This is a genomic window from Mucilaginibacter sp. P1_D10 (genome assembly GCF_056406215.1).
In genome coordinates this window covers 288,358-403,700 of sequence record NZ_JBFUAP010000002.1, presented here as the reverse complement: position 1 = coordinate 403,700, position 115,343 = coordinate 288,358, and the positions used below count along the sequence as shown (strand labels likewise).

Here is a 115,343-nt window from a genome sequence, read left to right as displayed (position 1 = left end):
TGCTATACCCTTTGATACAAAAACGGGGTTGGCTGATATACTTAAGCCTGCTTGCCGCAATATTGGCTTGCTACTGGGTTTACTGGTTCGTTTTCAGAGAGGCACACCTGCATTCTCCTGCGGAGGAACTGGCCCGGCAACGCTGGGAGGAGCAACAACACCCGGGGCAGAAAATGAATTTCGAACCGATGAGGGGCGGGCCCGGCATGTTCATGCCCATACTTTCGCCATTTATCGCTTTGTTGTGCAGCTTTTGCTACCGCATTATTTTAGATAATAACGCCCGCAAGCAACTGGTAAAAGAGCGGGAAACCATACACCTGCGTACGGAACTGAACTTTCTGCGTTCGCAGATAAACCCGCACTTTTTGTTCAACGTACTGAATAACCTTACTTCGCTGGCCCGCAAAAAATCAGATAAGATAGAGCCCGCCATCATGAACCTCTCGCAACTGATGCGCTACATGCTTTACGAGAGCGACGACAATCGTGTACCGCTGGATAAGGAAATAGCCTACCTCAAAAGCTATATAGAACTGCAATTGCTTAGGTTTGGCGATGAGGTAACCGTAAAAATGGACCTGGACGGCAGCCATCCCGGCCTCAACATTGGCCCCATGTTGCTGATATCCCTGGTAGAGAATGCCTTTAAGCACGGCACCGATGGGGTGGGCCAATCTGTGATAAACATCGTGTTGAATATTTCTACCAATCAACGGCTGCTGTACTTCACCATTATCAACGATGTAAAAAAGGGCGAGAAAGCAGCAGAGGTTCGCGAGGGCATCGGCCTCAAGAACCTGAAGAGGCGGCTGGATATTTTGTACCCCGGCAAGCACCAACTGGCTATTACCGATGACGGCGCGATATTTTCGGCTATGCTGGAGTTGCAGCTATCTTAGCGCATTGCCATTTTTACCTGTAGCTTTATTACCCAGCAATGCGCTTTAAGTTTACCTTTGTTGCTTATAATGTGATATATTTGAGTATTGCATGCAAACATTGGTTTGCCCCGTAAATAAAACACCATGAAACACGACGAGGTAGTTGCAGCGCTTAAAGTTATTGCTGAAAAAGGCATGGCCATCCATATCAGTAAAGAAGACCTTAAAGACCTGAGGGCCTACAACCTGATAGATATTGCCAAAGGTGCCGAGAACGACCGCTCGCCGGCCTGCACCTTAACCAAAAAAGGAAGGGTTATGCTTAAGGCAAACACCAAACCCAAACCCGCAAGTCCGGAAGATTAACCATCTACCCCCACTACAATCAGGCGTTTATAAAACAGCGCAAATAATACTGCGGCAAGCAAGGTATGTAATGTTATCAGTAATGGTGTTCCCATCACCCATGGAGTAGCCAGCAAGCCGCCATTCAGCAGGGAGTTTAAGAAAGTAAGCACATAGCTTAATATAAACACCAGCGGCAGTGTTAAAAACCCCAATAAATACAGCCAGGCATATTTATTATCGATACTGCGCCAGGCTTTAATAATTGGCGGCAAGCCCAATGCCAACAAGATAGCCGAGCATAGGCACACCATTAGCGTATGGCTTAAAGTACCTTTAAGCAGGTGCCGGGTTACTACCATTTCGTCGCCGCCGCCCATCATGGCCTGGCTAATACGCCCGAAAGGGATATTGGCGAATATGAACGCAAAACCCAAAGCCCGCATTTTGACATTTGCCGAATACAGCCAATACATCCCCAACCACATCAGCATAAAAGAAAACAAGGGCCCGGTAAGGGTAGCCACCCAGGATAAGGGATGAGCTTTTTCGCAATCGGCACATAGCTGCCAAACGTTGAAGTCACGGGCACCCCAGGCTCCGCAGATGATGCGGCCGGTGATGATGTGCACAAGTTCGTGCAGTTCGAGCATCAGCAATACCAATAACAGGAAAGCGGTTATATACGAGAAAGAGAGTTTGATACGCATGATAAGGTGATAATGGCCTGAGACACCATTTAACCAACTAAGGTTACACCCAATAAAAAGCTATTGCTAATCTTTTATGAAGCTCGCCCCCTTGGTATACTCCGGCTTTTGCAGTTGTTTTTTTAAACCCTGGAAACTGTTCATGGGCCCTTGCGTGGCCAGCAAATTAATGAGCCATGCCGGGATGTTGCCGGCCGGATCCACCATTAGGGTGTAGAGTACTTTTATTTTGCCTTTTGTTACCGGGGTAATCACCCACTCACCTTTTGAGGCGGTTATCCGTACAATATCATCTTTCACGGGCACAAAACCAGCTACGGCGGGGCCATCAACGGTAACTACTTTGGTTTCGGCGTTTTGGCGAACGGTGAGATGGGCAACAAAATCGCGGTTGGTGGCCGGCCAGGGTACGTCAATCTCCGAATAATAATAAAGCTCGGACTGCGACACCTGTTTGATAAGCGTGCACGATTTGGTGTGCGACACCCAGTCGGGGCAGCCTTTTACATCAAGCAATACCTTCACCAATTGCGATGGCGTGGCATCCAGCTCGGCCTCTACTTTGATGGCCTTGAATTTAGACCCGTTGACCAAACTGGTGTAAACCTTAATGCCGTCTTTCTCGGTTTTCAGCTTCCAATCGTATTGCGCCGCAACGGGGGATGTCTTGAACAGGAATAAAAAAATAGCTATGTACTTATGCATCGGCCTGCCTTAATTATAAAGGCAGCAAATTTAAGGTTATAACATGTATAGCGTAAAGGGCGCTGGTAATTATGACAAACCACAGGCAAATTGCGGGGAGAAATCCCCCAATAAGACTGCCACAGGATAAACCGAAGGCACCGCAAAACCCTTTGCGTTTTGTACCCTATGCCTGCATTTCGCCGGTATTTTTGTAATATTGTTATATGAGTCCTGTCGCTTCCACACCAAAATCCGTATCGTATATTGATAAAAGTTGTGGAGGGCCTAATTGTTAGCAAAAGCTCATATGAATAGAGGGATGCCGATACAAAAACTAGTCGCCTACTTTAAAGGTTATTTCCCGCTGAACGCCGAGGAGGAAGATGCCCTTGCTTCGCGCTTTATCGAGCGCAGCATTAAACGCCGCCAGTTTGTGCTGCAACATGGCGATGTTTGCAGGCATTTCACGTTTGTTATTTCGGGCTGCTTAAAAATGTACGCCGTTGATAAGAACGGCAAAGAACACAACATCCAGTTTGCAGCCGAGAACGATTGGGCTACCGACCTCAGCAGTTTTTACGCCGAAAAGCCAAGCGGGCTGTATATTGAAGCGATTGAGCCAACGGTAGTGTTGCAGATAAAACACGATGAGCTATTACACTTATATATCAACTACCATAAAATCGATCATAACTTTAGAGTAATTATCGAACAGAAATACATAGCCTTACAGGACAGGGTGCTGCAAAACATCAGCTCATCTGCCGAAGAACGATACGAAAATTTCCTGCAGCAATACCCAAACCTCAGCAATCGCCTGCCTAATACGCAAATAGCCTCCTACCTTGGCATCACGCCCGAATTCCTGAGCACCATCCGCAAAAACAGGGTGCTAAAAGGCTGAATGCTTAAAGCATCTTAAGGGCATTTATTAAGATACCTTATGGGTTGGTTTGCCATAAACAGCCCATTTTTGCCGTATAGACATAAGGTTAAAATGACAAGCATAAGCAATAAAAAAACGATGCATCGTTTTGTAGAATTCATTAACACGGCAAGCGAAACTTTAGCCGAAGAATTGGTTTCTCCCGATGCGGTGTTTTTCGTCCCCGGTCGCCCCGAGCCTTTGCAAGGCCCTGCCGGCTACGTAGACATCGTTCAGATGATGCGTTCAGGGTTCCCGGATATCCAATGGACGCTTGATGACATGGTAGCTGAAGGCGAGCAGGTAGCTGCACGGTTTACGATGCGCGGAACACACCACGGGACTTTCTTTGGGGTGCCCGCAACGGGGAAACCGATAGAAGTACGCGCCATGAACTTTTATCGTTTTTCAGGTAATCAAATCATCGAAGAATTTGGCCAGCCCGACCTGCTGAGTTTGCTGCAGCAAATCGGTGCAGTTCCGTCTAATTAAATGATCACCATGAAAGCAATAGTCCTCCATCAGCCAGGCGGCCCTGAAAATTTTATCATCGAAGAGAGGCCGATACCCGCTCCCAGCACCGGCCAGGTACTGATAAAAGTAAAAGCCTTTGGGCTGAACCGTTCGGAACTAATGACCAGGAAAGGCTTATCGCCAGGCGTCCAATTTCCGAGGGTATTGGGTATAGAGTGCGTGGGCGAAGTTGCAGCTGACCCATCAGGCGAATTTGAACCCGGGCAAAAAGTAGCCGCCTTTATGGGCGAAATGGGCAGGGCCTATGATGGCAGTTATGCCGAATATACCGTGTTACCAAAAAGTATCTTAATCCCATTCAATAGTACGCTGCCCTGGGAGGTATTGGGGGCCACTCCCGAAATGTTCCAAACGGTTTACGGCTCGTTGCATATCGCCTTGAAAATAAAAAAGGGCGAAAGCCTGCTGATCAGGGGCGGCACGTCATCCATCGGCCTATTAGCTGCTCAATTAGCTAAGCATGCAGGCTTAAGCGTAATATCCACCACCCGGAAACCGGAAAGCAAAAATGCGCTGCTAGAAAACGGCGCTGATGAAGTAATCATTGATGATGGGAACATATCCGAACGACTAAGGATTATACACCCCGATGGCGTAAACCATGTCCTGGAACTGGTAGGTGCTACCACTTTAAAAGATTCGCTGCGATGCGCGGCAACGGGCGGCGCGGTATGTATGACAGGGATGCTGTCTGAACAATGGTCATTCGCAGATTTTGCGCCGATGGAATATATCCCTGCGGCAGTAAACTTAACGGTTTATGATAGCGGCCAGATTAGAGTCGGCGCGGAACATTTCCAGGCTTTCTTAGATAATATCGAGGCCGGTTCTGTAAAACTTAAAATCGGCCGTGTGTTTAAATTGGATGAAATGGCCGATGCGCACCGCCTGATGGATAATAATGCGGCTGGGGGTAAAATTGTAGTGGTTACAGATTAATAATGTTCGCTTTTGTGTTTCTTTCTTAGTGCCCCTTTTGTGGTAAAATTAACCACAAAGAGCACTAAGGTTTTGCACAAAGTTCACAAAGATTTATTGATGGAGTTTTATTTTGTTAATTAACAGTCGTTTTATTTTGATATGACCACCTCAAAACGCTAAAAGTTATTTCATAAGCCGGTAATGTTGGTTATCCAACCCTTAAAACCATTCGAAATAAAATTGACTTTGTGTTCCCTGTGTTTCTCCCTTTGTGTGCTTTGTGGTAAAATTAATCACAAAGTCCTGACGGAGTTTTAATTTGTTGTTTAACAATCGCTTTTAATTTTAACGCAGCCTCCTTAAAACACCAAAGCTTATTTAATAAGCCGGTAATGTTCGTTATACAAACCTTCCAAAACGCTGTTGCCGGCTTCATCAACCTTTAAAGCCCCATATTTGGCGGCTTCGAAACGCTTGCCTTGCCCCTCCTCAAAAAAGTACGATTCGGCGCCGAGGTGTATATCGGCAAAATAACTGTTGCCGCTAAAGAAGTATTTAATGGCAGTTTCGCCCGGTGCAAGAGGTTTCAACTCATCCTGAAAGCGAAGTTTTTGGGCAACGCCATGCGCACCCAGCTTAACTATGCAATAGCCCCTTTTGGTTATGGTTGCGTGCGATGGCAAATCGTTTATTTTATAAGCCAGGCTCATGTAGTCGCCCTGCATCAACGAGCGCGGGTCCACCGGCTTCAGTTCCAGCAATACCCGCTTGCCTGCGCTCAGCGTTTTTTCTTTAGCCGTTATGCTCCAATTGAAATAGCCCAGCAACAGTAGCAGGTTGATGAGTATGATGATGTGCTTAGTTTTGCTCATAACGCTTCAATTGTTTTTTAAGGATAAACCAGGCCAGCAAGAACAGCGCGCCCGATGCCATCATTATTTCTGATTTTATGAGCAGGGTGTAGCTAAGGTCGTAATAATACTGGCCGGTAAAATACACCAAGGCCACCAAGCCGGTCGCAATACCGGTACGGTGGCCGGTATGGAAACTGAGGAACACGATTAGCAAAGCCCCGCAAATGGCGGGCGCAAACACAGCAGATGCCAGCACAAGGCCGCCAAGCACGTAAACAATCAACTTGTCTTTTGCCCTAAGCGCAAGCGCCTGCACTATGGCATATAACACAAACGCAGTTACCGCAATAATGATAATCCCCGATATATAATTATCCTGTAAGGAGCCGCTGCGAAAATCAGCAACACCCAGGTAGGCCAGTATGGCTATAAACGAAAAAAGCAGGCCATTGCGCAAAGCCATGTAGCGGGCACTAAGCGGCGGGTTTTGCGCTATCAAAGCTGTTTCCTGCAAACATAACCAGGCATAGCTCCAGGCCAATAGCAGGGTAAGCAGGTGCGTTATTTCATAGGCATCGTTTATCAAAACTAAAGCAAACAAACTACCCGAAGCTACAAGCACCGAAAAGAAATTGAGCATATACCCCGATGTAATAACGCAGGTAATAACAGCTAATATCAACAATACCGTTGCAATTGGGTTGGCATCTACATGCAGTTGAACCATGCCATAAGCAATCATGCCATAGCTGGCCAGGTAAGAGCTTATTAAAACGGTATCTAAAATGGTGTTGGTTGATGTTTTGTTCAACCAGATGGCTCCTCCCATCACTATCACTCCAAAAAACATTGCAGCTTCGGCCGCCTGGCTCAGTACCAGGCCCACAAAACCCAAAAAGAAAAAAGTGGCCAGCAGGCCGCCGCCAATAGATAGCAATCTAATCCCCAGGCCCTGGTAGGCCTCCGCATCGGCCGCCAGTTCTTTATCGACAGCATCCCTATTGATGGCTAACTGTTCGCCATGTTCTTCTGTTAAGCGGCTTATCAGTGCGTCTGTATGGTTATTGGTTTGCATGCCAGCTTTTATTTAAGGTGATGAGCGCGTTTACCAATACGGTAATACTAATAACGACGAAAAGAGCGATGAGGAGAAAAGTGCCGCCGGAGTCTTCATGAAACAGGTTGATTATCCATGATGTAATAATGATGATAATGCTGAGCGGGATAATGCACAGGTAATAAAGCGACTTGTTTCGGAAGCTGTAACGTACCGCAAAGCCGTACACCAACACCATCAATAATAGAGCCGGCCAAAGGGTATCCGGAGCAGCCTCGTAATAGTTGAAAGATATACCGCTAACAATGCTGATGGTAATACAGCCGGCCGCAGCCAATGCTACTATCTTGCTGAAAAGGGTCACCGGCACTTTATCGGCGTAGTTACGGTAAAACCATTGCGCCAAAGCTATTATGGCCACGTTTAGTGCAAACAATATCAAACAAAGCGTAGTAGCGGGCCAGCTTGGCCCCACCTGCTCGCTATAAAGAACTATAGTGGTGTTGATAAGCAGGGTAAGGATGAGCCACAAAGGTGCAAACTCGGCCACTATGGCCCAGATAAAGATGAACACGCTCCAACCCAAAAAGAAATCGTAAGTATCGGCACCGGTTTGGTATATCTGCCCGAATACCGCGAACAGCAGCCCAACCAAAAAAGATACGCCTGTAAGGATAATCTTTTTCACCACGGGTTTCAGGTTGGTAAAAAGCGCTACCAAAACGCTGGTAATAACCAGGCCCTGCACTATGCCCAGCTTCGCGAATTTGTGCAGTTGGTGCCAGTTGAAAGCAAAAAAGAAGATGATGCCCGCCACCGCGAAGGCTGTACCCAGGCCGAGCAGGGCGATATTGGTGAACCGGGCCCATTTTGCTTTGTCGGCGTAGATGCCCTCTTCCTCTAAGCTACGTTTAATGCCTGCGGCGGGCCAGTTGCTGTACCGGCTGATGATGTGTATTTGCTTGCGTGTTGCACGCTGGTTTTCCATATATAGCTTAGGGTTACAAAAACTAATGTAGCATTTATTTACGGATACCCGCCAACAATAAAAAAGCAGCCTACCCTTTATCAGGAATAGGCTGCGCCCTTTATCAAACAACAATTATCTTAACGGTGACGTGGCCTCACCCAAACCCTCTCCAAGGGAGAGGGCTTAAACAGCCAAATCGTTTATTATATTTCTTTGGCCCTTCTCCTTTGGAGAAGGGTTGGGATGAGGCTCTTAATCTTATGCCCTCACCTTAAGGCTGGTGCCATCTATGATCACATTATATTTTTTCAACGCGGTTAAGGCCGGGCCCTGCAATACGGCACCGGTTTGGCTAAACCTGCTGCCATGCAGCGGGCATATGTAAATAGCCGAGGCGGTGTTGTAGTTGATGAACGTACCCTCATGCGTGCAGGCTACCTGCACTGCCGAAAATGCGTCGGCCGAGTTACCCGCTGCAATGCGTGCCAGTATTACACCGTTGGCTACCTTGCTATCGCCCACGTTCAGCAGTTCGCTACTGAGGTTGGCAGTAAATAGGTTGCCGTCGCCGTTGGGTGTTGGGTCTTCGTTTTTTGCGTTGCTGCCGCAGGATACTAAACTGCATCCTGTGCAAACGGCCGCCAGGCCTATGCCCAGCTTGGCTAAAAATTCTTGTCTTTCCATGATTTTATATTTAGTAGGGTTAATAAGCTTTCTTTGCCTTTTTGTTGAAACTGAACATCCTCGAGATAGTAAAACCCAAACGGAACTGCCCCTTGCCCCAATCGCTTTGGCTGGCGCTGAGGTAGCTGGTTTCGGAGATAGCCTTCGCGTTGCTGAACACGATAGTGAACACGTGGCCGCCGGTTTCTATCTCTATACCTATACCCAGTGGGTCGTAAAAAGCATCGTCGCCCGTGGCATTGCTGCGGAACGATGAGAAAGGGTGCGCATAATCGACTACGATGCCCATACGCTTGGTCACTTTAAGCCGCCCCGCAATGCCCATAGCGAAAAAGCCGCGCTCGTTGCCTGCCAGGAATGGGAAGGGCGAGTTATCGCGCACGAAAGTCGGGGTTATCTGCAGCGAGAAGTTGGATGAAAATTTACGGGCGATGATGGCCTGCGCTACATAGGCAAACCTATCGGCAAAGGTGGGAAACTCGCCGTCGTTGGCTTCGTAGGCTTTTACGCCTGCCTTGCCCAAAAGCGTTACGGCAAAAGGCGTGGCATCGTCTGATGTTTGGTGTACGATGGCATATTTAAGCCCAAGGTCAATCTGCTGGGCAAATTTGCTGCGGCCGAAATCGATATCCAGGTTATCGCTTACGCCGTATTCAAAACCGATGTAGATATCGCTGGAGTTATCCAGCCCAAAAAAGGTTTTGCCCCCACCCTGCGAGCCGCCCATATCACCGAAGCGGTGTATCACCAAAAAGTTGAGGTTATTCTTCTTCACGGTTTCGGTAGTGGCACCTAGTATCAGCCGGGTAGATTTAAAGGTGGCAATAACGGGCTCGGCCTTTGCATCGGCATTCATGCTGTTCAACAACGAATCGGCTGCGTTGCCACTTTTGGCGGGCGTGGTTTGCGCCCACAGCCCGGTACTTATCAATGCGCAGGCTGCCAGGGGTATTAACTTTTTCATGCTTTGTTATATAGGGTTTTTAGTTGCTCTTTACTGCCGTGTACGTGGCCGATACGTTCATTTTGATGGTCTCGGCAATGTGCTTAAATACCAGCGTGGGGATATCGATTTTATGGTCTACACATTTCACCATAAACTCTGCCGACATGCTGATGGCACCATTATTCACCACCACCGTACCGAGGATAGTGCGGGTTTGCTTTACGCCGTGCACATCCAGCTCGCCGGTAACGTTTACAGGGTAGCTGCCGTTTTTGGTGATGTCGATAGCTCCCTGTACCTTCCCCTTGAAGGCGGCGCGCGGGTACTTATCGCTCTCCATGTAATTTTCGTTGAAATGCTCCTGCATCAACGATTTGGGAAACTGGAACGAGCGGATATTCACGCTGAAGGCTAAATCGCCGGTGGCGGGGTTGTAAACCGATGTACCGCTGTTGCTCACTGCCGAGATATCTTCCAGCGGGGCGGTAGAAAACAAACTGATTTTTGCGTTTTTACACGCATAGAGGTCCTGCCCTGCCTGGTTTTTGATGCTTAACCAGGCAAGTAAAATAAGGCCAATGTACTTCATGCTACTTTGGTTTGGTGAATGAATTGATGTTCCAGTTGAAGCCGACAGCCACCCCTGCGGTATGCAGGTTTACCTGACTGTAACCAACCGCCTTGATGGGCAGTTTCATATACGGCTGCACGCTAAGGCTGAATTTTGAATTGATTTGCCGCTCGAAAGTGGCGTTTACATTTATTACGCTTAACAAATAGTTTTTAGGGTTGGCCACCGTATAGCTGGCCGGGCCGTTGGCATACGCCGAGCTGTAGGTGTATTTATAGTTCTCGTGCAGCATAAAGTACGATGATACCCCCGTGCCCAGCGAAAACTTGTTCTTGCGGTTTTGATAAACCTGGTAAGCAATGTTCAAAGGCACATCCAGCATTCGGCAATCTGCCGTAACGTTGGTTGGGTCGGTTTTGAACTGGTAGGCCGTGCTGTAATTGGCAAACGTTGTTGCGTAGGGTTTGATGGCATACATCGCCCCTGTAGTAAACGTCCATTTCTTCACACTAACCGATAGCATCGCTCCAAAATTGCTGCCCACCTTTGTTTGCTGAAAGGAATTCACCCCGTTAATATCCGACGATGCCAGTACGCTGATGGCAAACTGCGGCCTGCCCTGGCTAAGCGGCTTAACCTTCACTTTCGGCTTATCCGGGCTTTGCGCAGGCGCGGTGCCGGCAATAACCGGCTGAGTATTATCTGCTTTCGCTGCATCAAGCCTGGCTGGCGGCGTGGTATCCCGCTGCACAGCTACCATATCCGTCCTTTTTGGTGGCATGGTATCTTTTTGCCCGGCAACCGGCAATGTGTTTTGCTGCTGTTGCGGCTGTGTTTTTATGCCGCTGGCGATTAACGTTGTGTTTGGTTTTGGATGTGCCGGTTTTCCTCCCGTTGCAGGTTGTCTGTCCTGGAATAATGGGTCCATTGTATCATTGCCCGTTTTGCCATCCGATGCACCATTAATCGCTACGCTGCCTTGTGGACTAACCGGCACGGCTTGCGGTTTATTTATTCCCGTGGTATCGGTGCCTGTAGCTTTTACGGCAGGTTTCACCGCTACCGTATCATCCTTTTTTACTGTTGTTTGCGTGGGTTTAAAAAACCACCAGCCCAAAACCAACAATAACATGGCCGCTATGCCGCTAACAATAGGCAGCCAGTACACGATAAAGGGCCGCTTTTTGCCCTTCTCCAACATTTGTTCAAGGGCATCCCAATCATCCTCGTTGTAGGCGAGGTTGCCGGCAGGGTCTTCTAACCGCTTTTTAAATAAGCTATCTATTTTATCCTGCCCCTCTTTCATCTCCTGATACCATTATTAAAAAAAGCGTTCCTGATTTCGCTGCCACACATAGCTACGATGGGGTTGTAATTCATCCCCCCGTTGTAGTTGTTACCCCTGTTATTGGCTGCTTCATCTGCTTTTAAAATCATCACTTTTAATTTATGCCTCGCCTTATGCAAGTTTGATTTAGACGTTCCCGGGCTGATGTTAAGCATTTCGCCAATCTCCTCGTGCGAGTACCCGTCTATAGCAAACAGGTTGAACACCGTGCGGTAGGCCTGTGGCAGTTGTTGCACCATCCGCAGCAAATCCTCATAGTTGAGGTTGCTGTCAACCAGTTCGCCATCGGTTAAATGCTCGGCCTTGTCCAGGTCGTCGGTATAAGCCATTTTGAGATTTGCCCGGTAGTAATCTATCGATACATTCATCATAATGCGCCCCAGCCAAGCCTTGAAAGGGCGCGTGGTATCAAACCGTTGCAGGTGGGTAAACACCTTCATAAAACCCTGGTTCATTACCTCGGCAGCCTCCTCGCGGTCGTTAGCATAGCGCAGGCATATCCCCATAGAAAAACCGTAGAATGCCTTATACAGCATCTTCTGGCATTTCCGGTCCTGCTTTATGCAGCCCTGTATCAGTTGATGTAGCTCTTCGTCGCCCATGCCGGGTAATTAAATTTTATTGCGCCTATAAATTTAACCTAATCTTCCTACATCACGATGCTTCGGGACTAAAGGTTGCCTGTTTATTTAAAAAATATTTAAATTACTGATTTAAAACACCTTAAATCATCGCCTGATAAAATCATCCGATATTTATTTTCCTGCCGGGAAATAACAAGGCAACCCCGCACGCTTCGCAAACGATATATTGATAAAGCCATGCATCGGCCATTGGGCGCAGCGGGCAAATACTATCCGTCAATATATACAATATCTTCGCATGATACCGGTTTCCGTCGTAATAATCACCAGGAATGAAGAGGCCATTATTGGCCGCTGCCTCGAGATGGCCAGCCTAATAAGCAATGATATCGTGATTGTAGATAACGGCAGTACCGATGATACCATCGCCATTGCCCGCGCCTTTAACTGCCGTGTTTACCACAAAGCCTGGGACGGTTATGGTGCCAACAAAAACAAAGGCATAGCGCTGGCAAAGCACGACTGGATATTGAGCATAGATGCCGACGAAGTGGCCGATATGCAACTAGTGGAGCAACTACACAGACTCGTGTTTAAAGACCCTAATGTGGTTTACGATATCGCCTTCCGCTCCTATTTTGGGCAAAAGCGCATAAAGTACGGCACCTGGGGGCGCGATCATCACCGCCGCCTTTTCAACCGCAGCCGCGTAAGGTGGTCAGAAACCGAAGTACACGAAACCTTGCTACTGCCTGCCGGCGTGCAGATAATGAAGCTGGTGGGGCACCTGCACCATTACTCGGTAAACAATATGGAGGAGTGCAGGCAAAAGGCTGTACATTATGCCCGTTTAAGCGCGGCCAAATATGCCAACCAAGGCAAAAAGGCAGGCTTTTTCAAGTGCCATTTTTCGGCTGCATTCGGTTTTGTGATGAGCTACGTTTTGCGGCTCGGCTTTTTAGATGCCAGAGAGGGACTGGATATCGCCCTGATGCTATACAAAAACACCCGGCTTAAATATCAGTACCTAAAACTTTTGCAAAGCCGCAAATACCTATCTTCGGGTAAGCCGCCGGTAGCTAAAAAATTGGTGGTAGAATATAGCAAAGCCGTTTAGATGGTGTTTTTAATGATGGCGGAATTTAGATAACAGGGTAAAACTACAATCGATACCGAAGGGGGCGCTTTTAGAGAGGGGGCACCTACGGAGCCCACGGCACTGCTTGTTATACTATAAACAGGGTGCTCCTAACGGAGCGTAACTCAATTCGGGCTAAACACTCCGGAGGAGTATCGTGTTTATAGAACAACAGAAAAAAGCGAGAAGGCTCCGTAGGTGCCTCCTAATCAACAACTTGTTTGAACGCGATTTTCCTTTATCAATACCGGGTGCTCTAATAACAAAAATAATTACCTATATTGACATTACTTAACACATAAAAATCAGCGTGGCAATTGCGATAAAGACTATACCCGTACTAAGGGGAGCCGCTGCAGCAAAATTTAATGCTAAAGCTGAAGAAAATTACACATTGAGAAAAGCCTCTATAGATTTTTCACAACAAACTTCCAAGGCTGAGAGAATTTTGGCTAAGGCTAAAATATAACTCGGCTAATGTATTTCGACCTGATTGTCCTTAGATAACTAAGCTAGTTGAGTTACCTCGGAGAAACGTATAACCTGTTTGGAAAAAGGAGTATTTTTTATTGCTGAACCCCGCTCATATTGAAAAGCAAACTCTTCAAAAACCTTTCGGCGAATACTTTGCAACTGGCTATTAACCAGGTGGCAGGGCTGGCTATTTTTTACCTCCTATCCACCGGGCTGGATAAAAGCGGCTTCGGTATGCTGAACCTGGCACTGGCCATATTGATGATGGCCTTTAACCTGCTCTCTTTCGGTATCGACCAGGTATCCATCCGCAAGATAGCCTCGGGCGAGAATAGCGGCGAGGTAATATCGCTTTATCTTTCGCACGTGGTGATTACCGGGCTGCTATTTTACAGCCTGCTATTGCTGGCCTATTGGTTAAGTCCGGCAAACACGGGTTTCTTCGCGCTGCTTTTATTAGTGGGTGCCGGTAAGCTGATGATCTATTTCAGCACCCCGTTCAAACAGGCCGCAAGCGGGCTGGAGCGGTTCAGGTTGTTGGCGGCCATGTTACTGGTGTCTAATTTGGTGAGATGCTTAGCGTTGACGGTGCTGGCCATATTACATCTCATCAGCTTGCACAACGCGGCTTTGGTTTTTATTGCGGGTGATGTGCTGGAACTTATCATCAATGTCGTCATTTTTAGCCGCAGCACTAAGGTAACCTTCCGCTTAATGTGGCACAGGCAAAAATATGCTGCGCTGCTGCGAGAGGCCCTGCCTCAAACGGGCGTGAACCTGCTTACTTCGGCCATGGCCCGTTTCGATTGGGTATTCATCGGCCTGATGGCATCGGCTGTAAAACTGGCCGAATACAGTTTCGCTTACAAAGTTTTCGAGATGAGCACGCTGCCCCTGCTGGCCATTGCGCCGTTGCTTATCCCCCGCTTTACCAAAATGTTCAAGCATCATGCTGTAGACACTACCGCTCTTAAAAATCTTTGCCGTGCCGAAATGGTTATCGCCGCCTTTACGGGTTTGGTGTTGGACGTGCTGTGGTCGCCTCTTGTAGATGCGGTTACCGCGGGCAAATATGGCGCGGTAAACAGCCTTACGCTTTTTATCCTTACGCTTTGCATCCCCTTTTTATACCTCAACAATTTCTTATGGACCATCTTCTTCGCCAAAGGCGAAATGAAGATGATACTCAAAGGCTTCGTTATCACTTTCACGGTAAATGCCGTGTTGGATATGATGCTGATACCGCTTTTTGGCAACCCCGGTGCGGCTTTCGGTTTCCTGGCCTCGTGCATCGTACAGGCGGCATTTTATATCAGTCAAAACCGAATTAAAGCATTGAACCCTATCTGGCAAAACCTGGGGATATGCATGGCTTGCGCTTTGGCCAGCGGTATTATTGTCCGGCTATTCGCGCTTAATTGCTGGCTGGCTCTGGCCTTCGCCTCCCTATTGTATGTGCTGCTGCTATTCCTCACCCGGCAACTAAAACCCGGTGATGCAGGGTTGGCCAGGGCTGCGTTTACGGCATAATTATCGGAAGGCCTGTCCGCACAGGCAACCATACCCAATTCCCTGGCGTAATGCTTATAGCAAACCGGGGCGGCCGGGGTGCTATCGCACCACATATGCCGCATCCGCATCTAAACAACAACGCTAACATCAATGGCCGCCAGCCTCACGTACCCCTACCTGCAAAAATGGAAAAGCTATGCCGATTGGAAGCTACTGGCCCTGCTGCTGCTTTTTCTCAACGTAAAGCTTGCAGTAAAAATCCCGGCCATCGCCATCATCTACCTGTTACAGTTCGATTTTAAATTCGGCTTCAGCCTTAAAAATTCGCGGCTGCCCTTGTTTTATCCGCTCATCATTGCGCTTTCACTTACCGGGCTTTTCATCAACCGGGGATACCAGAATATCGACTATATCATCGTCATCATTACGGGGGTATTTTTCTGGCTGCTGTGCCTATTGGCGGTGCACCAGGTAAAACTATCCGTAGAAAAACATACTGCGGAGACCACTCACCATACGCTGCTACTGTTTTTCATCATAAACATAGCGGTATCCGCCGGAAACCTGCTGGCCATCATTTGGGAAACGCACGCCATAAACCCCTACACCTACCAGGGCAATTACCAAAAATATTTCATCGGCACCGGCGATTATATCAAGGGCCTTAGTTTCGATACCTCTACCACCAACGCCGCGCTGAATGCTATGGGCGTTATTTACTTTTTGGTGCGGCAAAAACCGGTTATGCTGTTGGCTTGCATGGCAACGCTACTCCTTTGTGGCAGCAATTTTGTCAACATCGCTTTATTGCTGATACTGGCCGCGCTTTTTATCTTCAGGAGTACCCGTGCCCAAAAAAGCCTCATCGTTACCTGCCTCATGTTCGTGGTGGTGTTTATGGTGAAGGTATCGCCGCAGAATAATATTTACGTAGCCGAAACCATCAAGAATGCTTTCGAAAAGCAAAAACCACATCCGGCTGTGGCGCAAGCCGTGACGGCGGCGCTGCCCATCACCCAACGCCCCGACTCGGTGCTCACGCCCGACGAAAGGAAAGAAAAAATAGCCAGGCTTTATCTCGATAGTCTCAGTGCCGTCCTATATTTAAAAGACACCAAAGACAAGCCGCCCCTGGTGGCAGTAAAGCCGGTCATTCGCAACGAGGAAGGGCGCATTATGCTGCCGCAAGACAGTATCCACACTGCTCGTTTTCAAAGCATAAAAGTGCCGCAGGCCGCGCAGCAGCCGCTCATCCGCTTCATCAACACGCACGATGCCGCTTTGCCTATCTCTGCCAAAACGGTAAAAGTGCCCCAATTGCCCGGCAAGGCCATCAGCATGCTGCAAACGGGTAAATTCTTGTTACAGCATCCGGCCAGGATACTCGCGGGCGATGGTATCGGGAATTTTTCGTCTAAACTGGCATTCAGGGCAACGGGGTTGGGGATCGCGGGTGGCTATCCGCATACATACATCTACATCAATTCTGATTTTCTAAAGAACCATCTGGATGTGTACCTCGATTTCTTCAGCAAGCAAACCGGGCTGCATTCGCTTACCAACAGTCCGTTCTCTGTTTACAACCAGTTAGCGGCTGAATATGGCTTGCTTGGTTTGCTGGCCTTCGCCATTTATTACGTTTGGTTCTTTGCCCGGCATTACAAAAAGCTTAGCTATGGCCTGCCCATACTGGCGCTGATGCTGGCGGTGCTGTTGGTAGATTATTGGTTCGAGCAGTTATCCATCATCGTGTTCTTCGAACTGCTGCTATTCCTCAACATTAAAGAAACAGCCGAAGGGCAGGAAGGAGCAGCAGCTTATGCCTGAGCCAAATATTACCGTACTGATGCCTGCCTACAACGCCGGCAAGTACATTAGCGAAGCCATTGCATCGGTACTGGCGCAAACCTTTACCGATTTTGAGCTAATGATTGTAAACGATGGATCTACCGATAATACGCTGGAAGCCATTAGCGCTTTCGCCGATAAGCGCATCGTGGTTATCCACCAAAGCAACCAGGGTGTTGCCGCTGCTTTGAACAAAGGACTGAAATATGCCCGCGCGCCCTACATTGCCCGTTTCGATGCCGACGACATTTGTTACCTCCACAGGCTGCAAACGCAGTACAATTTTATGCTGGCGAACCCAGCCTACAGCATCGTAGGCTCGGAGGCGGATTATATTGATACCCATGGTGAGTTTCTGTTTACGCACCAACTGGCGGCTTACAGCAGCGACCAGATCTTGGCCCTGCCTTTTGATGTATGCCCCATGATACACTCCTGTGTGATGTATAAAAAAGAGGCGGTTATGAAGGCGGGCGGCTATAATGAACATGCCTATACCTTTGAGGACCATTTTTTATGGGCCGGCATGCTCAAAACACAAATGGCCTGCAACCTACGCGAACCGCTTATCAAAGTACGCCTGAACCCCGAATCGGTTACTATCGACGAGAAATGGCACACCCGAAAATTCAGGTCGATAAAAAACACCTCGCTCAAAACTCAGCGCATCACCGCCGATGAAGGTGCCGAGCTGCAGCAAATAGGCAGCAGGCAATACTCGCCCAAAAACAAACAAGGAGCCTACTATGCGCTCTGCGGCAAAAAATTCCTACTGAACAATTACCAGCCTCAAAGGGCCCGCCACCATATGGCCAGGGCCATTGCGCTGCAACCCCTGCGGCTTGATAATTACCTGCTTTATACCATCAGCTACCTACCGCAATCATTCATCAACTGGCTGCATATCAACCTCGCCAGATAATGAAAGTAGCATTCATCACACGATCGACATTGCACACCGTCCCCGGCGGGGATACGGTGCAGGTAATGCAAACGGCAAAGCACCTTGCCGGGCTAGGCGTACAAGTAGAAATAAAGTTAGCCAACGAAGCTATTGCTTATGAGGAATATAACCTGCTGCATTTCTTCAATATCATACGCCCGGCAGATATCCTTTACCACAGCCAAAAGGCGCGGAAGCCCTTTGTGGTTTCAACCATCCTGTGCGACTATAGCGAGTACGATAAGCACCAGGCCAAAGGCATACGCGCCTTGCTGGGGCTATTGCCGGTCAACAGTATCGAATACGTAAAGACCATAGCCCGCTGGCTGATGGGGAAGGACCATCTCTCAAGCATATCCTACCTGCGGCTTGGCCAGCGTAAAAGCATCCAAAAAATACTACGCGAGGCAACCTTAGTGCTACCAAACTCGGTATCTGAATATGAGAGGCTCATCAGCGCCTATAAGCATAGGGCGCAGTACCGGGTTATCCCCAACGGGGTTAATCCGGGGTTGTTCCACAACGATGATGCAACGGGCAAGGATGATTGCCTGGTACTGTGCGTGGCGCGGATAGAGGGTATCAAGAATCAGCAGAACCTGATAAAGGCGCTCAACAACACGCGCTTCACCCTGCTGATGATAGGTGCGCATGCACCCAACCATGCGGCATACTACCGCGAATGCCTGGCTATGGCGGCGAGTAATGTACGCTTCATCAGCCATATGCCGCAGGCCGAATTGGTAGATTATTACCGCCGTGCCAGGGTGCATGTGCTGCCCAGCTGGTTCGAGACTACGGGGCTCAGCTCGGTAGAAGCGGCTGCCATGGGCTGCAATATAGTGATAAGCGACAAGGGCGATACACGCGAGTACTTTGGCAACGATGCCTATTACTGCAACCCCGCCGAGCCGCAAAGCATACTGGCAGCGGTAGAAAAGGCAAGCAAGGCCGCCTTTAATGAAGGCCTGCGGCAAAGGATATTAAAACAATTTACCTGGCAACAGGCAGCTATACAAACTTATAAAGCATATCAAATAGCACAACCTACATGAAATTACGAATTGGCATATTGGGCACGCGGGGCATACCAAATTACTATGGAGGGTTTGAGCATATCTCTGAATATGTTTCGGCAGGATTGGTGCAAAAGGGCCACTCGGTAACCGTTTACAACTCGCACAACCACCCCTATACCGCGAGCAGTTGGAACGGGGTAGACATTGTGCACTGCTACGACCCGGAGTATCTAATCGGCACCGCAGGCCAGTTCGCCTACGATTTTAACTGCCTGCGCGATGCCCGCACCCGTAACTTCGATGTGGTGCTGCTGATGGGCTACACCAGCAGTTCGGTTTGGGGCCGCATGTATCCGCCCAACAGCGCCATCATCACCAATATGGACGGGCTGGAGTGGAAACGCTCCAAATACTCCAAACCTGTGCAGCGCTTTTTGAAGTATGCGGAAAAACTGGCCGTTAAGTATAGTCAGTTTTACATCGCCGATTCCAGAGTCATCGGCACTTACCTTAAAGATAAATACAGCATCGATAGCCGGTACATTCCTTACGGTGCGGATTTATTCTCGGAAGAAGAGCGCGAGCAATTGGATAAAACAGATGCCCAAAAAGAAGATTATTTTTTGCTGATGGCCCGCATGGAGCCGGAGAACAATATCGAGGCAATTTTAGAGGGCTTCAACGAAAGCGCATCTGCCAAAAACTTCAAGGTGCTGGGCGATACAGGCAACCGTTTCGGCAAGTACATTACGCACCGATTCAAGAACGATAGTCGCATACAATTCAAAGGCTCCATATTCGATAATGCGGTAGTGCGCTCGTTGCAAAACAACTCTTACCTGTATTTCCATGGGCACAGCGTAGGCGGCACCAACCCCTCGCTGCTGGAAGCTATGGCCAGCGAGGCCCTCATTGCCGCGCACAACAATCCTTTCAATAAATCGGTGCTGCAAAGCGACGCGTTTTATTTCGACAATGCTGCTGAGGTACGTCGGTTGGTTGAGAATGTGCAGCGGCACGATACCGAACGGACCATGGTAAAAAACAACCTGCACAAAATACAGTACCAGTTTAACTGGGAAAAGGTGATAGACGAGTACGAGGAATTTATTTTGGAATGCTACCATGCCCACACCTTTGAAAGAATTGTTCCCGCGCGGGGATAGCCTTGCCAACCGTATAAGCTATTATCATTTGGCCCTGCTGCTGCTGAGCCTGCCTTATGATATGTTCTACAGCCACCTGATACTCATCAGCTTTATACTACATACGCTTATCCATTTAAAACGGGCGGAGGTAAAACCCTTGTTCACTCTGCGTAACCTGGCACTGGCATCCATATTCTTCCTAACGCTCGCCGCTACTACTTACAGCATCAATAAGCCTGTGGCCTTTGGCGAATGGGGCAAGCAAATCACCATCCTGCTTTTCCCGCTGGTGTTCAGCCTCAACCCTATCGACCTGAAGAAATACCGCGCCCCGCTACTGCTCAGCTTCGCTCTGGGCAGCACGGTGGCCATCCTTTACCTGTACCTGCAGGCATTCCGGGCTATCCGTTTTTATCATTTCCCTATATCTGCCATATATTCTGCCGATTTTACCAACCATAACTTTGCCGGTCCGCTGGAGATACACGCCACGTTTTTCTCCATGCAGATAGCGCTTGCGCTGGCATACCTGGTAACGGAATTGGTAAAAGCGAAGCCTGGCGCCTATCGGGCTTTATGCATTTGCTGCACCCTTGTGTTAGCTGCCGGCATCATTCAGCTCAGCTCCAAATCGGTATCGGTTGCTTTGCTCGTCATCATCAATATCGCCATCCCGCTATTTCTGCTAAAGGGCAAAAGTCTGCTGCGCTACACTGGCGTAACGCTGTCGGTTTCGGCTTTGCTTATCGCCGGCATTTATCAGATGGATAATTTTAAGGAACGATACATTACCGACCTGAAAACCGACCTGAGCAAAGCCAAAGCCGATGAACTTTTCGACCCCCGGCTGGCGCGCTGGCAACTTGCACTGAAACTGGCGGCAAAATCGCCGGTAATTGGCCATGGCGCAGGCTCGGAGATTGGGCTGTTGAAAGAAGAATTTTTCGGGCATCATTTCTACCGCTCGTACCTGGCGGGGCTGAATGCGCATAGCGAGTTCATCAGCCTGCTGATAAAAGCGGGCCTTGTTGGCCTATTGGTTTATCTGGTTACGTTGTATTCCGGCTTCCGGCAGGCTATACGTAGGCGCGATGTATTGTTGTTCAGCTTTATGCTTATCATCGCCACAGTATCCTTTTCAGAAAATCTGCTGGATGTAGATAAGGGCATCTTCTTCTATGCACTTTTCTTTTCGTTCATGGTGTTTTCGGGGGACGCGAGAAAGGAGTCCGATAAGGTTGGGCGGCGGAAACTTAAAACATACGGTCGTGCCGAGTTTATCCCGGCACCCCATATGCAAAATTGATGGAGCGCAAAGCGGTTGGGCACCGGGCCGATTCGCCCGGTAGGGCCCTGAAACATTTACCAGTTCTATGTTGTGTGGTGGGTGATGGTGAGCTTGTCGAACCATAGCGGGCAGGCCTTTACGCGCGCCTTTCGACACGCTCAGGATAACCCGGCGCTCCTTGGCATTAGCATAAATAGTTTATTAACAGGCAACCCAACACGCTTTTGCACCGTCATATCTATAGTAACAAGCAGATACAATCCCGGTAAAACCGGCCGTAAAAAATATCTTAAACAGCATCGTGTCACCCGTCCAAAAAAACATATTAGCCACCCTCGCGTATTTTGACATGTTCGATTACCCGTTGACGTACGGCGAAATCTTTCTGTTTTTGGGCGAGCGGCACTGCCGGCACGAGTTCAACGATGCCCTCAATTGCCTCGTTGCGGGCAAAATGGTTTACCATCTGGATAAATACTACGCGCTGAAAAACGACTACCTGGTTATCCTACGCCGCAATAAAGGCAATAAAAAGGCAGCCGAATTGATTGCTAAAGCGCGCGAGGTAGGCAGCTTCCTCATCAGGTTCCCTTATGTGCGGGGCATTGGCATCTCCGGCTCGCTATCCAAGAACTTTGCGGATGAGAAATCGGACATCGACCTGTTCATCATCACGGCCAAAAACCGGCTTTGGGTGGCGCGCACGCTGATGCACTGCTTTAAAAAGCTCACCTTTTTGGTGAACCGGCAGCACCATTACTGCATGAACTATTATATAGACGAGCAGCAACTACAGATTGCCGAGCAGAACATCTACACCGCCATAGAAACCGATACGCTGATACCCTTAGAGGGCGATGTAACCTTCGAGAAATTCTACGCCGCCAATGCCTGGACCCGCGCCTTGCTACCCAATAAAACCCTGCGGCTGGCATCGGCAAAGCCCCTGAGGAATTACGGCTTAAAAGCACTGGCAGAATGGCTGTTGGATAACCGTTTCGGCAATATGCTGGATGATGTGCTGATGCGCATAACCGCCAGCAGGTGGGATAAGAAAACCTCCCGGAAAAAGCTGAACATGCGTGGCTTGGTGATGAGTATGGCCACCGGCAAGCACTTTGCCAAACCAGATCCGTTGAACTTCCAAAAACGGCTGATGGAGCGGTACAAACAAAAGCTGACCTATGTGTTGCAGCAAACCGAGGAGCGCGTAGCGCAATAATCAACCCTTCTTCCGCAGCGAGATGATGTAATAGTCGCCGACATATTTCCAGGGCCAGGTGGCTTTAAGCTTATCCTCCCGCTTCACCAAAAACCGGTATAGCCGGGGATACTTTTCGGCAAAACCCTCCATATACGATGGTGGCACAATGGTACAAAGTCCATCTATGCCCAGCAGGTCAAACTCATCTTTTAAGTGTTTTTTGATGTACGATGGCGGATAATACCAGCAGGTAAAATGCACGCCCTCTACATGCGCCTTGCGCCCCTTCGCACTGAAATACCTGCGGAATGCGGTTTTGAATTTACCTTTGAACACCAACAACGTTTCCCATAAGCAAAATTTGGGCAGGATAACCAGCGTTACCGTACCACCCGGCTTCAGCAGCGAGGAAAATGAGGCCAGCACCTTATCCAGTTCGCCGGTGCAGTTGAGGCCGGCAAAGTTGGAGAAAATGAGGTCATAGGGTCCACGTTCTTTAAGTTGCTCCAGGTGGTTAAAAGAGCATAGCTCATTGGTTACCCTGTCATCCATCCCCGCTGATTTCACTTTGCATTGAAGCTGGCTTTGCATCCCTTCGGAGATATCAGTAGCATGCACCTTAAAGCCTTCCTGCGCAAAAAACAGGGCATCTTCGCCGGTGCCGCTGTTGAGTTCTAATATGTGGCTGCCTGGTTTTAGGTATTGCAAAACATTGCTGCGTACCCGATTGCGTTTGTAGGCAATGATGGTATCGGCCCCGTACAAGTCATCGAACACAGCCGATTGATTGCTGAAGGCTGCCCCGGCTAGTTGCTCATTGTGGATGGTCTCTGTCATAAGGCGCGTTCCAGGCGGTTCAACTTCAGTTTTTCCATATAAGTGCGCGGCGTGTGGTACAGCACCGAGAGGGCTTTTTTCAGGCTCTGCATCGTAAAAGCCGCCGGGTTTTTGAACAGCCTGGTGAGGTTACTCAATGCCAGATGCTTGTGATAGTTTTGGTGTACGTATCGGTGCAGCTGCTTATAATATGGCGCGGGGAAAGTGTTAGCGAACATCAGTGCCATCTCGTCGGAATCTGTCCAGTTAGTTTTCTTTTTCAGTTCGGCCTTTACCCTGTCGTAAAACACGGTGCCCGGCAACGGGTACGATACCGATATGCCTATCTCGAAAGGCAACAGGCGGTTTATCATGGCGATAGTGAGGGCTATATCGCTTTTGGTTTCGCCGGGATAACCGAATTGGATGAAGAACGAGGGCTTGATACCGTGGCGTTTCATCAACGCGGTAGCGGTTCCTATCTGCGCTATGGTGATGCCTTTATCCATGGCATCCAATATTTTTTGCGAGCCGCTTTCGGCACCTATCCATGCATTATCGCAACCCGATTGGGCCAAGGCTTCCACCAGGTCTTCCTCCACCAGCAAATCGGCGCGTGATTGTATTTTGTACCTGATGGTGATTTGTTGCTCTTGCAGCAAGCGGGCAAACTCTAATACCCAACCTGGCTTCAGGCCGAAAATATCGTCACAAAACCAGATATGGTCTATCCCATAATTCCGCTTCAGCAGCCTAATTTCCTCCACCACGTTTTGCGGACTGCGTGAGTTATAGCGGTTGCCGTAAATGGGCTTGGCGCACCAGTTGCATTTGAAAGGGCAGCCCCGCGTAGTGCCAATATTCACCGAAAAATAGCCTGCGCTCTGCAGCCACATGGCGCGGTATTTAGCCATATCGGCCAAATCCCAGGCGGGCAACGGCAGGCTGTCCAAATCTTTAATCACGGAGCGGCCGGGCGTTTTCGTAATTTTATCACCTAGGTGGTAAGCCAATCCCATGATGCCCGCATAATCCAGGCCGCCGGTTTTGATATGATTGCACAACTCCAGCAGGGTATGCTCCGCTTCGCCTATGATGACGAAATCGGCGCCCTCGGCCAGGTAGTCGGCATAGCGGTCGGTAGCATCTGAACTGGAAACGATTACCGTACAGCCCTGCGCTTTGGCCAACTTGCACATCTTAAAAGCGGCCTCGCGCATATTGGTAAGGCACATTTTGGTAAGGTAGTTAAACCCATCATCATATATCACGAAAAAGCCGGGCTTTTCGGCTAGCGCTGGGATAACCTCATCAGCATCTGCCGAAAACATGGTATCGAACAGGCTCACCTTATAGCCCTCGCGGCGCATGAGCGCGGCAGCGTATAGCGTACCCAGAGGCGCATAAGGCTGCCCCAACGCCCATTGTTTCGGGTCGAACTGGAGGAAATACGAATGACTGAATAATATGTTATTTAGGCCTTCCATCTCAGTTAAGCTTGGTTAGGGGCGATAAATTCAAGGAGCACACGCATTTTTCGCAGGTAGGGTTACTGCCCATGTTCAATGTTTTGCGGAAAGCCAGCGCGGCAGGGCCATTCAGTATCTCTGTTAACGAATTATCGCGAATATTGCCCGTAGCCTCATGAAAGAAACATGGGCGAACGCTGCCGTCCGCTTCTATCACTGCCGATACCCAGGGGGCATTGCATTTTTTGAAGGGGAAGGTGTTATGCCCGTAAAAAGCGGCGTAATACCTATGAATATCCCTGAGTTTTTCGGGCGGTTCGGCAATGAAACCCGGCGGGAAATTGCCGTCTATCACTTGTTCTACTACGGCTTTTAATTCGTCCAACTCCTGTTCGCCGGGCAAAATCTCATGCTGCTTAGGTTCGCTCCAGGCTACCTGGCGGTTAAAGGCATGGCTGCTTACGTCTGCCGGCAAAAAGCTTACCTGGTCTATCCCCATCCCCTGGGCCGCCCTTAAAATAGCCGACCAGTTACGAAAGTTGAGCCGATGGATAACCGTGCGGGCTGTTATTGGGTATTGCGGATTGATAGTGCGCAGCTGTTCCACGCCTTCCTTTAGTTTCCTGAAGGCCCCCGGGATATCGCGGATGGCATCGTGCAGGGCTTCGTCGCCATCCAGGGATAGAATGAGGTCATCTACCCATTTAACAATTTCTGCGGCATGCTTTTTTACTGATAAACCGGTAGAGAGTAGCGTTATCTTCATGCCCTGCATCTTCAACAACCTGCACAGCGTAAAGAAATTCGTATTCAACAGGGCTTCCCCGCCGCTCATCAGTACCCTTTGCGTGCCCAGTTGCTTCAGGCTGCCAAGCAATCCGCTAATGTCCTGTGCGGTCAGCTGTTTCAGGTTTTTGTTATCCTTCCAAATATCGCACATTACGCAACGGCAGTTGCAGGCGCTGTGCGGCATCAGGATCACCACAGGCAAAGCCTGTATCCTGTGCGTTTGCAGCGTGCGGTAACGCTTAAAGGTATGGTATATGCCCTGCCCTATCATGCGTTTTCCTTGTTAATCCGTACCCAATAAAGCGGACTCCGTTTCAGCAAACGGTTCCTGAGGCTGTGGGGGGAGCTCAGCACCTTGTGGCTAAAAGTCGCCAATTCATCAAGCGTGTGGTGGTAATAAAACTCCGCCATTTGCGGGTAACCCATAGCCGAATAATATTCTTGCGTGCGCATTGCAGCATCATCGACATTGAATACCGTATAAAAATTGCTGTCGATGAGGTGTATCTCGCCGCCATCCATAAGGTATTGCTGCATTTTTTGGATGGTATCCCTTAGTGGCGAAAAATATTGGATAGATGCCGCGAAAAGGATGATATCGAACTTTGCGCCCTCGAAGCGCCCGTCATCCACGCTTCCGGCAAAGAACTGCAGGTTCTGCTTTTTGAACACCCTTGCGGCCTGAGCCACCTCCGTGCCGTTCACGTCAAGCGCAACAACATTGGCCGCCTTTATCTGCGCCAGCTTTGCGGCCAGCCAGCCGTTGCCGCAGCCTACTTCTAAAATATAAAGTGGCTTATTCTTTTTAGCCAGGTAGCTTATCAACCTGTCGGCCGAACCTTTCCTTACCTGCCATTCCTTATAATGCCGGTGCGATGGCGCTATCTCCGGCAGTTGCAGCAATTCCTCATCCGAATAAATCCTTCCTTCCAGCGCGCGCACGGCAAGGTACAGCATCTCAAAATCGGTGCTGGTGTCAGTCGGCGGTGGAGCGTTTTGGGGCAAGGGCATCTTATCAGTCATTAAAAACCTTGTATTTCGGGCTGGCGGTAGCGCCACACCTTTTGCAAAAGCTTTATCTCGTATGGGTAATGGTATATATCTATTTTATAGCGTAATCCGGCCACGAGTTTGATGGCTTTGCGTTTTAGCCAGTTGAGGCGTATATCGGTTACCGTGGGGTACACGCCGTTCAGCACGGTCTCAAAATTCCGTATCTTATCTATCATCTCGGGTGTGAGCCAGGGCGTAAGCGGATTCTTGCGCAGGTCGAAACTCTCCCAGGCCGGACTTATCCAATCTTCCAACGTCTCCGGGAACCTGAAACCGCTGGCCAGCACCTGCTTGTACAGTTCAGAACCCTCGGTAGGCACCGGGCTATAAGTGTATATCACAATCTCGGTTTTGGGGTTTACGGCCTTTACTTTCTTGATAAAATCAATCTCGAAATCAATCTGCGCCTGTACCTGCTGCTGCGTGGGGGCAGGCGTACCTAGTACGAAGGAATACTCGGGGATGATATCGAATTTCTTCAATCGCGAGGCAAACTCGATGATCTGCTCGCCGGTTTGGGTGCCGCCCTTGTCCATCTGTTCCAGTATGGCGTTATTGCCGCTTTCCGCGCCGAAGAAGATGATCTTGCAGCCCGATTCGCGGATGGCCTTTAACGACGAATCCTTGAATTTGTGCATAGTATCTATCCGGGCCATGCCCCACCAGGTCATATTCTCGGGTTTGATCAGTCGGGCAAACTCTACGGCACGTTTCTCGGAAACGAAGAAGTTATTATCATGGAACTCGATAGCATCTGCCCCCCATTTATCTTTGATGTATTTTACATCCTCATAAACCTTCTGTGCCGATTTAGCTTTCCAGCGCGCCTCGTAAATAGGTACTACCGCGCAAAACGAACAGGTGAACGGACAACCGATGCTGGAGTGGTAGGCCAGCGTTTTTTCGCCCAGGTAGGTTTTACCCAAAAACTTGGGTATGGGGTAAAACGCTGCCAGTTTATCGTAGGGCAAAGGTGGCAGCCCGTCCTGGTCTATCAAATCTTCCTTGGCGGTTTTGTGTATGCGGCCATCTTCGGCTTTATAAATGAGGTTCCTGATGAACTCGTAGGGCGTACCGTTTTCCAGCGCATCAATCAATGCGGGGAAGGCATGATCGCCCGGGCCGTTGATGATGAAATCTACATAGCCCGAATACAGCACTGCATTGGGCTGGTTAGATGGGAAATAGCCGCCCCATATCATTTTGGTATGCGGGTATTTTGCCTTTACCGCTTTTGCTATGGTGATGGCCTGCCTAAGCTGCGGGCCGGGCATTACCGTAAAGCCCAGGTATTTTACGCCGTTATTTTGCAGGTAGTCCTCGATTTTTGCCAAAGGGTCGGCTTCGCAGTTGCCGTCTACGATTATCCAGCCATATTTACCCTCTACCGATGCCGCAATATTCAGGATAGAATTGGGTATGCGGTACTTATTTATCGAACTTTTTGGGTTGAATAGTAATATCTGGTTCATGTAATACGCGCGGCTGTACTTTAAAAATTAAAAATCCCCCGGTGTGATGAGGCGTTACCCTCATCAATTGCAACCGGGGGCCCCCATATAAACAAAAACTTGTTCCTTATCCTCTAATCACCCGCACATAAACAATACGCCAGCGCTTTTAGGTGAGTTGCCTGCGCCTGTAAATAAAGCCTGGTGGGCAACCTTTCATATGCAGCCCGCGTAACCTTAAATAACCCGGCAATAATTAAAGTAGTGGTGATAGACGCGCTGAAAAATTATGTTAAGCAACACCTTTTCCATTCGCCCATCAGCGAGCGGGACTCGGTAACGGCGTATGATATCTGGTCGAAAAATTACGACGAGCAGCCGGGAAACCTAATGCTCGATTTGGACGAGGCGCTGTTTTGCAAACTGTTGCAAGGCCTGCCCATCCACCAAAAAAAGGTAGCCGATATTGGTTGCGGCACGGGCCGCCACTGGCGGCGGATGCTGGATATGGGGCCCGCAAAGCTTACTGGCTTCGATGTATCGTCGGGCATGCTGCGCCGGCTGGAGCAGAAACACCCCGGTGCCGAAACCTACCAGATAACCGATAACTTTTTTAAGGATATCCCCTCCAAAAGCTACGATACCATCGTATCTACCCTTACGGTGGCCCATATCAAGAACCTCGGCGAAGCTTTGCAGGCCTGGTGCCGCATATTGAAACCTAAGGCAGATATCCTGATTACCGATTTCCACCCCAGTACGCTGGCTTTCGGAGGCAAACGCACATTCCGGCATGATAATGCTACCATCGCCATCCAAAATTTCGTGCACCTTACCAGCAGCATTAAAGAGATATTACTGGCGCATGGTTTCAGACTGGTAGCACAGGAGGAACTTAAAATCGACGAATCGGTACGGCATTATTACGAGCAGCAAAACGCGCTGCATGTATACGATACCTATAAAGATTTCCCGATAATTTATGGCATGCATTTGAGGAGGGGGAATGATACTGAATAACGTGCAGCTGATAGACGGGCAAACCGTGAGCATCCGGGTGAAGGAGGGTAAAATAGCATCCATATCCGATGTGCCCCTTACCTCGAAGGACTGCCAGCAGGCTATGTTCCTTAATGCCCTCATCTTCCCCGGTCTCATCAACTCGCACGACCATCTCGATTTTAACCTCTTCCCGCAATTAGGCACACGCAAATACGCCAACTACACCGAATGGGGCAGGCATATCCATGAGACTTATGCAACGGAGATAGCCGCCGTACAAAAGATACCGCAACACTTGCGCGAGCAATGGGGCATATATAAAAATCTGATTTGCGGCGTAACCACAGTGGTAAACCATGGCGAGCATCAAATAACAGGCGATAAGCTGATAAGCGTATTCGAGGCGACGCAAGATTTACATTCCGTGCATTTCGAACCGCATTGGAAAAGGCGGCTTAACAACCCCTTAAAGATGCACCTACCCGTGGCCATACACACGGGCGAAGGCACCGATGCAGCAGCCCGTCGCGAAGTAGAGCAGCTTATCAGTTGGAACTTATTGCATCGTAAACTCATCGGCATACATGGCGTGGCGCTTACGCCTTCTCTCGCAAAGTCGTTTAAGGCGGTGGTCTGGTGCCCGCAATCCAATTATTTCCTGCTCGGCGCAACGGCACCGGTACAACACCTCAAGAAGCATACCCGCATTTTGTTCGGCACGGATTCCACGCTTACCGGAGATTGGGACATATGGGAGCATATCCGCACGGGGCGCGGCACGGGCATGCTTAAAGATGATGAACTTTACGATGCCCTTACCCATAACCCCGCCATAACATGGAAGCTTAATTGCGGCCGCATAGCCCTGGGTTTGGATGCTGATTTGGTCATCGTAAAAACCAGGCCCGATAGCACGCCGTTGGATACTTTCTATGGTACCAAACCTGAGGATATCCTGATGGTGATGCAAAAGGGCACTATCCGCCTGTTCGACCAAAGCCTTTACCACCAGCTAACGGATATACCCCTGAACCAGTTCAGCAAACTGTACGTAGGTAACAGCATCAAATATGTGCAAGGCGATTTGCAGGGCCTGATGGCCGAGATACGCCAATACAAGGCCGATACGCAATTCCCGGTTTATCATCCATCAGAGCCCGCCGCCTAATGATAAGCGCACTGAACAAAATACTGACCAAAACAAGCCGCGAAGCCCGGTACCTGCGGGGCAATGCAAGGCATTTTATGGGCATGGATGCAGCGCACTTTGCCAAGGCCCGGGGCAACCGCATATTGGTGTACCATGGCATCTGCCAAAAGGATCCGCTGAAGTACAACACCCTTTTCATCACTCAGAAAACCTTTGAACAGCACCTGCAGTATTACCAGCGGTACTTCAATGTGGTATCGTTAGACGATTTTTTCGCGCAGCGTTTCTCGTCCACAAAATTCAATATCTGCCTCACTTTTGATGATGGTTTCGCCAATAATTACCACTACGCGCTGCCCTTGCTTGAGCAATATAAAACACCGGCAACATTTTTCGTAACGGCCATACGCGACGCAGGGTATGATATTTTATGGAACGACCAGCTGAGTATCGCCGGGAAATACGGTCCGCCGGCACTGGATTTCCGGGGAGAGCGATACCTCAAAAATCGTTACTGCAAATACGTAAATGCCAGGGGCCAAAGCATGAACGATAAGCTGCGCCAAACCGGCTTTGCCGAAAAAGCCGAATTGATGCGCCTGCTGGATAAATTGGTACCCTTCCGCAAAAAAGGCCTGGATACCGACTATTGGCTACAGATGACACCCGCGCAAATACAGGTAGCATCTGCTTCGCCGTATATCACAATAGGCTCACACGGGTACTATCATAACGACCTCGCCGGTATCCCCGCGGTAGATGCAGCTAAGGAGCTGACAGCCAGCAAACAATACCTCGAAAGCCTTACCGGCAAGCCTGTAAATAGCCTTGCTTTCCCCTATGGGAGCTATCCGAAAAAAAATTTACATTTATTTAAAACAATAGGCTACACCCAATTGTTAGCTACAGACCTTAATGGATCCCATGCCGACCGCGCTATGCGGGAACGGCTTACCATAAACCCTTTTATCTCAATTACAAATCAAATGAATGCAAACATTAAAGGCACCTATTGACAGTAAAATCTTCGACGGCACATACCGCATCGAACGTTTCAATGTAGATAAGCTAAGCTGCCTTTCTTATCTGCACATGGCCGTATATGGCAAACTATTGCCCCAGGATTACTTCCTTAAAAAATACAACACCGCTTTTACCGTGGTTACCTATACGGGCTTCCTTGCGTATGACAATAAAGGCCTGCCCGTGGCTTTTTACGGGGTGATACCCTGCTTTATAGAACACAAGGGTAAATTGGTGCTGGCAGCACAATCGGCAGATACCATGACCCACGCCGACCATCGCCAGAAAGGGCTTTTTGTTGAATTGGCCAAACGCACCTACGCCCTGTGCCAAAAAGAAGGCATCAGGTTAATATTCGGCTTCCCCAACCAAAATTCACTGCCGGGCTTTATCAATAACCTGGGTTGGCAGGAAGCCGGTTCTCTGCAACGGTTTACCCTCCCTGTAAAATCCCTCCCGCTCGAAAAGCTGGCCGGCAAGCTAAACCTGAAAGGCCTTTACACGGCATACTGCAAAACCGCAATGAGGCGCCGGCAACCAAAAAGCGGGGTCCCCAATTCGGTATTGGCCGAGGGTTACGGCGGCGTTTACCGCGACGAGGAGTTCCTTGCTTACAAGAATTATACTAACACTCATACCCTGCAAATAGGCAAGGCCTTAGTTTGGTTTAAGATACAAAACGGCCTGATAGTTGGCGATATCACCGGCTACGCGGATAATTTCGAAACCGTGATGACCCGGCTGCAAAGGCTTTGCCGTAAGCTGGGGCTTAGTCAGTTGCAGTTCCAGGTAAATACCAAAAGCAAATTGCATAGCCTGCTAAAAGCGTACGGAGAGCCTGTACCATCGTTCGTTATCGCCATCAAGGACCTTGGCTCGGGCATTGCGCCGGAGAAACTGGCCTTTACCTTTGCCGATATCGATATTTTTTAACGCCTTAGCCTGCCTATGAGATATGTTTTCGCCGGCTATGTTTATACCGGGCAGTTCAACCAACCCGAAGCCTGGCTCAAACGCATCAACGCCTACACTGGCATACTGGAAGCCCTGAGCAAGGACAACCAGGTCATCAGCATTGAGCAGATAGATTATGAGGGACAGTGCATCAATGGAGGGGTAGATTACCGTTTCATGCGCTACGGCAAGCTATCGCTACGTTATTTCCCCTGGCGATTGAACAGGTACGTCCGCAGCCTTAAGCCCGATGTGGTGGTAGTGCAAAGCCTCAACTTCCCGCATCAGGTGCTATTGCTTAGGCTGATGCTGGGGCGCAGCGTAAAAATCATTGTACAAAACCATGCCGAGCGACCCGCTACAGGCCTCAGGAAACTACTCCAAAAAACAGCCGATAAAAGCATAGATGCCTACCTGTTTGCCTCTTACGCCATGGGGATAGAGTGGGTGGCCGCAGACAACCTTGCTTCGGCCAGCAAAATACACGAAGCCATGGAGGTGTCGTCGGTTTTCTACCCAATCGACAAGGGTCTTGCCTGGCAGAAAACCGGCGTTACAGGAAGCAATGTTTTTCTATGGGTTGGCCGCCTTAACGATAATAAAGACCCATTGACCGTGGTGAGCGCATTCCTGCGGTTCGCCGAGGCCGAGCCGCAAGCAAGACTGTACATGATATACCATACCGAGGAATTGCTGGATGCTATAAAAGCATTGCTGGCATCTACGCCTGGCCTTGCTGATAGGGTGGTGTTAATTGGTGCGATACCGCACGAGGATTTACTGTACTGGTTCAATAGTGCCGATTTTATCCTATCCGGCTCGCATTACGAGGGTAGCGGCGCATCGGTTTGCGAGGCCATGTCCTGCGGTTGCGTGCCGGTGGTTACCGATATTTTGTCCTTTCGGATGATTACCAACAACGGCCAGTGCGGCCTGCTTTACCCGCCCGGCAACCTCAAAGCCTTGCTCGATGCTTTGCATAAAACCCGGCAGTTGGACCTTCCGCAACAACGCCAACGCAGCCTCGACTACTTCCGCAGCAACCTTTCCTTCGAGGCAATTGCCAGGCAGATAGCGCAGATAGCTCAATCTTTATAGCTGTACAGGCGCATCAGGGCTTTCGCGTTCTCGGCGATTGGGTAAGGCATCACAGGTTTATGGTCCTGATGCCTTTTTTGCAAAATTCCCTCTACTGCATCCAGCATTCCCTCTGAAGTATCCACTACATGCCAGTTGGGTATCTCAGCCTCCATTGCTTTTACAAAACTTACCACCTGAGCGCCCGCATAAAGGGCCTCCAGGCAAACGGTACTGAAGCCCTCATATTCGGAGGTGTGCATAAACACGCGGCTGCGCTGCATCAGTGCTAGTACCTGCGGGTGGGGCAATTCGCCTTTCAGTATCAGGTTGTCGCCCAGGCCCAGCTTTGCAGTCAAATCTTTCAGGTTTTCTATTTCGGGGCCGTCGCCGCATATTACCGCTTTAATGTTGGGGTGGTTTACTTTCAGTTGATGTATCAGCTCTGCGAATAAATGATAGCGTTTTAAGGGAATCAAAGAGCCAACACCCAAAATATCGATATCCCTTTCCCCGGTGTTCTCGCCGAAAGCGGCAGGCAGCACTGCGTTAGGTATCACGTGCGCCGGCGCGAGGCCATAGTTCTTTTGGTATTCGGCGCGTAAGGCATCCGACAGGGCTATCAACTCATTGCTCACGGGTCTTATCCAACGGGCATATTTATTGCCTGCTTTGGCATCCTGCCCCAATAGCCAACTATAATGCATCAGGCCCTTACGCCGTGCAAAACGGTTACCCACAAACGCCGCCTCGCCCAGCCAAAAGCTTAGCAGACCAACAACTTTATACTGCCTGTGTAGTTTGCGTAAACGCATCCATACCCGTAGCCAGGTTAGCAGCCGATACAAGCCACCCTTGCTCCTGCCGCCGAAGGCAAACACCTTCACGCCGTTCCACAGGTATTCGCCTGGTTTAAAGGGGTACTGAAAACTTAGGATAATGATATGCAGATTGGGGTATTCCTGTTGCAGGGCCAGCACAAAGGCCTGCTGGGCGGGCAGGCAGGTGGTATCGGCCTCGCTTGCCGCAAAACCCGGGCTAAGTATCACCAGGGCATCAGGCATAGGCCTCATCAAGCGATATTACCCGGCTGCAAAATTCCAGGCTGGTGCGGTTATGGGTTATCAGGATAATGATTTTGCCCTGCCGGGCCAGTCCCTGTAGGTTGGTCAATAGCTCGTGTTCGGCCTCTGTGTCAAGCTCGCTAAAGGGCTCATCCAGTATCAGCAGATCGAACTTATGGTATAGCGCCCTCGCCAGCATCACTCTTTGCCGCTGCCCGCCGCTGATGTTCTTCCCGTCCTGACTAATGAGTTTGCAAATGCCGCCCGAGTACTTCTTCAGCAGGCTATCCAGGCCGCAAAAGGCAATAACGTAACGTAGCCTGTCCTCGTCGAAATCATCATCGGTAAGGGTAATATTCTTCAGCACCGATTCCTTTATAAAAAATGGTTGCTGTTTTACGTAGGAAATTTTATGCTGATAGCCTTGCCTCGCGTTGGCATCGCACACCGTATTGTTTATGCTGATGTCGCCCGCATCCTGCTGCAAAAAGCCCAGCAGCAGGTTTGTCATGGTGGTTTTGCCCTTGCCCGATCCTGCCGAGATGCCCACCATATCGCCCATGGTAAGCCGGAAGCTGATATCGTTCAAAACGGCGTGTTCTTTATAGTTAAAACCAACGCTATCGAACTCCACAGAGCGAATGGTTTCTACCGTAGAGGTACCGGAGAGCAAAGCTTCCTGTTCGGTGCCTTTTATCAGATCGGCCAGGATAAACTCGTAGGTTTTCATTTGCCCTGCACTGTTCATTATCTTCACTATACCGGGAATCACCTTGTAAGCAGCAGCCATGAACACGCCAATCGTGAGCAGGTTTACCGCAGGCGCATTGGCGGTATATTTGTTAACGGCAATCAGTATAAAAAAGCCCATTACGGCAAATACCTCCATTAAACGGGCGGGCAGGCCCTGCCAGGTTTGCTGGGCGGCGATAGTATTGTTCAACTGCTGCTGATCGGCCACGTAGCGGCCGCTAAAAAAGTCTTCCTTTTCGTATATCCTGTTTTCTACATAACCGGCCAGCGCCTCATTTACATGCTTTATAGAACGCGCGCTGGCGGCTTTTATCCTACCGCGCAGCATCCTCAACTTGCGGCGGCCAAGCCAGGCCAGCAAGGTTACGGGTGGCAGCAGCAGCACAAACAGTATCAAAAACAACGATGGATGATAAAGCAGAATAGCAGCGATAGTGAACATGATAAGTACCCCCTGGCATATCATCTGCTGAAAGTTGGTAAGGATATTATGGCCAAACTCGATAGGCTGGTGGCTGATGCGCCGGGTTTGCACGGATGAATCGGTATGAATGTACTGGGCATAACCACCACGCAGATAATTGAGCATATTGCGTTTAGAGAGGCGCGAGGCCACATCGTAAAAAAAGTGGTGCTGCGCCTTTTGCACCGCGAAGCCAAGCACATTCTTCAGCGCAAACATCAACAGGAATACGCCAATAAGCAGCAGGGAACCCTTATCGGCCAGTTGGGCCGGCAACCAGTTAAGTTTGCTATTGGCCGATGCCTGCGTATAGAAATTGATGATGAGCAGCAGTGCGCCCAAAAAAGCGATATCAAGCAAAGCCACCAGTACATCCAATGCGATGAGCCTGTAAAGCCTGCTTTTTTCCTGTTGGGAAAGGATAATGAAGATACTTTTAATGATATGTTTCAAGGCCCTGAGGTATTTGACACTAGTTACGTAAAATACGATGGAATGGTTGCTTAAAAATACAATGGGCTCTGGGTTCGGTGTTATTGTATTAATCCTTCTTGTTCAGGATGTTCTCTTTGATGTAGATTGCTTCTTTTACCATGACTTTTTTCTTGATCAGGTCGTCCAGATCGGTTATCGCACCATCATTTATACTATAGTCTTTTTCTTTGCAGGTTTTTATAAACTGTATATACAACGCTTTGGCGTTTTCAAAATCGCCTTTTGCCAGGGTGGCCAATGCTATATTAAACATGGCATAGGTGGCGTCTTCCTGATAAGTGAGTGCTTTGTAAGAGTGTTTTATGCAGGCGTTATAATCACCGAGACAGTAATAATCCCAACCCATATTACCATTTGCAATGGCATATGTGCTATCGATGGCAATCGCCTTTTCAAGTGCCGCTATCCCCTCTTTATACCTGCCAAGTTTATTGAGCGAAATATCAATATCTACGTAAGCATATTTATAATCAGGGTTTGCTTTTATTGCGGCCTTGTACCAATTTATCGCTTTTTCGTAGTCGTTGGTGGCGTGATAACAATCACCTATACGGCCCATCAGGTACTCATTATTTTTATCCATACTAAACGCCTTTTTAAAATCAACGAGGGCTTTGCTGATGTCCTTATTATAAAAATAGGCATCACCCCGGTCTTCATAAAAATTGCTGCGGTTAGGGTTTCGGGTTATGGCCTGGTTTTGTTGAGTTATGGCGGCCGGGTAATCATCCATGGCGTAATAAATGTCGCCCTTAATATTAAAGCCGTCTGCATCCTCAGCGTGTTGGTTGAGATGCAAATTGATATAAAACATAGCGCTATCAGGCATGTTTACATCCTTGTATGCGCGTGCAAGATTATAATGACACCACCTGTAATTATTAACTATAGCTAAAGTTTCCAGGTAGCCATCTATAGCTTCGCGGTCTTTATCCTCATCCATGTAAATATCCGCACGTTCATAAAGCGCCTCAAAATGCCTGGGAAATAATCTTATTGTTTCATCATAATCAGCCAATGCTTTTTTATGCAATTTTAATTCCTCGTAACATTTGGCGCGAAGGTGATAGGCGTGGGCATATTGGGGCGAAAGCGATATAACTTTAGTACAATAACCAATACTTTCTGCGAATTTATCCTGCCCGAATAATATTTCGGCCTTAAGCAAATTGGCACTAAACAAATCCGGTTGATCGGCCAGCAGCTTATTCAAATCTGAAGCAATCTTATCGGGCATATCAAATTGCAGCAAAAGCTTCAACCGCTTTATAAATGTAGTGGAGGGGGCTTTATTGATATAGGGCAAAACCGTTTTTACCACATTAGCAGAATTCTTTGAAAAAATCGCTTTTAAAAATGCATTTAATGGCGCTACTTCTGCAGGCGAAAGTTTGCCGCTTGCTGCAATATCAATAAGATCTATTAATTCCAGTATCTGGTAATCCAACACACGTTTTACATCGCCTTTAGAAAGCGCATACCTAAACCCGGTTGATAATAGTTTCACCCCTTTATCCATGCTATCCTCCCGGATACTGGCTAAACCGTCTTTAAAATAAACTGTAAAGTCACCTACCTGGTAACTCAATGTTTTAGATGGGGCGAAAGGTTTTTTGTGGGTAGTATCAACTTTTAATGCCGCCTGCGCAAAAACAGCAGCGCACACAAGCAAAAACGTGGGGATAAATTTAAAAGGTAGAGGCATGATATAAAAATACAGTATTCTCCTTAAAAGAAGAACAGCTGATAAAATATATAACTTACTACCAACCCCCAAATAAGGGGCAAAAAAAATCCCCCTTTGCAGGAGGATTTTATCATCATTCTTTATCGTTACTTCGTTATGAGGTTATACAACTCATCCAGTTTTGGCGTAAGTACTATCTCTATGCGGCGGTTTTTGGAGAGTGCCTCGGGGGTACCACCAGTGTCTATGGGCTGGAACTCGCCTTTGCCGGTTGCAGTGAGGCGGTGCGGATCTACCATTTCAACTTCGGTTAAATAGCGCGTTACCGACGTGGCGCGCAATACGCTCAAATCCCAATTATCTTTTATCTGGCCCAGGTTCTTTACCTTTTTGTCGTCGGTATGGCCCTCAACGGCTATGTTGATGTCGGCATCCTTGTTCAAAACGGCGGCTAATGATTTGAGTGCTTGCTTGCCCTTTTCGTCAATCACTATACTGCCAGAGGGGAACAGTAGCTTATCTGTTAACGATACGTACACCTTGCCGTTGCGTATATCTACGCTGAGTCCGCTCTGCTGGAAGCCCAATAGCGCGCTTTGCAGCTTATTCTTAAGGGCGTTGGCGGCTTCATCGCGTTTACGCAAAATTTCTTCTACCTCTTTAAGGCGAGCCTCGCGTTTCTGCAGGTCGCTCGATAAAGTGCTTACCTGCGACGTGCTTGCGTTGTAATTCTTATCCAGGCTGCTGTATTTTTTATCCAGCGCTGCGTAGTTACCGTTTAATGTAGCAATTTGGTTGTGCAGGCGGGCAGTATCGGCCATCAGCTGTGCCTTCTCGGTTTCGAGGGTAACGGTGCGGGTGGTCAGCGAATCGCGCTGAGCGAGCAATGTTTTGTATTTTTTGGGCGATAATACCACGCAGGAATGCAATGCCATCATCAGGGTTGCGGCTAATAAAAGGTGCTTGATTTTCATAATGCTTAGTTTATAATGGTTAACCAATTGCGTTCTTCAAAAAAACATTCAGGGGGTATATCTTGCCACAAAGGTCGGCAACCTTTTTAATGGCATCCGGGCTCTGCACCTCCTTATCGCTAAGCGGGTGGAACACCACGAAGCTTTTGAGCTTAAGTAGCTCGATATTCTCGTTATCGGCACTATAATCCCGCGGCACGGTCTTCAGTTGCTCCTGTTTCCTAAACTCGCCAAACAGTTTCACAAATTCGGGTTCGTCGATTATCTTCTTCAGGTCCGCAGCGTTATAGTCTATTTCCTGGCGTATAGCTTTCAGGTGTTCGGCCTCGGGCATCCAGTAGCCGCCCGCAATGAATGATTTACCGGGCTGTATCTGCAGGTAATATTCTGCCCCGCCCAGTTTTAAGCCGTGCGAGGGTATGCTGATGCCGAAATTATTTTTGTAGGGCGTTTTATCCTTACGGAAACGGATATCGCGGTAAATGCGCATCACGCTTTTTTTGGGGTCGAGGTCGGCACTCACGCCGGGGTCTATCTGATGTACCTTGCTGATGAGTTCGGCCGTGAAGGCGATAAGATTTTCGCGGGCCTTATCGTACCGCTCTTTATTGGCCTGGAACCAGTCGCGGTTATTGTTATCTACAAGGTCGGTTAAAAAACCAAGCGTTTGGGGTTGTATCATCCTCTTGATTTAGATACTTAAGCACGCGCGGGCACAGCTGCCGCAGGCCTTAATTCAGGTTGAGTTTCTCGTTAGGCACATCAAATACCACGGCCTTGCGGCGATATTTCTTGTACCAGATGTATCCACCAACGGCCACTACTAAATAAGGCGCAGCCAGCAAATACAATATGCCGGCGTTAAGGCCGGCCGTAGCATGGCTACCGCCTTGCGAACTTGTTTCAACCGCTGCAGTACAGGCGGCGCATTGGGCGCTGGCCTGCATTACGCCTAATACCGTTATGCAAAAAAATATCGCGAAGAATAAATAACAGAGCTTTTTCATGCTTTTGCAACTATTAAAAATGGTAGTACGGTTTTATCATCAAATATACAACAACTCCCGATACAGTAACGAACAACCATATAGGAAACGCCCATCTTACCAGTTTCTTATGTTTTTGCACCTGCATTTGTAATCCAGAATTAAAACTTAGTAAAACAAGCGGCAACACCCCGGCAGCCAGGATGATGTGAGGTACCAGGATAGCCAGGTACAAAGTACGCAAGCCACCAGCAACGAGCTTTTCATCGGGCGAGGCGAGGCCATCGCCATTGGTATCGCCATAAGGGGTATCGTGTCGCATGAGGTAATGGAACACCACGTACGATACCAGGAACAAGGCCGAAAGGCAAAAGGTTACGATATTCAACCTTTTATGCACAGCGATATTACCCTGTTTTATGAAGTAAAGCGATACCAGCAACAACACGCTGCAGGTACCATTCAATATGGCATTCAGCAGGGGTAAATATGGCGTGAACGACGGCGCAACCGCAGGCCCGGGTATAAGATGGCGGTTAAGCAATATCACAAGGGCTATCACCGCAATGGTAACGCCCGCAACGAAACGGAATATGAATTTATCGGTCATTTTATTTTAGAATCACGAATCAAGACTTCAAGAGCCAGGATTCCAATTTTAACTTCCAGCAAATATCTTGACTCTTATGTCTTGACTTCTTGCTTCCGGATATTAATAGAGTGCTTTATCCACCTTACGCAGTTCTTCAGATACCAGCACCTTTATCTCGTCGTTCAGGCGCATTACGTCGGCCCTCGTGCTGCCCGAATAATAGCCCCTGATGCGTTTTTCGGCATCTATGAGTACCATCTTATCATCCAACACAAAATCCCCTTCGCCAACTTTGGCCGCATTAAGCAGCAAGCCGTTATGGGCCAGGTTGTATATGGTGGTGGTATCGCCGGTTAAAAACAGCCATTTATTGCTGGGCTTGAATTTACCTGCGTATTGCTTTAATAAGGGTTGGGTGTCGTGCTCCGGGTCCACCGTTATAGATACCAACTGCACCATGGCATTCTTGCGGTAGTTTACATCCAGGCTATCCATAAAACCGTTCACGGTAGTACAAACATCCGGGCAACGCGTGTAGAAGAAAGCCGCCACGATTATCTTCTTATCGAAGTTTTTAAAAGATACCGGTTTGCCATTTTGGTCGGTAAGCTTAAAATCGTCCAGCTTGTGGTAAATGGTATCGGCAATAAACTTGCCATGAAACTTATGGCCGGTCTTCGCTATCTGCTTGGTACCATAAAACGGCAGCGGCTTATAGCGGTTTTTGCCTTTTACGGTTAGCAAATAATATAAAAATCCCGGTAATGCCAATATCATTACCAGGACTATTATCTTTTTCAGGATGCCTGCGTTACGCTTTAACACTTTACCTTATTTGTCCTGCCCAAAAATGGCTTTCGTTAGTAAGCACCAGTATCAGCCCGATGATGAACAATATCGGTACTACGATTGCCAGCATCAAACCAACCTTTTCAAACTTAAGGTGCATAAAATATGCTACGATAAGGAATGCTTTGAACAGCGTTAAAACGATGTATATAGGATTTGCCCAATGCATGGGAATATGTTCTTTAGGCACTAACCAAAGTGCTATGATGAACTCGACCGCAGTGATAAGGCTTAAGTAAACCGCTATCCTAATGATAGCTTTTTTATCCATTCCGCCGTGTTCGCCGTGCTCTTCGTGGTGAGCTCCTGTTGTTTCTGATGACATATGCTTAATCAGGTTAAATTATCAAACTAAATAGAAGAAGGTAAATACGAATACCCAAACAAGGTCTACAAAGTGCCAGTAAAGGCCCACTTTTTCAACCATCAAGTAACTACCGCGTTTTTCGTAAGTGCCCAGCAACACGTTAACCGTAATGATGATATTGATTATCACACCGCTAAATACGTGGAACCCGTGAAAACCGGTAATGGTAAAGAACAGATTGGCAAATTGCTGCGTGTACGTAGTAGATTCATGCGCCGGTTTATGGAAGTACTCGCCTAACTCTTTAGGGATGCTTCCCCACCAAAAGCCTTCATGGTGCAAGTGCGCCCACTCTAATGCCTGGCAGCCAAGGAATGCGAAACCGCCCAAAATGGTTGCGAGCATCCACCAGGTTACTTCTTTACGGGCCATACGATGGCCGGCTTCTACCGCCAGTACCATGGTTACCGAGCTTAAGATAAGGATGAAGGTCATGATACCTACAAACACCAGCGGTGCGCCGTGAGAAATAGAGGTACCGGGTACCGATTGGAATATAAGGTCGGCTGCGGGCCAGCTATCAGCGCTGAAACGCAACGCGCCATAAGAAATCAATAACGAAGAAAAGGTAAACGCATCCGATAGGAGGAAAAACCACATCATTATTTTACCATACTCTGCCTTGAAGGGGGAGGTTCCGCCTGCCCAGGGAGTGGTTTTTACCTCGTCGATTGGTGATACTTGTGCACTCATGTGTTTGTTAATATTGGTTCAAAAGTAAAAAAACATACAGATAAATCCATATAATATCGACAAAATGCCAAAAAATAGAGGACATCTGCATTCCGAATAAATTCTTAACCTGCGGCTTGTTGCGGTACGTGCCTAAAAGCGTGTTGCCTAACAGCAATACCCCTGCCAAAATATGTACCAGGTGTATCCATACAAATACGTATATAAAAGATTGCGAAGCATTCTGGTTGATGAAAAACACCCCCATCTGCGGCAGCAACACCAGCCACGCATATGTTTGCAGGGCAAAGAACGCCACGCCCAACAAAATAGTTACGCCTAAAAACAGGCGTTGTTTTTCCATCTGCAGCTCGCGCGCTGCTTTGGATGCCAGGTACATGGTTACGCTGCTCAGCGCTATCACGATAGTGCTGTAGGTAAATATGGCCGGCAATTTAATATTGATGCCTGTACCGTGGCCCCCGCTGTAAACGATAAAGCCGCTGGTGAGTGCCGCAAAAAGCATAAACGAAGTGAATATGAATATCCACATGTTGAATTTTTTGGGGGCCAGCTGCAGTTTATCTTCTTGTTCTATGTTAGCCATCATCATTTCACCTTTCCTATAAAATCAAATAAAAACATTAGTTGCACTACCGGCAAATAATAAAAAGAGCCAAACATCAACGTACGCGCCGCGGCAACATCCGCCTTACGCAGCAGGTTGAACGCCTGGTATAAAAACAACAGGCTCATGGCCAACGACACGCCGCCTACATAGTAACCGCCATAACCATAAATAGTAGGCAGCAAACTCACCGGCACCATTATGATGGCAAATACAAAGGTAATTGCCGCGCTGGCTTTATCCCTTTTACCTGTTGGTAGCAAGCGGAAACCGGCCAGCTTATAATCATCGTCAAGCACCCAGGCAATGGCCCAAAAGTGAACGAATTGCCATATGAATTGTATGCTGAACAATATCAGCGCTATCTCGTCTATCCTACCGTGCGGTTGCCCGGCTACGTAACCAATTAAAGCCGGTAATGCCCCCGGTATTGCCCCTACGAACACCGCAATTGCCGATTTCCGTTTAAGCGGCGTGTAAGCAAATGCATATAACAGTATAGAGAACACCGATAACAAGCCGGTAAGTATATTCAAACTACCCAGCAAATACGTCCCCATCATGCCCATGCCCAGGCCTAAAACAAGGCCCTGCCCGGTTGTCATGCGTCCGGCAGGCATTGGCCTATCCATCGTGCGCTTCATCAGCTTATCGGTATCTACCTCTATCACCTCGTTGAAGCAATTGGCCGCCGAGGTAACCAGGAAACCGCCGATAACCAGCTTTGCCCAATTGAGCCACATGGTGCTGCTGTAAAGCGAGCCCCAGGTATCGCCACCATTGGCTTTCACGGCTATGATGAATGATATCGAAGCCGAAAACGTTACCAAAAAGGTAAGCCTAAGCTTTATCAGTTTGCTAAAATCGCTCCACTTCACCTGCGTGCCCCCTGTAAATTAACCGAACTGAATAAATTCAACAACAAATAAAACTGGGCACCAAAAACCAGGCTTGCCAATACAATATGTGCTGCCTGCGCGTATGGCGGCAACGACGAATAGGATAGGATGATGCCCGTTACTATCTGCAGCATCAGCATCAAAAAGGTAAAGCTCATCAACTGCTGCTGCATAGAGTGCCTGGTGAACGTACGCCGTATCAATGCATACAAAACAACATTCAGTATCAAAACCATGATGGCCATATCCCTGTGCTGGGTGAATATCTCCCCTGCCCTGCTGGTCCAGCTATCACGATAGCTGCCCTCTAAGTGGCTGGCCACAGCATCTATCTTCTCGCGCACCTCGGTGCCGAAGGTTATCTGCAATATGCTCAATGCAAGTACCAGTAAAGTAAGTATCACGATAAAAGGCCTTACAGTTAGTTTGTAACGCCCCTCAACCCTCGCCATGTGGTAGGTTGCTATGCTGATGGCCAATATGGCCAGCGCTAGCAGCATGTGTACGGTAACTATCCAGGCAACCAAATTGGTTGATACTACTATAGAACCCAACCACGCCTGGAAACCCACCAGGATGACGTTCAGCACGCTGAGTATGGGTATCAGCTTATCGCTTTTCCAATACCTGAAAGAAAATACTGCTGCCAGCAATAAGAAAACGCCTGTAATTGCCCCAATAAGGCGGTTGATATACTCCGTCCAGGTGCGGGCACTGTTAAATTCTTCGGGCACCAGTATCGAGCGATCGTTACGGATGCGCATGGCCAACTGGCTGTATCCAAAAACATCCAGTAGTTTGGCGAATTTTTGATTCTTGGCCAGCCGCTTATCTGCATACTGCTGCTTGTAGTTTATGGGCAGCTCGGATATGCTGGTGGGTGGTATATACTGCCCGAAGCATTTAGGCCAATCCGGGCATCCCATTCCCGAGCCGCTGCTACGTACCACCCCGCCTGCTAGTATCAATACGAACAGCGAGATGATGGTCAACAGGTTTATCTTTATAAATCGGCTCCCGGATACGTTATTACTCATTCAAAATATTCCTAACAAATTAGGGTAACTCTCCAAAGTCTTAAGTTCAAAGTCAGAAGTCTTAAGTCCAAAACCCGACTTAGAACTTCTGACTTAAGACTTAGAACTTGACAATTACCCTAAAAAATCAGTTCTGATATAAAAATTACTTTACTTCTTCGTTGCTCTTTTTAGCGTCGTTCCATTTTGCATAAGCATCTAAACCTGCAGGATTATCTTCAAAATCGTGCTGAACGTTAGAGCTCATGGTTTGCGAAAGTGGAACAGTCTGCGGGATGTAATCCTCTTCGGCGCCAGGCTTGCTGTAATCATATGGCCAACGGTAAACGGTTGGTATCTCGCCATGCCAGTTGCCGTGGAAATGCTCTACTGGCGCTGTCCATTCCAGGGTGTTTGCCTGCCAAGGGTTTTGAGTTGTACGTTTACCCCAGAAGATCGAGTACACAAAGTTCACTGCAAAAGCAACCTGTGCGAGTGCTGCCATAATAGCGGCCCAGGTGATGAATACGTTTACTGATAACCATTTGTTCCACTCTACGAATTCGGTAAATGCGTAGTAGCGGCGAGGAACGCCACCAAGGCCCATGAAGTGCATAGGGAAGAACACCAGGTAAGCACCTATGAAGGTTAACCAGAAGTGCAGGTAACCCAGTTTCTCGTTCATTACGCGGCCATACATTTTAGGGAACCAATGGTAAACACCGGCAAGCATACCAAATATAGCTGCTGAACCCATTACGAGGTGGAAGTGGGCAACCACGAAGTAGGTATCGTGCAGGTTGATATCCAGCGCAGCGTTACCCAGGAATATACCTGTTAAACCACCTGAGATAAAGAACGACACCATGCCGATAGCGAATAGCATTGCCGCAGTAAAGCGGATGTTACCGCGCCAAAGCGTAGCCAGCCAGTTGAATGTTTTTACTGCGGATGGTACCGCGATTATCAGCGTAGTGATCATGAACACACCGCCCAGGAACGGGTTCATACCCGTTACGAACATATGGTGACCCCATACAATGAACGATAATACGGTGATACCTATTAGGGAGTAAACCATGGCGTGGTAACCAAATATTGGTTTACGCGAGTTTACCGACATCACTTCAGATGAAATACCCATCGCAGGCATAATTACGATATATACCTCGGGGTGGCCCAGGAACCAGAACAAGTGCTGGAACAGTATTGGGCTACCGCCCTCGAAAGGCTGTACAGCGCTACCGCCTATTACGATTTCTGATAGGTAGAAGCTTGTACCGAAGCTACGGTCGAATATCAATAATACAACACCGGCAACCAGTACCGGGAACGCCAGGATACCCAGGATAGCAGTAAGGAAGAACGCCCAGATAGTCAAAGGCATCTTCCAAAGGTCCATCCCTTTGGTACGCATGTTCAATACTGTACTTACGTAGTTGATAGCGCCCATTAATGATGATGCGATAAAAAGCACCATACTGATGAGCCATAAAGTCATCCCCATACCTGAACCGGGCATTGCTTTAGGCATGGCCGATAGCGGAGGGTAAATAGTCCAGCCGCCGCTTGCAGGGCCCTTTTGTACCAGGAACGATGAAAGCATAATGACACTGGCCATAAAGAAGAACCAGTACGAAAGCATATTCATGAACGGCGAAGCCATATCGCGTGCACCTAACTGCAATGGGATAAGCAGGTTACTGAAGGTACCGCTCAAACCGGCGGTAAGTACAAAGAATACCATGATGGTACCGTGTATGGTAACCAGGGCCAGGTAAAAGTTAGAATCTAAACGACCGCCTGGTGCAAAACGGCCCAGCAATGTTTCCATCAAAGGAAACGCTTTGTCAGGATATGCTAATTGTATCCTGAATAGTATCGATAATATCATCGCGATGAACGCCATAGTAATACCTGTTACCAGGAATTGCTTGGCAATCATTTTATGATCCTGGCTAAAAACGTATTTAGTCAGGAACGTATCGTGATGGTGGTGTCCGTGATCTTCGTCGTGATGACCTGCTCCGTGATCTTGAACTGCTAATGTTGACATACTCGCTAATCTTGTTGAATTAATTGTTTAACGCTAACCTGTTTTGTGTTTCAGCCGGTTTTACTACGGCATACTTCAGATCTTTTTTGATTAGATCTGTCAGGTAAGGTTTTTGCTGTGCTAACCATGCCTGGTACTCTGATTCTTCTACTACACGTACAACCTTTTTCATGTTGTAATGCGCACCTCCGCATATTTTGTTGCAATATACCAGGTACTCGAAAGCAGGGTCGCCCACTTCGCGTCGCATTGCTGCAGTAGTAAGGGTTGGCGTAAATTTAAAGTAAGTAGGCAAGCCGGGTACCGCGTTCAACTGCACACGGAAATGTGGCATGTAAACGCTATGGATAACGTCTTGCGCGTGGATATTCAACCTGATAGATTTGCCCACAGGCAGGTACATGGTATCTACCTGCAAATCGTCGTAAGCAGATTTATCTTTAAAATCAACGCCCACCTTGTTTATGCCGGTTACCAGTTTGTAATTTGTTTTACCCAGCTTGCCATCGGCACCAGGATAACGCAGTTCCCAGGCAAACTGGTGGCCAGTAATATCGATATTAATCGAATGCTCGCCTTTAGCATCAGTGCTGTTGGTGATTTTTTCCCAGGTGAAGAAACCGAAGATAACCAATATAGTCAATACGATAGCCGGGGCTATGGTCCAAACCTTCTCGATGGTGTTATCATGCGGAAGGAAATGCGCACGGCGTTTTGCGTTGTAACGGTAAGCGAAAAGGAAACCAAAAAGTAATATCTGGGTAATTACGAACACGATCATGGTCAACACGGTGGTTGTCCAAAACATCTCGTCTATCTTAACGCCATGCTCAGATGCCGATATCGGCAAAATCATAGCGCCCTGTACAGTGAATGACCAATAAGCGCCGTACATGCCTGCTACCAGGAAGATAAGGCACACAGCACCCATCACATTATGCCAGTTGATAGGCTTTTTGTTTTGTATCTGTTGGGTAAGATCGTAAACGCGCAGTATTTTGCCAACAATGCCTACAACAAAGCATACGATAACAAATAGCAGCACGTAATAAGCTGCACCCAGCCAAACATTGGGCTTGGCCGCATCTGCCGCCGCGCCGGTTGCTGCATCCTGAGCCATCAGCACGTTTGTGCCGAATAGCAGGAACGCCGCCGAAAGCGAAAGCATTTTTTTAGAACTAAATAAACTTTTGAATCCCATTTTATTGGTTTTTATGATTGTTGTATTTCGTGCAAATTTAACAATTATTATATGTGATGATGCAGGCTCTCTTGCAGGAAAGGATGCTTTTTAGGTATAAGCGATTTGAATTTGCTCAACTGCGTCAGCATCAGGAAGGTGAATAAACCAGCGAAAGCAACAAACGTACCTATCTCTTCAACAAAGAAACCGCGCTTTTCTACTACCGTGCCCGGCATAACCATCAGGTAATAATCAAGCCAGTGGCCGGCTATCAGCAAGATACAGGTCCACATCATCCGGTTGGCTAAACGTTTTGCATCGCGAGACATCAGTAATAACAAAGGTGCCAGGAAGTTCATAGCGATATTCAACCAAAACCAAGGCTTATACTCAGGCTCCCAGCGTTTGTAGAAATATACCGATTCCTCGGGGATGTTAGCGTACCATGTAAGGAAGAACTGGGCAAACCATACGTAGGTCCAGAAAATAGAGAAACCAAAAATCAGTTTACCGAAATCGTGCAGGTGATCCGGAGCAACCCACTGCATGTAACCTTTCTTGCGCAGCAAAATAATAGTTAAAGCCATTATAGCCAAACCCACTACGTGCATCGCTGCAAGGTTATACCAACCAAACATAGTTGAGAACCAGTGTGCCTCTAAACTCATGATGGTACCGAATGCAAAAATCGGGAAGGTAAAACCAAATATTACCAGGAAGGTACAAGCTAACGCAAAGCTTTTGTTATAGTTGCGCATGCCGCCTTCGGTATCTTCATCTACAGAGCATTTGGTTAAAGCATAACCAAAGTAGCTATAAGCCGCCAGGAATACTACAAGCACCCCATAAAAGAAACCTACCGTTAAAAACGGTGCTTTGCCGGCAATAACAGCGTTGTAATTTTCGCTGCCCACCACGGTTAAACCGTGTGTTGCCCATGATGCGTATAGGTAGGGCACCATGTGTTTCTCGCCTTCGTGAACGATTTCGTGCTGGGTAAACAAGCCTGCGCTAACAACAATCAGCAAAATTAGGCTCGCAACAGGCAGCACTTTAGCAAATGCCTGCGGTACCCTTATCAGCGAAGCAGACCAGCCTGCCTGCGCAACGTACTGATAGGCTAAAAAGAATACGCCGCAAGTACATACGCACACAAAGAAGTATGACATCAACAATAAATTGCTGAACATACGTTGTACGTGATCTCCGCCAAGGATAAATCCTATTACCATAAATACGGCACCCAATACGATAGCTGCCAAACTTAGTGTTTTGGCTAAACCACCGAATTCAAATTTCTCGTCAAAATTATTATGAGTCTTCATTAAAAATAATCTTATAACTTTTGTAATTGATGAACATACATAACTATTTTCAAACGATCGTCAGGCGCTATCTGCGAAGCGTACGAACCCATAGAGTTTACACCGTAGGTTATAGTATGATAAATTTTACCATCAGTAAGGTCTTTCATGGCACCACCGCGAGATGATTGCCCTTTAGAGTACGAAGGAGGAGCCGGGTAACCATGTTGTACCACCAAACCATCGCCCTGGCCTGTTACGCCATGGCACGGAGCGCAAAAAGTGGTAAACAATTTCTTGCCTTCGGCTAAATGCGCCGGCGTTTGGGCTATCAGGCTATCCAGATGGAAACTAACGTCTGCCTGATGATAACCGTCAGTAGTTCCCGGGAAATCGAAGCGCCTGAAACCCCTTGGTGTTGTCCCAGCCGGTGGCAACTGCGCCGTTTTGCCGTCTTTAAAGTTTTTATTTGGCTGATCCGGGTCGTATGCGGTATGTTCGTACATATTAGGAGCATATTCCCAACCGGTGCTGCGTTTATCCTTGCACGATGTGAACACGATCGATGCAGCAATAACGATGGCCGTTGTGCCCAATATTCTAAATTTATTCATAGCTAACATATTTTCTGTCGTTATGCTTTACTTCTACAGCTCCTGCTTCTTTTAACAAGTTGGTAATATCTTCATGTGGTATGTTGCCTTTTGCGTTTATAGCGATAACGAAACGGTCATCGGTTGCGCGCAAGTCCATCACCCTTGGCGCGCGGCCCGGGAAAAGGTGAGTAGCGGCAAAAAAGGTAAGCGTCATACCAAATGCGGTGAATAAGATGGTCCACTCAAAGGTGAACGGCACAAAGTTTGGCATCGCAAAGTTTGGCTTGCCACCAATATCCATCGGCCAATCGTGTACCAGCGTATAATACAATATGCTGAATATTACTGTTGCACCCAGGCAACCGAAGCAAAACGCCGCGTAACCCAGCCTGGATTCTTTTATGCCCAATTTAGCCTCGATGCCGTGGATAGGCATTGGGGTATAAACATCGTAAATAGGGACGCTATTCTTCTGCAGCTTCTCTATCCCGTGCATCATATCATCGGGATCATCAAATAAGCCTAATATAAATTTTGTGCTACTCATTTTTATATTTTTTCGTAATCAGACATGTCAATACTGTCAAACTTCACTAACGATTCTTTGTAGTGCTGAACCTCGGCCGGCTCTAAATGGCCCTCCAGTATCAGTTTCTTTTTAGCCTGCTCGCTGCTTGTTTTCAGCAACAGTTTCACCTCGGCCATAGCCACTGAAGGTAGCACGCGGATGAATAACAGGAACATGGTGAAGAACAAGCCGATGGAACCGATGAATACACTCACATCTACCCAGGTTGGATAAAACATAACCCAGCTCGATGGGATATAATCACGGTGCAGTGAGGTAACGATAATTACGAAACGCTCGAACCACATACCGATGTTTACGATAATGGAAAGGAACCAGGAGAACTTGATGCTCCTGCGCAATTTAGCCGACCAGAACAACTGCGGAGAAATTACGTTACAGCTCATCATACTCCAGTATGCCCACCAGTATGGCCCGGTTGCACGGTTGATAAAAGCGTATTGCTCATATTCAACACCCGAGTACCATGCGATGAAGAACTCGGTGATGTAAGCCACACCTACGATAGAGCCCGTAAGCATGATGATCTTATTCATCGATTCGATGTGGAACATCGTGATGTAGTTTTCTAAGCCCAATACCTTACGGGTAACCAGCAACAACGTTTGTACCATTGCGAAACCCGAGAAGATTGCACCCGCAACGAAGTATGGCGGGAATATAGTGGTGTGCCATCCCGGTTCGAGGGATGTAGCAAAGTCGAAAGATACAATAGTGTGTACCGAAAGTACCAGCGGCGTAGATATACCGGCCAATATCAGGGATACCGTCTCGAAACGCTGCCAGGTTTTAACTGAACCTGTCCAGCCGAACGACATTACCGAATAGATACGGCGACGTAAACCTGTTGCGCGGTCGCGGATAGAAGCGATATCCGGCAATAAACCTGTGTACCAGAATACTAATGATACCGAGAAGTAAGTTGATATCGCGAACACGTCCATCATCAGTGCCGAGTTCCAGTTTACCCAAAGTACGTACTGGTTTGGCAGCGGCAGGGTGAAGTAAGCTAACCATGGGCGGCCCATGTGCGCTACGATGTAAGTAGCCGCGCAAATTACCGCGAAGATGGTCATCGCCTCGGCAGAGCGGTTGATAGAGTTACGCCAGTTTTGGCGGAAGAGCAAAAGTACGGCCGAGATAAGCGTTCCGGCGTGACCGATACCTACCCACCATACGAAACCGGTGATATCCCAGGCCCATCCTACTGTTTTGTTTAAGCCCCATGCGCCTAAGCCGAACCAAAAGGTGTAGCTGATAGCCACAACCCATAATAGCGAGCCCATAGAAGCAACGGTAAAACCGATCCACCAGGCTTTATTAGGTTTATTTTCAACAGGGTTTAATACCTCGTTAGTAATCTGGGCATAGGTAATATCCCTGCCCGTAATTAACGGTTCCCTGATTATTGATTCACTGTGAGATGCCATATATATAAATCTCTTGTAATAATTAAGCCTGTAATTCTGATAATGTGTTCCTTACTTTTACCTGGTAGCCTATGCCTGGTTTAACGTTCAATTCTTCCAGTACGTAGTAAGTACGTTCGCTCTTCAAAGCTTTAGAAACTTCAGAGTTAGGGTCGTTCCTGTTACCGAAAACAATAGCGTTTGCAGAGCATGTTTGCTGGCAGGCAACTTTAACTTCACCATCGGCCAACGGGCGTTTCTCAATTTTAGCCTTCAATTTGCCGGCCTGGATACGTTGTACGCACATTGAACATTTTTCCATTACCCCACGGAAACGGGTGGTAACATCAGGGTTCAATACCAGTTGAGTGTGCTCGTTGCTCAGGTAGTTATCAAAGCGGCTATCGTTCCAGTAGTTGAACCAGTTGAAACGGCGCACTTTGTAAGGGCAGTTGTTTGCGCAGTAACGTGTACCTACGCAACGGTTGTATGCCATCATATTCAAACCTTCCGATGAGTGGGTGGTAGCCAGTACCGGGCACACGGTTTCGCAAGGTGCGTGATCGCAGTGCTGGCAAAGCATCGGCTGGTGAACTACCGATACGTTATCGAAATTGGTCAGATGATCTATCTCTTTCTCCTTGGTTACGTTGAGCTCGCCTTTGCCGTTATCGTAGCTGTAGTAGCGGTCGATACGGATCCAGTGCATCTCGCGGCGGCGGCCAACTTCTTCCTTGCCTACAACAGGGATGTTATTTTCTGCGCTACAAGCAACAACGCAAGCGCCGCAACCTGTACAGGCGTTAAGGTCGATAGCCATAACCCAGTCGTAAACCGGTTTATCGTGCGGGCTGTTCTCCCAAAGATCATAAAATCCTTCGTGTTCGCCTTCTTTACCACTGCCTGCAGCAGGGTCTTTTTGGTATTCTACCAGGGTGGCTTCGCGGATAACATTACGCCCCTCGAAAGAGTGGTGCGTTTGCGTTTGCGAAAGCGGGAATATAGCGCTGGTTTTTGTTACAGTTACTGCAGATACAGTTTGGAACGTTCCACTAAGCAGGTTGTAAAAAGGATATGCGTTTTTACCAACATTGTTGCCTACTAAACCGGCAGCAGTACGGCCGTAACCAACAGCTACTGATATAGAACCAACAGCCTGGCCAGGTTGCGAAAGTACCGGCAAATCTACCGAGTATCCGTTAGCACCTTTTATGGTGATTACCTGGAACTCATCAAGACCCATTTTCTTAACATCTGCAGGCGACATGGCCGCGAAGTTATCCCAGGTTACTTTAGAAACCGGATCTGGCAACTCCTGCAACCATGGGTTGTTGGCTTTCTTACCATCGCGCATGGCGGGGGTTTGATAAACCTGTAGCTCGAACCCACCGTCGCCGGAGGCTGTCACTTTACCGCTATTGTTTACGATAGTTTGCGCTACACCGCCCAGGCTCAATGTGAAGTTGTAGGTACCAGGCGTAACCGACGTTGCATTGATGAAGCCTTTTTGCAAAAGCGCTTCCCAACCTTTTTGGCCGGCTAAACCGCCTTTTGCCAATAAGTTTTTATCCCAATTGTTGCGCAGGTAGGTGTAGTAGGTTTTAACCGCGTTATCGCTCCACACCAGCAGGCTTTCTTCGGCCTGGCGGGTGTTGTTAACCGGGTTGATGGTTGGTTGTACTATAGTGTAGTAGCCTTCTACTGCGCTGTCATCGCCCCACGACTCGAGGTAGTGGTGGTTTGGCGCAACAACATCACAAAGGGCGGCGGTTTCGTCGGCCTTATCTGAGAAGGTTACTTTAAGGCGTACCTTTTTAAGGGCAGCCTCGATATCTTTAGCGATATAAAAATCGTACGCAGGGTTAGCATCAAGGAAGAAAACCGCATCTACCGCGCCATTTTTGGCATCAGCAACAAATTGCAGCCAATCGGTATCGTTACCGGCGTATTGGCGTGATGGGTTATCCAGATCGATAGTAGAACCGTAGCTGCCCAGCAACGAGTTGATGGCATTAACTACAGTTTGAACTGATACATCGTTCGAACCCGAAACCACTAACGCTTTGCCTGCACCGGCTTTTTGAAGCTCTTTAGCTGCCAGGATGATTGCCTTATCAGCGTTTGCATTGGTCAGTTTTTTTGCACCAGGCAAAGCACCAGCCGGATTCAATGCATTGTACAGGTTGATGATGGCCAGGCCGTCTTCAGATGGTTTGATAGGTAAGCGAACATCGGCGTTGGTGCCGGTAAGGCTCATCCCGCTTTCGAACTGGATGTGGCGAGACATGTCTTTCTTCTCTTCCAGTGCTTTGCTGTTCCTGTTTTGAACGTATTGAGTGGTGAATTCCTCACCGGATATCCAGGTACCCAGGAAATCGGCGCCGAAGCTCACGATAACCTTCGCTTTATCGAAATTGTAGTGCGGCACAACCGCTTTACCGAAGCTATTTTTGTTTCCCTGTATAATACCTGTATAAGATACAGCGTCATAAGTAACGTGACTTGCAGTAGGGAATGCTGTAATAAAATCTGCAATAACAGCTAAAGTAGAAGGGCTGTGTACGGTTGACGTAACCAGGCTTATCTTTTTGCCGCCCGCCTTGATGGCTGCAAGCTCGTCTTTAACGAATTTATCCAGTTGAGGCCAGCCTGTAGAAGTACCGTTAAGTACCGGACCCTGCACACGGCTGTTATCATACAATTCAAGTACCGAAGCCTGCGCCTGTGCGCTTAAGCCGCCTTTTGATAAAAGGTCGCCGGGGTTACCTTCTACCTTTATCGGCCTGCCCTCGCGGGTTTTAACCAATATCGCGCTGCCTTCGTAAGTTGAAGAATAGTAGTTGGCTATGCCCGGAGTAATTTCTTCAGGTTTTACCAGGTAAGGTATAGACTTGTGCACCGGTACCTTTTGGCAAGCCGCCAGGGTAACTGCGCCCACGCCAAAACCAAGCGCCTTCAGGAAGTCGCGGCGAGGCGTTTTTGCTGATAAACCGCCCCCGCTTAAAACTTCTTCAATTGGGATGGGCTCCGCAAACTCGTGTCTATTTTTCTCAACAAATTCTGGGGTTCTGTTTAGTTCCTCTAAACCTTTCCAGTATTTTTTATTGCTATCCATTTAAGTTATATAAACTGTAATGCTAAGTTCTAAATCCGTTTATTAATAATGGCACTTTGCGCACTCAAGGCCACCTAACATGGCAGGCGTAACTTTCTCGCCTTTTTTGATCTTATCGTGTGCTGCGAGTATCTTATCGTAGTAGCCGTTGCCTTTGCCGCTAATTTCGGTGCGCTTGTGGCACTGGATACACCATTTCATGGTAAGCGGAGAGTATTGGTAAACTTCCTGCATTTCCTGTACCTGGCCGTGGCATTTCTGGCACTCTATTTTACCAACTACAGTGTGCTGCGAGTGGTTAAAGTAAGCCAGATCCGGCAGGTTGTGTACGCGCACCCATTGAATTGGTTGAGCTTTGGTGCTATCGTATTTCGCCGTTGCGGGGTCGTAACCCAAAGCATCGTAAATTTTCTTTATCTCCGGCGACTCTGTCTTAACCGCCTTGTGGCAGTTCATACAAACGTTTAATGATGGTATTGAAGCATTCTTAGATTTGAATGCACCGGTGTGGCAGTACTGGCACTCAATCTTCATGACACCGGCGTGCAGCTTGTGCGAATATTTGATAGGCTGTACCGGCTGATAGCCCGAGTGTACGTTGGTGTTCCACATAGTAACCCAGCTCCAGCTACCCATGGCAATGGTACCGCAAAGCACTATAAAGAATACCAGTTTTTTGTTTTTAAGCGCCTTTTTAACAACGGCTAACTTATCGCCTTTAACTTTTTCTTCAACCTCTTCTTCTTCGTCGAGCAGCAGTCCGCCTTTATTAAGCAACAAACGCTCGAGGGTTGCGATAACCTTGTTAAGTACCAGTATCACGATGAACGCAATAACGATAACGCCTAACAGGCCAAATACTACCAGGTTGCTTGGGCCTTGCTCTGCTGCAACAGCACCGCCGGCGGCTGGCTTGGCTTTGTCTTCTTTCTGTTTTTTCCAGTCGGCACGCACGTAAGCAATAACGTTTGCAACATCGGCATCGGTCAATTCCGCAAATACGGTCATACCCGCCTGATTGAACTCGTTATAAATTTTGAGTGCTTTCTGGTTTTTCGCAGCAATCAACGCCTGGTTGTTCTGGATCCACTTGGTAAGGTAAGCGTCGTCGGTTTCTGCTTCCAACTGCGGGCCAAGCGCCGGTCCTGTCATCCGGACATCAATCTTATGGCAGGCTGTACATTTGGCTTTAAATATCGCTTCGCCTTTGGCGGGGTCGGCCTGTGCATTTGCAGTTAATCCGCAAAGTGCTAAACCCGCAACCAGTAAAACCGACTTTGAGAACTGTTTAAGAATCAATGAGATATTTCTCATAAAGTGTATTTATGCTAAATAATTATGTAGTTAATGTGATAAACTGACGTAAAGAAGTATGTTTTACCCACTTTTTCAGCCACAAAAGTAAAATTTATTAAGGTATAGCTGACAAATTCCTGACAGTAATATCTAATTTATAATCGTTCTAAACAAATTAAAAAAGCCCTAAAACATGTGTAAAAGGGCTTTTTTAACCATGGCTTAAAAAATTACCGCGCAATTATTTTTTGAATTTAATCCAAAAAATAGTTATTGTTTTAATATCCAGGCAAAAATGAGTGGTGCAACAATTGTTGCATCGCTCTCTACAATGAATTTTGGCGTGTTGATATCCAGTTTGCCCCAGGTAATTTTCTCGTTAGGCACAGCACCCGAGTAAGAGCCGTAAGAGGTGGTAGAATCGGATATCTGGCAGAAGTAGCTCCAGAATGGAATTTCGGGCATCTCCATATCCTGGTATAGCATCGGGACAACACATATCGGGAAATCGCCCGCTATACCGCCACCTATCTGGAAAAAGCCGATGCCTTTGCCCGTAGAGTTTTCGGGATACCAGCCGGCTAGCCATGCCATGTATTCTATACCGCTTTTCATGGTGGTGGCTTTTACTTCGCCCTTGATAACGTATGATGCAAAGATGTTGCCCATAGTAGAGTCTTCCCATCCGGGTACTACAATAGGTAGGTTAGCTTCTGCAGCTGCCAGCATCCAGGAGTTTTTAGGGTCTATCTCATAGTACTGCTCCAGCTCGCCGCTAAGCAATATCTTGTACATATATTCATGCGGGAAGTAGCGCTTGCCGGCGGTATCGGCATCCTTCCAAATCTTAAAAATATGTTTTTGCAAACGGCGGAAGGCTTCTTCCTCGGGGATGCAGGTATCAGTTACGCGGTTATAGTGGTTCTCTAAAAGGTCCCACTCGTCTTGCGGGCTCAGGTCGCGGTAGTTGGGTACGCGTTTATAGTGCGAGTGCGCCACCAGGTTCATGATATCCTCTTCCAGGTTAGCACCGGTACAGCTGATAATGTCAATCTTTCCCTGGCGTATCATCTCGGCCAATGAGATGCCCAGTTCGGCAGTGCTCATGGCACCACCCAGGGTAACCATCATTTTACCGCCTTCGGTAAGGTGGGTTTCGTAGCCTTTGGCTGCATCCATTAATGCCGCTGCGTTAAAGTGCAGGTAATTCCTCTCGATAAATTGCGATATAGGGCCTCTTTCTGTGCTCATATTTTATTGATGCTGATTATGGCGCAAAAGTAGGTATTTTGACATTAACAGAATTTTAATTTGAAAATTGGATAAAACAAACGCCTAAGCTTTACCTTTAGCAACAACTACCTTATGAAAAAACTTATCCCTTTGTTACTGTTAACGGCCTTTTTGCAGCCTGCATTGGCGCAGAACAGCTTCCTGCCGAAATTTATCCGCAAGATGTATTTTGATAAGGATACCACCAAGAAGAGCAGTTTTGTGATACTGCCCGTATTAAGCACCGCGCCCGAAACCGGCGTAGAGCTTGGCGGCGCGGGCCTCCTTTCCTTTTATACCGATACGGCGCACCGCGAAACCCGGGTATCGAACATATTCGCCTACGCTACTATCACTACCAAGGGGCAAAGCCGCTTTAGCCTGAGCACCAGCTACTGGGCCCCGCAAAACAAGTATCATTACATAGCGGCGGTATCGTACATTAACTTCCCCTTCGATTTTTATGGCACGGGCAATAATACCCTAAAGAGCAATGCCGACCGCCTTGGCCTTAAACGGTTTAAGGTGGCCACCAGTGCAGAGAAAAAGATTGGGCAATACTTTTACATAGGCCTGGTTGCCGGCGGGTTTGATTACCGCTTTAGCGATGCCGATAAAACCGGGATATTTGAAACCGATGCCAGCCTGCAGGGCCGCCATGGTGGCACCACTTTATACGCGGGGCCAACGGTGATTTTTGATAGCCGCAACAACAATACTTACACCACCAAAGGTGCGGTTATCACCAGTTACCTGGATTTGATGAAAGGCATTGGCAGCAACAGCGATTACAGCGGAGGGCTGTTGAATGTGGAGTACGCGCAGTTCTTTTCGCTAAGTAAGCATTTTGTTTTAGGCTTCGATATACAGGAACAGAGTTTGACGGGTAGCCAGTCGCCATTTTATTTGATGCCTGCACTAGGCAGCGACGAGATGATGCGCGGCTACTACAATGGCCGTTTCCGCGACCGCAACCTGCTGGCTGGGCAAGCGGAACTACGTTACCGTATCACTAACCGCGTTGGCATAGTAGGCTTCGTTGGCACCGGGCAAGTATGGAACAGCGATTTTAGCTTCAGCGAATTTAAACCCAATTACGGCGGCGGGCTACGCTATTTCTTCGATACGGAGAAAGGTTTGAGCATCAGAGTAGATTATGGTGTTGGCGAGAAACGACCCAATGAATCGAGGTTGAGCGGGCTTTATATTGGGCTGGGAGAAGCGTTTTAAGCCGGATGTGCAGATTTCAGATTTCAAATGTGCAGATGAAAGATTAACTTTGATAAAAACGGAGACCATGCAACTATCAGACCTTGACTTGAATAAAACATACAGTTATGCTGATTATCTTAAATGGACATTTGAAGATAGGCTGGAACTGATAAAGGGAAAGATATTTAAAATGACGCCTGCACCAAACTTGTATCATCAGGATATATCGGCAGTTATTTCAGGTGAGTTATACAGTTACCTTCGCGGCAAACCGTGCAAAGTATATAGTGCTCCTTTTGATGTGCGGCTTCCACGTACGGGCAATGTAAACGATAAGATTTATACCGTAGTGCAACCCGATATATGCGTAATTTGCGATAAATCAAAACTGGATAAACGAGGCTGTGCCGGTGCTCCGGATATTATTGTGGAGATCCTATCTCCGGGTAATAACCAAAAAGAGCTACGCAATAAATATGAGGTTTACGAGGAATCGGGTGTTTTAGAATATTGGATAATTTCCCCTCAGGATAAAACCTTTTTGAAATACATTTTGACAGGCGGGCAGTATCAGCCCTCAAAATTAATGACTATCGGCGATGTGATAACTACTCCGATATTGCCCGGCTTTGAACTGGACCTTGAAATTGCTTTCGCAGGAATTTGATTAGTTCATAGATGATAGTTCATGGTTCATGGCAGCTTCCGAGCTTCGGCTATGAACTATCATCCATGAACCATGAACTACCTAAAATCTAATTTTAAAATCTTCCTTCACCCGGCCGCTTTTAAAAAACACCAGGCCTATCCAAAACAAATCTACCGTTACGGTTACCTGTGGGTTGGCCTTTATTTGCGCCCATGCTTGTTTCATACCTTCGCTCCAGTAAATATCGTCGAATATCAGCATGGTATCTTCATGCACTTTGGGCAGGCATTGCTCAAAGTAATTCAGCGTGGCCACGCGCTGGTGGTTGCCGTCGATGTACACGAAATCCAGTTTATCATGTTTACCTAACACGCCGGCAAGGGTATCGTCGAAATTGCCGGTTACCAGTTTGATGTTGCGCAAGCCGGCACTGTTGAATACCTCCTGCGCCACCTTAGCGGTTTCGGGGCAGCCCTCCAGCGTATGCACCTTGGCATTGGGGGCGGCCTCGTGCAGGTAAAGGGTAGTAATACCCAGGCAGGTGCCCAATTCTAGTATGCTCTTGGGTTTGGTGAAGGCGGCAAGGCGGTAAAGTAACTGCGCCAGCTTGGGCGATTTGAGGGCATTGATGGTGATATCGCTTATCTTCTTCTCCCGGTTTTTGTTCACGCGCGAGCCTGCACCCAAATCGGTAACGGTGATAACGCGGTCATCAACAAGCAGGTTATCGCGTTCTTTCTCTATTTTATCGTAAGCGGGCTTTTGCTTATAATCGTAAATAACTTCGTCTACCAGTTTGTAAACGAATGGCGAATGTAAGCCATGACGGTTTTTTGACCTGAACCTGTGAAACAAGAAATCCTTAGCGAACGTTAGATTGAGCATCGGTTTATATGACGCAAATTTATATAAACTTTAGTACTTTAGTGGATAGCTATATGATAAATCCTACGGAACTCAATGCTCTAATTCGCCTGCTGGATGATCCGGACCACGAAATCTATCATCACGTTCATCAAAAACTCCTCTCCTACGGCACCGAAGCTATCGGATATCTGGAGAGTGCTTTCGAGCAAGCATTCGACCCCATTCAACAGGAGCGGATTGCCAACACGGTACACGAGATACAATTCGGCACGGTAAAGAACGACCTGCAGTTATGGTTCCATGGCGGCGCGTTCGACCTTTTGCAGGGCATACTCATCATAAACCGCTACCAATACCCCGATCTTGACGAGCAAAAGGTTATCAACCAGATAGAAGCCATCAAACGCGACATATGGCTGCAGATGATGAACGAGGGCAGCCCGGTAGAGCAGGTAAAACTAATGAACCACGTCTTTTACAGCATACACGGGTTTAGCGGCAACACCGGCAACCACCGCGACCCGCAGAATAGCTACATCAGCCAGGTTTTGGAGACCAAAAAAGGCAACCAGATATCGCTCGCCATCATCTACTCCATCATAGCCCAAAAGCTGGATATCCCCGTTTATGGCGTAAACCTGCCGCAACACTTTATACTGGCTTATATGGACGAAAGCCAAGAAACCGAATTCGAAGGCGGCATATTGTTCTACATCAACGCATTCAACAAAGGCTTCATTTTCGGCAGGCGCGATGTGGACATGTTTTTGAAACAGCTTAACCTGAAATTCGATAAGCAATTTTACGAGCCCTGCTCCAATACCGACATCATCAAACGCGTGCTGCGCAACCTCATCAGCGCATACGAACACGCCGGCGCATCTGAAAAGGTGGATGAGTTGAATGAATTATTAAACCTATTGGAAGCCCCCCCCGCCCCCTGAAGGGGGAGCTTTTGATTTGCGTGCTCTTAAACTTCGGCTCTCCCTTTAGGGGGCTGGGGGGCTTCGTCCCACTTATCCCTGCTTTCGTCCCATTTACTTTCCTGATTTTTCAGCCGGGCTTATCTTGCAGCATAATTCTTTATCACTATGATCACCCGCATCAAAAAAACCGTCGACCTTAAAAAAATAGAGCTCTACGCCGCTGCCGGCATTTATGGCTTTATCCTACTGCTATTGCTTGCCCGTGTTGCCGAAAGCAACGTAAACGTTATCTGGACGCCTTACAGGTTTATGTTTAACGAATATAACCTGCACTACTCCTACTCCAAATACTATTTCTTCCCGATGGTGGCGCGGTACACGCTGTACTTTTTTTCATTCCTGCTCTGGAATTTCCTCATCATCCCCTCGCTGATAGAAAAGCGGAAAACCACCTTGATGGCAGTTTTGGCCGTCAGTTTGTTTGGGGCGATATGGCTGTTTTGCGGCGTTACCGATACCTGGCTTAAGGGCTATCTTTTCTATAACAAATCGCCGGAGTATGTGTACAACCTTGTTTTTAAAACAAACTTTATCTACGCCGTTTGGGTGGTAATGATGCTTACGCTGTACAGCCTGATAAAGCATGCAGCCAACTACCTGCTTAATAATACCGAGCGGATACAATCAGAATATAAAGTAATTACGCAGGACGGCATTATCGGGCTGGTAGTGTGGATGGTGCTTATTTTTTGCCTATTGGTGATGGATGTGCATTTAGGTATCATTGGGTTATTCTTTGTAACCATCCCCGTGGCAATAGCTTTGTACGGGCTATCCATGTACAGCCTTATCCCCGATACCTTAAAAAAACAAAAACGCTTCTTCCATTATTGGCTGCGGGTTTTGTTATTAACCATTGTTATAACCATGCCGATTTTATTTATAGGCATAGCAATTTATGATAACAAAAACGACGTTGGTGTTATCATCGCGTTCAACGCCGTGTTTCAACTCATCGTAACCTCCGTTTTTTCGTGGATAACCTATAAACGCCGCATGGCAGGCACCGCCGAAATCCTCACCCTTAAAACTGCGCTTGGCACCTCTGCCGCCAACCTCGATTTTTTGCGCTCGCAGATAAACCCGCATTTTTTGTTCAACGCCCTTAATACCCTATACGGCACCGCCCTGCAGGAAAATGCCGACCGTACCGGCGAGGGCATCCAGCGCCTGGGCGACATGATGCGCTTTATGCTGCAGGAAAACATGCACGAAAAGATACTGCTCACCCGCGAAATTGATTACCTTAACAACTACATCGCCCTGCAAAAACTACGTACGCAAACCTCGCCCGATATCAGGATAGAAGTACAGATTGAGGACCATATCCTGGGCCTGCAAATTGCTCCCATGCTGCTGATACCCTTTATTGAGAATGCTTTTAAGCACGGCATCAGCCTGCGCGAGCCATCGCACATCAAAATTACCTTGCAAACCAAGGAGGATAAGCTGTACTTCGACGTGCACAACAGCATCCACACCCGACCGGATAACGACCCCGAAAAAGGCAAGAGCGGTATTGGGCTGGTGAATGTAAAACAGCGCCTGAAGCTGCTCTACAACAACAAGCACGAGCTCATCATCCGCGAGAATGCCAGCGAATTTTTCATACATTTAACCATTAATCTGGCCTGATATTTTGATAACTGCAGTAGCTATAGACGACGAACCCCTGGCCCTTGGCGTAGTGCGCTCCCATGCGGCCAAGGTTCCGTTCGTAGATTTGAAAGCCGAATTTACCGATGCATTTAAGGCGATGGAATACCTCCAACACAACCCCATCGACCTGCTGTTCCTGGATATCAAAATGCCGGATATATCGGGAATCGACTTGCTCGCCTGCCTCAGCAAAAAACCGCTGGTAATATTCACCACCGCCTATACCGAGCACGCCGTTACCAGTTTTGAACTGGATGCAGTAGATTACCTGCTGAAGCCCTTCTCTTTGGCGCGCTTTACCAAGGCCTGCAACAAGGCATATGAACTGTACAACTTCCGCAATACCAGGGAGGATAAAAAAGATTACCTTTTCCTGAAAACCGGTTACGAGCAGGTGAAGGTAATGTTTGATGACATCTGCTACCTGGAAGCCACCGGCAACTACGTAAACTTTGAACTAAAGGATAAGCAACTCCTCTCCCGCATGACGATATCCGAAGTGGAGAACCTGCTGCCAGCCGATCAGTTCATCCGCATACACCGTTCATTTATTGCCGCAGTAAACAAAGTAGAGAAAATAGAGCGACATCAATTGGTAGTAAACGGGGCGGTACTGCCTGTGGGGAGTAGTTATTATCAGAATTTGGCGGCGGTGAAGTAGCGGAGTAAAGATATTGTGGAAGGATTTCAAATGTAGTATTTTTGCTATAAATCAAAACCTTACCATGAAACAAGAGTATAAAAAAGAGCTACGTCGAGTTCAACAAAACGCTGAAATGCGAAGGGAAATGCTATTAAAAAAGGCATACGGACAGTCCACATTAAAAAGAAAATTAACTTTAACTTCTGGCATACTCGCGCTGTTTTCGGCAGGCGCAATTACTACTGTTTTAATCAAAATAATAGGAAACAGTGGCATCCAAATGATAGCCGCCATTAGTGCGGCGTTGTCTGGTGCTATCTCACTAATCTCGACCTCTTATAGTGACAGCGAGGTCAACAACATGTATGAAGGGGCCGCTTGCTACTTGGAAATAAGGGAAAGAGCAGGTACAATCGGTCTTATTCCCAAAACCCCTGATGAGGAAGTAATAAACCACATAAACGCGCTTCATGACCAATACAACAAATGCGACATTAAATATTCCAAATACTTCACCTTATATGGTGGGTCGTCCAATATTTCAACTATAACCGGAAGTCGAAATATTATTAGGCAAATTTAAACCCCATTGCTGAATTTTAAAAAATCTCCATCTACAATCAACAACTTCACATCATTTTTAGACGTAGAGCGGTGCGTGCTTGCATCATCAGAAACCACGTAACTCATGCCCGCAGTTAAGGTGAATATCTCGCCACCTTCCATTTCGCTTTCAAACTCCCCTTCCAGGCAATGCACGATGTGGCCTTTTTGGCACCAGTGGTCGGCCAGGTAACCGGCGGAGTATTCTACCAGCCTTATGCGCAAACCCGGCAATTGCAATACCTGCCAAAAGGATGTACCCCTTGTACCGGGGTGCTCTTCTTTGGGGATATTATCCCATTGGATGGTTTGGAATGGGATATTCATTTTATCACTGAGGTAAGGCCTTCTCTCCATGCATAATACATGCCTTGAGAATATGCACCGTTAATATTTGACTTGTTCACCCAATCAAATTTTTGAAGAATGTGATTTTCAAACTCAGTCTTAAAGTCACTATCCTTTATCGTTTCACCATTATCGAAAACTTTTGCAAGGCTGTTCAAAATAAAACCCTTACTTTCATTCCTCGCATCCCGGCAAATGTTACTGTACGATTCTATTTCCTGTGCTGATAAAAAACCGAATTTGTCCTCTAGCCTACCGTTAATAGGTTGAAGCCAGTTTTCTCCAAACTCCATCGCCATTGCTAAGCCATCGTTAAGAATCTCCCCTCGCGATGGTCGGGCCTTTGCAAACAAGCCGGATATCAACCCCATCATCTTATTTTTTCAACCACCCATTCGCTTCCATCCAGGCAGCAGCCCAATCGAACCATTTTTCTTTGGTGGTGGGGTTTGGCATGCCAAAGCCGTGACCGCCGTTTTGGAACAGGTGCATCTCTACCTTAACTTTGGCGTTGGTAAGTGCCTCGTACATCATCAGGCTATTCTCAACAGGTACTGCGCCATCGTCCTGGGCGTGGATCAAAAAGGTTGGCGGCGTATTGGCGGTTACCTGCTTTTCGTTGGAGTAAAGGTCTATCATGGCTTGCGATGGCGTTTTGCCGATAAGGTTTTCGCGCGAGCCTACGTGTGCCTTCGGCCCGAACGATATCACCGGGTATATCAGCATCATAAAATCTGGCCGTACGCTGATGTTATCCGGATTGTCGATTACCACCTTATCGAAATGCGTACCGGCGGTTGAAGCCAGGTGGCCCCCCGCTGAAAAACCGATGATGCCGATGCGGTGAGGGTCTACTCCCCACCCGGCTGCGCCCTGCCTTACTATTTGTATCGCACGCTGGGCATCCTGTAGCGGGCCGATAGTTTTATCAACCATTATTTCATCCGATGGTAAGCGATATTTCACCAGAAAGGCCGTAACGCCAATACTATTGAATGCTTTAGCAATAGCCATCCCCTCGTGGTTGTTGGCCAGGCCACCATATCCCCCACCGGGGAAAATCACTATCGCCGCACCATTTGCTGTGCCTTTTTCGGGCAGGTAGGGCGTAATGGTAGGGATGCTTACCTTAGTTATCCAATTATTCGCGTCGGTTACTTCCACATAGCCCGCGGGTGTTGGCTTGGAATTGGGTACGCCCGTAGGGTATAAAGGCATAGGGCTTGGAGTCTGTCCAAAAGCTCCCATTGTTAAAATCGTCAAAACTGAGGCTGCTAAAAGAGTTTTCATCATTGGTTATTGAGTTACAATTATACCTTTTTTCATCACAAACTTTTGGCCAGCGCGTTTTTTATCATATCCCGGTTCTGCCGCGATATAGGCACCTTGGTTTTATCGGCCAGCAGCAGCGTACCGCCGTCCTCTTTTAAATAGCTTTTTACAAAATGCAGGTTAACTAAATGCGATTGATGCGTGCGTATAAACTGGTGAGGTTTTAAAATATCGGCAAATTCTTTAAGCGTTTTGCATACAAGCACCTGCTCGCCGTTGTTGAGGTAAAACGTGGTATAATTATTAGATGCCTCGCACCTGATTATATCTGTAGTTTTTACATACATGATCTCGGTAAGCGTGTGCAGGGCTATTTTGGGCGTATCGTTTTGCCCCCCTTTAATGTACTGCAGCAGGTTTTCGATGCTTTGGTTTTGCTGCCTGCGGGCAATTTTAGGCCTGGCCTTCTCTATTGCCAATTTAAATTCATCAACGTCGATAGGTTTCAGCAAATAATCCAGGGCCGAAAATTTGATAGCCTGGATGCCATATTTATCATAAGCAGTGATAAAAATAACTTCGAAATCAATTTCGTCAAAGGCCCGTAACACATCGAAGCCCGATTTACCCGGCATTTGTATATCTAAAAACAACAAATTGGGCCGATGTTCTATTATGGCAGCAATGGCGTTATCAGCATCGTTTGCCACTGCTGTCACCACAATTTCGGGAAAGTGCGTTTTGATGATCTGCTGCAGGTTTTCTACATTATTAGGCTCGTCATCAACAATAATGCTGCGTATATCCATCGGCATAAATTAAATCCAGTTGGTTAAACGGATGCTTACTACAGTCCCCGGTGCATTCTTTTGTATATTTAATGTTACGGGCTGCTCTTTAAACAACTGGCCCAGTAAAGCTATGCGTTCTTGGCTCAATTTCAATCCGTAGCCGCTATTTTCATCAGCGTTGGTTGCGCCTGTCCAGCTACCGTTATCCTTTATGGTAAAAACAAGGTCTTTTTGGTTGCGTGTAACCGATAGGCTAATCTCCCCGGCTTCTTTTAAAATTGCCACCCCATGCTTAACCGCATTCTCTACAAATGGCTGCAACAGCATAGCCGGCACTTCTATGTTCGATTGATTTAAATCATCGCCGGCTGTGATATAGTATTTGAAACCGAAACGCAATTGCTCCATCTGCAAATAATCGTCCATCAGCTTAAGTTCTTCCTCCAGGCTCAGCAATTCTTCGCCGCCGGTTGCAAGCACCTGCCGGGTAAGGCCGGCAAACTTAGCCAGGTAATGGTTGGCGCCGGCTATATCATTTTTATTGATTAGGTTTTGGATGGAAGTTAACGCGTTGAACATAAAATGCGGATTCAGCTGCGCGCGAATGGATTGCAATTTAAGCCCGGTTAGCTGCTTGGCCTGCGCCGCCCTCAGCAACTTTACCTGGTTGCGCCTGTAATAGCCGCCAAACAGCAGCCCGAAAAAGACAACTGCCCCCACCACATAGGGTAGGAGCTGTTTTAACGACGCCTTTTTTTCTAAAACCGTGTTAGGCAATATTTTAAGCTTGATATGCAATTGCTGATCTTGCAGGTTAAACCCTCCCGCGCCCTGCGGGCGAATAATTATTTCATAATCTCCGGTTGGATAATTCGGAACGTCAAACTTAAACTCAGTTTCTAAACTGCTCCCTTGTGCTGAGGTAAAAAAATTGCTTTCCCCCTGTTCCTGCTTATACAAATTAACATTATAGGCTACAGCTTCGTGGTCCTTAAATAACAGGGTTATAGCGTTCACACTATCCGCAAAAAAACTGATCTCCGTTGGTGCGTGGGTAACGGTGTCGTACTTTACTTGATGAGGAGCTTGCATTTTCATCAATTCAACCCCGTAATTAGTATATGTTTTGCCGGCAGGCAGCGGCGGCTGAAATCTGATACTGGTAATAACCGGCCTGATGTTTTTACGCCAGTCGAAGATAACGCCGTCTCTAAGCTGGTAGTTTTTAACGTTTACAACTTCCACCAGTACCTGCTTATTGGGGTAATTGAAATTGCCTATAAGCCCATAAGGTTTTTCGGCCCCGTATTTTTGCTCCAAACCGGGTATTTTAGACCAGTGCACCACCTCCAAGCTATCATTTAGCACCACACGATACCGGTAATCGCCTATGTTGCTTTTAGTGATGCCCACTGCGATCAGCACAGCATCCGACCCATCCGAAATCCTGAAAGCGGTATAGGTTTTAGAAAATGACTTTACCGGCGACAAAGCATAATCCATTAATGCAGGGTTTAATTTAACGCCCAGCATTATTGGTGTCTTCATGGTTTGATTGCTGTTTAACAACGGCTTATAGAATGCCGCCGCTAAACCCGAATCGAAAATAGAGAAAGTTGAGGTTGTGTAACCGTGAGCGCGCAAGGAATCTGATATAGCTAAATCAAATTTGATGCTATGCCCAAATGCGCCGGGTGGCAATTTTTGTGCTATAACCGCCGGCGTATAACATAAGCCGACTATTAAAATGCTAAACAATGTAAAAAAACGTTTTTTCATGATGTGTGTTTGGGTTTATAATTGATTACATCACAAAAGTGCGTTTGTGCAGCAGGCCTATCAATGCAGAACGAGTGTAGGACTGTTAGCATTTAGAATTTGGTAATTAAACAATAATAGCGACAGGTTTTAAGGCCTATCGCTATCGTAAAGTATATTAAAAATGGCCGCTTTAGCTTTTTGGGCCGCCAAATTCCATCAGGTACGATTTTAAAAACTCGTTCAGGTCGCCATCCAATACGGCGGCGGCATTAGAGGTTTCGTGGTCGGTACGCAGGTCTTTAACTAATTTGTACGGGTGGAGCACATAGTTGCGTATCTGCGATCCCCATTCAATTTTCTTTTTATTACCCTCAACTGCGCTTGATGCTTCGGCGCGCTTGCGCATCTCTGCCTCATAAAGCTGCGATTTCAGCAAGCGGATAGCGTTCTCCTTGTTTTGCAATTGTGAGCGCGATTCCTGGTTTTTGATGATGATACCCGATGGCTTGTGGTATAAACGCACGGCGGTTTCAACCTTGTTTACGTTTTGCCCGCCTGCACCACCCGCGCGGAAGGTCTCAAATTCGATATCGGCATCCTTCACCTCTATCTCTATGGTATCATCTACCAGCGGGTAAACGTACACAGAGGCAAACGAGGTATGGCGCTTGGCGTTGGCATCAAATGGTGATACACGCACCAGGCGATGCACACCGTTCTCGCCCTTCAGATATCCGTAAGCAAAATCGCCTTCCAGCTGCAGGGTAACGGTTTTTACACCGGCCACATCGCCCGGTTGGTAATCCTGTTCAGAAACTTTGTAGCCGTTTTTATCGCCCCACATAATGTACATGCGCATCAGCATGCCGGCCCAGTCGCAGCTTTCGGTACCGCCGGCGCCTGCGGTAATTTGCAATACGGCGTTAAACTGGTCTTCCTCGGCGCTAAGCATGTTCTTGAATTCCAGCTCTTCTACTGCAGTAGTTGCAGCCTTGTATTGCTCCAGCATTTCCGCTTCTGTGGCATCGCCTGCCTGGAAAAACTCGAACAATACGCCCGTATCCTCCACTACCGCTACTACCTTTTGGAAAGCGTCGGTCCATATTTTTTTTGTTTTGATGGAAGCGAGTACCTTCTCGGCCTCTTTGGGATGGTCCCAAAAGTTTGGGCCAATGGTTATTTCCTGTTCCTTGTGCATGGCATCGAGTTTGGTATCGATGTCAAAGATGCCTCCTCAGGGAAGTTGTTCTATCCCTTAAATCCTGTAAGTTCTCTTTAGTCATGCGCCAAAGATAGGTAAAGGAGTTTGAAAGTTGCAACGTTGGAAGGTTGGAACGTTGGAAGGTTGGAAGGTTGGAAGGTTGGAACGTTGGAAGGTTGGAAAGTTTAAATGTTAGGAGGAATTGCCGGAAATGGAAAGGTTGGAGAGCTTTTGACCCGTCCAACCCTAAAACTTTTCAACCTTTAAACGTTACAACTCAATAATGTTGGGAGGAATTGCCGGAAATATAAAAGGTTGGAGAGCTTTTAACCTCTCCAACCTTAAAACTTTTCAACCTTAAAACCTTAAACCTCAATTACGCCATTTGCGTAAGCAACAGGCCCATATCGGCTACGTGGCCGCTTATTTTTGATAACAGGGTATTGAGGGCAAACTCTTTATTTTGTTCGGTTTTACTTTGGCGTATCAGCTCCAGCATTACCGGGCGGATGAGATCGTTGGAGATTTGTTTTGCATCGGCCGAACTGATATCGTAATACTTATCAAGCTTTATGGCAAATTTATTTACGGCTTTGTTGATAAGCGGGTTATCATAAACGCCCTCTATCTGGAAGTACTTAACCAGGTCTATCAGCTTCCCGCTTTCTATATGCGCCTTTATCACCTCTATTATCGAACTCGACGCGTCGTTCAAAACCGCCTCGCGGTATTTTTCGGCAATTAAAGGGTTGTTGGTAACAGCCGTCCCGGCGTTATTTTTTACGAGCAAAAACAGTTTTTCGAACATAAAAGCAAGTTTTTAGATAGCGTATTGATGATTTGGCGATAAATAAGCGATTAACTTATCAACAAAGCAAATATATCATTTATTTGTTCCGATTTTAAAAAATATTTAATAATTATGTTGAAATAATGACAATTAAACAGGTGTAAATGAAACACTAAGACTTAAATATGCAAAATGCAATAAATAACACCCTTATGCCATAAATTTCATTTTAGTTTACTGCCGCAAAATTAACTTGCTACTTTTACCAAAAATTATTCCGCTATGCTACCAACTACCAATTTCACCGCCACCCAATCGTATAAATATTTAGCCGATCATTATATCGACATCGTATCAAAAAACCTGAAAGAACTTTTTGATGCTGATGCAGAACGCTTTGAAAAATTCTCCTTACAGTTTGAGGATATCCTGGTCGATTATTCGAAAAACCGGATAGACGATGAAACCCTCGCGCTATTGATACAACTGGCGCGCGAATGTGGCCTAAATGATGCAATTGCCGCCATGTTTTCTGGTCGGCCTATAAACGTTACCGAGGGCCGCCCGGTGCTGCACATTGCTCTGCGCAACCGCAGCAACACGCCGATACTGGTAGACGGTAAAGATGTGATGCCCGATGTAAACCGCGTACTGGCACAGATGGAAAGCTTCAGCCATGCCATTATCAGCGGCGAATGGAAAGGCTACACCGGCAAGCCGATTACCGACGTGGTGAACATAGGCATCGGCGGCTCTGACCTGGGCCCGGTAATGGTTACCGAGGCGCTTAAAGCCTACAAAAACCACCTCAAGCTGCACTTCGTATCCAATGTGGATGCTACCCATATAGTAGAAACCCTGAAAACGGTTGACGCCGAAACCACATTGTTCTTAATAGCTTCTAAGACGTTTACCACGCAGGAAACCATGGGCAACGCCCACAGCGCGCGCGATTGGTTTATTGCCAGTGGCGGTAAGGATGAGGATGTGGCGAAGCATTTTGCTGCGTTATCTACCAATAGCGAGGGCGTGGCTAAATTCGGTATCGACACCAAAAACATGTTCGAGTTTTGGGATTGGGTTGGCGGCCGCTACTCGCTTTGGAGCGCCATAGGCTTATCTATTTCGCTTAGCATCGGTTTCGATAATTTTATCGAATTACTGGATGGTGCGCATGCCATGGATAACCATTTCAAAACAGCCCCGCTGGAAGAGAACATCCCGGCGATACTGGCCTTGGTGGGCATCTGGTACAATAACTTCTTCGAAGCCGAAACGCAGGCCATTTTGCCATACGACCAATACATGCACCGCTTTGCAGCATACTTCCAACAAGGGGATATGGAAAGTAACGGCAAACATGTAGACCGCACCGGCAAACATGTAGATTACAGCACAGGCCCAATTATTTGGGGCGAGCCGGGCACCAACGGCCAGCATGCCTTTTACCAGCTGATACACCAGGGCACCAAACTTATCCCCTGCGACTTTATCGCTCCCGCACAATCGCATAACCCGCTGGGCGAACACCACAAGATGCTACTCTCTAACTTCTTCGCCCAAACAGAGGCCCTGATGAACGGCAAGACCGAAGAGGTGGTTATAGATGAATTGAAGAAAGCCGGCAAATCTGAAGAAGAGATAAGCAAAATTGCGCCATTTAAAGTATTTGAGGGTAATCGCCCTACCAACTCCATACTGGTTAAATTGATAACGCCAAGGGCATTAGGTTCCCTGATTGCCATGTACGAGCATAAGATATTCGTGCAGGGTATTATCTGGAACATCTACAGTTTCGACCAATGGGGCGTAGAGCTAGGCAAGCAATTGGCCGGTAAAATATTACCCGAACTTAAAGGCGACGAGGAAATTACCTCGCACGATTCATCTACCAATGGTTTGATAAATCAATATAAAGCCTGGAGGTAACTCAGTTAGCAGTGGCAGTGGGGAAATCCTAAAACACAGTTATTGTTTTAAGTTTTGAACTGCAGTCTGCATCCTAATCTGCAACTGCTACCGCTACTCGCCTACTCATACGGTGCTACCTTAGGATCTGGCCCGTATGGGTTGGGGCCCGCCTGGCCTTTAGTGCCCATCAGCCAAAAGATGTAGAAAGGGACAAACTGCCACCAGCCGCTTTTGCCGATATCGTGGCAGCGTTTTACGCCCTGCGCCAAAGCGAAATAAAGTATGGGCATGGCTACAGCTATCATGAAAATGTCGCCCCCGCGCCCGCCGTCCATGCCCCAGATAAAATAATAGGCAAAGAGATAAGCAAAGCAACTGATGCCGTATTCGGCCCGGCGGATGCGACCGTTTAACGAGAATGGGTTCTTGTGCATAGCAAATGTTCGGGGCTGACTAGTTTACAAATTTCCTGTTCTGCAAAAAAGCTACATACCATATTTGCCCGCACCTCCGCCCGGCTGCTGGTAAGGTCCGCCGCCGGGGTAATTGGGGTAGTTATTATCTTTAGGGTTTTCGCCATATTGGTTGGGGCCAATGTTGCCATCTGCCAACAGCATCCACAGAGAATAAAAGGGTATCAGTTGAAACCAACCGCTGTTGCCAAGATCATGGCAGCGTTTGGCCCCCTGCGCAAACCTGAACCAGGCCAGCGGAAAAAGCGCAAACCAATACATCTCTTTGTGATGATCTGCGGCCTGAATAATGATAAAAACCAATCCGGCAACATAAATCAATATGCTTAGGCCGTACTCCATGCGCCTGATGCGCCCATAAAAAACAAAAGGATTGGTGAACATATTGCGGTTTTGAATTAGGTTGCGCTAAATTACATAAAATGCACTTGATTTTTTCACAACGGCCTATAACACATTAGCACCACGCCGGTATCAAAAACCTGCATGCCCGTAAACATCAGATTTGCCTGCATTTTGCTAAACAAAGGGCGGCCAACGCCTATAATCACCGGGTGCAGCCAAAGCCGGTATTCATCAACCAAACCCATCTTTGCCAAGGCGTCAACCAGCGTGCCGCTGCCATACACGATAATGTTTTTACCGGGTTGCAGTTTAAGGGCTGCCACCTCATGAGCCACATTACCATTAATCAATTCCGTATTGGGCCAGCAGTTGGCGGCAACCAAGGTGCCCGATACAACTACCTTTATGCAGGCCCTCATCATTTCCGCAAAATCGATATCCTGTCTTGCGCCGTATCCGTTACCTATCTCCGCCCGCCAGTGCGTGGCCATGGCCAGGTAGGTTATCCGTCCCAGCAAAATAGTATCCGCATCGGCCAGTTGCTGCGTAATTGCCCGCGCCATTTCCTCGCTCCAATGGTTGTGGTGCCATTGCAGCCCGCCATCCGGCCCGGCCATACAGCCGTTGAGGCTCAAATTCATCGATACGATCAGCTTTCGCATAGGTGCTTGGTGGTTATTCTAATCATACCCAAAGGTATAGCAGCCTTCCTTAGGCCCTAAGGTGAATAAATGACTTTTTAAGGGTGCTTTGCGACTTTAATTTATTATTCGATATGTCTTGCCTATATTGCATTATCAAACAAAGCCAGCGTTATGAAGCACGTATCAATCCTGATTACCAACGAAGCTGTTTTAGCAAGCATTGTAGACCCGCGGATAATATTTACAGGTGTAAACGATTTTTTAGAAGCAGCCGGCAAGCCGCCCATGTTTAAAGTGCAGCTGATAGGGTTGGCTCCGGAAGTGCGCCTGCACAACGGGCTATTTTCGGTACATACCGATGCCCTGCTGAAAGACGTGCCCAAAACCGACCTCATCATTATCCCCGCCATGGGCGGAGATATGGCTACGGCAATAAAAAAGAACGAAGATTTCATGCCCTGGATAATGCTGCAATACAGCCGCGGTGCCGAAGTGGCCAGCCTTTGCATAGGGGCTTTCCTGCTGGCTGCTACCGGTTTACTTAAAGGTAAGGAGTGCAGCAGCCACTGGCGTTTTGCCGAGCAGTTTCGAGCCATGTTCCCCGATGTTACGCTGGTTGACGACAGGATAGTTACCGAGCAGCAGGGGCTTTACAGCAGCGGCGGCGCAACATCGTACTGGAACCTGTTGCTGTACCTGGTAGAAAAGCACGCCGGGCGCGAGATGAGCATTATGGCCGCCAAGATGTTCGCCCTGGAGATCGACCGCAAGAGCCAGTCGCCATTTATCATGTTCAACGGGCAAAAAGGGCACGAAGACGAGCCGATAAAAAAAGCGCAGGAATTTATAGAAGCCAATATCACCGAACGTATTTCGGTAGAGGGCCTGGCCGATAAATACGCCATTGGCAAGCGACACTTTGAGCGGAGGTTTAAGAAAGCCACCAACAACACGCCGGTAGAATATATACAACGTGTAAAGATAGAGGCTGCCAAAAAACACCTGGAAAGCACCCGCAAAAACATCAACGAAGTGATGTACGATGTTGGCTATACCGATACCAAATCCTTCCGTACGGTCTTCAAGAAAATAACCGGTTTATCGCCGATAGAGTACCGCAATAAGTACAATAAAGTAGCATAAGGCTGTAACTAAACGGAGTGCAGTTCGTATGCATGAAGCGGCAGCCGAATATGTGCAATAAATTATTTGCTAAAAAACACATATAAGCAGATATTTATCGCGGTAATACTACCGTGGCAATATGATGGTATTATTATATATTAGAGCGGTTTAAAAATCCACCCCACCGGTTGAAAGCATTTGTTATTAAATATCAGATCCTTTGCTTTATCGTATTAGCGTTTGCTATATCGTTACTGGTAGGCTTGCCGCTGAAGTTATTCGTGCTGGATAATTTGTTTGCCAATTCGGAACTGGGGCTTAACTACTTTTCTAAAACGGTGGTGGTTTTCGGCCCGGCCGTGGCGGGCCTCATCGTCATCAGCATTACCGATGGTTCCGTTGGTATTAAGGCATACTTTGCTAAACTAACCCCCCATATCGATCATATCATCTGGTGGATATCCCTCCCCCTGGCGGGCATCATTGTAACATTGCTGGCATTTATAATGGGGGGCTTTTCGCCCGGGCAACTGGTAGACTACGTACTGGCCGTTAGCCCTATGCTATTGCTGATGCACATAGGCGGTGCCTGCCTGGTATTAGGCCTTGGCGAGGAATTGGGCTGGCGCGGATGGCTACTGCCTAAACTGGCCGAGGGCCGCCCATTAAAAATTGCCATGCTGATGGTGTTTGCCATATGGGCGCTATGGCACCTGCCCCTATTTTTTAGCGGATGGCGCATAGTCCTGCCCTTCATTATAATCGTTTTTGCGCTTTCGGTAATCTTTACCTGGTTGTGGGACAGGGTTGGCGGCAACGTATTCGTACTGATTATTGCCCATGCGTCGGTAGATTTCCCGCAGGCATTCTTTGAGAGCCGTGTGGGCACGGGGCACGAGGCCCAGATACAAAATGCCTGGACTGTGCTGGCGCTGGTGTATTTTATCATTGCCGTTGGTGTTTACCTATTAGGCAGGCGGCACCTGGAGGTCGTGCTGGAGCAACCTAACGAGCGGCTGTTGCCCGGCGAGATAAAGGAAAAAATTATTGGCGGGGAGGAGGAGTAATGCACCGCTGCCGCAAGCCTCCAGGCTTGTAGCCCGCTAGCAGAGCGGCTTTACGTTTACCGATATGCATGGCGGTTGCTTAGTGGCTACTTTGCATGCGGGCCACAAGTGGGGACGCTTGCGGCATCCTGAAAGTTTTAACTTCCGGCTTACGCACCGCAAAGTGTCAAACAACAGCACTGACACGATTTTGTCACCAAACAGCAATTTACAAAACCCTGATTAACACGTACATAAAAGCGTTCACGGTGTTCACAGTGCGCCGCGTGAACACTTGAGCAAGCTTGGGAGGCTTGTGGCTGCCCACTGCAAACCGCCTACCGCCAACTATTTCTTAACAAACTTCACCTGGAACAGCTTATCCCAGTTTTTTCCCGTTACGAATATGCGGCCGGTGGCTTTATCGTAGGCTATGCCGTTGAATACGTCGGCTTCCTTGTTGCGCTGGGCCTCGGGATAAAGGGCTTTCATATCAATCTTTTGCAGTACGGCACCGGTTTTAGGATCTATCACCAGTATGTTGTCGGTTTGGTACACGTTGGCGTATAGCTTGCCATCTATCATTTCCAGCTCGTTTACTTCGTTTATCGCGCCTTTGTCGTCGTAAACATCAATAAAGCCGGTTTGGCGGTAGGTATCCTTATCCAAAAAGAAGATGCGGTTGGTTTTATCATCCATATACAGCTTTTTACCGTCGAAGGTCATCCCCCAGCCTTCAATACCTACATTGTTATCAAAAGTGCTGAGCAGGTTAAAGGTATCCTTGTCATAAACAAAGCCTTTCTTTTCGAGATAGGTCAGTTGGATAAGCTTGTTGCCTACTATGGAAATACCCTCAGCAAAAACTTTGGGGTCTATCATAATCATGCGCTCGGCTTTACCGGTTTGCAGGTTTACTTTTTTGAGGCGCGATTGCCTTTCTTTGGTTTGGCCGGGCGGAGGGTCCAGGTAACCGCCGCCGCTTTCGTACAAAGCGCCATCCTGATATAGCAATCCCTCGGTATAAGTGGACGTATCATGCGGGAAAACCTTCTCTACTTTAAAGGTGAGTTCTTCGGGGGCCTTCGCAGCCAGCAATACAATGTTGGTGGTCACCTCGTCGGCTTTGCCGGCCTGGTATATCTTGGCGGTTATTACGCGGGCACCGAGTACCAGCGTATCGGTTTTGATAGTTAATACCGATGAATCTTTTACCGAGCCCAGCCTTTGCGCCTCCAGCATGTACACTACCGAATCGGGCTTAACCGTGGCGGGGTATTTTACGCTGAAGCTTACCGCATCGCCGGATTTGTAGGTGGTACCCGCTTCCGGACTAATCGTAATATCGGCAGCGTTATCATCTTTATTTTTGCAGGCGTTAAAGCCTATGGTCAACAGTATAATCCCGGCCAGGGCAGCGGCGCCGGAATAGATAATCCTTTTATTCATATTCAGTCGGCTGAGGGCCAAAAGGCATCCTCTATGTGTTTTAAGTTATAGTTGTTATTACGGTCGAAAAGGATAGATATTATATCGAACCTCACTTCGCCCTGGTGATTCATCAAATATATGTATTCGTCGGCGGCGTCGGCCAGTAAACGCTGCTTGCGCGCATCTACAAAATCCTCGGGCAGGCCAAAGCCGGTACCCGTGCGGGTTTTTACTTCGGCGAAGATAATAGTTTTGTCTTTATAGGCGATGAGGTCAATTTCAGCTTTGCCGAACACCCAGTTCTCATCCATTATTTCGTAGCCGGTGGCTTCGAGGTGCGCTTTGGCAATGGCTTCGCCTTTGCGGCCGAGGTCGTTGTGGGTTGCCATTAGGATATACGGATAGCGTTTATTCCGGAAAGTGCTAAAAAAACGAACAATATCGCCATAACGGCTAAGCTACCGAACAGCATTCCCCAGCCTAAATCTTTAATTATCGTATTAGTAATATCAGGATAAACCTTAATAAAAATTCCCGCTGCTAAAACTGAAAAAAAGATGAGTAATAACACAACTACATTATCTATCAGTGATGCCAATCCTATATTTATCAGCGCATGAAAAACCACTGTTAGCCCAAAAAACCAATATTGCCGCTTCATTTCAAAATCACAGATCCTAAGTAATCAGATATACTTTTCTCCACCTTTTTCATGTGCATGTACTGGTTCAGCAGTATATCCTGGTCGGCATCGCTGGTGGCGGTTTGCAGTTCGTTGCGCAGCTGTTCCAGTATTTTACCCACTTTATGCATTTTAAGGTGAAATATCGCGCCCAGTATGGTGGCTTTCATGTTGGCCTGCTCATCGGGCACCAGTATTTTGTGCATCTCGTACCAGTTCTCGCTCAGGGTGTATTTGGTGGCCAGCAAAGTCACCACAAGGTCAACAATGCCTTTATCCGGGTGGTGTATAAAATGCTGCTCCTCGGGCAGTACACCATTATCTACCTCGTGGCGGTAAATCTCTATGAATTGCTTGCAGGCGGGCACATCAAATTCTACATCGTTCAGTTCCACCATCATAAAAGGGCCGATGTACGTATTGGCTATGCCGTCCCAATCAATCATCTTATTGCCGTAAAGCAGCAGCAGGCGGATAATTTCCTTTTCCTGTGTGTCAATTTCCCTGGGCTTTTGCTCTTCGAACCCTTCCAGGTATTGCAGTTCATCGGGCGGCGCCACATCGTCGTATTGCTGCTGCTGATGGCGGTTATTTTGTTGCTGACTATCCTTTTTCGCTTTGGCCAGGCGCATCTTATTCAGTTCGGAGAGCAAGGCGCGCTCATCAATCTGCATAATACTGCTACACTCTTTGATGAACACCGATGCTTTGATAGAATCGGGGATCTTGGCAATACTTTCTACCACCTCGCGTATCACTTCGGCCTTTTTAATCGGGTCGCTGCCGGCATCTTTAAGCAGTAGGGTGGTTTTATAAAGGATAAAATCTTTTTTATTTTCCTCGATGTGCTTTTTGAAGGCATTGGTGCCCAGCTTGCGCACATACGAATCCGGGTCGTGCCCGTCGGGGAAGGAAACCACTTTTACGTTGAGGCCCTGCTCCAGTATCATATCCAGCCCGCGCAGGGATGCCTTGATGCCCGCAGCATCGCCATCGTACAAAATGGTTATGTTTTTGGTGAAGCGGCTGATAAGCTTTATCTGCTCCACCGTGAGCGAGGTGCCCGATGATGCCACCACGTTCTCTATCCCCGCCTGCGAAACCGACAGCACATCCGCATAACCCTCCACCAAATAACAGTTATCCTCCTCGCGGATGGATTTTTTGGCGAAGTAAAGCCCGTAAAGGATGTTTGATTTATGGTATATCTCGCTCTCAGGCGAGTTTACGTATTTGGGTACAGCCTTATCCGTTTTGAGCGTGCGGCCGCCGAAGGCGATAACCCTACCCGTAAAGCTGTGGATGGGGAACATCACACGCCCGCGGTACCTATCGTACAGGGTTCCGTTTTCGCGCTTTACGGATAGGCCGCTCTCTACCAAAAATTCTTCCTGATAGCCATTGCGGATAGCCGCTCCGCTGAAGGCTTCCCATTGGTCGGGCGAGTAGCCCAGCTCGAATTTCCTGATGGTATCGTTGGTAAAGCCGCGCTCTCTAAAATAGCTGAGGCCAATGCTTTGGCCCTCATCGGTCTCCAGTAAGCTTTCGTGGAAAAATTTGGCAGCATAGCCCGATACGATCATGAGGCTCTCGCGGCGGTTATCTTCCGCCTTGTCCTCGGCCGACATCTCCGTTTCTTCTATCTCTATGCCGTACTTTTTGGCCAGCCATATTAAAGCTTCGGGATAAGTAAACTTCTCCAGCTCCATTAAAAAGGTGATGGCGCTGCCGCCCTTGCCCGATGAAAAATCTTTGAAGATGCCCTTGGCCGGCGATACGGTAAACGATGGCGTGCGCTCGTTAGCAAAGGGAGAAAGCCCCACGTAGTTGGCGCCACGCTTTTTCAATTGCACAAATTCGCCAATCACCTCCACAATATCTGTGGCTTCCATTATGCGGTCGATGGTGGGCTTGGTGATCATGGGCAAAAAAACGTTGAGCCTGCAAAAGTAAGCGTTTGCGGGCTTTAGTTGTTCTTAAAGATAGAAAATTATCGGTAGAGAAGTGAGCCGTTTCGAAAATCTACAACAATTCAAATCGGAGATTTATAAAATGTTCCTATGGAACATGCCGACATATTAAATTCTTTTTTCTACCGATAAGATGTCCCGATGGGACATAAAAGAGCGCATACTTCATCTTGCGATAACATATCGCATGACTAACGTTCCGTACGACCCTCTTATACCGGGAGAGAAGTGAGCCATTTTAAAAAGCTACTGCAATACGAATCGAAGATTTATAAAATGTTCCTACGGAACATGCCGACCATCAAATTCTTTTTTCTACCGATAAAATGTCCCGATGGGACATGGGAAAGACGGATGCTTGTTTTACCCATGAAATGTTCCGATGGGACATGAAGATGCACGGATGCTTGTTTGGCAATAAAAAATCGAGTTCACGGCACTAACGTTCCATAGGAACGTTTTATCGGTAGAAAAAAAAGAATTATCCCCTACATGTTCCTACGGAACATTTTATGAATACCGCCCATGCTATTCCAATTCTTTAAAGATATATTGCTCCTCCCATTCCACTTCAAATTTGATTAGGAATTCGCGGTATTCTTCCAAAAAGGTTTTTTTCTGATGATGTTTTTGCTGATTCTGAATATATCTGATAACATCCGGCACCTGGCTTTTTGCGTAGGAAAACGCTCCGTATCCTTCCTGCCAGGCAAAATTACCTGCGCAAAACTTCTTTGCCTTTATCCACTTACTGCTTTCCGTTTTCACGTTTTGAATTAAAGACGAGACAGATTGGTGTGGTCGCATACCAATAAAAATATGGATATGATCGGGCATAGCGTTTATTTTAAGCATTTTGTGGTTATTCTCCTGAAAAATGCCTGTGATAAACATCATCAATTCGTCTTTCCATTCGTCTGCAATAAGCGCTGCCCGATATTTTACCGCGAAAACAAACTGGATATGGATTTGGGTATAACTGTTTGGCATAATTGACTGCTTGCCGCAATTTAATTATTTTCCGTGTTACCTATAACATGTTCCGACGGAACATTCATCACCTTCCCCTTCAAAAACGTAACCGCTATCCCCGCCAGCACAATCACGCTACCGATGATTTCCGTTACCGATAAATGCTCGTTCAATAAAAATGCCGCCAAAATACCTGCAAAAACGGTTTGGCTCAACAGCGCAATGGCCACCCTGGTAGATGGCAGATACCGTAACGAATAATTGATAGTGAGCCAGCCGGTAAGCTGGCAAATGATGCCCATACCGATAAAGCAGAGCCAAACGTTCAATGAGAAATCCATCATGTTATCGCCCGTAAATACGCTTACGCCAAACAGAAAGACTGCCGCGCCCAGCATGCTGTAGAACATAAAGGTAAATACATCTATACCCGCCATCACGTTTTTGGTGATAAGTATATAGCTGGCGTATAAAAAACTGGCGAGCAATGCCAACAAGATGCCGGCATTAAACTCCAGGTGCAGTATGTGCTGATAGCCTACCAGCACCACCATACCTACAATAGCAATGAAAGTGCCTATCCAAAACAATTTACCCGATTTTGCCCTGAACAGCAGGTAGCCGATGAGTCCAACCCATACCGGGGCAAGGTTGGCCAGCAGCGTTGATACGGTTGCGCTGATCTTTAACAACGACACGTTCCAAACCGCCACATCCGATGCGAACACCATCCCCGCAGCTATAGAGATGAGCAATTGCTTATGGCTAATCTTTAGCTTATTTTTGATGATGCAATAGGGCAGCAGGCAGGCCCAGGCAATAGCTACCCTGTAAAAGGCAGCGCCAAGCGGCGATACGCCCGCCAGCTTTACGAAGATGGGCGAAAAGGATATGCACAATATGCCTATGATTAGGCTCAGCCTGGGATTCATGCGGCAAAACTACGCATTGCCTCTGTTAGACCGCATAACATCGGAGATTAATTGACTTATGGCAATACACCGATGAAACTATTGGCGAAATGCCCGCCCGGCGAGTAGTTGATTTTAAGTTAACACAATCATAACATAAGCGGGGTTGTTTTGCTGTTGCGTTACCCCTTAATGGCTCGTAATAACATAAAAACAACAGCTATGAAAAAACTTACACTACTTGCCTTAATCGTTTTATGCTTATTTACCGCCGCATGCTCTAAACGGAATTGCTGCGTGCCACCTGTTATAGCACCTTACATCGGCGCGGATAAGAACGCCGTAAAATGGACCGGTGAGGCCACCGCCGAAAAACAGGGGACGGATACTTTATTGATCGTTGGCTCTAAAACCGAAGAGCGCCTTATCATGCGCTTAAAGTTCACCGGAAAAGGCACGTACGCGTTCCAGAACACGCAGGCTTTTTATTTTACCACCATCGGCGGTGATGTTTTCACAAGCCGGTATATCGTTGACGAAACTGCAGCAAACACACTAACCGTTACCGACTATAACGAAACAAGCAGACTGGTTAGCGGTACCTACAGCCTTACGCTTAAAAGAGATTACTCCAACCCTACATCCGCTTACCCGCAAACTTTAAAGTTCGCCAATGGCATGTTCCATATTTATCTGCCTAAATAAGTTTTCGTTGTTGGCGATTTCCATTCTGCCTTATTCTTAAATTCCTTAAAACGGCGAAGCCCTCTTGAGCGCCAAAAAAAAAGATTACATGCGAAAAATTCGAGTTCAGACAAAGATCAAATAATCGTATTTTTGCCGCTCAAAATATTTCTATATGAGCCAGCGGATAAAGATTAAGGCACTACTGCAAAGCGGGGAAACCGGCACGGATGTAACGGTAAAAGGATGGGTACGGGCGTTCCGTCAAAATCGCTTTATTGCTTTGAACGATGGCTCTACCAATAACAACCTACAAATCGTAGTCGATTTTGAGAACACCGACCCTGCATTGCTTAAACGCATCACTTTTGGCGCAGCGGTGAACATTACCGGCAAGCTTGCACCATCTTTAGGGCAGGGGCAATCGGTGGAAGTTATTGCCAGCGAGATAGAGATACTTGGCGATTGCAACCCGGATGAATTCCCATTGCAACCCAAAAAACAGACACTGGAGTTTCTACGCGAGAACGCCCACCTGCGTTTCCGCACCAATACATTCGGTGCGATATTCCGTGTCAGGAACACGCTTTCGTTTGCCGTGCACCAGTTTTTCCAGGAGAAAGGCTTTGTGTATTTGCATACGCCGGTTATTACGCAATCTGATGCCGAAGGCGCGGGCGAGGCTTTCCACGTTACCAATTTCGACCTGAACAACGTACCGCGCACCGATACCGGTGAGGTAGATTATAAACAGGATTTCTTCGGAAAATCTACCAACTTAACCGTTTCCGGTCAGCTGGAAGGCGAGCTGGGTGCCATGGCTTTGAGCGACATCTATACTTTCGGGCCAACCTTCCGTGCGGAAAATTCTAACACTACCCGCCACTTAGCGGAGTTTTGGATGATAGAGCCGGAGATGGCTTTCTATGATATCCACGATAACGCCAACCTGGCCGAGGAGCTGCTGAAATACGTGATCAGCTACGCTTTGGATAAAAACAAGGAGGACCTGGAGTTTTTAACCCAGCGTTTGTTGGAAGAAGAGAAGCAAAAACCACAGAACGAACGTTCGGAACTGTCGTTACTGGATAAGCTCCAATTTTGCCTGAACAACGATTTTGAACGGTTGACTTATACCGAAGCCATCGAGATACTGCGCGAATCGACCCCAAACAAGAAGAAGAAATTCGTTTATCCTGTTGAGGGCTGGGGCACCGACCTTCAATCGGAACACGAGCGTTACCTGGTGGAGAAACACTTTAAAAAACCGGTAATCCTAACCGATTACCCTAAAGAAATAAAATCATTCTACATGCGCCAGAACGAGGATGGCAAAACCGTTGCCGCTATGGACATCCTGTTCCCGGGCATCGGCGAAATCATCGGCGGCTCGCAACGCGAAGAACGTTTGGATAAACTTACCACCCGTATGGACGAGCTGGGCATCCCTAAAGATGAGCTTTGGTGGTACCTGGATACCCGCCGCTTCGGTTCCTGCCCGCACGCAGGCTTCGGCCTGGGCTTCGAGCGTTTGGTGCTCTTTGTAACCGGTATGGGGAATATTAGGGACGTGATCCCTTTCCCAAGGTTCCCGAAGAACGCGGAATTTTAATATTTGGGATTACACCGATTTTTAGATGATTTCACCGATTTGAGAAGGCGATTACCAATTATGAAAAAAATCCCTAATTGGTTTATCGCCTTTTATCATTTTACCTCTGATATTGACATCACCAGCCAGGCTAACTTTTAAAAAATTTTCCACCTCGGTTTTGGGATAGGAATCTCCGAGCGCAATTGCTTTTAAATTTCTTAAACCAGTTAGTGATTGATCTTTAGGTCGGCAGTTATATCCAGTAAAAATTTCAAGCGATTTGCAGTATTGAAGTGGATCGTATGTATCTAAATTCTTGACACCTTCTAACGTCAAATATTTTAAACCGGATAGGAATTGGGCGAAGTTTAGTTGCGTGATATGTGTTAAGTTGTCTAACATTAACGCTTCCAAACCTTGGCAGTTCGCCAAAACCTGGCTTGTAACTTCATCATCAAAGCCCCTAACCTGATGAATATGCATCCTGTTTAGTTTTGGCAACTTAGTTAATCCATCAAAACTACTATAGCTGCCAAGGGAAAGGTTTACTGTTTTTAATTGCGTGAGCGTTTTTAAAAAATTAAGGTTATCGGTTTTTACCTCACTGAGATTTACTTTAACCAAACGCTTGAGGTTACTAACCGATTCAATATCTTTTGATATCGATGTAAATAGAACTTCTAAATTTTCAAGAGGTTCTATTATCTTAAGGGAGACTTTGGAACGTACATTTTTTGAGATTGCAAGTGTTCTTAAATTTGGCAAACTACTTATGGCATTCAGACTCTCGGTATGCCAAAGGTCGACAGACAAGCGTTCCACTCCTTTAATCATGTCCCAGGGAATAAGTTCTTCCGAATAATCACCGTAGAATCTAAGTTCTATGTCGGGCATCGCCTTGATGGCCGATGCAACTACCTCAAGCATGGCTTTTTGTGGTGGTGTTTTAAATTGAATCCTGTATATTCTTTTTAAATACGTTTCGTCTTCAAGGTTATGTATAGTGGCAACTTCGGAGCGTCCACTGATTAAAAATTGGACGCCCTGCCCGATATCACACAGAATATTACGATCTCCCATTCAATAAATGTAAGAAATTAGTCTTATCGGTGAAATCATCTTAATCAGTGAAATCGGTGCCCTACTCCTTCTTATAATCCTTATGCAAAATCAAAAAACTCGCCCGTTCTTCTTTGTGGAGGGGGATATCCCAGTTGCCCTGGTAGGTTATTTTAGTGGGGAGCAGCACACCATCGAAGTAGTTGAGTTCGATATTCATCTGCACATCAAAATCGAAGAACATGTTGCTGTATTTCATATCGATATAGCGGCCTAGTATCTGGAAGGTGCGCTCATCGAATATGGTGGTCATCTCCTGTATCATCACGTCATCGGCTGTACTGCTCGGCTTACGGATAACCTTAAAACGGTAAACGGGAATGGTGTCTAAATACTTGCCGCGGGCAAATTCGTAGCGGTAAAATTGCTTCAAATCATCTCCAAAAATCTCTGTTTTGCTGCTGATGAACGGGATGCCGCTTATCTTGCGGCCCGGCGTAAAAATAAGGGCCTTCAGCTTTGCTTTATAGCCGGCATTCTTGCCTTTAGGTTCTCCGGGTACGGGCGCGCTTCTGGCAAAATCGGCATTGTAGGCGTTCATGAAGATATAATCGAACATCTCAACCGTATAAAGTTGGTACTTGCCGTCCTTCTTGACCACGTTGCCGCTATCGGTTTTGGCCAGATAGCTTACCTTTGGGGTACCGGCAACATTGCTGTGCTGTATCTTCCGGTAGATCTTACCATTAACCTTGTTCTTTTTATCGTAAGTAAAAATGCGGTTCTCGGCTGTAAAGCCATAGCCTTTCATGTTGCGGAAAGCCAGGTAGAAACTGGTGTCCTGCAGTACGGCATCTATAAAATCCTGCGCCCGCAAACGGTGCGAACGTATATTAACCGCCGAATCGATGACTATGGTACGCAACGTATCGGGATTGTAACGGTCTATTTGCTGGGCTTTTAGGCTGAAAGCGGAAAGGAGAAAGCAGCAAGCGAGGAACAAGTGTTTATTCATAGATGATAGTTCATGGTTCATAGACGAAAGTTATACAGTAGATATTACTGCTGCTGCCATGATCTATGAACCATCAACCATGAACCAAACTTAATTCCCCAATTGCTTCACCGCCAGATAGGCCATCAAACCGGTGCTAATCTTAAAGGCATCTTCCTCTACATCGAAGGTTGGGGTATGTACCGATGAGGTGATGCCGCGGGCCTCGTTACGGGTGCCTAAGCGGTAAAAGCAGGCATCAGCTGCTTGCGAATAGTAGGCAAAATCTTCGGCGGCCATCCATATATCCAGATCCAGCACGTTCTCTTTGCCCAGGTAATCTTCGGCATGGCCGCGGGTTGCGGCGGTAAGCACTTCCTCATTAATGAGGAAAGGGTAGCCGCGCATAATATTGAACTCGCAGCTGCCGCCCATGCTTTCGGCAATGCCTTCGGCCATTTTTTTAATTTTGATATGGGCCTCGCTCCGCCATTTCTCGTCCATGGTGCGGAAGGTGCCTTCCAGGTAAACCTCGTTAGGGATAACGTTGGTAGCGCCATTGGCAATCACCTTGCCGAACGACAATACCGAAGGGCTCTTAGGATCGGCAGAACGGCTCACGATGGTTTGCAGGGCCGTTAATATATGTGCGGTGATAATTACCGGGTCCACATTCTGTTGCGGCTGCGCGCCGTGGCCGCCTTTGCCGCGTACGGTAACGTATAGTTCATCCGTTGAGGCCATGTACTTGCCCGCACGGAAGCCCACCTTGCCGGCATCAATCAGCGGCATTACGTGCTGGCCCAATACGGCCTGAGGTTTGGGGTTTTCCAATACGCCTTCTTTGATCATCAGGCTGGCACCGCCCGGCAGTTTTTCTTCCGCCGGCTGAAAAATCAATTTTATAGTCCCGCCGAACTCGCTTTTCAATTCCGTCAATATCTTGGCCGTGCCCAGTAACGACGAGGTATGCGCATCGTGACCGCAGGCGTGCATTACGCCCGGGTTTTGCGATTTGTAGGGTACATCGTTCGCTTCCAGTATCGGCAGGGCATCCATATCGGCACGGAGGGCCACTACCCTATCAGATGGTAAATCCCCTTTTATCAAAGCAACCAGGCCGGTATCGGCCATTTTGTGGTATTCGAGGCCCAGCTCCTCTAACTTGTTAGCCACGAAAACAGATGTCTCTACCTCGTGAAACGAAAGCTCGGGGTGCGAATGCAGATGACGACGGGTAGCTACCACATCTTCAAAAATAGTTGCCGATAGTTGCTGTATCTTTTCCTTAATCATTATTGGTAACGGTTTTAGGGGGGATGATTTTTTCTGAGACGATGAACATGGCCTGGAATACCGATTGCAGCGCGGCTTTCATTTTTTCGGCTTCGAGCCGCGTGCGGAAATCGCCCACCTTTACTTTAAAGTAGGGTTCATGGTAAGTCATGTACGAGCGTATTTCGGGATACTCGTTATTGAATTTAGCCTGGGCAGCATAGGCCGCATTACGGCTGGTGCCGCTATATACCTGCAACCTATAGCCGTAATTTGAAGTGTATGCACCACCGGCATTAACGCTGCCACCATTCCTGTTGAGCATGGCGCGTTTTGCCAGCAGGGTATCGAACAAGGCAGGGCGTACCACCACTACCTTGCCTTTTGTTTGCGCAGATGCGCTTGCCGACAAAAGCAGCAAAACGAAAAAAGAGCAGCATTTGATGAGGCTTAACATAGCTTTACGATCAAATATTGCTCTTTTCATGGGGGTATTTGTTTTATCCATTAACCGTAGTTGCGAGGAACGAAGCAATCTCTAAGCTATGCATAGCGGATATGCTTATCGGGAGATTGCTTCGTTCCTCGCAATGACGGGTCTTTTTTTTAAGCCCTCCCCTTCAGGGGAGGGTTTGGGTGGGGCTCTTAATTCATCCCTACGCCGTGGCAGTTTTTATATTTCTTCCCGCTTCCGCATGGGCAAGGGTCGTTCCTGCCTATTTTTTGTTCCACCTTTACGGGTGTTGCTTTTTGTATCTCGCGGGTATCTTCCATCGGCATGCCGTTAGCTTCGCTGATCAGTTCCGGTTTAGAGGTACGCATCTTCTTCAGATCCAGCTTAGGCTCCGGCTTTGCTTCGCGTACCTGCTCCGGCTCCTGCTGTACAGCAATACCACCACGGAACAGGAAGCTCACCAACTCTTTGTTCACGTTCGAAAGCATCGCACGGAACAGTTCGAAGGCCTCGAACTTGTAAACCAACAATGGGTCCTTTTGTTCGTAAACGGCGTTCTGTACCGATTGCTTCAACTCGTCCATCTCGCGCAGGTGCTCTTTCCAGGCATCATCTATCAGGTAAAGGGTAACGTTCTTTTCGAAAGACTTGAACACCTCTGCACCTTTGTTCTCGATCGCTTTTTTCAACGGAACGGCAACCTGCAGACCATGCACACCATCGGTAAACGGCACTACTATGTTTTCTACATACTGGCCCCGGGTATCATAAACGTCTTTCAATACCGGGTAAGCCTGTTGCGCAACCTGTTCAGATTTACGCTTGTAAAACTCTATCACCTGGGCAAAGGTTTTATCAACCAGGTTATTTAATGATGTAGCCACAAACTCATCCTGCGTGGTATCGATATCTACCGAGAACAAACGGATAACTTCCAGCCTAAAGCCTTCGTAGTTGTTGGCTTCTTTATATTCGGTAACTACATCTTCCATAACATCGAAGACGGTGTTATTCAAATCCACTTCCAGGCGCTCGCCAAACAAAGCGTTCTTACGTTTGGCGTAGATAACGGTACGCTGCGAGTTCATCACATCGTCATACTCCAACAATCGTTTACGTATGCCAAAGTTGTTTTCTTCTACCTTTTTCTGTGCACGCTCGATAGATTTGGAAATCATAGAGTGCTGTATCACTTCGCCTTCTTCTATACCCATACGCACCATCAGGTTTGAGATACGCTCCGAGCCGAATAAACGCATCAGGTTATCTTCCAACGATACGAAGAACTGAGAAGAACCCGGGTCGCCCTGCCTACCGGCGCGACCACGCAACTGCCTGTCAACACGGCGACTCTCATGGCGCTCGGTACCTACAATGGCCAAACCGCCAGATGCCTGCACGCCTGCACCTAATTTTATATCCGTACCACGGCCGGCCATGTTGGTTGCAATGGTAACGGTGCCTGCCTGCCCTGCTTCGGCCACAATATCGGCTTCCTTCTGGTGCATTTTGGCATTCAGTACGTTATGTTTTATGCCGCGCAGCTTAAGCATACGGCTCAATAATTCTGATATTTCTACCGATGTGGTACCTACCAGTACCGGGCGACCGGCTTGGGTTAGTTTTACAATTTCATCGGCAACGGCGTTATATTTTTCGCGGATGGTACGGTAAACCAAATCCTGCATATCTGCACGGCTGGTTGGCGTATTGGTTGGTATCTCTACCACATCCAACTTGTATATCTGCCAAAATTCGCCCGCTTCGGTAACGGCGGTACCCGTCATGCCGCAAAGCTTGTGGTACATCCTGAAGTAGTTTTGCAGGGTAATGGTGGCAAAGGTTTGGGTAGCATCTTCTACCTTTACGTTTTCCTTAGCCTCAATAGCCTGGTGCAGGCCATCGCTGTAGCGGCGACCATCAAGCACACGACCGGTTTGCTCATCAACTATTTTTACCTTGCCTTCGTCCAGGATGTATTCGGTATCTTTTTCGAACAAGGTGTAAGCCTTCAACAATTGGTTTACCGAGTGGATACGCTCAGATTTGATAGAGAAATCGCGCATCAACTCGTCCTTGCGGGCAATTTTATCTTCGGCGGGCAGGTCGGATTTTTCAATACGTGCAATTTCAGAACCTACATCCGGCATCACGAAGAAGCCCGGGTCTTCGCCCGATGCAGTAATCAGTTCGATACCTTTTTCAGAAAGCTCTACCGAGTTGTTCTTCTCGTCGATGATGAAGAACAGTTCAGCATCAACCTTAGGCATATCCTTGCCCTGGTCCTGCATGTAGTGGTTCTCTGTTTTAAGCAATACGGTTTTGTTGCCGCCTTCGCTCAGGAATTTTATCAGTGCTTTGCTCTTTGGCAGGGCGCGGTGCGCGCGCAATAAGGCTAAGCCGCCATCGTCAACGCCGGTTTTGCCTTCGTTGATGGCTTTCTTGGCCTCATTCAATACGCTATTTACATACGCTTTCTGCGCGTTTACCAAACGCTCTATGCGTGGTTTCAGTTCGTAAAACTCATGCTCGTCGCCACGTGGGATAGGGCCCGATATGATGAGCGGTGTACGCGCATCATCAATTAATACCGAATCCACCTCATCCACCATGGCGTAGTGCAGCTTGCGTTGTACCAACTCTTCGGGGCTGCGTGTCATATTGTCACGCAGGTAATCGAAACCAAACTCGTTATTCGTGCCAAAAGTGATATCGGCAAGGTAAGCCTTGCGGCGTTCTTCCGAATTTGGCTCATGTTTATCTATACAATCTACCGATAGGCCGTGGAACTCGTATAACGGGCCCATCCACTCGCTATCGCGGCGTGCCAGGTAATCGTTCACGGTTACAATGTGTACGCCTTGGCCAGCCAGTGCGTTTAGGTAGGCAGGCAGCGTGGCTACCAGCGTTTTACCTTCACCTGTTGCCATCTCGGATATTTTACCCTGGTGCAATACTATACCGCCTATCAGCTGTACATCGTAGTGTACCATGTTCCAGGTAACGGGGTTACCGGCAGCAAGCCAGGTGCTGCTGTGGGTAGCTTTATCGCCTTTTATAACTACGTTGCCCTTTTTGGCAGCAAGTTCACGGTCGAAAGCGGTTGCGGTAACCTCTATGCTTGGGTTCTCTGCTAAGCGTTTCGCGGTTTCTTTAACTACTGCGAACGCCGTAGGGAGAATATTGATCAGGATATCTTCCAGCTCTTTATTGCGGTCTTTTTCCAGCTTATCCAGCTGAGTATAAAGCTCAACCTTTTCGCTTACTTCCATATCCAGCTCGGTTTCGGTACGGGCTTTAATGGCCTGTATCTCGCTATCAATGCCGGAGAGCCCTGCGGCTATGGTTTCCTTGAATTCTATGGTTTTAGCCCTAAGCTCATCATTGCTCAGCCCGCCCAATTTGGCAAATTCAGCCTTAATTTTTTCAACTATAGGCTGTATGCTTTTTACATCCCGTTCTGATTTGCTTCCGAAAAGCTTACTAAAAAAGTCTAACATGTTATTATATTATGGTACTACGGCAAACTCAACAATTGCGCCATAGTAATTATAAAGTCAAATTGACAGGCAAAGGTAAGGAAAAAATGGATGTGCAGGTGTGCGGATGTGCAGATATGCAGATGAAAAGGCGGATGTGTCCCGAATTTTCGGGATGCAGATTTCAGATGTGCAGATAGATCAGGGGCTATTTTGGCACGCAAAGACGCGAAGGCGCAAAGGCTAATAGGCTAAAATGCCCTTGAATTAATTGTACATACGGATATACGCGCATTTATTACGGGCATAGGATGACCGGCAGCAGATTTATTGGCACCTGCTTTTATGCAAAGGCCACAAGCCGTTATAAAAAGATGCTGAGCAGCTTATCGATATAAACCTCAATAGTGATGTCTTCCATCTCGAATTGCTCCTCTATCTGTTCCGAAAATTCAGTTAGTTCTTCGCTCATGGTATTGTGTTTTACTATGCAAACATAGTAAAATTTGAACCGAAAACCAAAACGGTATTTTGATTTTATTTTTTACTTACTCCCACGATACCTCTTTTTGTTGCTTTTCGGTTATCATTTTAATGGTTTTCCTATACTTAAAAATCATTTTCCGGGTAAATGAATTGAACGTGTTGCCGCCGGCTTTAAATAAGGTACGGTGCGCAACCCATACCATGCAGGAGGTTAAAAAGAAGAACGCCTTATACACCATGTTGCGCCAGGCTTTGGAGTATTCGGGTTTGCTTTCATAAATTGTTGCAAGCCGTTCGGTTTGGAAGGTGATGTGATAGGCCTCGTCTATTAATATATCGGTGCATATCGCCTGTAACAGTTCGCAGTCCGTAGCATCTTTTAGTGCCTGGTAAAAAATCTGCGCCGTGCTTTCCACTACAATAACAGCCAGTGTCCATATTTCCATATTAGTGTTGTAATACCGCACTTTTCTGAACAGCGTATCGCCCCAATCCTTTCTGATACGCGTTTTCCCGATGCCATCGATATACCGGCCCAGGTTGTTACCGTGCTTTTGCTCTTCCTTTATAAAAAGCTTTACAGCCTCCACGTAATTCGGGTCGCCTATTTTGTTGGCGTATTTGTTTGAAGCCGCAATTAAATGCTTACCCTCCGATGTTTCTCCTAATTGCCAGGCCTGCAGCGATGGCAATATAATCTTAACCTCCTCGGTGGTCAGCGAGGGGAATAACTTCCAGTCTACGCGTTGCTCCAGGGCGTTTGTCTTGAAATGTGCTATCCAATAACTACTTGTACGCATGTTGGTTTGGTTTAAATCACCCGCATGCTGGTGCATGCGGGTGAAGGGTTAGGTAATAAGGTTTAGGTAAATATTTAATGGTTATCCCAGTTTATCTTCCGGGAGAAATACATCAATGCTGCTACGATGAAGAACAAGGCTATAGCGCCTACCAGCAGTGCGTAACTTTCTAATTGTATAATGATGAAAATAAAGCTGTAGAAAATACTGAGGATAAACGCGAACATCGCTGCGGCAGCTTTATTGTGCAGAAGCGAGGCCGTGAAGAAAGCGATAAGCCCGATAGTAGCCAGGGATGAAATAAGGTAAGCATAGTTATAACCAATTTTCTCTGCAAGTGATAGCAGCAATATGTAGTATACAATCATTGCCGCCCCTATCAGCGTGTAGTTGAACAGATGTATTGGTTGCTTGCGTATCAGCTCTGTTAAAAACAGGGACACGAAGGTAAGAATGATGATGAGTGTAGCATATCTGTTAGTCCGGGTTACTTTTCGGTACTCATCTACCGGCGGTTGCAGCCGAACGCCGAAAGTAGCTTCAGCAATTGTTTTCGGGTTGTTCAGGATGGTATTGTCGTTAAGCCATTGCTGCGGAAAGGGCCTGTTGTAATATAACCTATGCCATTTTGCGCCCGAGCCGATTGAAGTACTGTCGCGTGTATCGGGCAGGTAACGGCCGTTGTATTGCGGGGTTGGCCAGTCGCTTTTGAACTGTACATCGGTGGTTTTGCCCAGGTGAAGGAAATTAATATCATTGCTACCTTTTAAGTCGAGGTTGTAACTGAAGGCGATGCTACTGCTGACAGGCAAGGAGAAGCCCACCTGCAGCGACTGCTCAAAGGGGCGTATGTCGCCTGATGTAGATTCAGGCGTGTAATTTTGCCCTTGTATCTTTACCACCGGGTTGTTTAAAAGCCCCTTGATATCGGATATACCGAATAGCAATCTTGCCTTATCATACATCACCTGCCCGGCATCTATACCCAATTTAGCCAGATTGGGCTGGGTAAAATTGCCTTTTACTTCAATAGCCGAGCTATACACCGTTACATCGAAAACTCCCTGATTAAATGGTTGCGTTTTAAGCTTTGCATCTATGTACAAATCGTTCGGCAACAGGTAAATGTACCCTATCGCGTTGGTTGCGGCTCCGAGCACCTTGTTGTAAGGGATAACCAATAGCGGCCCCTGTACCAATTGGCTGCCCGACCAGCTATCTGAAACCGCGCTTAGCATTTTAGTTTGAATATCCTGTCGCTCGTCTACCAGGTTTTGTATCCACGATGATGGGATAAGCAGCGCCAGGATAATTAAGGTGATTACCGTTAATTTGATTAGGATGGAACTTTCGTGCCATTTTTTTGGTGGAGGTTGCAGGTGGTCTATCATATGTTTTTAATTTAAAAGTTCTTTGCAATTCAAAGTAATTATTTAAAAAATAATCGCCGAGGTATTGTGGCGACTTAATAGGTCATTTATTAAAGCACTTTGAATAGCAAAGTAAATGAATTGATTTTACTCTACCAAATTATTTTCACTTAAATTGTCATCGAATAAAGAAGTATGGACACGGCACCAATAATTATAGAAAAATTAGTAGCTTTTAAAAACCTGCATAAATTCAGCGATACCGCATGGGAAGAACGTGGACTTATCCCCTCTTCGCGAGAACTTAGTGATGACTTGAATGATAACTTCAATGCAATTGTCGACAATTTGATCTCCGCAATCCAAAAAGGAAAGCGAGGCAAACAACTATCGCCAGTATTAAAAACGGGGCTTAAAAACTTCAGCAAAGCAGACTACGATACCGAGGAGAGAGAGTTTATTTGCGATGTATTTTTACGCTTGGCCCGCATAATTGAAATTGACTTTGCCAGTGATTTAAATAGCTGGTTATATGGCAGTATTTTCAGCGCAATAAGTAAGATAAGCAAACTACTAAACCCGGAAAGAGTATTAGCAACCATTAGCCAGCCTTGCACAAAATGCGACACTGAGCTGGAAACATTTATCACCGAAAAAAAGTCGGGTATTCCGGAATCAACATGGTTCATCGTCAGGTGCAACAACTGCTCCGAATTGAATATATTGAGCACAGGGACGGATATAAAGCGGTTGAAATTCGGCAACTATGAATGGGTAGAAAGTTTATTCATGAGCGAATATTCCGAAGAACAGGCTTTAGATAGACTAGAACAGCTAAAGATGCAAAAGCGATAACGATACTAAACCAATATCGCTGCCTTCACCAGATAAGGCAATATCTCTTTTTGGAAAGATACGAAGTTCTTGCGCACGTCGCTATCGCTTACCGATGTAAAGGCAAAGCTGAATACGATGCTTTTGCTGCATTTGATCAGAAAGCGCAGGCGCTGCGGGTAGGTTTCGTGCTTGCGGATGCCGGCCAGTTGGGTAAAGCTCATTACCAACAGGTCTTCCAGTTCGTTGCTCAGGTTCTTTAAAAAATCCTGCGAGTTGGTACTCTCGCGGATAAAATCCCAACCGATAAATTCGTTGCAAACGGTGTAAGAGAGGCGGCAGGTTTTCATGATGAGGTTATTGAGGTGGGCCTCCTCATCCATTTCGGGGATGTTGGTGTTAATCAGCTCGTCAACACTCAGCTTAATGTAATCCATCAGCAGCACGTGCAAAATGGCTTCCTTGCTCTCAAAGTACTTATAAATGGTAGCCTTGGCAATTTTGGCCCGCTTGGCAATTTCGTTTACGCTGGTTTTATGGTAACCGAATTTGCGGAACAGATCCTGCGCTGCCCGCTTAATACTATCTTTTATTTTATCGGCCTCCATGTATCAGTTTGATACAAATATCTCAAAATTACTCACATTTACGCTATAAGCCCGTAGCGATTTTGTAGCCGGTGCCTTCACCGGGCTCCCATCCGAAAGAGAGAACTTGGCGCCGCTGCAAGGGTCGGTAGCGGTAAAGCCGGTATTATCGGGACTAATGGCGCAAAGTTTTTCGGGCTGGTAGCTGCTGCAGCGGTCGTAGCAGCTGTAGGTGCCGTCGGCCTGGCGGTATAGCAGCAGGCCGGCAACGCCATAGCCGGATATTACGACTGAGCCGCCTGCACTGTTCAAAGCTGCCAGGCGCGGGTCGGTTTTTGATGCGCGGAAATTTACCGGCACGCTGGGGATCACATTTTCTTGCTTGCCGCAACCCATCAATACCAACAGGGCAAATAATATTAATGGTGAATAGTGAGCAGTTAAGCGGTGAATGGTTTTTATCGACCAGGCAAACCATCCTCTACTCACCATTCTCCACTCACTATTATTCATCATATCAGTTCTGTTTGGAATTGCTTCAAGAAACGAACATCGTTCTCAGAGAATAAACGCAGATCCTTTATCACATATTTTAGGTTGGCAATCCTTTCCATCCCCATCCCAAATGCAAAGCCTGTGTATTTTTTGCTATCGATGCCGCAGTTCTCCAAAACGTTAGGATCTACCATGCCGCAACCCAATATCTCTACCCAGCCACTGTACTTGCACATGTTGCAACCACTGCCGCCACAAATGGTACACGAGATATCCATCTCTGCCGATGGCTCGGTGAACGGGAAGTATGACGGGCGGAAACGCACCTTGGTACCTTCGCCGTAAAGCTCCTGCACGAAGTGGTAAAGCGTCTGCTTCAGATCTGAGAAGGAAACGTTTTCATCCACATAAAGCCCCTCTATCTGGTGGAAGAAGCAATGCGCACGGGCCGAAATAGCTTCGTTGCGATAAACACGACCGGGCATAATGGCGCGGAACGGTGGTTTGCCGTTCTCCATCATACGCACCTGTACCGATGAGGTATGTGTGCGCAGGGCGATATCGCCTTTCTCCTGGTCGCCTTTACGAATAAAGAAAGTATCCTGCATATCGCGGGCCGGGTGTTCCTCAGGGAAGTTGAGGGCCGAGAAGTTATGCCAGTCGTCTTCTATCTCCGGGCCTTCAGCCACTACGAAGCCCAGGCGTTTGAAGATATCGATGATCTCGGTACGCACCAGCGAAAGCGGGTGGCGCGAGCCTATTTCCAGCCCATCGCCGGGCAATGTCAGGTCGACTTCGGATTTCGTATCTACCGTTGCAGAGCCAAGCGATTCTTTTATTTCTTCGTAACGTGCTTCGGTTAGCTGCTTAAACTGATTAAGCACTTTGCCAAAAGTTCGTTTCTCGTCGGCACTAACGGTCTTGAACTGCTCGAAAAGGTCCTTGATGATGCCTTTGGTACCTAAGAATTTAATACGGAAAGCTTCCAGTTCATCGGCCTTAGCAGCCGTGAACGCTTTTATTTCGCTGGTGTACTGATCTATTTTTGATTGCATTATAAAATATTCGGACTACAAATATAACAGGTATTATTTTATCACCGCTAATTCCTTACCCACCTTGGTAAAGGCAGCGATAGCTCTATCCAAATGTTCCCTGTCGTGCGCGGCAGAAATCTGCACGCGTATGCGGGCCTTGCCTTGCGGTACAACAGGATAATAGAAACCGATTACGTAGATGCCTTCTTCCAGCATGTTAGCGGCAAACTCCTGGGCAAGCTTGGCATCGTAAAGCATTACGGGCACTATTGGGTGCACGCCGGGTTTTATATCGAAGCCCGCAGCGGTCATCTGCTCACGGAAGTATTGGGTGTTGGTTTCCAGTTTATCGCGCAAGTCGGTGGTTTCGCTCAGCATATCCAATACGGCTATAGAAGCGCCTGTGATAGCCGGTGCCAGCGTATTGCTGAATAGGTATGGGCGCGAGCGCTGGCGCAGCATATCGATAATTTCTTTCCTACCGGAAGTAAAACCGCCCGATGCGCCGCCAAGAGCTTTGCCCAGGGTACCAGTAATGATATCTATCTTGCCCATTACGTTATGGTGCTCGTGCGTACCGCGGCCGGTTTTGCCCATAAAGCCGCTGCAATGGCTCTCATCTATCATCACCAGAGCATTGTACTGCTCGGCCAGTGCGCAAATTTTATCCAGCTGGGCGATGGTACCATCCATAGAGAATGCCCCATCGGTTACGATGATGCGGTGGCGAAGACTTTGGGTAGCTTTCAGCTTCTCTTCCAAATCGGCCATGTCATCGTGTTTGTAACGCTGGCGCTGGGCCTTGCACAGGCGCACACCATCAATAATAGAGGCGTGGTTCAGCTCATCGGATATGATGGCATCCTGATCGTTGAACAAGGGTTCGAACACCCCGCCGTTGGCATCGAAAGCCGCAGCGTAAAGGATAGTATCTTCGGTGCCCAAAAACTCCGATATCTTTTTTTCCAGTTCTTTATGTATATCCTGTGTGCCGCATATAAACCTTACCGATGATAAACCGTAGCCATGCGTATCCATAGTCGCCTTCGCGGCATCTATAACACGCTGGTTGCCCGATAGCCCAAGGTAGTTGTTGGCGCAAAAGTTGATCACTTCCTGGCCGCCTTGCACCGTAATATCCGCACCCTGTGGCGAGGTGATGATCCTTTCCCTTTTATATAATCCGGCTGCTTCAATATCAGCAAGTTCCTGCTGCAATACCGGCTGCAATGTTGTGTACATAAAATAGCTGTTTAGCCTGCAAAATTAAACATAAACGCCAAACCACCGCTTACCTGAAACATTTTTAATATATTACAGCTGTAAACAAACATTTCGACTAAAAAGCTATTATTTGTAAGACCTATGAAAAGACACTTACCTCTGCTTGTTTGCTTACTGTTTACGGCCATCAGCGCCTCTGCGCAGCAATATATCCTGTCGGGCAAAATCGCCGGGCAAAAAAACGAGCCGGTTGCCTTTGCATCGGTTTACATACGCAGCTCTACCTATGGCACTACGGCCAACGAGGAAGGCGTTTATCATTTTAAACTTAGCCCGGGCACCTATAATGTAGTTTTCCGCCTTGCCGGCTATGCCGTAAAAGCAGAAACTATCACCATTACCGACCATGACGAGGTGCATGACATACAGATGCTGGATGAAGAGTTCCGTTTTACCCAGGTTTCTGATAAATGGCGCAATAACCAGGACCCTGGCGACACCATTATGCGCATGGTGATTGCCAAACGCGAAGCACACCTCAACGAGGTAAAAGGCTACTCCTGCGCCGTGTATGTCAAAGGCGTGCAAAAACTACTGAGTACGCCAAAATCATTGCGCAGCGCGGCGGTTACCCGCGCGCTGGACCTTGATTCGCTTGGCCGGGGCATCTTGTACCAGTCCGAATCTTTATCTGCTTTCAATTACCAATCGCCCGATAAAGTAAAGGAAATCACCATCGCCTCGCGCAATGCGGGTATCAACACTGCCTTCGGCTACAATAAAGCATCAGATCTGCAGGCAAATTTTTACCATAACATATTCAACATCCCGGGGCTTAGTACCCGTGGCTACGTATCGCCTGTGGCATCTTACGCGTTCAATTTCTACAGCTATAAACTCATTGGGAGCACCGTACAGAACGGGCAAACGATTGATAAAATAGAGGTTATCCCCAAGCACGAGTACGGGCAGCTGTTTACAGGCAGTATTTACATTGTAGAGGGCGATTGGCGCATTTACAGCGTGGATTTGATGCTGCGTGGCAAAAGCAACTCCCTAAACCTGGTTGATACACTGCAGGTAAAGCAGCAATACATCCCCATTACCGATAGCGTGTGGATGCCTGTTTCGGTATTGTTCAATTTCAAGGGCTCGGTACTGGGCTTCAAATTCGGCGGCTATTACCAGGGTATATACAACAACTATAAGCTGGAGCCAAGCTACCCCGAAGGCTTCTTCACCGGCGAAGTGCTGCGAATAGATACCGCCTCGAACTTAAAATCCCCTGCCTATTGGGAATTTAACCGCCCCGTGCCGCTAACCGCCTTAGAAACGCGCGATTACCAGAAGAAAGACAGTGTAGCGGCCTACCATAAAACCGAGGCATACCTCGATACGCTGCAGCATACAAAAAACGGCATTAACTACCCCGGCTACATTATATTTGGGTACAACGCCAGCAACCGTACCGAAAAGGATTCGCTGTACATCTATCCATTCCTACAAACGTTTTATTATAACACGGTAGAGGGCTTTGGCATAAACGCAAAGGTGCGCTATACCCATATTATTGATGATTTTCATTCCTTTGCCGTAACCCCGGCCCTGCGTTACGGTTTCTCTAACAAGATATTCAGCGCAAATATGTTGGCCGAGTACCTAAACGACCCGTTCCATAATTCGAAGTACTGGGTAAATTTCGGCAGCGATGTGCTGGATTTGAACAATGTGGGCACGCGGTCGCTCTACTTCAACACGCTGAGTACTATCCTGAGCGAAAACAACTACGTAAAATATTACCGTTCGCATTTCGGTGCCTTCGGCTATCAGCGCGAAGTGGCCAACGGCGTTTTGTGGAGCGCAAGCCTCAGCTATTCCAGCCGCTCGCAATTGTACAATACCAACCTTGGCCACCTGGTTGATGTTAAGGACAAGGAGTTCACCTCCAATAACCCCTTAGCGCCGGTAGGCACCCCGCCGGATGACCGTTCGATTCTATTCCCCGAGCACCAGGCACTATCGTTTACCACGGCGGCTACTTTTACTTTCGATCAGCAATACATCACCCGCCCAACCGGCAAATTCAACCTGCCATCTAAGTACCCAACGCTTACGGTTACTTACCGCAAAGGCTTCCAGGGCGTGCTGGGGTCTGACGTGAACTATGATTTTGCGTCTGCCGATATTTCGCAGTATAATATCCGCATCGGCTTATCGGGGTACTCGGCTTTCAAGCTTACCGGGGGCGGTTATTTCAATAATAAAAGATTGTACTATATGGATTACTACCACTACTTAGGTAACCAGGGCCGCACGTTCGACCCTACCTACATCGGCAGTTTCCACTTCCTGCCCTTTTATACCTATAGCACCAACGGCGGCTTTTTAGAGGCGCATTATCAGCACAACTTCGCAGGCTCGTTATTAAACAATGTACCCTTTTTACGCCGCTTAAAACTGGAAGAAATAATGGGCGCCAACTTTTTAACCACCAAAGGCAACCCCAACTACCGCGAGTTTTACGTGGGCGTGCAGCGCCTCATCTTTCGGGTAGATTATGGTATCTCTTACGCAGGCAACAAAAAGTACCTGCAGGGGATAAGGATATTTTATGGGATACGCTAGCGCGTGTTGAGTCCGGAAGTCGGAAAGACCGAAAGTCAAAAAGAAGCTGCAATTTTCGCCCTCAGACTTTGTGGCTTGTAAAACGCCCGCGTCTTCCCTATTTCCAAACTTTCCGTCTTCCGGACTTTCCTACTCTCCGACTTTCCGACTAATTCCCTATCTTTGCGCCTCATTTAACACCGTTTGCAGCGGTATCGATGGATTATGGCAAAATACAATACACTACTGTACTATTGTTATTCAACAATAGCCGATGCGGAGCAATTTGCTGCCGATCACTTAAAATTCTGTAAAAACTTAGGCTTAACCGGCCGCATCATCGTAGCCGAGGAAGGCTTGAACGGTACCGTATCCGGCACTGCCGAAGCCTGCCGCACCTATATGGACACCCTGCATGCCGATGCGCGCTTCGCCGGTATCGACTTTAAGGTGGATGAGGTGGACGAGCCATCCTTCGTGAAGATGCACTGCCGTTATAAAACGGAGATCGTGCATTCGGGCCTGCGCGATCCTAATGTGATCAATCCGCAGAAACAAACGGGCAAGCATTTAGAACCTGCTGAGTTTTTGGCGATGAAAGACCGCGACGATGTGGTGGTGCTCGACGTGCGCTCTAATTACGAGCATAACCTGGGAAAATTCAAGAATGCTGTTACGCTGGATATAGAGAACTTCCGCGATTTCCCGGCCATGATAAACGAGCTGGCCCAGTATAAAGACAAAAAGATACTCACCTATTGCACCGGCGGCATCAAATGTGAAAAGGCATCGGCCCTGCTTTTGCACGAAGGTTTTACCGATGTTTACCAGTTACACGGCGGCATCATTAAATACGGCAAGGAAGCCGGCGGCGAAGATTTTGAAGGGAAATGTTACGTTTTCGATAACCGCCTTTCGGTTGATGTAAACAGCGTGAACCCGGTGGTGATATCTACTTGCTTAAACTGCGGCAAAACCACGCCGAAGATGATCAATTGCGCCAACCCCGAGTGCAACGAACACTTTACTCAGTGCGATGAGTGCGGCACCACAATGGATGGCTGCTGCAGCGATGCCTGCAAAGCGCATCCCCGCAAGCGTGTTTACGATGGCACGGGGTATTATGTAAAAGTACCGCAGCCGGTGAACGTCGCAAAAAAAGGAAACCTGCAATTGGCAGATTAACATGAAACTAAAACTGACGCATATCATCTTATCGGCAGTCATTTTGCTGATATGCTTTCTGATGTTCGTGAGTTATGGATGGTCGGCATTTGCGATGATTACCGATAGAGGCGGCTTAAATGGAAGCGCGTATTTATACTATGGCATAGGCAAGTTTCCATTTATTGGCTACACGTTCATAGTTGCGCTCGCTGCCTTTGTTTTTGGGGTGGCTTTAGCCAATTCGCTTATCAAAAAAACATATAGCACTACAACCAGAATATTTTGGAGTTTCCTAATATTCTTGTCTGCTTTGGTATTATTTCAGCTGTACCTGAACACCACCTTTACGGGCAAGGGATAATCAGCGGTGTAGTAACCTGCCTCGCCATAAGCTTATTTCATTTTATTCAATCCCAAAAACGTATTTTCGTACAAATATTTGGCGGCTACCTATCGCTATCAATCATCTATGCGCAAAAACGTCCTGCTGGCTTCCGTCCTGCTCTTAATGAATATTGCCGTTTTCGCGGCCGATATCAAAAGCATCGGGGTACCTTATGTGCAAAATTATACCAAGGCGCAGTACCAAAGCGGCAACCAAAACTGGTCGGTTACGCGCGATGAGCATGGCATTATGTACTTTGGCAATGCCGAGGGCCTGCTGGCCTTCGATGGCAAATACTGGCAACTTTACCATATGCCCAACGGCCAGATCGTGCGCTCGGTTGCTGCCGATGGCAAAGGCAAGATATATGCAGGCGGTTTCGGCGAATTTGGCTACTGGGAAGATAACAAGGCCGGCTTCTTAAAATACCACTCGCTCATTGGCCTGATAAACACCAAACAACTCCTCAACGAAGAGATATGGAAGATATACGTAGATGGCAACCGGGTCATCTTCCAGTCGTTTGGTTCTATATTCATTTACGAGCGCGGTAAAATAACCGTAGTAAAAGCCCTCAAACCATTCCTGTTCCTGCTTAAATGCAGCTCGCGCTATTTTGTGGAAGAAGTGAACGAGGGACTATTCGAGCTAAAGAACAATAAACTGGTGTTTATACCCGGCAGCAAAATATTGGGCAACAGCGGGGTGCTTTCTATACTGCCCTTTAAGAATAACTGTTTCCTTATCGGCACGGCAAAAAACGGTTTGTTTATTTACAACGGCAGCCAGATTACGCCCTGGGCCAACCAGGCCAACGATTTCCTGAAGACCTACCAGCTTAACAATGGCGCGCAGATACCGGGCAAGTACTTCGCCTATGGCAGTATCCTCAACGGGATAATCATTATCGATACCGCAGGCAACGTTATCCAGCACATCAACAAATCGAGCGGCTTGCAAAACAATACCGTTTTAAGCCTTTATACCGATGCCGAGCAGAACCTTTGGGCCGGGCTAGATAACGGCATCGACCGCATTGAAGTAAACTCGCCGCTATACTTTTATTTCGATAAAACGGGGCGGTTCGGCACGGTGTATTCCAGCATCATATTCAACAACAAGATATACCTGGGCACTAACCAGGGCCTGTTTTACAGCGATTGGGTGATACCCGGCAACCCGCGGCTGTTCCAGTCCTTCGATTTTAAGCTCATCCCGGGCTCGCAGGGCCAGGTATGGGACCTGTCCCTGCAGGATGGCCGCCTGCTTTGCGGCCATAACGATGGCACCTACCAGGTAAACGGCAACACCATCACCAAAATATCCAGCGTAAACGGCGGCTGGACCATCAAAAAACTTAACGACCATCAACTGATACAGGGTACTTACACCGGCCTGGTAATATACCGCAAGGATGCTGCCGGCAACTGGGTGTTCGATCATAAGATAGAAGGCTTCGGCGAACCTTCCCGCTATGTAGAGCAGGATAACAAGGGGCAGATATGGGTGAGCCACGCGTACAAAGGCATCTATAAGCTTACCCTAAGCGCCGACCTGAAAAAGGCCACCTCGGTAAAATATTACGATGAGCACCAGGGCCTGCCGGGCAGCTACAACGTAAACGTGTTCAATTTAGATAACCGGGTGGTGTTCTCCTCAGATGTGGGCTTTTTTGTTTATGACGATATTGCCGACCGCTTTGAAAAATACAAGCAGCTTAACGCCAAGCTGGGCACATTCGCATCATCGGGCAAACTGATACCCGCCATCGGCAAAAAGTACTGGTTCATCAACAACGGCCGCGTTTCCCTTGCCGATCTTTCCGCGCCGGGCAAGCTCGCTATCGATTCTAACCGTTTCAGTATCCTGAGCGGGCAGATGGTGCAGCATTACGAAAATATCAACCTCATCAACAACTCCATCTACCTCATCAGCGTAGATGATGGCTTCGTTATCCTTAACGATGAGGATGCACTGCTGCAAAGCCGCATCCGCAGCCCCAAAGTGCTTATCCGTAAAATTGAGAACATTACCGATTTGGTTTCGTTGATGGCTGATAACGGCGGAATGCTTGATAACCTGCAAGTGCCCCATGCCGACAACAACATCCGCATCTCCTACACCCTGCCCTACTACCGGCAGGCCAAAATAAAATTCCAGTATTATTTGGAGGGGTACTCGCGGCAATGGTCGGAATGGAGCACCCAGGGCCAAAAAGATTTCACCAACCTTGACCAGGGGACTTACCACTTTAAAGTGCGGGCGAAGATAAACGACGAGTTATTGTCTGATATCACCGTGTTTACTTTCGAGGTTTCGCCGCCATGGTATGCAAGCAACGTTGCCTACGTTTTCTACATCATATTGCTGATACTGGCATATTACGCCGTCCGCGATTATTACCGCCTGAAGCTGCGCCGCCACCGGGTAGAGATACAAGAGAAGCTACAGCGCGAAAAAGAAGAGTTTTTGCGGCAGGAAGCCATTGCAAATGAGCAGCATATTGTCACCATCAAGAACGAACAACTACAGGCCGACCTCGCCAGCAAAAACCGCGAACTGGCCAACAGCGCCATGAACATCGTTTACAAAAACGAACTGCTGCAGAAGATAAGCGAAGAGATAAACAACTTTAAAGATAGCGCCGGCAAAAAACTGCCCGAGGAGCAACTGAAGAAAATACACAAAGTGATTGACGAGGGCATGAGTGACGAGCGCGACTGGAACATCTTCGAAAGCAGCTTTAACGAGGCGCACGAAAACTTCTTCAAAAAACTAAAACACGACCACCCCGATCTGGTACCCAACGACCTAAAACTGTGCGCCTACCTGCGCATGAACATGAGCAGCAAAGAAATGGCCTCACTCTTGAATATTTCGCTACGCGGGGTAGAAATAAGGCGCTACAGGCTCCGTAAAAAACTCAACTTAGAACATGATAAGAACCTGGTGGAGTTTCTCATCGAGCTGTAACACTACATCATTACCTCTCATACACCTATACTCATACAACAGACTTTAAGAAGTTTGTGTAGTATGTACTTGGTACACTATGTGTATTATAATTGCTTATTAAACAGATATTTACATTTTTCATAAAATTTCTGTGAGAAAGTGTTTTGATGGTGATGTATTAATGTAGAGTTACATTATTTGTTAAAAATGTATTAACTCCGCAACTTCGCCCTATCAAAAAAACCAATTAATCTAAGTACTTACAAATCACTACCCACTATGAAGAGAATTTATACTATCTCGGGGTTACTTCTATTGTTCACTTTTTTTTCAACTTTCGCGTTAGCTCAAAACATTATCGTAAAAGGTAAAGTTACCGATGCTAAAACCGGCGAGCCGCTCATCGGCGTAACAGTTGCGATACAAGGAACATCAACAGGTAGCCAAACCGATGTCAACGGCGCTTTTTCGTTAAACGCCGCGTCAAACGCAACTTTACAGGTCTCCTATATCGGCTACACCACACAATCGGTTGCCGTAAACGGCCAAACAAATTTAGATATCAAGCTGCAACCGTCATCAACCCAACTGGACCAGGTTGTAGTTGTAGGTTACGGTACCCAGCGCAAGCTTGATGTAACCGGTTCTGTCGCAACCGTAAAAGGCGACGACATTTCTAAACAAGCTTCTGTAAACCCGGTGTCTGCCTTACAAGGCAAGGTAGCCGGTGTACAAATTACCAACTCAGGTTCGCCCGGGGCGTCGCCGCAAATCAAAATACGCGGTACGGGTACCATCTACGGTAACACCAACGTGCTTTACGTGGTAGATGGTGTTTGGTATGATGATATTAGCTTCCTGGCTCCAAGCGACATCGAGAACATCAGCATCCTTAAAGATGCCTCCAGCACCGCTATCTACGGTATCCGTGCGGCAAACGGCGTTGTACTGGTAAGCACCAAGCGTGGCAAAACCGGTACAGCTACCGTTAACTACAATGGCTACGCAGGCTGGCAAACTGTTACCAACCCGGTAAAAATGGCCAATGCAACCGAGTACGCTACAGCAATCAATGAGTTATCAGTTTCTAACGGCGGCTCACCTTTATTTGCCGATGCGAACAGCTTCGGCGCGGGTACCGACTGGTACAAGCAAATTTTAAGGGATGCCTTCGTAACCAACCACAACGTATCGATTAACGGCGGTACCGAAAAATCGAAGTACAACTTCTCGGTAGGTATGCTTGATCAGGATGGCAATGTTAAAGGCAACAACTACAAACGCTACACCGCGCGTTTAACAAACGATTATACGCCTTTTACCGCTATTAAATTAGGCTACAACGTAAGCGGCTTGTACAGTAAATCAAACGATATCCCCGGCGGCATCTTCCGCCAGATGTATGCTGCGGGCCCTGTGTTGCCGGTATATTATGCCGATGGCAGCTACGGCGACCCTAACGATTACAACCTGGGCGGCGGTAACAACTTTAACCCACAGGCAACGCTCGATTTTTACAACCAGCGTTCGCAGAACTACCGTTTTACCGGTAACGCGTATGCCGAGGTGAATTTCCTCAAGCACTTTAAGATCCGCACCAGCTTTGGTGGCGATATAGGCCAGGCCGAAGTGCGCAACTACACCCCTGTTTATACCGCTACGCTTGCGCAGCGAAATAACCTGAGCGTACTTTCAGTAAACCGTACCGAAACCCGCAACTGGATTTGGGAAAACACCTTAACCTACGAAAACACCTTCGCTAAGGACCACAGGTTGACCGTGTTACTGGGCCATACCGCTCAGCGTTACAAATCGTACAACTTCAACGCTAGTGCACAAAACGTGCCTTACAGCAATGGCGATGCCGACCTTTACCTGTCGTTAGGTAGTACTACAGGCCGCAACGTAACCGATGGCGGCTCGTTAAATACTGCCTTATCGTACTTTGCCCGCGTAAACTACGCATTTAAAGATAGGTACCTGTTGAATGCCTCTATCAGGCAGGATGGTGCTTCTCAGTTTTATGGCAACAACGTTTGGGGTTACTTCCCATCGGTGGGTGCAGGCTGGGTAATCAGCAAAGAGCCTTTCATGCAGGATCAGCACATTTTCGATAACCTGAAACTGCGTGCCAGCTGGGGTAAGGTAGGTAACTCGGGCGTACCGTTCAACCCAACTACTTTGAGCGTAACCCAGGCAGCATATCTTACCGCTATCTTCGGTGGCTTGCCTTATACCGGCGCAAGTGTTAACTCGGTAGTGCCTCCAACTATATTCTGGGAGCGCGGTGTTGGTACCGATATAGGCTTAGAGGCCGGCGTATTGAACAACCGTTTAACCTTCGAATTGGATTACTACAACCGTAAAACACAACAGGCCATCTTCGCTATCCCTATCCTGTCATCAGTAGGTACCGGTTCGGGCTCTATCGTAGGCAACCAGGCCGATTTTGTAAACAAAGGCGTAGAGTTCTCTGCAACCTGGAGGGGTACTGTAAACAGCGATTTCAGCTACACAGTAGGCGGTAACGTTGGTTACAACCAAAACAAAGTATTATCAACCGTAACCGGTGCCAACCCTATCTATGCAGGTGGCGGCGGCCTCGCAAACGGCGCGCTTTCAACCCGTACCGTATTGGGCAGCCCAATCGGCGAGTTTTACGGTTACCAGGTGGCAGGCATATTCCAAACTGCTGCTGAGGTTACCTCTTCGGCACAAGCCTCAAGCGCAAAACCGGGCGACTTTAAATACGTAGACCAAAACGGCGATAAAATCATCGATGGTAAAGACCGCATATCCCTTGGCGACCCCAACCCGAAATACACTTTCGGCTTAAACACCTCGTTCACCTATAAAGCTTTCGACCTGGCTATTGATGCACAGGGCGTGGCAGGCGTAAGCATCTACAATGCCAACATCGCCTACCGTTTCGGTAACGAAAACTTCAGCAAAGATTTTTATGATAACCGCTGGACAGGCGCTAACAGCACCAACACTTACCCATCTGTTAACGTTGGTTCAACTACCAACTCGGCACCAAACTCTTTCTATGTAGAAAGCGGCGCTTACGTAAGGATAAGGAACATCCAATTGGGTTACAGCCTGCCGTCGGCATTGTCTAAAACGCTGCATATGCAAAAGGTAAGGTTCTTTGCCAACGCACAAAACCCTATCAACTTCTTCAAATACAAAGGCTTTAGCCCTGAAATTGGTGGAGCACCTACAAATGCAGGTATCGATAATAACGTATATCCGTTATACGCAACTTATAACTTTGGTGTAAACGTTACTTTTTAATTGATCAAAGATGAACTTCAAAAAATATAACATGCAAAAAGTAACAGGTATTGCGCTTTTTGCAGCGGTATTAATTACTGCACAATCGTGTAAAAAATCATTCCTTGATGAGCCGCGCCAGGCAGCAACCCCGGCCGTACAGTTCTGGAAAACGCAGGACGATGCCACCAAGGCCGTAAACGCCATATATGCCAACCTTCGCGAATGGAAGAACATCGCTTTTGCGCCCATAGCGATAGAAAGCGTACCGTCTGACGATGCCGAAAAAGGCAGCAGCGTGAACGATGCATCATTCTTCAATAACTTCGATAACTATACGGCATCATCTACCGATGGCCAGATTGCCGACTTTTGGGCCGGGCAATACCAAACCATCAACTTTGCCAACCAGGTATTGGATAACGTGCCCAACATTAGTATGGATGCCAACCTGAAGAACAGGTACCTGGCCGAAGCTAAGTTTATCCGCGCTTACGCCTACTTCAGGCTGGTGCGTGCTTTTGGCGATGTACCATTGCGCCTAAACGTGCCTAAAGATGCAACGGAATACAACAAGCCGCGCACGCCTAAAGCGCAAGTTTGGGCCGCCGTTGAGCAGGATTTGACCGATGCCGCTGCAACACTGCCGCAAAGCTATGGCGCTGCCGATGCAGGCCGTATAACTAAAGGTGCCGCGCTTGCACTGCATGCCAAGGTAGCTATGTACCAGCAAAAATGGGCCGATGTGCTTAACTATACCAACCAGGTAATGGGCCTGGGCTACTCGCTGTTCCCTAATTACGAGCAGCTGTTCCGCACCAATAACGAGAACAATTCCGAGTCGGTATTTGAGATACAGAGCGATTTGGTACCCGGCAACGGCGATGCATCAAACTCGCAATACTCGCAGGTACAGGGCGTAAGGGGTTCTAACGGTGGCGGATGGGGCTTTAACGTACCTACCCAGGATCTGGCCAACGCTTACGAGGCGGGTGATCCGCGCCGCGATGCAACCATCATCTTCCGTGGCGAAACCACGCCTGAGGGCGATGCTATACCGGCAACCGGCGACAACCCAATGTACAACCAAAAATCATACGTGCCGTTCAGCATGTGGGTAAGCGGGTTCAACGAGGGCGTGCAGCAAAATATCCGCATTATACGTTATGCTGATGTATTGCTGATGAATGCCGAAGCTGCAAACGAAACCGGCAACAGCGCACAGGCAATTGCTTCGCTTGAACTGGTTAGGGCACGTGCGCGTGCAGGCAACGCAGCTATACTGCCAAAGGTTACTACTACCGATAAAGCAGCATTGCAGGCAGCCATCTGGAAAGAAAGGCGCGTAGAGTTTGCGATGGAATTCGACCGTTATTTCGACGTTATCCGCCAGGGTCGCGGTACCGCGGTATTCGGTCCTAAAGGCTGGAAAGCAGGCAAAAACGAAGTATGGCCCATCCCACAGGCAGAGATAGACCTGAGCGCAGGCATATTGACTCAAAACCCAGGTTACTAATCAATTCAAAAGAGAACGTCATGAAAAAAATTACATATAAATTGGTAGCCGTATCGGCATTGGTGCTTGGGCTATCAGCATGCCAAAAAAAGTTCGACCCTTCTACTTATGCCCCGCCATTATCTATCGGCGGGTACACCAGCAGCAAGGAGATAGCCACAGCTAATTTGGTAGCATACTACGGCTTCAACGGCAACGCTGTTGATAGCGTATCAAACACCACCGGCACAGCAACCGGCATAGGTTATACGGCAGGTATCAAGGGCCAGGCTTTGCAAGGCGCTACCAACGGTTATATTGTGGGTACGCCACCCACTTCGGTAACCGGCCTTACCAGCTTCACCGTAACAGAATGGTTCAAAACGCCTCCGCCGTCAACCGGCGTAATCGGCTTGTTTTCGCTGGCTAACACCACTAACTTTTGGGGTAACATTGAGTTTTTTATAGAAAACGGCAGTACTAACGATGCAGGTAAACTCCGCATCCACGTGTTCAACGGAACAGATGACAGGACCCTGGAGATCAATAACGCCGTAAACCTGTTCGATAAATGGAACAGTATGGCCGTTACTTACGATCAGGCCAATTCAACCGTTAGCGTTTACCTTAACGGATCGCTTTTAAAGGCAGGTACGCTTTCAGGCCTGGCAGGTCCGTTAGCACTTAAAAACGTTGGCAAGTTTGTATTCGGCACCGTGCAGTTCATGACGAGCCCGAGCCAAACATCCTCTCATGGTGCAGAGCCATGGGCAAGTTTCCTTACCGGCCAGCTTGACGAAGTAAGAGTTTACAATAAAGCCTTGAGCGCAGCAGACATTAGTGCGCTGGTAAAGCTCGAAGGCAGAGGAAAGTAATATTTGATTGGGGTTGAGGTTGTACCGGCGTAATAACCGGGCAACCTTTTTTTATGATTTTTTAAACGCAGGCTACCAGGCTTGAGTGTTCGAAACATTGAAAGTTCGCTTCTTATCGCTCGTATATTTGACTCACCCTGTCTGCCGACAGGCGGGCCCGACGGCCCCGTATTTACGGGGCGTCGCCCCTCTCTGCTTCGCAAAGAGGGTGAAGAAAGAAGGGTGAACACAAACTGAAGCTAAAACCCTCTTGCAAAGCAGAGAGGGAAATAAGGGTGAAACGAATTGAAGCTAAACCCTCTTTGCGCAGCAGAGAGGGTCGGGCAGTCCCCACAGCTGTGGGGAGGGTGAGTCCACTCGCGACGCGGACTTGCAGGATTGTTTTGAACACTATTTGCTACGAGGCTGAAAAACAGAAAACAGATGAGAGATTTAAGGATTTATGCGGGTGTGTACTTATCGTTATTGCTTTTTGCTTGTGGTAAAGGCAGTTCCCCTACGCCGGCCCCGCCGGTACCGCCGGTTACAACATCCTTCAGCTTCAATACGCTGAAAGTAGACGGGCTTGTTAATGGTTTCACATACAACAATGTTAGCCAGGCACCTTCTATCGAAATTTCGTTTCTGGCAGCTGTTGACCACAATTCGGTTAGCAACGCATTAACGCTAAAAGACCGCAGTGGCGCTATAGCACCCTACATGGTTACCTACAAAAATAGTGATAGCACCATTGTTGTTTCGCCTACCCTCAATGCTATTCAAAAATATACGCTTAGTATTACTACAGCATTAAAGTCTACCAAGGGCGGCTACCTGCAATCGGGTATTGATGTTAGTCTGGTTACCGCTATCGATGCTAACGATAAGTTCCCTACAATTAGCGACGATGCCTTGCTTGATCTGGTACAGAAACAAACCGTTAAATACTTTTACGATTTTGGCCACCCCACCAGCGGCCTCGCCCGCGAACGCAATACCAGTGGGGACGTGGTTACCACCGGCGGCAGCGGCTTTGGCATTATGGGCATGGTGGCCGCAGTAAATCGTGGCTTCATCACTCGTGCCGATGGTTTGGCGCGTATGCAGAAGATAGTCGGCTTTTTGAAAACCAAGGCGGTTACCTTCCATGGCGCGTTCCCGCATTGGCTAAACGGCGCAACCGGGGCAGTACAACCCTTCAGCAATTTAGATAATGGCGCTGATTTGGTGGAGACCGCTTTCCTGATGGAGGGCCTGCTTACTGCACGCCAGTACTACAGCGGCGCAGGTAGCGATGAAACTACCCTGCGTGCCGATATCACCACGCTGTACAATAACGTAGAGTGGGACTGGTTTAGGCAGGGCGGCCAAAACGTGCTGTACTGGCACTGGAGCCCCAGCAACGGATGGGCCATCAACATGAAGATCACAGGATGGAACGAGGCATTGGTAGTGTACGCACTTGCGGCTTCGTCGCCAACGCATGGCATCCCAAAGGAAGTTTATGATAGTGGCTGGGCAAGCAACGGCGCCCTCAAAAACGGCAACACCTATTATGGCGTAAAACTGCCTTTGGGCATGCCGCAGGGCGGTCCGTTGTTTTTTGAGCATTACTCCTTCCTGGGCATAAACCCAACCGGCCTGGCCGATGCCTACGCCAATTACGAGGACCAAACCAAGGCGCATAGCCTCATCAATTACAATTACTGCGTAGCCAACCCCAATAGCAACACCGGCTACGGCGTAAACTGCTGGGGGCTTACCGCAAGCGATATCGAAAATGGCTACACCGCTAGCTCGCCCACTAACGATGTTGGGGTAATATCGCCTACGGCGGCAATATCTTCCTTGCCATATACCCCAACGCAATCAATGGCGGCCCTACGCTTTTTTTATTACAAACTGGGCGATAAGCTTTGGGGCGATTATGGCTTCAAAGATGCTTTCAACCTCACCAACCCATGGTTTGCAAGCTCGTATTTGGCAATAGATCAGGGTCCGGAAATCGTGATGATAGAGAACTACCGCAGCGGCTTGCTCTGGAACTTATTCATGAGCTGCCCCGAAATTAAAACCGGCATGAAAGGGCTTGGCTTTACCAGCCCCAACTTATAACACTATAAACCGAAGAAATGAAGAAAATATACCTCCTATCGTTGCTTTCCTTAATGGCAACAGGCAGCTTTGCCCAAAAAGTCAACAAGGTTGCCGATGGCATCAAGCCGGTAGGCATTATCAAAAACCTGAGCGATAGCGCCCTGTTAGACGTGGTACAACGCCAAACATTCCGTTACTTTTGGGATTTTGGCCACCCCACCAGCGGCCTGGCCCGCGAACGCAGCAACGTAGCCTTCGATTACGGCAACGAAGTAGTAACCACCGGCGGCAGCGGTTTCGGCATTATGGCGCTGATTGCCGCCGACCACCGCAAATTTGTTACGCACGAGCAGGCGGTTGACCGCATGACCAAAATGGTAGATTTTTTGTGGAAAGCCGATGCTTACCACGGCGTGTTCCCGCATTGGTTAAATGGCGAAACAGGCAAAACCATCCGCTTTGGCCGTAAAGATGATGGCGGCGATCTGGTAGAGACCTCGTACCTGTTCCAGGGCCTTATCTGCGCCAAGCAATACTTTACCGCCAACACCCCAAAAGAACGCCATATCCGCGATGTGATCAGCTGGATGTGGGGCGAGATAGAATGGAGCTGGTACACCCAGGGCGGCCGCGATAACCTGTACTGGCACTGGAGCCCTAACAACGGCTGGGTGATGAATTTCCCTATCCGTGGCTTCAACGAATGTTTAATTACCTACATTTTGGCCGAAAGTGGCGAGCGTTACCCGGTGAGTGCCGATGTTTACCACCGTGGCTGGGCGCAAAGCGATTTCTTTAAGAACGGGCAAACCTTCTATGGTTACAAGCTGCCCCTGGGCTTCGATTACGGCGGCCCGCTATTCTTTTCGCAATACTCGTTCATGGGCCTCAACCCAACGGGGCTTAAAGACCGCTACGCCGACTACTGGGAACAGAACCTCAACCACACCCTCATCAACCGCGCGTACTGCCTGGATAATCCCAAAAAGTTCAAGGGCTATGGCGAAAATTGCTGGGGCCTTACCGCCAGTGATAACTACGAGGGCTACAACGCCCATTCACCCACCAACGATCTGGGGGTGATATCGCCTACAGCGGCTATATCGGCATTCCCATACACGCCTAAATATTCGATGCAGGCCCTGCGTCATTTCTATTACGATTTGGGCGATAAGATTTGGGGCGAATATGGCTTTACTGATGCCTTTAGCGAGCAGAAGGGCTGGTACGGCAAATCGTACCTGGCGATAGACCAGGGTCCGCAGGTAGTGATGATTGAGAACTACCGCAGCGGCTTGCTCTGGAAACTTTTTATGAGCGCGCCGGAAGTACAGCGGGGCCTCAAAAAGCTCGATTTTCAGAGCCCTTATATCGGCAAGAATTAACAATGGCCTGCACAGTCAGGGAAATCGCTTTTAAACAAATTGATGATAGGGGGCACCTACGGAGCCTTGAAAATGTCATTCATTTTCTATAAACAGGATATCCCATCCGGGGTATGAGATACAAACCACCTGTTTGCAAATTCCAACACTCCGTTAGGAGTATCCTGTTTATAGAAAATCAAAAAGGGGAATTTTCGGCTCCGTAGGTGCCTCCTTTCAAAAAAGCGATTTCCCGGCCTGTGCAGTTTAAGGTGTAGCAAGCAAAATATTTTAGGAAGCCTAAATAGATTTTTATTTATTTACGTTTACATAAATATCCGGCTTGTCGGGAAAAATACAAAAAACGTCATGCCGAATTTATTTCGGCACCCCACACGGCAGGTAGCCAGCTTACAAAGCCGTTAAGCACGGTGGCAACTTTTATGATGGGGTACTGAAACAAGTTCAGCATGACAGTGGTTGTTTTCCGATATACGGGCATAAAACCCAATATATACAGCTTAGCTTATACCGATGACATTAAAGAAAATAATAATTACAGTGATGCTGGGCATATTATGCCTGGCATCGCCTTTTTTAGCCGCTGCACAAGTAAACTCCGCTTTCGACAGGGGTTCGTTCATCAACAAAACAGATACCCTGCCCTACCGTATCCTGTTCCCCAAAAAATTCAATCCCAAGCAAAAGTATGCGCTCATCTTTGTGCTGCATGGCGCAGGCGAGCGTGGCAACGATAACGATGTGCAGTTGGCCTATGGGCCAAAAATGTTCCTGGATGATACCATCCGCAAAAAGTACCCGGCCATCGTCGTGTATCC

The 115,343-nt window shown here is 47.6% G+C and carries 106 protein-coding genes (2 of these 106 only partly in view); 41 read left to right on the top strand and 65 right to left on the bottom strand.

Features of this window, described 5'->3' with window-relative positions; genetic code table 11:
• Together AC1DYT_RS04190 and AC1DYT_RS04185 are read left to right on the top strand one after the other, a co-directional pair.
• Window positions 1–902, top strand: partial view of a sensor histidine kinase gene (locus tag AC1DYT_RS04190; protein ID WP_477468395.1) — the 3' portion only. 187 nt of this gene lie to the left of the window's left edge; 902 of the gene's 1,089 nt are visible here — the last part of the coding sequence; the start codon falls outside the window, past its left edge; it ends in the stop codon at window positions 900–902.
• Between the two features lie 126 nt (window positions 903–1,028).
• Window positions 1,029–1,250: a hypothetical protein gene (locus tag AC1DYT_RS04185; RefSeq protein ID WP_133229858.1), complete on the top strand. Its 222-nt coding sequence runs from the start codon at window positions 1,029–1,031 to the stop codon at window positions 1,248–1,250.
• Here the strand turns inward: AC1DYT_RS04185 and AC1DYT_RS04180 are convergent.
• Together AC1DYT_RS04180 and AC1DYT_RS04175 are read right to left on the bottom strand one after the other, a co-directional pair.
• The gene (locus AC1DYT_RS04180; protein ID WP_477468394.1) at window positions 1,247–1,939 is read right to left on the bottom strand and encodes a hypothetical protein; all 693 of its coding nucleotides are present in this window, start codon (window positions 1,937–1,939) and stop codon (window positions 1,247–1,249) included. The two genes, AC1DYT_RS04185 and AC1DYT_RS04180, sit on opposite strands and share 4 nt — an antisense overlap.
• 66 nt (window positions 1,940–2,005) lie before the next feature.
• Window positions 2,006–2,644 (bottom strand): START domain-containing protein, encoded by a 639-nt coding sequence (locus AC1DYT_RS04175; RefSeq protein ID WP_477468393.1) that lies wholly within the window; start codon window positions 2,642–2,644, stop codon window positions 2,006–2,008.
• A 289-nt stretch (window positions 2,645–2,933) separates the two neighbouring features.
• Here AC1DYT_RS04175 and AC1DYT_RS04170 point away from each other — a divergent pair, with 289 nt between their 5' ends.
• The 3 genes from AC1DYT_RS04170 to AC1DYT_RS04160 all read left to right on the top strand — a co-directional run bounded on the left by AC1DYT_RS04170 (window position 2,934) and on the right by AC1DYT_RS04160 (window position 5,024).
• Window positions 2,934–3,530, top strand: coding sequence for a Crp/Fnr family transcriptional regulator (locus AC1DYT_RS04170; protein WP_477468392.1), 597 nt, complete (start codon window positions 2,934–2,936; stop codon window positions 3,528–3,530).
• 93 nt (window positions 3,531–3,623) lie between these two features.
• A complete protein-coding gene (locus tag AC1DYT_RS04165; RefSeq protein WP_477468391.1) occupies window positions 3,624–4,043 on the top strand; it encodes an ester cyclase in 420 nt (139 codons plus the stop codon).
• 9 nt (window positions 4,044–4,052) lie between these two features.
• Window positions 4,053–5,024, top strand: coding sequence for a zinc-binding alcohol dehydrogenase family protein (locus tag AC1DYT_RS04160; protein WP_477468390.1), 972 nt, complete (start codon window positions 4,053–4,055; stop codon window positions 5,022–5,024).
• Window positions 5,025–5,380: 356 nt separating this feature from the next.
• Here AC1DYT_RS04160 and AC1DYT_RS04155 read toward each other — a convergent pair whose 3' ends face one another.
• The 8 genes from AC1DYT_RS04155 to AC1DYT_RS04120 all read right to left on the bottom strand — a co-directional run bounded on the left by AC1DYT_RS04155 (window position 5,381) and on the right by AC1DYT_RS04120 (window position 12,038).
• Window positions 5,381–5,878: a GDYXXLXY domain-containing protein gene (locus tag AC1DYT_RS04155; RefSeq protein WP_477468389.1), complete on the bottom strand. Its 498-nt coding sequence runs from the start codon at window positions 5,876–5,878 to the stop codon at window positions 5,381–5,383.
• Entirely contained in the window at window positions 5,865–6,935 is a 1,071-nt protein-coding gene (locus AC1DYT_RS04150; protein ID WP_477468388.1) for a DUF4401 domain-containing protein, read from the bottom strand. Before AC1DYT_RS04150 ends, AC1DYT_RS04155 begins: the two co-directional genes overlap by 14 nt.
• Window positions 6,922–7,905 (bottom strand): DUF2157 domain-containing protein, encoded by a 984-nt coding sequence (locus AC1DYT_RS04145; protein ID WP_477468387.1) that lies wholly within the window; start codon window positions 7,903–7,905, stop codon window positions 6,922–6,924. Before AC1DYT_RS04145 ends, AC1DYT_RS04150 begins: the two co-directional genes overlap by 14 nt.
• 240 nt (window positions 7,906–8,145) lie before the next feature.
• The gene (locus AC1DYT_RS04140; RefSeq protein WP_477468386.1) at window positions 8,146–8,571 is read right to left on the bottom strand and encodes a QcrA and Rieske domain-containing protein; all 426 of its coding nucleotides are present in this window, start codon (window positions 8,569–8,571) and stop codon (window positions 8,146–8,148) included.
• A 19-nt stretch (window positions 8,572–8,590) separates the two neighbouring features.
• A complete protein-coding gene (locus AC1DYT_RS04135) occupies window positions 8,591–9,535 on the bottom strand; it encodes a DUF5777 family beta-barrel protein (RefSeq protein WP_477468385.1) in 945 nt (314 codons plus the stop codon).
• 19 nt (window positions 9,536–9,554) lie between these two features.
• The gene (locus AC1DYT_RS04130; RefSeq protein WP_477468384.1) at window positions 9,555–10,106 is read right to left on the bottom strand and encodes a YceI family protein; all 552 of its coding nucleotides are present in this window, start codon (window positions 10,104–10,106) and stop codon (window positions 9,555–9,557) included.
• 1 nt (window position 10,107) lies between these two features.
• Window positions 10,108–11,394 carry a hypothetical protein gene (locus AC1DYT_RS04125; protein WP_477468383.1) on the bottom strand — a complete coding sequence of 429 codons (1,287 nt, stop codon included), beginning with the start codon at window positions 11,392–11,394 and terminating at the stop codon, window positions 10,108–10,110.
• Window positions 11,391–12,038 (bottom strand): RNA polymerase sigma factor, encoded by a 648-nt coding sequence (locus AC1DYT_RS04120; RefSeq protein ID WP_477468382.1) that lies wholly within the window; start codon window positions 12,036–12,038, stop codon window positions 11,391–11,393. Before AC1DYT_RS04120 ends, AC1DYT_RS04125 begins: the two co-directional genes overlap by 4 nt.
• Before the next feature lie 280 nt (window positions 12,039–12,318).
• On the opposite strand from AC1DYT_RS04120, the gene AC1DYT_RS04115 reads away from it, so the two are divergent.
• From AC1DYT_RS04115 to AC1DYT_RS04075, 9 genes are all read left to right on the top strand, one after another.
• Window positions 12,319–13,137 (top strand): glycosyltransferase family 2 protein, encoded by an 819-nt coding sequence (locus AC1DYT_RS04115; RefSeq protein ID WP_477468381.1) that lies wholly within the window; start codon window positions 12,319–12,321, stop codon window positions 13,135–13,137.
• Between the two features lie 331 nt (window positions 13,138–13,468).
• On the top strand, window positions 13,469–13,627 hold the full coding sequence (locus tag AC1DYT_RS04110; RefSeq protein ID WP_477468380.1) for a hypothetical protein: 159 nt from the start codon (window positions 13,469–13,471) through the stop codon (window positions 13,625–13,627).
• Window positions 13,628–13,746: 119 nt separating this feature from the next.
• The gene (locus tag AC1DYT_RS04105; protein ID WP_477468379.1) at window positions 13,747–15,162 is read left to right on the top strand and encodes an oligosaccharide flippase family protein; all 1,416 of its coding nucleotides are present in this window, start codon (window positions 13,747–13,749) and stop codon (window positions 15,160–15,162) included.
• A 132-nt stretch (window positions 15,163–15,294) separates the two neighbouring features.
• Window positions 15,295–16,971 carry a hypothetical protein gene (locus AC1DYT_RS04100; protein ID WP_477468378.1) on the top strand — a complete coding sequence of 559 codons (1,677 nt, stop codon included), beginning with the start codon at window positions 15,295–15,297 and terminating at the stop codon, window positions 16,969–16,971.
• Entirely contained in the window at window positions 16,964–17,914 is a 951-nt protein-coding gene (locus tag AC1DYT_RS04095) for a glycosyltransferase family 2 protein (protein ID WP_477468377.1), read from the top strand. The genes AC1DYT_RS04100 and AC1DYT_RS04095 overlap by 8 nt, the downstream gene beginning before the upstream one ends.
• A complete protein-coding gene (locus AC1DYT_RS04090) occupies window positions 17,914–18,990 on the top strand; it encodes a glycosyltransferase family 4 protein (RefSeq protein WP_477468376.1) in 1,077 nt (358 codons plus the stop codon). The genes AC1DYT_RS04095 and AC1DYT_RS04090 overlap by 1 nt, the downstream gene beginning before the upstream one ends.
• On the top strand, window positions 18,987–20,120 hold the full coding sequence (locus AC1DYT_RS04085; protein ID WP_477468375.1) for a DUF1972 domain-containing protein: 1,134 nt from the start codon (window positions 18,987–18,989) through the stop codon (window positions 20,118–20,120). The genes AC1DYT_RS04090 and AC1DYT_RS04085 overlap by 4 nt, the downstream gene beginning before the upstream one ends.
• Window positions 20,080–21,408: an O-antigen ligase family protein gene (locus AC1DYT_RS04080; protein WP_477468374.1), complete on the top strand. Its 1,329-nt coding sequence runs from the start codon at window positions 20,080–20,082 to the stop codon at window positions 21,406–21,408. The genes AC1DYT_RS04085 and AC1DYT_RS04080 overlap by 41 nt, the downstream gene beginning before the upstream one ends.
• Window positions 21,409–21,739: 331 nt before the next feature.
• A complete protein-coding gene (locus AC1DYT_RS04075; RefSeq protein ID WP_477468373.1) occupies window positions 21,740–22,612 on the top strand; it encodes a nucleotidyltransferase domain-containing protein in 873 nt (290 codons plus the stop codon).
• Here the strand turns inward: AC1DYT_RS04075 and AC1DYT_RS04070 are convergent, their stop codons facing one another.
• The 5 genes from AC1DYT_RS04070 to AC1DYT_RS04050 are packed head-to-tail and all read right to left on the bottom strand — an operon-like array spanning window position 22,613 to window position 28,193.
• Window positions 22,613–23,431, bottom strand: coding sequence for an SAM-dependent methyltransferase (locus AC1DYT_RS04070; protein ID WP_477468372.1), 819 nt, complete (start codon window positions 23,429–23,431; stop codon window positions 22,613–22,615).
• Window positions 23,428–24,897 (bottom strand): B12-binding domain-containing radical SAM protein, encoded by a 1,470-nt coding sequence (locus AC1DYT_RS04065; protein WP_477468371.1) that lies wholly within the window; start codon window positions 24,895–24,897, stop codon window positions 23,428–23,430. Before AC1DYT_RS04065 ends, AC1DYT_RS04070 begins: the two co-directional genes overlap by 4 nt.
• A 1-nt stretch (window position 24,898) precedes the next feature.
• Window positions 24,899–25,939 carry a radical SAM protein gene (locus AC1DYT_RS04060; protein WP_477468370.1) on the bottom strand — a complete coding sequence of 347 codons (1,041 nt, stop codon included), beginning with the start codon at window positions 25,937–25,939 and terminating at the stop codon, window positions 24,899–24,901.
• Complete coding sequence (locus tag AC1DYT_RS04055) at window positions 25,936–26,691, bottom strand: class I SAM-dependent methyltransferase (protein WP_477468369.1); 756 nt, start codon at window positions 26,689–26,691, stop codon at window positions 25,936–25,938. Before AC1DYT_RS04055 ends, AC1DYT_RS04060 begins: the two co-directional genes overlap by 4 nt.
• The gene (locus AC1DYT_RS04050) at window positions 26,691–28,193 is read right to left on the bottom strand and encodes a B12-binding domain-containing radical SAM protein (protein WP_477468368.1); all 1,503 of its coding nucleotides are present in this window, start codon (window positions 28,191–28,193) and stop codon (window positions 26,691–26,693) included. The genes AC1DYT_RS04055 and AC1DYT_RS04050 overlap by 1 nt, the downstream gene beginning before the upstream one ends.
• A 183-nt stretch (window positions 28,194–28,376) precedes the next feature.
• Between AC1DYT_RS04050 and AC1DYT_RS04045 the strand changes: the two genes are divergently transcribed.
• Genes AC1DYT_RS04045 through AC1DYT_RS04025 form a run of 5 tightly spaced genes read left to right on the top strand, consistent with a single transcriptional unit; the run spans window position 28,377 to window position 33,399 of the window.
• A complete protein-coding gene (locus tag AC1DYT_RS04045) occupies window positions 28,377–29,192 on the top strand; it encodes a class I SAM-dependent methyltransferase (RefSeq protein WP_477468367.1) in 816 nt (271 codons plus the stop codon).
• Window positions 29,179–30,342, top strand: coding sequence for an amidohydrolase family protein (locus tag AC1DYT_RS04040; RefSeq protein WP_477468366.1), 1,164 nt, complete (start codon window positions 29,179–29,181; stop codon window positions 30,340–30,342). Before AC1DYT_RS04045 ends, AC1DYT_RS04040 begins: the two co-directional genes overlap by 14 nt.
• Complete coding sequence (locus AC1DYT_RS04035) at window positions 30,342–31,340, top strand: polysaccharide deacetylase family protein (protein WP_477468365.1); 999 nt, start codon at window positions 30,342–30,344, stop codon at window positions 31,338–31,340. The genes AC1DYT_RS04040 and AC1DYT_RS04035 overlap by 1 nt, the downstream gene beginning before the upstream one ends.
• A complete protein-coding gene (locus tag AC1DYT_RS04030; RefSeq protein WP_477468364.1) occupies window positions 31,315–32,280 on the top strand; it encodes a GNAT family N-acetyltransferase in 966 nt (321 codons plus the stop codon). The genes AC1DYT_RS04035 and AC1DYT_RS04030 overlap by 26 nt, the downstream gene beginning before the upstream one ends.
• Before the next feature lie 15 nt (window positions 32,281–32,295).
• A complete protein-coding gene (locus AC1DYT_RS04025; protein ID WP_477468363.1) occupies window positions 32,296–33,399 on the top strand; it encodes a glycosyltransferase family 4 protein in 1,104 nt (367 codons plus the stop codon).
• Here AC1DYT_RS04025 and AC1DYT_RS04020 read toward each other — a convergent pair.
• The 22 genes from AC1DYT_RS04020 to AC1DYT_RS03915 all read right to left on the bottom strand — a co-directional run bounded on the left by AC1DYT_RS04020 (window position 33,387) and on the right by AC1DYT_RS03915 (window position 57,622).
• Window positions 33,387–34,451, bottom strand: a complete 1,065-nt coding sequence (locus tag AC1DYT_RS04020) for a glycosyltransferase (protein WP_477468362.1) — start codon at window positions 34,449–34,451, stop codon at window positions 33,387–33,389. The two genes, AC1DYT_RS04025 and AC1DYT_RS04020, sit on opposite strands and share 13 nt — an antisense overlap.
• Window positions 34,435–36,111 (bottom strand): ATP-binding cassette domain-containing protein, encoded by a 1,677-nt coding sequence (locus AC1DYT_RS04015; RefSeq protein ID WP_477468361.1) that lies wholly within the window; start codon window positions 36,109–36,111, stop codon window positions 34,435–34,437. The genes AC1DYT_RS04020 and AC1DYT_RS04015 overlap by 17 nt, the downstream gene beginning before the upstream one ends.
• Window positions 36,112–36,199: 88 nt before the next feature.
• Window positions 36,200–37,858 (bottom strand): tetratricopeptide repeat protein, encoded by a 1,659-nt coding sequence (locus AC1DYT_RS04010; RefSeq protein WP_477468360.1) that lies wholly within the window; start codon window positions 37,856–37,858, stop codon window positions 36,200–36,202.
• 128 nt (window positions 37,859–37,986) lie between these two features.
• On the bottom strand, window positions 37,987–38,814 hold the full coding sequence (locus AC1DYT_RS04005; protein ID WP_477468359.1) for an OmpA/MotB family protein: 828 nt from the start codon (window positions 38,812–38,814) through the stop codon (window positions 37,987–37,989).
• Between the two features lie 19 nt (window positions 38,815–38,833).
• Complete coding sequence (locus AC1DYT_RS04000; RefSeq protein WP_477468358.1) at window positions 38,834–39,496, bottom strand: DUF2461 domain-containing protein; 663 nt, start codon at window positions 39,494–39,496, stop codon at window positions 38,834–38,836.
• Window positions 39,497–39,545: 49 nt separating this feature from the next.
• Window positions 39,546–39,821, bottom strand: a complete 276-nt coding sequence (locus tag AC1DYT_RS03995) for a hypothetical protein (RefSeq protein ID WP_477468357.1) — start codon at window positions 39,819–39,821, stop codon at window positions 39,546–39,548.
• Window positions 39,822–39,834: 13 nt separating this feature from the next.
• Window positions 39,835–40,410: a DUF420 domain-containing protein gene (locus tag AC1DYT_RS03990; protein WP_477468356.1), complete on the bottom strand. Its 576-nt coding sequence runs from the start codon at window positions 40,408–40,410 to the stop codon at window positions 39,835–39,837.
• Window positions 40,411–40,512: 102 nt separating this feature from the next.
• On the bottom strand, window positions 40,513–41,217 hold the full coding sequence (locus AC1DYT_RS03985; protein ID WP_477468355.1) for an SCO family protein: 705 nt from the start codon (window positions 41,215–41,217) through the stop codon (window positions 40,513–40,515).
• 1 nt (window position 41,218) lies between these two features.
• Window positions 41,219–41,566 (bottom strand): cytochrome C oxidase subunit IV family protein, encoded by a 348-nt coding sequence (locus AC1DYT_RS03980; protein ID WP_477468354.1) that lies wholly within the window; start codon window positions 41,564–41,566, stop codon window positions 41,219–41,221.
• 21 nt (window positions 41,567–41,587) lie between these two features.
• Entirely contained in the window at window positions 41,588–42,301 is a 714-nt protein-coding gene (locus tag AC1DYT_RS03975) for a cytochrome c oxidase subunit 3 (RefSeq protein WP_477468353.1), read from the bottom strand.
• A 7-nt stretch (window positions 42,302–42,308) separates the two neighbouring features.
• The gene (locus AC1DYT_RS03970; RefSeq protein WP_477460501.1) at window positions 42,309–42,893 is read right to left on the bottom strand and encodes a cytochrome c oxidase subunit 3; all 585 of its coding nucleotides are present in this window, start codon (window positions 42,891–42,893) and stop codon (window positions 42,309–42,311) included.
• Complete coding sequence (cyoE, locus tag AC1DYT_RS03965) at window positions 42,890–43,786, bottom strand: heme o synthase (protein ID WP_477468352.1); 897 nt, start codon at window positions 43,784–43,786, stop codon at window positions 42,890–42,892. The genes AC1DYT_RS03970 and cyoE overlap by 4 nt, the downstream gene beginning before the upstream one ends.
• Window positions 43,783–44,844, bottom strand: coding sequence for a COX15/CtaA family protein (locus tag AC1DYT_RS03960; RefSeq protein WP_477468351.1), 1,062 nt, complete (start codon window positions 44,842–44,844; stop codon window positions 43,783–43,785). The genes cyoE and AC1DYT_RS03960 overlap by 4 nt, the downstream gene beginning before the upstream one ends.
• Window positions 44,845–44,989: 145 nt before the next feature.
• Window positions 44,990–46,879 carry a cytochrome c oxidase subunit I gene (locus AC1DYT_RS03955; protein WP_477468350.1) on the bottom strand — a complete coding sequence of 630 codons (1,890 nt, stop codon included), beginning with the start codon at window positions 46,877–46,879 and terminating at the stop codon, window positions 44,990–44,992.
• Window positions 46,880–46,898: 19 nt separating this feature from the next.
• Window positions 46,899–48,080: a cytochrome c oxidase subunit II gene (locus AC1DYT_RS03950; protein WP_477468349.1), complete on the bottom strand. Its 1,182-nt coding sequence runs from the start codon at window positions 48,078–48,080 to the stop codon at window positions 46,899–46,901.
• 47 nt (window positions 48,081–48,127) lie between these two features.
• The gene (locus tag AC1DYT_RS03945; RefSeq protein WP_477468348.1) at window positions 48,128–49,387 is read right to left on the bottom strand and encodes a quinol:cytochrome C oxidoreductase; all 1,260 of its coding nucleotides are present in this window, start codon (window positions 49,385–49,387) and stop codon (window positions 48,128–48,130) included.
• A gap of 11 nt (window positions 49,388–49,398) precedes the next feature.
• Window positions 49,399–49,980, bottom strand: a complete 582-nt coding sequence (locus tag AC1DYT_RS03940) for a c-type cytochrome (protein ID WP_477468347.1) — start codon at window positions 49,978–49,980, stop codon at window positions 49,399–49,401.
• Entirely contained in the window at window positions 49,973–50,509 is a 537-nt protein-coding gene (locus AC1DYT_RS03935; RefSeq protein ID WP_477468346.1) for a DUF3341 domain-containing protein, read from the bottom strand. The genes AC1DYT_RS03940 and AC1DYT_RS03935 overlap by 8 nt, the downstream gene beginning before the upstream one ends.
• A 2-nt stretch (window positions 50,510–50,511) precedes the next feature.
• The gene (nrfD, locus tag AC1DYT_RS03930; protein ID WP_477468345.1) at window positions 50,512–51,981 is read right to left on the bottom strand and encodes an NrfD/PsrC family molybdoenzyme membrane anchor subunit; all 1,470 of its coding nucleotides are present in this window, start codon (window positions 51,979–51,981) and stop codon (window positions 50,512–50,514) included.
• Window positions 51,982–52,003: 22 nt separating this feature from the next.
• Entirely contained in the window at window positions 52,004–55,075 is a 3,072-nt protein-coding gene (locus tag AC1DYT_RS03925) for a TAT-variant-translocated molybdopterin oxidoreductase (RefSeq protein ID WP_477468344.1), read from the bottom strand.
• A gap of 42 nt (window positions 55,076–55,117) precedes the next feature.
• Window positions 55,118–56,389, bottom strand: coding sequence for a c-type cytochrome (locus AC1DYT_RS03920; protein ID WP_477468343.1), 1,272 nt, complete (start codon window positions 56,387–56,389; stop codon window positions 55,118–55,120).
• Between the two features lie 252 nt (window positions 56,390–56,641).
• On the bottom strand, window positions 56,642–57,622 hold the full coding sequence (locus AC1DYT_RS03915) for a deoxyhypusine synthase family protein (RefSeq protein WP_477468342.1): 981 nt from the start codon (window positions 57,620–57,622) through the stop codon (window positions 56,642–56,644).
• A gap of 114 nt (window positions 57,623–57,736) precedes the next feature.
• On the opposite strand from AC1DYT_RS03915, the gene AC1DYT_RS03910 reads away from it, so the two are divergent.
• Together AC1DYT_RS03910 and AC1DYT_RS03905 are read left to right on the top strand one after the other, a co-directional pair.
• Window positions 57,737–58,873, top strand: coding sequence for a BamA/TamA family outer membrane protein (locus AC1DYT_RS03910; protein ID WP_477468341.1), 1,137 nt, complete (start codon window positions 57,737–57,739; stop codon window positions 58,871–58,873).
• Between the two features lie 67 nt (window positions 58,874–58,940).
• Window positions 58,941–59,522 carry a Uma2 family endonuclease gene (locus tag AC1DYT_RS03905; protein ID WP_477468340.1) on the top strand — a complete coding sequence of 194 codons (582 nt, stop codon included), beginning with the start codon at window positions 58,941–58,943 and terminating at the stop codon, window positions 59,520–59,522.
• Between the two features lie 81 nt (window positions 59,523–59,603).
• Here AC1DYT_RS03905 and AC1DYT_RS03900 read toward each other — a convergent pair whose 3' ends face one another.
• Entirely contained in the window at window positions 59,604–60,389 is a 786-nt protein-coding gene (locus AC1DYT_RS03900; protein WP_477468339.1) for an O-methyltransferase, read from the bottom strand.
• A 53-nt stretch (window positions 60,390–60,442) separates the two neighbouring features.
• Between AC1DYT_RS03900 and AC1DYT_RS03895 the strand changes: the two genes are divergently transcribed.
• From AC1DYT_RS03895 to AC1DYT_RS03880, 4 genes are all read left to right on the top strand, one after another.
• The gene (locus tag AC1DYT_RS03895; RefSeq protein WP_477468338.1) at window positions 60,443–61,315 is read left to right on the top strand and encodes a transglutaminase-like domain-containing protein; all 873 of its coding nucleotides are present in this window, start codon (window positions 60,443–60,445) and stop codon (window positions 61,313–61,315) included.
• Window positions 61,316–61,462: 147 nt separating this feature from the next.
• Window positions 61,463–62,992 (top strand): sensor histidine kinase, encoded by a 1,530-nt coding sequence (locus tag AC1DYT_RS03890; protein ID WP_477468337.1) that lies wholly within the window; start codon window positions 61,463–61,465, stop codon window positions 62,990–62,992.
• Window positions 62,993–62,996: 4 nt separating this feature from the next.
• On the top strand, window positions 62,997–63,677 hold the full coding sequence (locus tag AC1DYT_RS03885; RefSeq protein WP_477468336.1) for a LytR/AlgR family response regulator transcription factor: 681 nt from the start codon (window positions 62,997–62,999) through the stop codon (window positions 63,675–63,677).
• A 64-nt stretch (window positions 63,678–63,741) separates the two neighbouring features.
• Entirely contained in the window at window positions 63,742–64,242 is a 501-nt protein-coding gene (locus AC1DYT_RS03880) for a hypothetical protein (RefSeq protein ID WP_477468335.1), read from the top strand.
• On the opposite strand, the gene AC1DYT_RS03875 is transcribed toward AC1DYT_RS03880, so the two are convergent.
• The 7 genes from AC1DYT_RS03875 to AC1DYT_RS03845 all read right to left on the bottom strand — a co-directional run bounded on the left by AC1DYT_RS03875 (window position 64,239) and on the right by AC1DYT_RS03845 (window position 70,443).
• Entirely contained in the window at window positions 64,239–64,589 is a 351-nt protein-coding gene (locus AC1DYT_RS03875; protein ID WP_477468334.1) for a DHCW motif cupin fold protein, read from the bottom strand. The genes AC1DYT_RS03880 and AC1DYT_RS03875 overlap by 4 nt on opposite strands.
• Window positions 64,586–64,984, bottom strand: coding sequence for a hypothetical protein (locus tag AC1DYT_RS03870; protein WP_477468333.1), 399 nt, complete (start codon window positions 64,982–64,984; stop codon window positions 64,586–64,588). Before AC1DYT_RS03870 ends, AC1DYT_RS03875 begins: the two co-directional genes overlap by 4 nt.
• A 1-nt stretch (window position 64,985) precedes the next feature.
• Window positions 64,986–65,828, bottom strand: a complete 843-nt coding sequence (locus AC1DYT_RS03865) for an alpha/beta hydrolase (protein ID WP_477468332.1) — start codon at window positions 65,826–65,828, stop codon at window positions 64,986–64,988.
• A 107-nt stretch (window positions 65,829–65,935) separates the two neighbouring features.
• Entirely contained in the window at window positions 65,936–66,691 is a 756-nt protein-coding gene (locus AC1DYT_RS03860; RefSeq protein WP_477468331.1) for a LytR/AlgR family response regulator transcription factor, read from the bottom strand.
• A 9-nt stretch (window positions 66,692–66,700) separates the two neighbouring features.
• Window positions 66,701–68,452 carry a sensor histidine kinase gene (locus tag AC1DYT_RS03855; RefSeq protein ID WP_477468330.1) on the bottom strand — a complete coding sequence of 584 codons (1,752 nt, stop codon included), beginning with the start codon at window positions 68,450–68,452 and terminating at the stop codon, window positions 66,701–66,703.
• A 172-nt stretch (window positions 68,453–68,624) separates the two neighbouring features.
• A protein-coding gene (prfB, locus tag AC1DYT_RS03850; RefSeq protein ID WP_477468329.1) for a peptide chain release factor 2 occupies window positions 68,625–69,717 on the bottom strand; the annotation gives its coding sequence in 2 pieces (ribosomal slippage) (window positions 68,625–69,656 and window positions 69,658–69,717; 1,092 coding nt in all).
• A gap of 294 nt (window positions 69,718–70,011) precedes the next feature.
• Window positions 70,012–70,443 carry a hypothetical protein gene (locus AC1DYT_RS03845; protein ID WP_477468328.1) on the bottom strand — a complete coding sequence of 144 codons (432 nt, stop codon included), beginning with the start codon at window positions 70,441–70,443 and terminating at the stop codon, window positions 70,012–70,014.
• 264 nt (window positions 70,444–70,707) lie between these two features.
• On the opposite strand from AC1DYT_RS03845, the gene pgi reads away from it, so the two are divergent.
• Window positions 70,708–72,354: a glucose-6-phosphate isomerase gene (gene pgi, locus AC1DYT_RS03840; RefSeq protein ID WP_477468327.1), complete on the top strand. Its 1,647-nt coding sequence runs from the start codon at window positions 70,708–70,710 to the stop codon at window positions 72,352–72,354.
• Window positions 72,355–72,455: 101 nt separating this feature from the next.
• Here pgi and AC1DYT_RS03835 read toward each other — a convergent pair whose 3' ends face one another.
• Genes AC1DYT_RS03835 through AC1DYT_RS03825 form a run of 3 tightly spaced genes read right to left on the bottom strand, consistent with a single transcriptional unit; the run spans window position 72,456 to window position 73,816 of the window.
• Window positions 72,456–72,770, bottom strand: a complete 315-nt coding sequence (locus AC1DYT_RS03835; RefSeq protein ID WP_477468326.1) for a DUF805 domain-containing protein — start codon at window positions 72,768–72,770, stop codon at window positions 72,456–72,458.
• Between the two features lie 51 nt (window positions 72,771–72,821).
• Window positions 72,822–73,193 (bottom strand): DUF805 domain-containing protein, encoded by a 372-nt coding sequence (locus AC1DYT_RS03830; protein WP_477468325.1) that lies wholly within the window; start codon window positions 73,191–73,193, stop codon window positions 72,822–72,824.
• A gap of 53 nt (window positions 73,194–73,246) precedes the next feature.
• Entirely contained in the window at window positions 73,247–73,816 is a 570-nt protein-coding gene (locus AC1DYT_RS03825) for a dihydrofolate reductase family protein (protein WP_477468324.1), read from the bottom strand.
• Between the two features lie 153 nt (window positions 73,817–73,969).
• Here AC1DYT_RS03825 and AC1DYT_RS03820 point away from each other — a divergent pair, with 153 nt between their 5' ends.
• Together AC1DYT_RS03820 and AC1DYT_RS03815 are read left to right on the top strand one after the other, a co-directional pair.
• Window positions 73,970–74,941 carry a GlxA family transcriptional regulator gene (locus tag AC1DYT_RS03820; protein WP_477468323.1) on the top strand — a complete coding sequence of 324 codons (972 nt, stop codon included), beginning with the start codon at window positions 73,970–73,972 and terminating at the stop codon, window positions 74,939–74,941.
• A gap of 170 nt (window positions 74,942–75,111) precedes the next feature.
• Window positions 75,112–75,990 (top strand): CPBP family intramembrane glutamic endopeptidase, encoded by an 879-nt coding sequence (locus tag AC1DYT_RS03815; RefSeq protein WP_477468322.1) that lies wholly within the window; start codon window positions 75,112–75,114, stop codon window positions 75,988–75,990.
• Between the two features lie 327 nt (window positions 75,991–76,317).
• Here the strand turns inward: AC1DYT_RS03815 and AC1DYT_RS03810 are convergent, their stop codons facing one another.
• From AC1DYT_RS03810 to AC1DYT_RS03785, 6 genes are all read right to left on the bottom strand, one after another.
• Entirely contained in the window at window positions 76,318–77,418 is a 1,101-nt protein-coding gene (locus tag AC1DYT_RS03810) for a glutaminyl-peptide cyclotransferase (protein ID WP_477468321.1), read from the bottom strand.
• Window positions 77,419–77,420: 2 nt separating this feature from the next.
• Window positions 77,421–77,789: a YraN family protein gene (locus AC1DYT_RS03805; RefSeq protein ID WP_477468320.1), complete on the bottom strand. Its 369-nt coding sequence runs from the start codon at window positions 77,787–77,789 to the stop codon at window positions 77,421–77,423.
• Window positions 77,789–78,061: a hypothetical protein gene (locus AC1DYT_RS03800; RefSeq protein ID WP_477468319.1), complete on the bottom strand. Its 273-nt coding sequence runs from the start codon at window positions 78,059–78,061 to the stop codon at window positions 77,789–77,791. Before AC1DYT_RS03800 ends, AC1DYT_RS03805 begins: the two co-directional genes overlap by 1 nt.
• Window positions 78,058–80,004, bottom strand: coding sequence for a DNA primase (gene dnaG, locus AC1DYT_RS03795; RefSeq protein WP_477468318.1), 1,947 nt, complete (start codon window positions 80,002–80,004; stop codon window positions 78,058–78,060). The genes AC1DYT_RS03800 and dnaG overlap by 4 nt, the downstream gene beginning before the upstream one ends.
• 576 nt (window positions 80,005–80,580) lie before the next feature.
• A complete protein-coding gene (gene tnpA, locus AC1DYT_RS03790) occupies window positions 80,581–81,042 on the bottom strand; it encodes an IS200/IS605 family transposase (RefSeq protein WP_477468317.1) in 462 nt (153 codons plus the stop codon).
• A gap of 20 nt (window positions 81,043–81,062) precedes the next feature.
• Window positions 81,063–81,956, bottom strand: a complete 894-nt coding sequence (locus tag AC1DYT_RS03785) for a DMT family transporter (protein WP_477468316.1) — start codon at window positions 81,954–81,956, stop codon at window positions 81,063–81,065.
• Between the two features lie 201 nt (window positions 81,957–82,157).
• Here AC1DYT_RS03785 and AC1DYT_RS03780 point away from each other — a divergent pair, with 201 nt between their 5' ends.
• Complete coding sequence (locus AC1DYT_RS03780; RefSeq protein WP_477468315.1) at window positions 82,158–82,640, top strand: DUF6252 domain-containing protein; 483 nt, start codon at window positions 82,158–82,160, stop codon at window positions 82,638–82,640.
• A 154-nt stretch (window positions 82,641–82,794) separates the two neighbouring features.
• Window positions 82,795–84,231 carry an asparagine--tRNA ligase gene (gene asnS / locus AC1DYT_RS03775; protein WP_477468314.1) on the top strand — a complete coding sequence of 479 codons (1,437 nt, stop codon included), beginning with the start codon at window positions 82,795–82,797 and terminating at the stop codon, window positions 84,229–84,231.
• A 51-nt stretch (window positions 84,232–84,282) separates the two neighbouring features.
• On the opposite strand, the gene AC1DYT_RS03770 is transcribed toward asnS, so the two are convergent.
• The 7 genes from AC1DYT_RS03770 to creD form a co-directional block, all read right to left on the bottom strand.
• Window positions 84,283–85,293, bottom strand: coding sequence for a leucine-rich repeat domain-containing protein (locus AC1DYT_RS03770; protein WP_477468313.1), 1,011 nt, complete (start codon window positions 85,291–85,293; stop codon window positions 84,283–84,285).
• A gap of 61 nt (window positions 85,294–85,354) precedes the next feature.
• Window positions 85,355–86,287, bottom strand: coding sequence for a hypothetical protein (locus tag AC1DYT_RS03765; protein ID WP_477468312.1), 933 nt, complete (start codon window positions 86,285–86,287; stop codon window positions 85,355–85,357).
• A gap of 90 nt (window positions 86,288–86,377) precedes the next feature.
• A complete protein-coding gene (locus AC1DYT_RS03760) occupies window positions 86,378–87,562 on the bottom strand; it encodes a M20 metallopeptidase family protein (protein WP_477468311.1) in 1,185 nt (394 codons plus the stop codon).
• Window positions 87,555–88,028, bottom strand: coding sequence for an SPOR domain-containing protein (locus AC1DYT_RS03755; RefSeq protein WP_477468310.1), 474 nt, complete (start codon window positions 88,026–88,028; stop codon window positions 87,555–87,557). Before AC1DYT_RS03755 ends, AC1DYT_RS03760 begins: the two co-directional genes overlap by 8 nt.
• Window positions 88,029–88,186: 158 nt before the next feature.
• Window positions 88,187–91,495 (bottom strand): preprotein translocase subunit SecA, encoded by a 3,309-nt coding sequence (gene secA / locus AC1DYT_RS03750; protein WP_477468309.1) that lies wholly within the window; start codon window positions 91,493–91,495, stop codon window positions 88,187–88,189.
• Between the two features lie 527 nt (window positions 91,496–92,022).
• A complete protein-coding gene (locus AC1DYT_RS03745) occupies window positions 92,023–92,760 on the bottom strand; it encodes a ferritin-like domain-containing protein (protein WP_477468308.1) in 738 nt (245 codons plus the stop codon).
• 74 nt (window positions 92,761–92,834) lie between these two features.
• On the bottom strand, window positions 92,835–94,151 hold the full coding sequence (gene creD, locus AC1DYT_RS03740; RefSeq protein ID WP_477468307.1) for a cell envelope integrity protein CreD: 1,317 nt from the start codon (window positions 94,149–94,151) through the stop codon (window positions 92,835–92,837).
• 174 nt (window positions 94,152–94,325) lie between these two features.
• Between creD and AC1DYT_RS03735 the strand changes: the two genes are divergently transcribed.
• Window positions 94,326–94,985, top strand: coding sequence for a hypothetical protein (locus tag AC1DYT_RS03735; protein WP_477468306.1), 660 nt, complete (start codon window positions 94,326–94,328; stop codon window positions 94,983–94,985).
• A gap of 5 nt (window positions 94,986–94,990) precedes the next feature.
• On the opposite strand, the gene AC1DYT_RS03730 is transcribed toward AC1DYT_RS03735, so the two are convergent.
• From AC1DYT_RS03730 to kbl, 4 genes are read right to left on the bottom strand one after another with little or no spacing between them, the layout of a single operon-like run.
• Complete coding sequence (locus tag AC1DYT_RS03730; protein WP_477460547.1) at window positions 94,991–95,572, bottom strand: TetR/AcrR family transcriptional regulator; 582 nt, start codon at window positions 95,570–95,572, stop codon at window positions 94,991–94,993.
• A gap of 3 nt (window positions 95,573–95,575) precedes the next feature.
• Window positions 95,576–96,067: a Rieske (2Fe-2S) protein gene (locus AC1DYT_RS03725; protein ID WP_477468305.1), complete on the bottom strand. Its 492-nt coding sequence runs from the start codon at window positions 96,065–96,067 to the stop codon at window positions 95,576–95,578.
• Window positions 96,064–97,101 carry a phenylalanine--tRNA ligase subunit alpha gene (pheS, locus tag AC1DYT_RS03720; protein ID WP_477468304.1) on the bottom strand — a complete coding sequence of 346 codons (1,038 nt, stop codon included), beginning with the start codon at window positions 97,099–97,101 and terminating at the stop codon, window positions 96,064–96,066. The genes AC1DYT_RS03725 and pheS overlap by 4 nt, the downstream gene beginning before the upstream one ends.
• A gap of 33 nt (window positions 97,102–97,134) precedes the next feature.
• Window positions 97,135–98,325, bottom strand: coding sequence for a glycine C-acetyltransferase (gene kbl / locus AC1DYT_RS03715; RefSeq protein ID WP_477468303.1), 1,191 nt, complete (start codon window positions 98,323–98,325; stop codon window positions 97,135–97,137).
• 123 nt (window positions 98,326–98,448) lie between these two features.
• On the opposite strand from kbl, the gene AC1DYT_RS03710 reads away from it, so the two are divergent.
• The 10 genes from AC1DYT_RS03710 to AC1DYT_RS03665 all read left to right on the top strand — a co-directional run.
• The gene (locus AC1DYT_RS03710) at window positions 98,449–100,932 is read left to right on the top strand and encodes a DUF5686 family protein (RefSeq protein WP_477468302.1); all 2,484 of its coding nucleotides are present in this window, start codon (window positions 98,449–98,451) and stop codon (window positions 100,930–100,932) included.
• Window positions 100,933–101,136: 204 nt separating this feature from the next.
• Complete coding sequence (trhO, locus tag AC1DYT_RS03705) at window positions 101,137–102,096, top strand: oxygen-dependent tRNA uridine(34) hydroxylase TrhO (RefSeq protein WP_477468301.1); 960 nt, start codon at window positions 101,137–101,139, stop codon at window positions 102,094–102,096.
• A 1-nt stretch (window position 102,097) separates the two neighbouring features.
• Window positions 102,098–102,439, top strand: coding sequence for a hypothetical protein (locus tag AC1DYT_RS03700; RefSeq protein ID WP_477468300.1), 342 nt, complete (start codon window positions 102,098–102,100; stop codon window positions 102,437–102,439).
• Between the two features lie 108 nt (window positions 102,440–102,547).
• Window positions 102,548–105,436 carry a ligand-binding sensor domain-containing protein gene (locus AC1DYT_RS03695; RefSeq protein WP_477468299.1) on the top strand — a complete coding sequence of 963 codons (2,889 nt, stop codon included), beginning with the start codon at window positions 102,548–102,550 and terminating at the stop codon, window positions 105,434–105,436.
• A gap of 261 nt (window positions 105,437–105,697) precedes the next feature.
• Entirely contained in the window at window positions 105,698–108,715 is a 3,018-nt protein-coding gene (locus AC1DYT_RS03690; protein WP_477468298.1) for a SusC/RagA family TonB-linked outer membrane protein, read from the top strand.
• A gap of 10 nt (window positions 108,716–108,725) precedes the next feature.
• Window positions 108,726–110,210, top strand: coding sequence for a RagB/SusD family nutrient uptake outer membrane protein (locus AC1DYT_RS03685; protein ID WP_477468297.1), 1,485 nt, complete (start codon window positions 108,726–108,728; stop codon window positions 110,208–110,210).
• Window positions 110,211–110,230: 20 nt separating this feature from the next.
• Entirely contained in the window at window positions 110,231–111,064 is an 834-nt protein-coding gene (locus AC1DYT_RS03680; RefSeq protein ID WP_477468296.1) for a LamG domain-containing protein, read from the top strand.
• 423 nt (window positions 111,065–111,487) lie between these two features.
• The gene (locus tag AC1DYT_RS03675) at window positions 111,488–113,158 is read left to right on the top strand and encodes a glucoamylase family protein (protein ID WP_477468295.1); all 1,671 of its coding nucleotides are present in this window, start codon (window positions 111,488–111,490) and stop codon (window positions 113,156–113,158) included.
• Between the two features lie 17 nt (window positions 113,159–113,175).
• On the top strand, window positions 113,176–114,525 hold the full coding sequence (locus AC1DYT_RS03670; protein WP_477468294.1) for a glucoamylase family protein: 1,350 nt from the start codon (window positions 113,176–113,178) through the stop codon (window positions 114,523–114,525).
• Window positions 114,526–115,038: 513 nt separating this feature from the next.
• On the top strand, window positions 115,039–115,343 hold the 5' end (the start) of the coding sequence (locus AC1DYT_RS03665; protein ID WP_477468293.1) for a carboxylesterase family protein. It continues 496 nt past the right edge of the window; only the first 305 of its 801 coding nucleotides appear in the window; it begins with the start codon at window positions 115,039–115,041; its stop codon lies beyond the right edge, outside the window.

Excerpts from the sequence above, each read along its gene's own strand:
- AC1DYT_RS04135 (WP_477468385.1), bottom strand. The coding sequence starts at position 9,535 with ATGAAAAAGTTAATACCCCTGGCAGCCTGCGCATTGATAAGTACCGGG.
- AC1DYT_RS03805 (WP_477468320.1), bottom strand. The coding sequence starts at position 77,789 with ATGGCAACCCACAACGACCTCGGCCGCAAAGGCGAAGCCATTGCCAAA.
- AC1DYT_RS04125 (WP_477468383.1), bottom strand. The coding sequence starts at position 11,394 with ATGAAAGAGGGGCAGGATAAAATAGATAGCTTATTTAAAAAGCGGTTA.
- AC1DYT_RS03975 (WP_477468353.1), bottom strand. The coding sequence starts at position 42,301 with ATGAGTGCACAAGTATCACCAATCGACGAGGTAAAAACCACTCCCTGG.
- AC1DYT_RS04185 (WP_133229858.1), top strand. The coding sequence starts at position 1,029 with ATGAAACACGACGAGGTAGTTGCAGCGCTTAAAGTTATTGCTGAAAAA.
- AC1DYT_RS03970 (WP_477460501.1), bottom strand. The coding sequence starts at position 42,893 with ATGATGATGGCTAACATAGAACAAGAAGATAAACTGCAGCTGGCCCCC.
- AC1DYT_RS03950 (WP_477468349.1), bottom strand. The coding sequence starts at position 48,080 with ATGGGATTCAAAAGTTTATTTAGTTCTAAAAAAATGCTTTCGCTTTCG.
- AC1DYT_RS04115 (WP_477468381.1), top strand. The coding sequence starts at position 12,319 with ATGATACCGGTTTCCGTCGTAATAATCACCAGGAATGAAGAGGCCATT.
- AC1DYT_RS04010 (WP_477468360.1), bottom strand. The coding sequence starts at position 37,858 with ATGCCTCTACCTTTTAAATTTATCCCCACGTTTTTGCTTGTGTGCGCT.
- AC1DYT_RS03780 (WP_477468315.1), top strand. The coding sequence starts at position 82,158 with ATGAAAAAACTTACACTACTTGCCTTAATCGTTTTATGCTTATTTACC.
- AC1DYT_RS04065 (WP_477468371.1), bottom strand. The coding sequence starts at position 24,897 with ATGGAAGGCCTAAATAACATATTATTCAGTCATTCGTATTTCCTCCAG.
- AC1DYT_RS04035 (WP_477468365.1), top strand. The coding sequence starts at position 30,342 with ATGATAAGCGCACTGAACAAAATACTGACCAAAACAAGCCGCGAAGCC.
- creD (WP_477468307.1), bottom strand. The coding sequence starts at position 94,151 with ATGATAGACCACCTGCAACCTCCACCAAAAAAATGGCACGAAAGTTCC.
- AC1DYT_RS03995 (WP_477468357.1), bottom strand. The coding sequence starts at position 39,821 with ATGAAAAAGCTCTGTTATTTATTCTTCGCGATATTTTTTTGCATAACG.
- AC1DYT_RS03810 (WP_477468321.1), bottom strand. The coding sequence starts at position 77,418 with ATGAATAAAAGGATTATCTATTCCGGCGCCGCTGCCCTGGCCGGGATT.
- AC1DYT_RS04130 (WP_477468384.1), bottom strand. The coding sequence starts at position 10,106 with ATGAAGTACATTGGCCTTATTTTACTTGCCTGGTTAAGCATCAAAAAC.
- AC1DYT_RS03760 (WP_477468311.1), bottom strand. The coding sequence starts at position 87,562 with ATGATTAAGGAAAAGATACAGCAACTATCGGCAACTATTTTTGAAGAT.
- AC1DYT_RS03690 (WP_477468298.1), top strand. The coding sequence starts at position 105,698 with ATGAAGAGAATTTATACTATCTCGGGGTTACTTCTATTGTTCACTTTT.
- pheS (WP_477468304.1), bottom strand. The coding sequence starts at position 97,101 with ATGCAATCAAAAATAGATCAGTACACCAGCGAAATAAAAGCGTTCACG.
- AC1DYT_RS03900 (WP_477468339.1), bottom strand. The coding sequence starts at position 60,389 with ATGCTCAATCTAACGTTCGCTAAGGATTTCTTGTTTCACAGGTTCAGG.
- AC1DYT_RS04025 (WP_477468363.1), top strand. The coding sequence starts at position 32,296 with ATGAGATATGTTTTCGCCGGCTATGTTTATACCGGGCAGTTCAACCAA.
- AC1DYT_RS04120 (WP_477468382.1), bottom strand. The coding sequence starts at position 12,038 with ATGGGCGACGAAGAGCTACATCAACTGATACAGGGCTGCATAAAGCAG.
- AC1DYT_RS04180 (WP_477468394.1), bottom strand. The coding sequence starts at position 1,939 with ATGCGTATCAAACTCTCTTTCTCGTATATAACCGCTTTCCTGTTATTG.
- AC1DYT_RS04075 (WP_477468373.1), top strand. The coding sequence starts at position 21,740 with ATGTTCGATTACCCGTTGACGTACGGCGAAATCTTTCTGTTTTTGGGC.
- AC1DYT_RS03865 (WP_477468332.1), bottom strand. The coding sequence starts at position 65,828 with ATGCCTTTATACCCTACGGGCGTACCCAATTCCAAGCCAACACCCGCG.
- AC1DYT_RS03825 (WP_477468324.1), bottom strand. The coding sequence starts at position 73,816 with ATGCGAAAGCTGATCGTATCGATGAATTTGAGCCTCAACGGCTGTATG.
- AC1DYT_RS03745 (WP_477468308.1), bottom strand. The coding sequence starts at position 92,760 with ATGCGTACAAGTAGTTATTGGATAGCACATTTCAAGACAAACGCCCTG.
- AC1DYT_RS03700 (WP_477468300.1), top strand. The coding sequence starts at position 102,098 with ATGAAACTAAAACTGACGCATATCATCTTATCGGCAGTCATTTTGCTG.
- AC1DYT_RS03680 (WP_477468296.1), top strand. The coding sequence starts at position 110,231 with ATGAAAAAAATTACATATAAATTGGTAGCCGTATCGGCATTGGTGCTT.
- AC1DYT_RS03980 (WP_477468354.1), bottom strand. The coding sequence starts at position 41,566 with ATGTCATCAGAAACAACAGGAGCTCACCACGAAGAGCACGGCGAACAC.
- AC1DYT_RS04155 (WP_477468389.1), bottom strand. The coding sequence starts at position 5,878 with ATGAGCAAAACTAAGCACATCATCATACTCATCAACCTGCTACTGTTG.
- AC1DYT_RS03710 (WP_477468302.1), top strand. The coding sequence starts at position 98,449 with ATGAAAAGACACTTACCTCTGCTTGTTTGCTTACTGTTTACGGCCATC.
- AC1DYT_RS03935 (WP_477468346.1), bottom strand. The coding sequence starts at position 50,509 with ATGAGTAGCACAAAATTTATATTAGGCTTATTTGATGATCCCGATGAT.
- AC1DYT_RS03730 (WP_477460547.1), bottom strand. The coding sequence starts at position 95,572 with ATGGAGGCCGATAAAATAAAAGATAGTATTAAGCGGGCAGCGCAGGAT.
- AC1DYT_RS03895 (WP_477468338.1), top strand. The coding sequence starts at position 60,443 with ATGATAAATCCTACGGAACTCAATGCTCTAATTCGCCTGCTGGATGAT.
- AC1DYT_RS04020 (WP_477468362.1), bottom strand. The coding sequence starts at position 34,451 with ATGAGGCCTATGCCTGATGCCCTGGTGATACTTAGCCCGGGTTTTGCG.
- AC1DYT_RS04050 (WP_477468368.1), bottom strand. The coding sequence starts at position 28,193 with ATGAACCAGATATTACTATTCAACCCAAAAAGTTCGATAAATAAGTAC.
- AC1DYT_RS03820 (WP_477468323.1), top strand. The coding sequence starts at position 73,970 with ATGAAGCACGTATCAATCCTGATTACCAACGAAGCTGTTTTAGCAAGC.
- AC1DYT_RS04040 (WP_477468366.1), top strand. The coding sequence starts at position 29,179 with ATGATACTGAATAACGTGCAGCTGATAGACGGGCAAACCGTGAGCATC.
- AC1DYT_RS03755 (WP_477468310.1), bottom strand. The coding sequence starts at position 88,028 with ATGAAAAGAGCAATATTTGATCGTAAAGCTATGTTAAGCCTCATCAAA.
- AC1DYT_RS04170 (WP_477468392.1), top strand. The coding sequence starts at position 2,934 with ATGAATAGAGGGATGCCGATACAAAAACTAGTCGCCTACTTTAAAGGT.
- AC1DYT_RS03765 (WP_477468312.1), bottom strand. The coding sequence starts at position 86,287 with ATGAATAAACACTTGTTCCTCGCTTGCTGCTTTCTCCTTTCCGCTTTC.
- AC1DYT_RS03905 (WP_477468340.1), top strand. The coding sequence starts at position 58,941 with ATGCAACTATCAGACCTTGACTTGAATAAAACATACAGTTATGCTGAT.
- AC1DYT_RS03920 (WP_477468343.1), bottom strand. The coding sequence starts at position 56,389 with ATGAGAAATATCTCATTGATTCTTAAACAGTTCTCAAAGTCGGTTTTA.
- AC1DYT_RS03675 (WP_477468295.1), top strand. The coding sequence starts at position 111,488 with ATGAGAGATTTAAGGATTTATGCGGGTGTGTACTTATCGTTATTGCTT.
- AC1DYT_RS04085 (WP_477468375.1), top strand. The coding sequence starts at position 18,987 with ATGAAATTACGAATTGGCATATTGGGCACGCGGGGCATACCAAATTAC.
- AC1DYT_RS03990 (WP_477468356.1), bottom strand. The coding sequence starts at position 40,410 with ATGACCGATAAATTCATATTCCGTTTCGTTGCGGGCGTTACCATTGCG.
- AC1DYT_RS04060 (WP_477468370.1), bottom strand. The coding sequence starts at position 25,939 with ATGATAGGGCAGGGCATATACCATACCTTTAAGCGTTACCGCACGCTG.
- AC1DYT_RS03835 (WP_477468326.1), bottom strand. The coding sequence starts at position 72,770 with ATGCACAAGAACCCATTCTCGTTAAACGGTCGCATCCGCCGGGCCGAA.
- AC1DYT_RS03955 (WP_477468350.1), bottom strand. The coding sequence starts at position 46,879 with ATGTCAACATTAGCAGTTCAAGATCACGGAGCAGGTCATCACGACGAA.
- AC1DYT_RS03940 (WP_477468347.1), bottom strand. The coding sequence starts at position 49,980 with ATGAATAAATTTAGAATATTGGGCACAACGGCCATCGTTATTGCTGCA.
- AC1DYT_RS03785 (WP_477468316.1), bottom strand. The coding sequence starts at position 81,956 with ATGAATCCCAGGCTGAGCCTAATCATAGGCATATTGTGCATATCCTTT.
- AC1DYT_RS04030 (WP_477468364.1), top strand. The coding sequence starts at position 31,315 with ATGCAAACATTAAAGGCACCTATTGACAGTAAAATCTTCGACGGCACA.
- AC1DYT_RS03670 (WP_477468294.1), top strand. The coding sequence starts at position 113,176 with ATGAAGAAAATATACCTCCTATCGTTGCTTTCCTTAATGGCAACAGGC.
- AC1DYT_RS03860 (WP_477468331.1), bottom strand. The coding sequence starts at position 66,691 with ATGGATATACGCAGCATTATTGTTGATGACGAGCCTAATAATGTAGAA.
- AC1DYT_RS04070 (WP_477468372.1), bottom strand. The coding sequence starts at position 23,431 with ATGACAGAGACCATCCACAATGAGCAACTAGCCGGGGCAGCCTTCAGC.
- kbl (WP_477468303.1), bottom strand. The coding sequence starts at position 98,325 with ATGTACACAACATTGCAGCCGGTATTGCAGCAGGAACTTGCTGATATT.
- AC1DYT_RS04175 (WP_477468393.1), bottom strand. The coding sequence starts at position 2,644 with ATGCATAAGTACATAGCTATTTTTTTATTCCTGTTCAAGACATCCCCC.
- AC1DYT_RS04005 (WP_477468359.1), bottom strand. The coding sequence starts at position 38,814 with ATGAAAATCAAGCACCTTTTATTAGCCGCAACCCTGATGATGGCATTG.
- AC1DYT_RS03770 (WP_477468313.1), bottom strand. The coding sequence starts at position 85,293 with ATGGGAGATCGTAATATTCTGTGTGATATCGGGCAGGGCGTCCAATTT.
- AC1DYT_RS03845 (WP_477468328.1), bottom strand. The coding sequence starts at position 70,443 with ATGTTCGAAAAACTGTTTTTGCTCGTAAAAAATAACGCCGGGACGGCT.
- AC1DYT_RS04160 (WP_477468390.1), top strand. The coding sequence starts at position 4,053 with ATGAAAGCAATAGTCCTCCATCAGCCAGGCGGCCCTGAAAATTTTATC.
- AC1DYT_RS04150 (WP_477468388.1), bottom strand. The coding sequence starts at position 6,935 with ATGCAAACCAATAACCATACAGACGCACTGATAAGCCGCTTAACAGAA.
- AC1DYT_RS04055 (WP_477468369.1), bottom strand. The coding sequence starts at position 26,691 with ATGACTGATAAGATGCCCTTGCCCCAAAACGCTCCACCGCCGACTGAC.
- AC1DYT_RS03875 (WP_477468334.1), bottom strand. The coding sequence starts at position 64,589 with ATGAATATCCCATTCCAAACCATCCAATGGGATAATATCCCCAAAGAA.
- AC1DYT_RS03925 (WP_477468344.1), bottom strand. The coding sequence starts at position 55,075 with ATGGATAGCAATAAAAAATACTGGAAAGGTTTAGAGGAACTAAACAGA.
- AC1DYT_RS03725 (WP_477468305.1), bottom strand. The coding sequence starts at position 96,067 with ATGATGAATAATAGTGAGTGGAGAATGGTGAGTAGAGGATGGTTTGCC.
- AC1DYT_RS04000 (WP_477468358.1), bottom strand. The coding sequence starts at position 39,496 with ATGATACAACCCCAAACGCTTGGTTTTTTAACCGACCTTGTAGATAAC.
- AC1DYT_RS04145 (WP_477468387.1), bottom strand. The coding sequence starts at position 7,905 with ATGGAAAACCAGCGTGCAACACGCAAGCAAATACACATCATCAGCCGG.
- AC1DYT_RS03735 (WP_477468306.1), top strand. The coding sequence starts at position 94,326 with ATGGACACGGCACCAATAATTATAGAAAAATTAGTAGCTTTTAAAAAC.
- secA (WP_477468309.1), bottom strand. The coding sequence starts at position 91,495 with ATGTTAGACTTTTTTAGTAAGCTTTTCGGAAGCAAATCAGAACGGGAT.
- AC1DYT_RS03685 (WP_477468297.1), top strand. The coding sequence starts at position 108,726 with ATGAACTTCAAAAAATATAACATGCAAAAAGTAACAGGTATTGCGCTT.
- trhO (WP_477468301.1), top strand. The coding sequence starts at position 101,137 with ATGGCAAAATACAATACACTACTGTACTATTGTTATTCAACAATAGCC.
- AC1DYT_RS03890 (WP_477468337.1), top strand. The coding sequence starts at position 61,463 with ATGATCACCCGCATCAAAAAAACCGTCGACCTTAAAAAAATAGAGCTC.
- AC1DYT_RS03695 (WP_477468299.1), top strand. The coding sequence starts at position 102,548 with ATGCGCAAAAACGTCCTGCTGGCTTCCGTCCTGCTCTTAATGAATATT.
- AC1DYT_RS03915 (WP_477468342.1), bottom strand. The coding sequence starts at position 57,622 with ATGAGCACAGAAAGAGGCCCTATATCGCAATTTATCGAGAGGAATTAC.
- AC1DYT_RS03870 (WP_477468333.1), bottom strand. The coding sequence starts at position 64,984 with ATGATGGGGTTGATATCCGGCTTGTTTGCAAAGGCCCGACCATCGCGA.
- AC1DYT_RS04080 (WP_477468374.1), top strand. The coding sequence starts at position 20,080 with ATGCCCACACCTTTGAAAGAATTGTTCCCGCGCGGGGATAGCCTTGCC.
- AC1DYT_RS03830 (WP_477468325.1), bottom strand. The coding sequence starts at position 73,193 with ATGTTCACCAATCCTTTTGTTTTTTATGGGCGCATCAGGCGCATGGAG.
- AC1DYT_RS04090 (WP_477468376.1), top strand. The coding sequence starts at position 17,914 with ATGAAAGTAGCATTCATCACACGATCGACATTGCACACCGTCCCCGGC.
- AC1DYT_RS03945 (WP_477468348.1), bottom strand. The coding sequence starts at position 49,387 with ATGAAGACTCATAATAATTTTGACGAGAAATTTGAATTCGGTGGTTTA.
- dnaG (WP_477468318.1), bottom strand. The coding sequence starts at position 80,004 with ATGATCACCAAGCCCACCATCGACCGCATAATGGAAGCCACAGATATT.
- AC1DYT_RS03800 (WP_477468319.1), bottom strand. The coding sequence starts at position 78,061 with ATGAAGCGGCAATATTGGTTTTTTGGGCTAACAGTGGTTTTTCATGCG.
- AC1DYT_RS04095 (WP_477468377.1), top strand. The coding sequence starts at position 16,964 with ATGCCTGAGCCAAATATTACCGTACTGATGCCTGCCTACAACGCCGGC.
- AC1DYT_RS03880 (WP_477468335.1), top strand. The coding sequence starts at position 63,742 with ATGAAACAAGAGTATAAAAAAGAGCTACGTCGAGTTCAACAAAACGCT.
- pgi (WP_477468327.1), top strand. The coding sequence starts at position 70,708 with ATGCTACCAACTACCAATTTCACCGCCACCCAATCGTATAAATATTTA.
- asnS (WP_477468314.1), top strand. The coding sequence starts at position 82,795 with ATGAGCCAGCGGATAAAGATTAAGGCACTACTGCAAAGCGGGGAAACC.
- AC1DYT_RS03855 (WP_477468330.1), bottom strand. The coding sequence starts at position 68,452 with ATGAAAAAACGTTTTTTTACATTGTTTAGCATTTTAATAGTCGGCTTA.
- AC1DYT_RS04140 (WP_477468386.1), bottom strand. The coding sequence starts at position 8,571 with ATGGAAAGACAAGAATTTTTAGCCAAGCTGGGCATAGGCCTGGCGGCC.
- AC1DYT_RS03960 (WP_477468351.1), bottom strand. The coding sequence starts at position 44,844 with ATGAGTAATAACGTATCCGGGAGCCGATTTATAAAGATAAACCTGTTG.
- AC1DYT_RS04165 (WP_477468391.1), top strand. The coding sequence starts at position 3,624 with ATGACAAGCATAAGCAATAAAAAAACGATGCATCGTTTTGTAGAATTC.
- AC1DYT_RS03910 (WP_477468341.1), top strand. The coding sequence starts at position 57,737 with ATGAAAAAACTTATCCCTTTGTTACTGTTAACGGCCTTTTTGCAGCCT.
- nrfD (WP_477468345.1), bottom strand. The coding sequence starts at position 51,981 with ATGGCATCTCACAGTGAATCAATAATCAGGGAACCGTTAATTACGGGC.
- tnpA (WP_477468317.1), bottom strand. The coding sequence starts at position 81,042 with ATGCCAAACAGTTATACCCAAATCCATATCCAGTTTGTTTTCGCGGTA.
- AC1DYT_RS04100 (WP_477468378.1), top strand. The coding sequence starts at position 15,295 with ATGGCCGCCAGCCTCACGTACCCCTACCTGCAAAAATGGAAAAGCTAT.